This is a genomic window from Lyngbya sp. CCAP 1446/10 (assembly GCF_026130175.1).
Taxonomy (GTDB): Bacteria; Cyanobacteriota; Cyanobacteriia; order Cyanobacteriales; family Microcoleaceae; genus Microcoleus.
In genome coordinates, this window is the sequence record NZ_JAIGNI010000018.1 from 1 (window position 1) to 83,679 (window position 83,679).

General features: G+C 44.8%; 68 protein-coding genes, 1 tRNA gene and 3 pseudogenes. 26 read left to right on the forward strand and 46 right to left on the reverse strand.

Features of this window, described 5'->3' with window-relative positions:
• Window positions 1-122 precede the first annotated feature (122 nt).
• Window positions 123-665, reverse strand: a complete 543-nt coding sequence (locus K4039_RS10255; protein WP_265235076.1) for a calcium-binding protein — start codon at window positions 663-665, stop codon at window positions 123-125.
• A gap of 280 nt (window positions 666-945) precedes the next feature.
• Between K4039_RS10255 and K4039_RS10260 the strand changes: the two genes are divergently transcribed.
• Window positions 946-2,301: an AAA-like domain-containing protein gene (locus tag K4039_RS10260; RefSeq protein WP_265235078.1), complete on the forward strand. Its 1,356-nt coding sequence runs from the start codon at window positions 946-948 to the stop codon at window positions 2,299-2,301.
• A 50-nt stretch (window positions 2,302-2,351) separates the two neighbouring features.
• On the opposite strand, the gene K4039_RS10265 is transcribed toward K4039_RS10260, so the two are convergent.
• From K4039_RS10265 to K4039_RS10285, 5 genes are all read right to left on the reverse strand, one after another.
• On the reverse strand, window positions 2,352-2,852 hold the full coding sequence (locus K4039_RS10265) for a hypothetical protein (RefSeq protein WP_265235079.1): 501 nt from the start codon (window positions 2,850-2,852) through the stop codon (window positions 2,352-2,354).
• A 42-nt stretch (window positions 2,853-2,894) separates the two neighbouring features.
• Window positions 2,895-3,605 (reverse strand): calcium-binding protein, encoded by a 711-nt coding sequence (locus K4039_RS10270; RefSeq protein WP_265235080.1) that lies wholly within the window; start codon window positions 3,603-3,605, stop codon window positions 2,895-2,897.
• A gap of 167 nt (window positions 3,606-3,772) precedes the next feature.
• A complete protein-coding gene (locus K4039_RS10275) occupies window positions 3,773-4,537 on the reverse strand; it encodes a calcium-binding protein (protein ID WP_265235081.1) in 765 nt (254 codons plus the stop codon).
• A 510-nt stretch (window positions 4,538-5,047) separates the two neighbouring features.
• Window positions 5,048-6,094 (reverse strand): hypothetical protein, encoded by a 1,047-nt coding sequence (locus K4039_RS10280; protein WP_265235082.1) that lies wholly within the window; start codon window positions 6,092-6,094, stop codon window positions 5,048-5,050.
• Between the two features lie 131 nt (window positions 6,095-6,225).
• The gene (locus tag K4039_RS10285) at window positions 6,226-7,980 is read right to left on the reverse strand and encodes a hypothetical protein (protein ID WP_265235083.1); all 1,755 of its coding nucleotides are present in this window, start codon (window positions 7,978-7,980) and stop codon (window positions 6,226-6,228) included.
• A 404-nt stretch (window positions 7,981-8,384) separates the two neighbouring features.
• Between K4039_RS10285 and K4039_RS10290 the strand changes: the two genes are divergently transcribed.
• Window positions 8,385-9,632 carry an AAA-like domain-containing protein gene (locus K4039_RS10290; protein ID WP_265235084.1) on the forward strand — a complete coding sequence of 416 codons (1,248 nt, stop codon included), beginning with the start codon at window positions 8,385-8,387 and terminating at the stop codon, window positions 9,630-9,632.
• Window positions 9,590-12,136, forward strand: coding sequence for a WD40 repeat domain-containing protein (locus K4039_RS10295; RefSeq protein WP_265235085.1), 2,547 nt, complete (start codon window positions 9,590-9,592; stop codon window positions 12,134-12,136). Before K4039_RS10290 ends, K4039_RS10295 begins: the two co-directional genes overlap by 43 nt.
• A gap of 416 nt (window positions 12,137-12,552) precedes the next feature.
• Here the strand turns inward: K4039_RS10295 and K4039_RS10300 are convergent, their stop codons facing one another.
• Together K4039_RS10300 and K4039_RS10305 are read right to left on the reverse strand one after the other, a co-directional pair.
• Entirely contained in the window at window positions 12,553-13,185 is a 633-nt protein-coding gene (locus K4039_RS10300) for a 7-carboxy-7-deazaguanine synthase QueE (RefSeq protein ID WP_265235086.1), read from the reverse strand.
• A 318-nt stretch (window positions 13,186-13,503) separates the two neighbouring features.
• Window positions 13,504-14,202: a class I SAM-dependent methyltransferase gene (locus K4039_RS10305; protein WP_265235087.1), complete on the reverse strand. Its 699-nt coding sequence runs from the start codon at window positions 14,200-14,202 to the stop codon at window positions 13,504-13,506.
• A gap of 42 nt (window positions 14,203-14,244) precedes the next feature.
• Here K4039_RS10305 and K4039_RS10310 point away from each other — a divergent pair, with 42 nt between their 5' ends.
• The 3 genes from K4039_RS10310 (at window position 14,245) to K4039_RS10320 (ending at window position 16,735) form a co-directional block, all read left to right on the forward strand.
• Window positions 14,245-14,478, forward strand: coding sequence for a hypothetical protein (locus K4039_RS10310; RefSeq protein WP_265235088.1), 234 nt, complete (start codon window positions 14,245-14,247; stop codon window positions 14,476-14,478).
• 558 nt (window positions 14,479-15,036) lie between these two features.
• Entirely contained in the window at window positions 15,037-15,804 is a 768-nt protein-coding gene (locus K4039_RS10315; RefSeq protein WP_265235089.1) for a hypothetical protein, read from the forward strand.
• A 484-nt stretch (window positions 15,805-16,288) separates the two neighbouring features.
• Entirely contained in the window at window positions 16,289-16,735 is a 447-nt protein-coding gene (locus K4039_RS10320) for a hypothetical protein (RefSeq protein WP_265235090.1), read from the forward strand.
• Window positions 16,736-17,226: 491 nt separating this feature from the next.
• On the opposite strand, the gene K4039_RS10325 is transcribed toward K4039_RS10320, so the two are convergent.
• The 7 genes from K4039_RS10325 to K4039_RS10355 form a co-directional block, all read right to left on the reverse strand.
• Window positions 17,227-17,781 (reverse strand): cyclic nucleotide-binding domain-containing protein, encoded by a 555-nt coding sequence (locus tag K4039_RS10325; RefSeq protein WP_265235091.1) that lies wholly within the window; start codon window positions 17,779-17,781, stop codon window positions 17,227-17,229.
• 329 nt (window positions 17,782-18,110) lie between these two features.
• Window positions 18,111-19,100 carry a DUF1517 domain-containing protein gene (locus K4039_RS10330; RefSeq protein WP_265235092.1) on the reverse strand — a complete coding sequence of 330 codons (990 nt, stop codon included), beginning with the start codon at window positions 19,098-19,100 and terminating at the stop codon, window positions 18,111-18,113.
• 186 nt (window positions 19,101-19,286) lie between these two features.
• Window positions 19,287-20,528 carry an LPS export ABC transporter periplasmic protein LptC gene (gene lptC, locus K4039_RS10335; protein ID WP_265235093.1) on the reverse strand — a complete coding sequence of 414 codons (1,242 nt, stop codon included), beginning with the start codon at window positions 20,526-20,528 and terminating at the stop codon, window positions 19,287-19,289.
• Between the two features lie 154 nt (window positions 20,529-20,682).
• Window positions 20,683-21,288 carry an NYN domain-containing protein gene (locus tag K4039_RS10340; RefSeq protein WP_096831201.1) on the reverse strand — a complete coding sequence of 202 codons (606 nt, stop codon included), beginning with the start codon at window positions 21,286-21,288 and terminating at the stop codon, window positions 20,683-20,685.
• Window positions 21,289-21,378: 90 nt separating this feature from the next.
• The gene (gene metG / locus K4039_RS10345; RefSeq protein WP_265235094.1) at window positions 21,379-22,986 is read right to left on the reverse strand and encodes a methionine--tRNA ligase; all 1,608 of its coding nucleotides are present in this window, start codon (window positions 22,984-22,986) and stop codon (window positions 21,379-21,381) included.
• A gap of 993 nt (window positions 22,987-23,979) precedes the next feature.
• Window positions 23,980-25,077: a heat-inducible transcriptional repressor HrcA gene (gene hrcA / locus K4039_RS10350; protein WP_321161590.1), complete on the reverse strand. Its 1,098-nt coding sequence runs from the start codon at window positions 25,075-25,077 to the stop codon at window positions 23,980-23,982.
• Between the two features lie 300 nt (window positions 25,078-25,377).
• Window positions 25,378-26,244 carry an alpha/beta fold hydrolase gene (locus tag K4039_RS10355; RefSeq protein ID WP_265235095.1) on the reverse strand — a complete coding sequence of 289 codons (867 nt, stop codon included), beginning with the start codon at window positions 26,242-26,244 and terminating at the stop codon, window positions 25,378-25,380.
• Here K4039_RS10355 and K4039_RS10360 point away from each other — a divergent pair.
• A complete protein-coding gene (locus tag K4039_RS10360) occupies window positions 26,234-26,380 on the forward strand; it encodes a hypothetical protein (RefSeq protein ID WP_265235096.1) in 147 nt (48 codons plus the stop codon). The two genes, K4039_RS10355 and K4039_RS10360, sit on opposite strands and share 11 nt — an antisense overlap.
• Here K4039_RS10360 and K4039_RS10365 read toward each other — a convergent pair.
• Complete coding sequence (locus K4039_RS10365) at window positions 26,377-27,102, reverse strand: hypothetical protein (RefSeq protein WP_006631881.1); 726 nt, start codon at window positions 27,100-27,102, stop codon at window positions 26,377-26,379. The two genes, K4039_RS10360 and K4039_RS10365, sit on opposite strands and share 4 nt — an antisense overlap.
• 508 nt (window positions 27,103-27,610) lie before the next feature.
• On the opposite strand from K4039_RS10365, the gene K4039_RS10370 reads away from it, so the two are divergent.
• The 9 genes from K4039_RS10370 to K4039_RS10410 all read left to right on the forward strand — a co-directional run bounded on the left by K4039_RS10370 (window position 27,611) and on the right by K4039_RS10410 (window position 34,032).
• A complete protein-coding gene (locus tag K4039_RS10370) occupies window positions 27,611-28,162 on the forward strand; it encodes a GNAT family N-acetyltransferase (RefSeq protein WP_265235097.1) in 552 nt (183 codons plus the stop codon).
• A 271-nt stretch (window positions 28,163-28,433) separates the two neighbouring features.
• A tRNA-Pro gene (locus K4039_RS10375) sits at window positions 28,434-28,507 on the forward strand.
• A 152-nt stretch (window positions 28,508-28,659) separates the two neighbouring features.
• Complete coding sequence (locus tag K4039_RS10380; protein WP_265235098.1) at window positions 28,660-29,526, forward strand: Tic22 family protein; 867 nt, start codon at window positions 28,660-28,662, stop codon at window positions 29,524-29,526.
• A gap of 328 nt (window positions 29,527-29,854) precedes the next feature.
• Window positions 29,855-30,793, forward strand: coding sequence for a peptide chain release factor N(5)-glutamine methyltransferase (prmC, locus tag K4039_RS10385; protein WP_265235099.1), 939 nt, complete (start codon window positions 29,855-29,857; stop codon window positions 30,791-30,793).
• A gap of 337 nt (window positions 30,794-31,130) precedes the next feature.
• Window positions 31,131-31,556: a YcxB family protein gene (locus K4039_RS10390; protein ID WP_265235100.1), complete on the forward strand. Its 426-nt coding sequence runs from the start codon at window positions 31,131-31,133 to the stop codon at window positions 31,554-31,556.
• Window positions 31,557-32,114: a YcxB family protein gene (locus tag K4039_RS10395; protein WP_265235101.1), complete on the forward strand. Its 558-nt coding sequence runs from the start codon at window positions 31,557-31,559 to the stop codon at window positions 32,112-32,114.
• 148 nt (window positions 32,115-32,262) lie between these two features.
• Window positions 32,263-32,865: an L-threonylcarbamoyladenylate synthase gene (locus K4039_RS10400; RefSeq protein ID WP_265235102.1), complete on the forward strand. Its 603-nt coding sequence runs from the start codon at window positions 32,263-32,265 to the stop codon at window positions 32,863-32,865.
• Between the two features lie 25 nt (window positions 32,866-32,890).
• Window positions 32,891-33,826: a sensor histidine kinase KdpD gene (locus tag K4039_RS10405; RefSeq protein ID WP_265235103.1), complete on the forward strand. Its 936-nt coding sequence runs from the start codon at window positions 32,891-32,893 to the stop codon at window positions 33,824-33,826.
• Between the two features lie 80 nt (window positions 33,827-33,906).
• Window positions 33,907-34,032, forward strand: a complete 126-nt coding sequence (locus K4039_RS10410) for a hypothetical protein (RefSeq protein ID WP_265235104.1) — start codon at window positions 33,907-33,909, stop codon at window positions 34,030-34,032.
• 62 nt (window positions 34,033-34,094) lie between these two features.
• On the opposite strand, the gene K4039_RS10415 is transcribed toward K4039_RS10410, so the two are convergent.
• The 12 genes and pseudogenes from K4039_RS10415 to K4039_RS10470 all read right to left on the reverse strand — a co-directional run bounded on the left by K4039_RS10415 (window position 34,095) and on the right by K4039_RS10470 (window position 43,957).
• Entirely contained in the window at window positions 34,095-34,583 is a 489-nt protein-coding gene (locus K4039_RS10415) for a GNAT family N-acetyltransferase (protein ID WP_265235105.1), read from the reverse strand.
• A 324-nt stretch (window positions 34,584-34,907) separates the two neighbouring features.
• Complete coding sequence (gene hemB, locus K4039_RS10420; RefSeq protein WP_265235106.1) at window positions 34,908-35,891, reverse strand: porphobilinogen synthase; 984 nt, start codon at window positions 35,889-35,891, stop codon at window positions 34,908-34,910.
• A gap of 278 nt (window positions 35,892-36,169) precedes the next feature.
• Window positions 36,170-36,286, reverse strand: a pseudogene (locus K4039_RS10425) (Uma2 family endonuclease); the annotation flags it as partial.
• Window positions 36,287-36,512: 226 nt separating this feature from the next.
• Window positions 36,513-37,934 carry a signal recognition particle protein gene (gene ffh / locus K4039_RS10430; protein ID WP_265235107.1) on the reverse strand — a complete coding sequence of 474 codons (1,422 nt, stop codon included), beginning with the start codon at window positions 37,932-37,934 and terminating at the stop codon, window positions 36,513-36,515.
• Between the two features lie 171 nt (window positions 37,935-38,105).
• On the reverse strand, window positions 38,106-38,525 hold the full coding sequence (locus tag K4039_RS10435; RefSeq protein WP_265235108.1) for a type II toxin-antitoxin system HigA family antitoxin: 420 nt from the start codon (window positions 38,523-38,525) through the stop codon (window positions 38,106-38,108).
• Complete coding sequence (locus tag K4039_RS10440; RefSeq protein ID WP_265235109.1) at window positions 38,515-38,808, reverse strand: type II toxin-antitoxin system HigB family toxin; 294 nt, start codon at window positions 38,806-38,808, stop codon at window positions 38,515-38,517. The genes K4039_RS10435 and K4039_RS10440 overlap by 11 nt, the downstream gene beginning before the upstream one ends.
• Window positions 38,809-39,002: 194 nt before the next feature.
• A complete protein-coding gene (locus K4039_RS10445) occupies window positions 39,003-40,220 on the reverse strand; it encodes an NB-ARC domain-containing protein (RefSeq protein ID WP_265235110.1) in 1,218 nt (405 codons plus the stop codon).
• 22 nt (window positions 40,221-40,242) lie between these two features.
• Window positions 40,243-40,542, reverse strand: coding sequence for a DUF2283 domain-containing protein (locus tag K4039_RS10450; protein ID WP_265235111.1), 300 nt, complete (start codon window positions 40,540-40,542; stop codon window positions 40,243-40,245).
• A 169-nt stretch (window positions 40,543-40,711) separates the two neighbouring features.
• Entirely contained in the window at window positions 40,712-42,220 is a 1,509-nt protein-coding gene (locus K4039_RS10455; RefSeq protein WP_265235112.1) for a tetratricopeptide repeat-containing serine protease family protein, read from the reverse strand.
• Window positions 42,221-42,307: 87 nt separating this feature from the next.
• Window positions 42,308-42,430 carry a hypothetical protein gene (locus K4039_RS10460; RefSeq protein ID WP_265235113.1) on the reverse strand — a complete coding sequence of 41 codons (123 nt, stop codon included), beginning with the start codon at window positions 42,428-42,430 and terminating at the stop codon, window positions 42,308-42,310.
• The gene (locus K4039_RS10465; protein ID WP_265235114.1) at window positions 42,411-43,016 is read right to left on the reverse strand and encodes a Uma2 family endonuclease; all 606 of its coding nucleotides are present in this window, start codon (window positions 43,014-43,016) and stop codon (window positions 42,411-42,413) included. The genes K4039_RS10460 and K4039_RS10465 overlap by 20 nt, the downstream gene beginning before the upstream one ends.
• Window positions 43,017-43,177: 161 nt before the next feature.
• Window positions 43,178-43,957, reverse strand: a complete 780-nt coding sequence (locus K4039_RS10470) for a calcium-binding protein (RefSeq protein WP_265235115.1) — start codon at window positions 43,955-43,957, stop codon at window positions 43,178-43,180.
• Window positions 43,958-44,437: 480 nt separating this feature from the next.
• Between K4039_RS10470 and K4039_RS10475 the strand changes: the two genes are divergently transcribed.
• Window positions 44,438-46,825: a GAF domain-containing protein gene (locus K4039_RS10475; protein WP_265235116.1), complete on the forward strand. Its 2,388-nt coding sequence runs from the start codon at window positions 44,438-44,440 to the stop codon at window positions 46,823-46,825.
• Window positions 46,826-47,395: 570 nt separating this feature from the next.
• Here the strand turns inward: K4039_RS10475 and tnpA are convergent.
• Window positions 47,396-47,794 carry an IS200/IS605 family transposase gene (tnpA, locus tag K4039_RS10480; RefSeq protein ID WP_265235140.1) on the reverse strand — a complete coding sequence of 133 codons (399 nt, stop codon included), beginning with the start codon at window positions 47,792-47,794 and terminating at the stop codon, window positions 47,396-47,398.
• Between the two features lie 658 nt (window positions 47,795-48,452).
• On the opposite strand from tnpA, the gene K4039_RS10485 reads away from it, so the two are divergent.
• Window positions 48,453-50,216 carry a DMT family transporter gene (locus tag K4039_RS10485; RefSeq protein WP_265235117.1) on the forward strand — a complete coding sequence of 588 codons (1,764 nt, stop codon included), beginning with the start codon at window positions 48,453-48,455 and terminating at the stop codon, window positions 50,214-50,216.
• A 185-nt stretch (window positions 50,217-50,401) separates the two neighbouring features.
• Here K4039_RS10485 and K4039_RS10490 read toward each other — a convergent pair whose 3' ends face one another.
• The 10 genes from K4039_RS10490 to K4039_RS10535 all read right to left on the reverse strand — a co-directional run bounded on the left by K4039_RS10490 (window position 50,402) and on the right by K4039_RS10535 (window position 61,307).
• Window positions 50,402-52,432, reverse strand: coding sequence for a bifunctional serine/threonine-protein kinase/formylglycine-generating enzyme family protein (locus K4039_RS10490; protein ID WP_265235118.1), 2,031 nt, complete (start codon window positions 52,430-52,432; stop codon window positions 50,402-50,404).
• Window positions 52,433-52,851: 419 nt separating this feature from the next.
• Window positions 52,852-53,088, reverse strand: coding sequence for a type II toxin-antitoxin system Phd/YefM family antitoxin (locus tag K4039_RS10495; RefSeq protein ID WP_265235119.1), 237 nt, complete (start codon window positions 53,086-53,088; stop codon window positions 52,852-52,854).
• A gap of 639 nt (window positions 53,089-53,727) precedes the next feature.
• Window positions 53,728-53,934: a type II toxin-antitoxin system HicA family toxin gene (locus tag K4039_RS10500; RefSeq protein ID WP_265235120.1), complete on the reverse strand. Its 207-nt coding sequence runs from the start codon at window positions 53,932-53,934 to the stop codon at window positions 53,728-53,730.
• Between the two features lie 227 nt (window positions 53,935-54,161).
• Window positions 54,162-54,362, reverse strand: coding sequence for a type II toxin-antitoxin system HicB family antitoxin (locus K4039_RS10505; RefSeq protein ID WP_265235121.1), 201 nt, complete (start codon window positions 54,360-54,362; stop codon window positions 54,162-54,164).
• Window positions 54,363-54,498: 136 nt separating this feature from the next.
• Window positions 54,499-54,780 carry a hypothetical protein gene (locus tag K4039_RS10510; RefSeq protein ID WP_265235122.1) on the reverse strand — a complete coding sequence of 94 codons (282 nt, stop codon included), beginning with the start codon at window positions 54,778-54,780 and terminating at the stop codon, window positions 54,499-54,501.
• 85 nt (window positions 54,781-54,865) lie between these two features.
• The gene (locus K4039_RS10515; RefSeq protein WP_265235123.1) at window positions 54,866-55,453 is read right to left on the reverse strand and encodes a DUF6000 family protein; all 588 of its coding nucleotides are present in this window, start codon (window positions 55,451-55,453) and stop codon (window positions 54,866-54,868) included.
• A gap of 196 nt (window positions 55,454-55,649) precedes the next feature.
• Entirely contained in the window at window positions 55,650-57,233 is a 1,584-nt protein-coding gene (locus K4039_RS10520) for an NAD(P)H-quinone oxidoreductase subunit 4 (RefSeq protein ID WP_265235124.1), read from the reverse strand.
• 469 nt (window positions 57,234-57,702) lie between these two features.
• The gene (locus K4039_RS10525; protein ID WP_265235141.1) at window positions 57,703-59,748 is read right to left on the reverse strand and encodes an NAD(P)H-quinone oxidoreductase subunit 5; all 2,046 of its coding nucleotides are present in this window, start codon (window positions 59,746-59,748) and stop codon (window positions 57,703-57,705) included.
• Between the two features lie 423 nt (window positions 59,749-60,171).
• The gene (locus K4039_RS10530) at window positions 60,172-60,549 is read right to left on the reverse strand and encodes a co-chaperone YbbN (protein ID WP_265235125.1); all 378 of its coding nucleotides are present in this window, start codon (window positions 60,547-60,549) and stop codon (window positions 60,172-60,174) included.
• A gap of 44 nt (window positions 60,550-60,593) precedes the next feature.
• Window positions 60,594-61,307 carry an NnrU family protein gene (locus K4039_RS10535; RefSeq protein ID WP_265235126.1) on the reverse strand — a complete coding sequence of 238 codons (714 nt, stop codon included), beginning with the start codon at window positions 61,305-61,307 and terminating at the stop codon, window positions 60,594-60,596.
• 243 nt (window positions 61,308-61,550) lie between these two features.
• Between K4039_RS10535 and K4039_RS10540 the strand changes: the two genes are divergently transcribed.
• Window positions 61,551-62,555 (forward strand): LysR family transcriptional regulator, encoded by a 1,005-nt coding sequence (locus K4039_RS10540; RefSeq protein ID WP_265235127.1) that lies wholly within the window; start codon window positions 61,551-61,553, stop codon window positions 62,553-62,555.
• Window positions 62,556-62,687: 132 nt separating this feature from the next.
• Window positions 62,688-64,148, forward strand: coding sequence for a serine/threonine-protein kinase (locus K4039_RS10545; RefSeq protein ID WP_265235128.1), 1,461 nt, complete (start codon window positions 62,688-62,690; stop codon window positions 64,146-64,148).
• 112 nt (window positions 64,149-64,260) lie between these two features.
• Here K4039_RS10545 and K4039_RS10550 read toward each other — a convergent pair whose 3' ends face one another.
• The 4 genes from K4039_RS10550 to K4039_RS10565 all read right to left on the reverse strand — a co-directional run bounded on the left by K4039_RS10550 (window position 64,261) and on the right by K4039_RS10565 (window position 69,251).
• Window positions 64,261-65,037 carry an ABC transporter permease gene (locus K4039_RS10550; protein WP_265235129.1) on the reverse strand — a complete coding sequence of 259 codons (777 nt, stop codon included), beginning with the start codon at window positions 65,035-65,037 and terminating at the stop codon, window positions 64,261-64,263.
• A gap of 82 nt (window positions 65,038-65,119) precedes the next feature.
• Window positions 65,120-65,839: an HAD-IA family hydrolase gene (locus K4039_RS10555; protein WP_265235130.1), complete on the reverse strand. Its 720-nt coding sequence runs from the start codon at window positions 65,837-65,839 to the stop codon at window positions 65,120-65,122.
• A gap of 70 nt (window positions 65,840-65,909) precedes the next feature.
• Window positions 65,910-67,832 carry a S9 family peptidase gene (locus K4039_RS10560; protein WP_265235131.1) on the reverse strand — a complete coding sequence of 641 codons (1,923 nt, stop codon included), beginning with the start codon at window positions 67,830-67,832 and terminating at the stop codon, window positions 65,910-65,912.
• A gap of 225 nt (window positions 67,833-68,057) precedes the next feature.
• Window positions 68,058-69,251, reverse strand: coding sequence for an NAD(P)/FAD-dependent oxidoreductase (locus tag K4039_RS10565; RefSeq protein WP_265235132.1), 1,194 nt, complete (start codon window positions 69,249-69,251; stop codon window positions 68,058-68,060).
• A 404-nt stretch (window positions 69,252-69,655) separates the two neighbouring features.
• Here K4039_RS10565 and K4039_RS10570 point away from each other — a divergent pair, with 404 nt between their 5' ends.
• On the forward strand, window positions 69,656-72,727 hold the full coding sequence (locus K4039_RS10570) for a PAS domain S-box protein (RefSeq protein WP_265235133.1): 3,072 nt from the start codon (window positions 69,656-69,658) through the stop codon (window positions 72,725-72,727).
• A gap of 250 nt (window positions 72,728-72,977) precedes the next feature.
• Window positions 72,978-73,400: a thiol-disulfide oxidoreductase DCC family protein gene (locus K4039_RS10575; RefSeq protein WP_265235142.1), complete on the forward strand. Its 423-nt coding sequence runs from the start codon at window positions 72,978-72,980 to the stop codon at window positions 73,398-73,400.
• A 110-nt stretch (window positions 73,401-73,510) separates the two neighbouring features.
• Here the strand turns inward: K4039_RS10575 and K4039_RS10580 are convergent, their stop codons facing one another.
• Together K4039_RS10580 and K4039_RS10585 are read right to left on the reverse strand one after the other, a co-directional pair.
• On the reverse strand, window positions 73,511-73,930 hold the full coding sequence (locus K4039_RS10580) for a hypothetical protein (RefSeq protein ID WP_265235134.1): 420 nt from the start codon (window positions 73,928-73,930) through the stop codon (window positions 73,511-73,513).
• Between the two features lie 205 nt (window positions 73,931-74,135).
• Window positions 74,136-79,592: an ATP-binding sensor histidine kinase gene (locus K4039_RS10585; RefSeq protein ID WP_265235135.1), complete on the reverse strand. Its 5,457-nt coding sequence runs from the start codon at window positions 79,590-79,592 to the stop codon at window positions 74,136-74,138.
• Between the two features lie 1,129 nt (window positions 79,593-80,721).
• Between K4039_RS10585 and K4039_RS10590 the strand changes: the two genes are divergently transcribed.
• From K4039_RS10590 to K4039_RS10600, 3 genes are read left to right on the forward strand one after another with little or no spacing between them, the layout of a single operon-like run.
• Window positions 80,722-81,102 carry a DUF6444 domain-containing protein gene (locus tag K4039_RS10590; protein WP_265235136.1) on the forward strand — a complete coding sequence of 127 codons (381 nt, stop codon included), beginning with the start codon at window positions 80,722-80,724 and terminating at the stop codon, window positions 81,100-81,102.
• Between the two features lie 3 nt (window positions 81,103-81,105).
• The gene (locus K4039_RS10595) at window positions 81,106-81,471 is read left to right on the forward strand and encodes a hypothetical protein (protein WP_265235137.1); all 366 of its coding nucleotides are present in this window, start codon (window positions 81,106-81,108) and stop codon (window positions 81,469-81,471) included.
• Window positions 81,461-81,997 (forward strand): transposase, encoded by a 537-nt coding sequence (locus K4039_RS10600; RefSeq protein WP_265235138.1) that lies wholly within the window; start codon window positions 81,461-81,463, stop codon window positions 81,995-81,997. Before K4039_RS10595 ends, K4039_RS10600 begins: the two co-directional genes overlap by 11 nt.
• A gap of 7 nt (window positions 81,998-82,004) precedes the next feature.
• On the opposite strand, the pseudogene K4039_RS10605 reads toward K4039_RS10600, so the two are convergent.
• Window positions 82,005-83,271: pseudogene (locus K4039_RS10605) on the reverse strand (IS701 family transposase).
• Window positions 83,272-83,348: 77 nt separating this feature from the next.
• Between K4039_RS10605 and K4039_RS10610 the strand changes: the two are divergent.
• Window positions 83,349-83,549: pseudogene (locus K4039_RS10610) on the forward strand (acyl carrier protein); the annotation flags it as partial.
• Window positions 83,550-83,679 lie beyond the last annotated feature (130 nt).

The window sequence follows — 83,679 nt, forward strand, 5'->3', positions numbered from 1 at the left end:
ACGCCGCTCTTTCTTTTTCCATATCTTTCTGTGGCATTTGTAAGTTATTCATTTTTTTATTGTCACAATCAATTATTGCATATAATTATATCATAATAAGTGTAGATAATGATTTAGGATTGCTATACACTAAAATCGGTAATCGTAGCATAGCCGGTGCCAAGATAGTAAACATTGTTAACGTTGCCGAGTACAAATGTGTCCGCACCCGCGCCGCCTGCGAGAGAATCCGATTCACTTCCGCCGCCGATACCGTTACCAGCACCTGAAAAATTAGCACCGTCAAGGTAATCGTTACCGTCGCCACCAATCAGATAATCTTTGCCGCTTCCTCCGAATAAATGATCGTTGTGAAGTCCGCCGCTCAGATAATCTTTGCCAGCACCTCCATACAGCAAATCTTCGCCAGCTTCGCCGTATAATTTATCGTTACCCGCGCCGCCATCTAGCTTATCGCCACCGTAGCCACCGTAGAGGATGTCATCTCCGTCGAGACCTGACAAGATATCATCGCCTTTATTGCCGTAGATTGTATCATTGGAAAGCTGAATTTGACCTTGGTCGTTGATTGTCCAATTTTGTCCAACTAAGGATTTGTGGAGTTTACCGTCGCCGTTGACAGTGTTGTTGTCGTCGTAGTCTGTACCTTTGATAATTGATGACATTTTTGTGGCTCCTTGTTTTTGTCTAATTAGTGCAAGGGTGAGAAAGACTCAACTAACTTGCTTGATGTCTCTAGTTTCTCCTTTCGTCAAGCAAGCGACAATGGGAATAAAATCAGGTGTTTAAATAATTCAAAAATGGCTGGCAGCAATGATTTACAGTAAAAACTCAGCTTAAATCAGTTAAAATAGGGAAAAGTCAGGGTAATTTCCCGATGGAGGAACAACTCCTCTCTGGCAATAGTCTGCATACTTACGTATATACGTACTCACGGGCGATCCCATGAAATCAGAATTAGAATTCTCTTGGAGCAAAACCAAAGAATCAGCCGATCGCATTTTTGCTCAAAACACCGGCAAATATCTCAGCGACATCGAAATGAAAGTCCTTCAAGGTTCTTGGGAGGGCAAAAGTTACGATCAAATTGCCAAAACCTACGGCTACAGCGCTGAATACCTCAACAAAGATGTCGGCAACAAGTTGTGGCACAAGCTTTCAGAAGCTTTGGGAGAAAGAATTACCAAGAAAAATTTCAAAGAAGCGCTGAGGAGAGCTTATGAAGCAGAACCAAGTCAATCTCTGCACGCAAATCCGCCCTCGCCAACATTACCGACAGCCGCAAATTTGCAATTTCCCGAAGGTTCAGTAGCCTTAGATTCACCTTTTTATATAGAGCGTTCCAGCATCGACTCTCTCTGCGAGGAAACGGTTGTCAAACCCGGTTCTCTGATTCGGATTAAGGCCCCGGAGATGATGGGTAAAACTTCACTGATAAACCGAATTTTAGCTAGCGCTGTCCGGGAAAATTATCACGCAGTTTATTTAGATTTGAGCGCCGCCGACCGAGGGATTTTAACAAATCTTGATAAATTTCTGCGCTGGTTGTGCTTGATGGTAAGCCGGCAGTTAAAGTTAGAAAATAAGTTAAACGAGTATTGGGATACCGATATTTTAGGCAGCAACGATAACTGTACAGTATACTTTGAAGAGTATTTGCTGGCAGAAATAGCAACTCCTCTAGTGTTGGGATTGGATCAAGTCGATCGCATATTTCCCTACACAGAAGTAGTTGAAGATTTTCTGGGGATGCTGCGAAGCTGGCACGAAAAAGCCAAAATTTCTGATATCTGGAAAAATTTACGGTTGGTAATGGCCCATTCTACGGAGGTTTATATTCCTTTGGATATGAATCAATCTCCGTTTAATGCGGGAGTTCCCGTTGAGTTGCAGGAGTTTGAGAGCCAGCAAATTTATGATTTAGCTCGTTTGCACGGCTTGGATTGGCGTGATGGACAGTTGCAAGAGTTGATTTGTGCGATCGGCGGACATCCTTATTTAGTAAGATTGGCAATGTATGAGGTTAGTTGTGGGAAAATCTCATTAAATCAGCTATTAAAAAATGCTGCCTCAGAATCGGGAATCTACAGCAATCATTTGCGGAGGCATTTAGAAATTCTGCAACAAAATCCCGAATTAGCTTTAGCTTTGAAAAAAGTTGTAAATTCCCCGGAAGCAGTTGAATTGGATTCAATGCAAATTTATAAGTTGCACAGCATGGGAATTGTGGGGCGGCAAAACAATTATGTGATGCCGCGCTGCAATTTGTACCGCGAGTATTTCTGCCGTGTTTTAGGTTAAAGAAAACACGCTCACCTTCCGGTGAGACGTAGGGCTTCTCGCGAGTCAAGCTAATTTTTTTTCAAAGTGAGCTTCCAATTTGTATTGCCAACCTTTTCGCAAGAAAGCTGGGTATTGTTGGGAAGTTTGCATTTGAAAAACCAACTAGGTTTTTTGTCTTTTTGCTTGAATTCCAAAGTTGCACTATTAGCACCTACAGAGGCAACTACTGCACCACTTTCAAAAGGAGTATTATTTTCTCCTATAAATTTCCATGTTCCTTGCTGGTTTGCTCCCTGTTTGATAACCATTTCAACAGAGGTTAAGGCATCATCACCTCGATGAGAAAGATTCCCTTTCCAGTTGCCGACAATCGAAGATGGGGAAGTAATTACTTCATTAATTTGAAGGTGATTAACCTGTTGTGATTTTAAAGGGTTGGCAAAAACTTGAGAAGTGTTACCTAAAATTGCCATTGCAGAGGAAAAAGATACTGCCATCAAGGTGGCAAGGACGATAGATCTTACAGACCGTACAACTGAGATTTTTTGGTTTTGAATGTTGTTATTCATGATGATTCTCCAAGTAATGTTGTTGGGTAATAAAATCAGGTATTAGAGCGGACTAGATGCAGAAATAAACACCTGATTTGGGTTGAGATTAGTAATGTTTTGGTCTTGCACAACACCAATTAAATCACCCTTGTAGAAGATTCCCGTGTCTTGGGCATTGCTACCTTCCCAGTTGCCAAGCCCAAGCGAGTAACCGTCTTTGAGAAAGCCTTTGATTTGGATTTTATCGGTTTGAGCTAAACTAAAGTCCGTAATTGTGGCGTAGCCATTTGTGACGTGGTAAACACTATTTATGTCACCCAACACGAAGGTGTCCTTCCCAATGCCACCTGTGAGGAAGTCGAATTCATTTGGCCCAAAGCCGTAACCAGTAAGTTGATCGTTACCACTCCCGCCGAAGAGACTATCGCTGCCCGTACCACCAAGTAGAGCATCATCTAAATTGCCACCATCGAGAACGTCGTTGCCAAAGCCACCAACTAGATAGTCGTAGCCAGCGCCACCATATAAAGTGTCATTACCAGAGCCACCATCGAGAACGTCGTTGTCAAACCCACCATCTAAATAATCATTACCAGCGCCACCATACAGCTCATCGCTACCAGAAGCGCCGTACAGCTTGTCATCTCCACCAATACCCGACAATATGTCATTTCCTGTATAGCCAAAGATTGAATCATCTGCATTAGTTCCAATTAACTTGGGTTTATCGATACCGTTGTCGTTGAAGTTAGTGCCATTAATAATTGCCATTTCTGTTACTCATTGTTGTTCAAAATTAGGACGTAGAGATTGAGCAACCTGTACGATCGCTACTACATTGTTTTGAATCGTTAAAACTTGATTTATTCCCTCTGCCATAACTTTTGTAACGCCGTCAAATAATACGGCTAAGTTTAACCAGGCAGAGGGCGATCGGCTTAGCCAGGAAACGGATCGCCAAGGATGAAGTCCGTCGCTGTGACATTGGTGGTGTCTTGCAACACACCAATTACATCATTTCCGAACAATATCTTAGTATCTAGAGCAGCGTTGCCATACCCGAAGTCTCCAGACACCACAGTGTATTTATCTAGAGTCTCAAAGAGTGCGATTTTATCGCCTTCTAATGAGTTAAAGTCTGTAATTAGGCCGAAACCATCTCCGGTGTAGAAATTGTAGTAGGATTGCGCGCCCAGCACGAAAGTGTCCGCGTTAGCGCCGCCTGTGAGGGTGTCAAATTCGGTGCCGTTGCTGAAACCGTTAAGGTAATCATTGCCAGCACCGCCAGTAAGAATGTCATTGCCAGCCTCGCCCCACAGGTCGTCGTTGCCACTGCCGCCATCCAGATAGTCGTTGCCACTGCCGCCGTACAATTGGTCGCTGCCAGTCTCGCCGTACAGGTTGTCGTTGCCACTGCCGCCATCCAGATAGTCGCTGTTATTGAAGTTGTTGCCACTGTTGCTGCCATCACCGCCGTAAATGATATCATTACCGCTGTCGCCGTATAAGCGATCGCTCCCTCCACGACCGTAAATGATATCCTTGCCTTCCAGGCCGTGGATTACATCATTGCCAAGCGTTAATACTAGCCCGTTCGGACTTTGCTGCCATTCCGAATCGGTTCCCACTAATGATTTGTGCAACTTATTGTCCCCGTTGACAGTATTGTTGTCATTGAATTGAGTACCGTTGATATTTGCCATTTCAGTTGCTCCTTTGTATTTCAAACTAATTGGTTTATTTAGGAAGTAATGGTTGCTATTTATATTTTTTTGCTGCCCTTCTCGCTTCCTGTTATCAGTTTCTCGCTAAAACTCTTGAACGGCAATGGTGATAAAATCAGGTATTATAGGAACTGACAAATAACTTCAGGCTTTGAATTTATAGGAAAAAATCAGGTGCACCCTGACAAAGCATCATTAAAATCAGCAAAAGTCAGGTTTTTTGGTAAATCTCTACATCGTCAGGTTTGCGATCGTACAATCAAGTCTAGATTTGGGTGCTGGCGTCCGATGCGAGAGTATCCAACAGATAGCGTCAATAAAAGACAAAGGAATCGCCCTCAGTTTTTTGTCAACTGAAAAGGCGATCGCGCAAAGCTATAGTGATAGTGCTGGACACAAGCACGTAGCGCGCCGTAGGCATTCGCTCATGAGGAATGAAAGAATAATTCCTCTTGTTTTGACAGTCCAGAGCGATCGACACGCTGGCCATCACGCTGTTTCAATGTCTCCCCACCGCTGCGTTTCAGATTTTTTCGATGTGTCAAGCACCTGGTTGCCGCTAATAACGTTGGACACCATCCGAGTTCCTGTCGCCGATGGCTGAATCTTCACGCCGACACCGCCAACACCGCCGTTCTGCTCGAACCGATTGTTCATCAACATCGCCGCGTGCGACCCCAGCAAGGCACCACCAATTCCACTTCCCTCAAAGCGACAACCGGATATCAAATAATCGTTTCCCCATCCCATATTGTTCTCAGGTGGTGGTACAGGGTCGTTATCTTTGCCAAAGATCAGGAGACCCCAACACTTAGCCTGATTCAGGATGCAGTCGCGAATCCTCCAGTGGAAAGCGTTTCTGTGCATCACAATGTTGTAATCGTTTCCAAAGATGCTGCTACGGTCAACATATACCGATAAAGCCAACCAACCAGGACGACTGCCATAGATTCCTGCAAAGAAGCCTGTGACAATCACGTCCCGGATAAAGACTTTGTTGGCGCGCGAGACATCAATACCGATATTGACTCCACCACCGACACGCCCAATCGCCAGATCGCGGATAGTGATATTGGTAGCAGCTTTATCCAAGCAGATCGCAGAAACACCGTCAGGAAGATTATCGAATTCGAGTTTACCTTCTCCGTCGATGCCAACGCCTGCAAGAGTAAACCGAGAGGGAATTATCAGTGGTTCAGAGAGGTGGCAAACCTTATCGATAATTAGTGTCGCGTTGCTGTATTTGGTGTTTGCTATTGCTTTGAGGAAGCAAGGAAGATTTTGGCAGCCACCAATCAAATCTTCAATTTCACTGAGGAAGTAGAAGTGGGCGTTAAGGGGCTTCTTGCCCTCATCTTTGAGTTGCTGATTGTACTTTTCGAGCTTATCAATGGCTTCGGGACAACCTGGATCTGGCTTGTCCGTGATATCTGTAATGTCTGGTCCTTCAAAGAGCGCGAATTTGTTTAATTTACAGATTCCGCTATCTTTCGGTAAATCTTTAGAAGTGGGATTAAAAGGGGATAGTTTCGTCATCTGTTTCTAGCCTTCTTAGTTGACTGTAATTTATTTTGATTGCAAACGCATCTGTATATTTAGTAGCTATTGACCATTCTTGGCAAGGAGCAAATAAATTTAACTTGCTTGCTCCTTAAACTAATCAATAGCTATTGCCGAGAATTCTCCTGTTTAACTTCTGCAAATTTTTCAATCTGAGAACTGATGCTTTCTATTTGCCTGACTGAGATTCGTAATGTTTCTTGAGCAGCTTTAATTCCTAAATAAACTCCAGAATCTAAAACTCGGTTCAACTCTCTTTCAGCTCTCAGTTTATTTTCTTGACTGCGTTCTGGAAACTCTTTGGCAATTGATAAAATCATACCTCCAAGTACCGAGTTGACAATCACATCAAAAACTAAATCAGGAGCTGACTCTGAATTACCCCACCAAGGAGAGACGATATCCTCTATTTCAGTAAGGGAAGGAATTAGCCACTGAATTACTTGCTCTTCAGAAGAAATATTATTCAAGGAATATCGTGCTACACGACCCAGGTATAATATTCCCTCACGACTCAAGCCTTCTTGAACTGTTCTGGACGACAATTCCTCTACTAGCGGATAACTCCAACGTATTCCCCATAAGGCTGTTGCAAGTATTGATTTTTGGATTTTTTTAGGAGCCAGCCAAACACCAATATTTCGCCAGTAGGTTTTGATATCGTTGTAAACTTTTTTGCCTTTATCAGAAGCATTGAAGCCTTGATGCTTTATGTCATCTTGGTTATGAGGAGTCTCGCCGATGACATTGATGTTAATGAAGTGATGCCAAGTTGCATCCACCGCAACTCTTCCGACATTAACTTTATGTCCGTCATAAGCTCCTAAGACACCAAAAATTTTGGCTTTTGTTGGCAGACTGGAGTATTCATCCTTGTGACCTCCAATAACTATTGCTTCCGCAATCACTTCTGGTTTTAGGGGTTTACCAGTCTTTGGCAAAATAGGATACTCGGTTATGGTGTATCCATCAAAGGGAAAAGTTTTCGTTAAATCCTCATCAACATAGCATTCTCCCTCGTGCATATGATCCGGAAGAACGTTGATTACACCACGAGATTTGGAGAGCAAAGGATGAGGATAGCGTTTTTTGAAAATCCCCTCTTTAGTCCAAAATATAGTTGAGTACATTTTGGGAATAATTTGCTGGGGAATATCATCCGATTGGTCATCAAATTGATATCCGGAATCGTTTCCTTCCCTCAAGGTGTCATGTCTTTTAGACGAATCTTGACCTTGATCTTGATTTTCCTCCATTCCTGGAACTCCAACTGGTGGAGCTACAGGTTCTCCATATAGCCCCTCTTTGGGGAAATACCATTTACGCATACTTCTGACGCGAGGTATACGGGCGCATAGTCCATTTCCTATATCTTGGTGATCTCCTGTGGCAAAAACTCCTCCGCCATTATCCATAAACTGAGAAATAATTTTCAATTCGTCATCCTTCAAAGATAATGAATTTTCAAATTTTTTTGGCTCTTTTACGGGGTCTACAAATCGGGACATTCCAAAAAACCAGATTTCATCATAATCTTTGGGATTGAACATTTCTAGGCTATTGAACCGAAAATCCGTCTTATCATTATCAGTACCTGTAGCCCGATGAACTTTTGTTATCTTGAAATCCACATACAATCCGAGATTGACAGAATTAATTTCAAGAGCTTTAATTAATTCTGATAAACCAAAATCGCCATCGCCAAAATCGATTGTGGACTGTGCGTTTTTATCGCCAACGATTAAAACTCTAATAACTGTGGGCGGCAAACTAAAATCGTCAATCATGTAACTATCCTTGAGTGAATTAGTGGTGTCGAAACGAGAAATGTTTTGAAAGAGGCAGAAGGCAGAAGGTTTCATTCCTGCGAAAGCTAGACAGGGGAGAAAATGCTCTACAGCATTATATTGAGAATCAAGATCGACCTAGCGATTAGTTGATTTGGTCAACTCCGTACCTCCGTTGACCCGCGATTCATCCCACACTTCCCTTCGGGCAAGACGTGGGGCTTCTCGTGAATTTCGTGTTTTTAACTGCATCTTTCACTTCTTGTTATCAGTTTCTTGCTAAAACTCTTGAACGGCAATGGTGATAAAATCAGGTATTATAGGAACTGATAAATAGCTTTCGGCTCTGAATTTATAGGAAAAAATCAGGTGTAGCCCGATCGAGCATCAGCAAAATCAGCAAAAGTCAGGTTTTTTAATAAATCGCTACACAGTCAGGTAAGCGATCGTACAATCGAGTCTAGATTGAGGTGCAAGCAATGATTAAAGAATCTCCACTTGGTTATGAATATCAGATTGGCGGGAGTCTCCCAGCAGATGCGTCTAGTTACGTGACGCGGCAAGCAGACTTGGACTTTTATGAATGTTTGAAGGCTGGTGAGTTTTGTTACGTTTTGAATTCCCGGCAAATGGGTAAGTCTAGTTTGCGGGTGCGGGCTATGCAAAGATTGCAAGCTGAAGGTACTGTTTGCGCTTTTATCGATTTAACTGGGATTGGTAAGGAGGATGTAACTGCGGAAAAATGGTATGCTGGTATTGTTAATTCTTTAGTTAGTAGCTGTCAGCTAGGCAATAAAGTTAATTGGCGGAGTTGGTGGCGCGATCGCCGGGATTTGTTTTCGCCTCTCCAGCGGTTTAGTTTGTTTATTGAAGAAGTTGTTTTAGTTGAGATAGAATCAAATATTGTTATTTTTGTTGACGAGATCGATCGCGTTTTGAGCATGAATTTTTCTACGGATGAGTTTTTTGCTCTGATTCGCTGGTTTTACAATCAAAGAGTTGACAATTTTTTATACCGACGTTTGACTTTTGCGCTGTTGGGGGTGGCGACACCGGCGGATTTGATTGCTGATAAAACTCAAACTCCTTTTAATATTGGTAAGGCGATAAATTTAGGCGGTTTTACAATTAATGAAGTGCAGCCTTTGATTGATGGTTGGCAGGGGCTGGTTGATAATGCTGAAAGTGCGTTAGCGAAGCCCTCGCAGAGGATCGCCCAAATCCTAGATTGGACGGGGGGACAACCTTTTTTAACGCAAAAGCTATGCAAACTGATGCTTGAGGAATCTGCATTGGGAAATTTGCGATCGGTTGAAGAGGTGGTGCAGTTGCGGATTGTGGAGAATTGGGAGTCTCAGGATGAGCCTGAACATTTGAAAACTATTCGCGATCGCATTTTGAGAAATCAGCAAAAAGCAGGCCAGTTATTAGGGCTTTACCAGCAAATTTTGCAATCCGCAAACCCCCCCCAACCCCCCCTTGCTAAGGGGGGGCTAAATACTCAAGAATCCTCCCTTAGCCCTGAAAAAATAAGCGCAAACCCCCCCCAACTCCCCCTTGCTAAGGGGGGGCTAAATACTCAAGAATCCTCCCTTAGCCCTGAAAAAATAAGCACTCTTACTCCCCCCCTTAGCAAGGGGGGGCAGGGGGGGTTCTTGCCGATGGCAGTCACGAACAAACAGAATTGCGCCTCTCAGGTTTGGTGGTTTTGCATCAAGGCAAATTAAAAGTTTACAACCTAATTTATGCGGCAATATTCAATCTTGAATGGGTGGATAAACAGTTGGGAAAGCTTCGCCCCTATGCGGAAAATTTTAATGCTTGGAATGCTGCCAATTTTGAAGATAATTCGCGGCTGCTGCGGGGAAATGCCCTACAAGAAGCTTTAGATTGGGCAAAAAATCAAAGTTTAAGTCCTCTGGACTACCGCTTTTTAGCGGCGGCTCAAAATTGGGAAAAGCGAGAAGTTCAACAGGCTTTAGTCGTCAAAGAAGAAGAAGGTCAGATATTAGCAGATGCGAATGAAATTTTAGTTTTGGCTCAACAAAAAGCAAAACTAAAATTAACTCAAGCCCAGCGGAGGGCTACTCGGATTGTGGCTATCGGTTCTATAGTTTTGGCAATTTCTATCATCACAGCAATCTCAATCCAATTACAAGTAAAACAAGCCCAACAGCAACTAGCAGAACAACAAGTAATCTTGCAAACTTCATTCTCTAAAGCAGCTTTGGTTTCCGATTCTTTTGAGGCGCTGCTGAAAGCGTTACAAGCAGCACAACAGATCAAAGGATTAGAAAAATCAGCCAGCAATGAGACACAGATACAAGTAACCAGGGGGCTACAACAGGCAATTTATCATGTTAGAGAACGCGATCGCGCGATCGGTCATCGTGGCGCTATCAGAAGTGTAACTTTCAGTCCCGATGGCAAAATTTTTGCTTCTGCTAGCGAGGATCGTACAGTAAAATTATGGAATGCTAGACCAGCTACATTAATATCAACCCTGACAGGACATACTGGTAGAGTTACGAGTGTGAGTTTTCATCCTCAAGGCAAGATTTTGGCTTCTGGAAGTGAAGATGGTACTGTCAAATTGTGGGATGTAACGCGCAGCACTTTAATTAAAACTATTAAGGCTCATCATAGCTGGGTGAGAAGTGTCAGCTTTAGTCCTGACGGTCAAATTTTCGCTTCCTGTAGTTCCGCTGGTTTTATCAATTTGTGGAAAACAGCCGACGCTACATTATTAAAAACTCTGAAAGCACATACCCAGAGCGTTACCCATATTAGTTTTAGTCCCGATGGTAAAACTCTCGTTTTTGCAAGTTTTGATACAACCGTGAAGCTTTGGAATATTGGCGATGGAACTCTCATAAATACTCTGGAAGATCATAAAAGTAACACCAGAAGTGTCAGTTTCAGTCCCGATGGTAAAACCTTAGCTTCTACCGATCAAGACGGCATAGTGAAACTGTGGAATGTAGTAGATGGAACTTTACTGCAAAACCTTCCAACCCATCGCAGGGCTGTCTGGAGTGCAATTTTTAGTCCAGATGGCAATACTCTAGCCACTATCAGTTCCGATAGTACAGTCAAATTGTGGAATTTAGAGGATATAAACGACAATACAACTGAACCGCAACTTCTTAAAGGACATCGTGGCAGAATTTTGAGTATTGGTTTTAGTCCCGATGGCAAAACTCTGGTTTCTGGAAGTTTTGATAGTGCAATTAAGCTCTGGAATTTAGAGGTGAGGGAACCGCAAACCATTAAAGGAAATAGCACTAATGTTCGAGCTGTAAGTTTTAGTCCCGACGGTAAGATGTTAGCTTCCGGTAGCGACGACTTTAAAATAAAGTTATGGAATAAGAAAAATGGTACTTTACTCCAAACTCTCAGCGGTCATCAAGGTCTGGTGCTAAGTGTTAGTTTTAGTCCCGATGGTAATATATTAGCTTCCGGCAGTGTTGACAAAACAATTAAGTTGTGGAATGTGCAAGATGGTAGACTACTAAAAACTCTCAACGGTCATCGTGCTTGGGTGAGAAGCGTTCGCTTTAGTCCAGATGGAAAGACCTTGGTTTCTGGCAGTTCTGATAGTACGGTAAAACTTTGGAATGTAGCAGATATGAGGCTATTGCAAACCTTTAAAGAACCTCGCAGTATTGTTACCGATTTAAGTTTTAGTCCAGATGGAAAAGCTCTAGTTGTGGCTTGTTCTGACGGTGATATACAGCTATTAAATTTAAAAACAAGGAGTTTAAGCCAGAGTTTTCCCGCCCATAGCGGTTGGGTAGCTACCATTAGCTTTAGCCCAAATGGTAAAGTTTTTGCTTCTGGTGGTTCGGACAGTATAGTCAAACTATGGAATGCAGAAAATGGCCGATTATTGTTCACCCTAGAAGGACATTTATCTGATATAACCAATATCAGTTTTAGTCCAGATGGCAAGACTTTAGCTTCCTCTAGCGATGACGGTACAGTGAGGATATGGAATGTAGAAAATGGTCTGGAAATATCAACTTTAGAAGGACACCTTGGCAGCGTTACCAGCGTGATGTTTAGTCCAGATGGTAAAACACTGGCTTCTAGTGGGCTTGACAATACTATCAAGTTATGGAACTTAGAATTTGATTTAGATCATTTTATCAGACAAGGCTGCTTATGGTTGGAAGATTACTTTGCTTCTCATCCTGAAGAGGCGAGAAAATTTAGCAAAATATGTAAATAAATAATTTATGGCTGAGAAATTATATTGCTAACCATCCTGAATAAATGGCAATTGCCGATTTGTGCGATGTTCAAAACTGAAATAAATCATTCCAAAATTCATCGCTGGTAGGGGCGGGTTCACCAACCATTTATGATAAAAATGAATAATATTGTAAACCCGCCCCCACCCACAAACAATAAAAAAGTACCGTGAATTTATTGAATAATATCTAATCTTCGTTCGTAGTGCGGACTGAAGTCCGCATCCAAAGAGCGGACTGAAGTCCGCACTACGAACCATTTTTGTTGTGCTAATCTACCCGACACTATCTAAGACGTTGATGTGAATCATGGCGGAAATATGGCGAATTTATGAAATTATTTGTGGGTTTCATAGATGGTTAGCGAACTCGAACCTACAGGATTTTTGGATGTTTATTGGACACCAATAAACTTGTGAGTTTGCAAAGACAACCTGTAACTAGGATGCTGTTTTAGCAACTCCAAAATAATCGGAATCGCCCGATCGCGCTTCTCCCACTCCGGCTGCAAATATACAGGAATATTCAGATTATCAAGAAAATATTTTTTGTAAAAATCAACTTCTTCGCCAGTGCTAACCACCAATTTAATTTCATTGGCTTTCTTCCATAAATGCTCTTGTACCGGATATTTAGGATTGATGTGTTCTTTAGGAGAAAGAGTAATCCAAGCCAGCGGCGAAACATCTTGCCAATAAGCCCCAGAAGTTTCAATACTTACCTGTTTGTCAGCTTGTAACAATGCTGCAACTAACTCCGGCAAATTCGGTTGGATGAAAGGTTCGCCGCCAGTAATGACAACTCTCGGAGACTGCAATTCTGCCAATAGTTGAGAGATCGACTGTGGCACAGATGGCAAACTTTTGCCACCATTTCCATAGCCTGTATCGCACCACGGACAACCCACGGGACAACCGGCCAATCTAATAAAATCTACCAAGGTGCCAGTCCAATAACCTTCGCCTTGAACAGTGCACTGAAAAGTTTCGTGAATTGGTAATTTTATTTGTAAATTTGATGCCAGCATTTGTCACTTTAAATTAATAATATTTGTTGAGGATTTTGATTAATTGTAATTGATCGTCGGCAATTAATATAGTTCTAGATACACCGATAGGCAGAAACCGGGTTTTTGGAGCATCTGGTGTTTTGCAAAAAGCCTTTTTTATAGTGCGAGCGTCCCCGCTCGCGGATTATACAACTCGCGAGCGGGGACGCTCGCACTATAAATGGAAAACTCAGATTCTCCTTCTTGTTTTTCACGATAATACTGTATCGCAGCCTTCAATACAGATAAAAACCTGGTTTCTTTGGCCTTAATAAAATTCCCAGCAACTACAACTCTTTAATTGTGATGTTCGGGCTGCATCATAGTCGCCCAGCGGCGTTTCAGGGCTAAAGTCAGTCCGTCACCAATGGGGACAACACTGAGAGTAACTCTGGGATCGTTACGCAATTTGTCATTAAAAGCACGAATGGCGGTGGTACTTGTGTCTTGTACTTCAGGATCGGCAACTCGTCCCGACCACAGAACGTTATCAATTACTATTAAACCGCCATTGCGTACAAGTTGGAGCGATCGCTCAAAATAAGCCTCATAATTTTCTTTATCTGCGTCTATAAAAGCAAAATCAAAGGTTCCTATTTGTCCCTCGGCTATTAGTTTGTCGAGAGTATTTATTGCTGGGCCCAACTGCAAAGAAATTTTGTTTGCGACACCCGCAGCTTCCCAATAGCGTCGCGCGATCGAAGTATATTCCTCGCTGACATCGCAAGCAATAATTTTACCGTTAGAAGGCAGCGCTAAAGCTACACACAGCGAGCTATAACCAGTAAAAACGCCAATTTCTAAGGTTTTTGTTGCTCCCATAAGCTGCACTAGCATCTCCATAAACTGACCTTGTTCGGGAGCTATTTGCATCATACCCATAGGATGCTTAGCAGTTTCTTCCCGCAACGCAGCGAGAATATCTGGCTCCCGCAGGGAAATAGATAATAGATAATCGTAAAGTTTATTTTCCAGACCAATAGTTGAGTTCGTCATCGGTTTGTCCTTCCTGCTGACTTTTGATTTTACGTGGTAGACGTGCAGTTATTGAAAATCGGAGACGGTAGAGTTAATTTTAGCACCTATTTTGCTGTGGCCGATCGCAGGTTGCAGTATCACCGCCTTGGTAACAAGCTGGTAATTTGCTCAACGTGCGATCGACCTTTCAATCAGTTTATCTCAGCCGCAGGCGATCGAGCAGCTCTGCAAAAGAAAAGTGGAGAGAGGAGCGTTTTGACATTGCTGCGTTCTTCCCCAAGCGTAACCCTGTGAGTTATACCAGTTCAAAAAAGAATGCAACTTTAGACAAGGTGCAAACTCAAACACAATCAGTCATTACTAATCTCAAATCTTAAATCTCAAATGGTATCAGTTGGGGAGAATCTGACTTTATCCCGATCGCTAATAGCTAATAAGTAATTATTTAGAACTTACGCACTTTTCACAAACAAACCGTTTTATTTAACTATTATTGCTCGGTGAAATCCTGCGTATTTTTTTTTTAAACAAACCAGGCATCTGGAAACTATTGTGTCCTGGAATATTACTAATCACTAATAAACTGGGTTCAACAATAGGACGCTTTCTCAACTGTCACAGCTTATTCTTCCATACCTCAAAAACCTACCCACAATCAAAATAGCATTCCACGATTGAGATATAGCAAGTATTTCGCCGAAAAGCCAGGTTGGTTGCAACCCTTGCCTCGCACTGTTACTCATAACTAATCAACCGGGATTAATAGGACGATTACTTAACTGTCACAGTTTCGGACTCCAGACTAAAACAACCTACTCACAATCAAAATAACATTTCACAAAGGCTCTCGTTATGTACAGTTTTGCAGGTTTCGGTGCCGGTACTGGCCTATTTTTATTGTTAATTTTTGCTATTCTGCAATGGCTGCACGTCCCCGCAGGCAGTTTTATTGATTGGGTAATTGCCATTGCTATTTTTGAATGGCTGTTGCTGATAGTTACAGTTCCTTGGAATGTCCATTTTGAAGCTAAAGAAGTTTTATCGCAAGCTGCGGAATCTACCAAAAAAAATATTGCTGTCGATCAGGAACAACTCAAATACGTTAATGTATTAGTTAGCCGATCGCTCTTTGTGGCGATCGCCCTGCATCTGGTAAGCGCGATCGTGCTTTACACCTTAGCCGCCACTGGAATTAGTGCTGTGGGCTATCTCAGTTCCGGTGCTGCACTGCTGTTAACTGTAATGCGTCCAGCTATCCGAGGTTATCAGTATTTAGCCCAGCGGCTGACAAGTATCCGCAGCCAATTTTTGTACCCCCGCGAAGATATTGTCGAACTTCGCAGCCGCTTTGCAAACTTAGAATCTACAGTTAAAGATTTAGCCAATCAATTCAGTTCAGATAATCCGAATTCGTGGGTAGCTGTCCAAGAGCGGGAGCAACAGGCCACCACAATAGAATTAACTAATTTATCCGCATCTCTACAATCTTTGCGATCGAAAAATCAGGCAGAACACACTAAACTGGCAAGAGATGCAGAAAGTGCGATCGCCCAGCTTACCGACGACGGACAATTTCTCAACCACGTCCGCGAAATCATCCGCTTCTATAAAGAAGCATAAAAAAAGTCAGTAGTCAGTAGTCAGTAGTCAGTAGTCATTAGTCATTAGTCATTATTCATTTTAGCCTGAGCGAAGCCGAAGGCTAGTCATTGGTCATTTTAGCCTGAGCGAAGCCGAAGGCTAGTTATTAGTCATTGGTCATTAGTGCTTTCCCCTCCGAGCGAACGTCCAACGTCCGAACGTCCCCGATCGGGAACGTCATTAGTCATTAGTCATTTTCGCAATTTCCAATTACGAATTCCCGATTACCAATGACTAATGACTAATTCTCTATCTTTAGATAGATGCCATATACTCGCCCGGTGTAAATTTTTGAATAAAAACACAATTAAATCTGTCTTGAGGAAGACGGAATAAGTGTATTATAGATAACAGCAATTTTGAGGAAACTATAACCAAAGATAGTTTGTTAATGAGTTAGCTTAAGCTTAATATTAAAGTATAAGCGAAAGACCTTTTTGAAAAGATAACTCAGGAAAAAATCATGACTAATCGCCAACCAACACCGCCCGAGAGTGAAATTAGCAAATCAACACCAACCGACGAACAAATCGAAGCTAATATGGAAGCTCCCCACTACGACAGGGGCATTACTCCTGCTGAGACAGCAGCGCGACAAGAGCGCGAAGGCTCTAACTTCATGCACGCAACCACCGAAGCAAAGCAGAAAAGCGCCAAAACAGACGACCAAACCGATGACGAAAGCATTCACACTACAGATGGTTATACAGTAGACCAAGAAGGTCTTGTTAACAATTACGCGATCGAACCGGAAATGTACATCAACGAACCGGGCGATTTGAGAGCAAAAGATGAAGCCGAAGCCGCAGAACGCGCTCGCACTCTCGCAGAAATCAAAGATAAAAAAGGTGAGGAAGGAAAACTCACAGAAGAAGCAGACACCCGTCACAAAGGGCCGGGAATTATTTAGGTTGTCTGGTTTGTAGTAGCGCTTGGGCGCGTGAGGTTGCAACTGCAAAGGGACGGGTTTTTTTAGGGGAAAGGTCGATCGACCTTTCCGGTAAAACCCACCCTTATTTTGTTTTAGACTGATGTTTTGATAATATACCTCTTGGAAAAATACCTAGGATGGGCGAGACGCCCATCCTAGGTATTTTTTGATTGTGGGATGGGTGTCCCGCCCGTCCTAAAACTTAATTAAAAGGACTTTTGCTATTCAGGTCTAATTTAGGACTTAATATTATCCGCGGTCAATTACCTGCAATAAATAATAGTTCGCTCCTGAGCACTTCAGTCAAGCATCATGGATCAGGGCTGAAGCCCTCACTACAAACTAATATTGTCTTCGGAGATGATATTAGCACGGGTGGTTAAAAAAACCAGGTTGATTAAGTATAAAGTAGGAGTGCTTCAGTTTTGAGATTTTAAAGTTGACATCAATGCGAATTTAATTAAAATTAATCAAGCCTTAACATTTTCCCTCAGCCAATTAAACTTGGCCTGAGCTAGCGCCAAATTTTCCAAGACGTTCGGATTAATATCATCGCGTTCTAATTCTGGTTGATCCAATTCTATATTGCGACCGTATTCTATATGTCTGATCGTACCGCGCATCCTGTCTGCCAGACACAGAGAAATTCCGTAATAAAATCGGGAAGCAAAACCCATATCGTGTTGAAGCTTAATGATTAACAGCCGCCGGGGAATTGCCAGCAAGTGAGTTTCTTCGATCGCCTTCACCGTTGCCAAAGGAGGGCGAGCGTCAATGAAAGAAACTTCTCCCACAAGTTCTCCACTGCCTATTTTGGCGAGTTCTTTACTCTGCTCAGCTTCGATCCAAACGCTCATACTCCCCTTCAAAACAATGTAGAGCGCATCATGCTGTCTCCCTTCATGGATCAAAATCGCGCCCGGTTTGAGAATTTCTTTTTTGCCTTTTTGGACTATCCAGTCGATATCGTCATTATTTAACTGGCTCAAAATAAAAAGTGCTTTTTTTCTACTGCTGTCGGCCATAACTTTAGCTCCCGATCGCTTTTTATATTAAATTTAGAGGGCGCGCGGTCGCAACTTCTTCCGAAGCAGTCACTCCTCGCTGAACACAGTTTTTTTATCCTGCCTAACTTCTTCGCAAAACCCTTAGAGGGCAAGCCTTGCCAATAGCAGATCAATCAAGCTGAATATTAATCTCTCAATACTAGCATTTGTTGAACAATCTTTTGTAGCTCGATCGGCATTCCACAAAATCCTGCTTCAAGTCCGTATTCAAACCAATCGGGTTGGCCCGCACAGCTTTGCAGCCCGATGGGGCGCGGGAGACAATACTCCGCGCCCCATCTTGCTCGCTAAATCGATCGCAAATCAGGATAGCCAGCCAACATATCATCAGCAGTCAGAGTATCGCCGTTAGCTTGAGGAGTCCACAGCACCTCAACCGCCAGCAACTGCTCGCTCGATACTCCCCCAATCTGGCGCAAAGCTTGGCGCAAATCTTCAGAGTTTTTCACTACTGGCAATTGCAATTTGCCTTGAGTACCGACAATCACCGTCACCACAATAAACTCACCCGGTTCTGAATTCAAATCTGTACCAACTAGCGCGCCGTTTTCCTGCAAAACTGGCAGGTTATTGCTGCTCCCTGCTTGCCGGAGCTGGTTGTTATAATTCGAGAGCGTTTCTTCAGTAAACTTACTGCGTTCTGCCAAAGAAAACTGGTTAAATTTAGCTTCGGCTGCTTCCAAGCGAGTTTGCACAGAGTCAGCGCCCGCGTAAACCCAATATTCAGGATGTCGCAGCATCGCCAGAGTAGATTCTTGCAGCACTTGAGCGCGACCGGCCGCTGTATCCGTATTCACTTTGCGCGCTAGCGAGTCAAGTTCGGCCTGCAAACCGCGTGCCTCTGCTAGCAAACCAACTTGCAAGCGGGCCACAGATACTGTGGTAGTAGGGGCGCTGTTGCCGAGTTCGTCAGTTGAATTCCCGGCGCGACGGAAGCTTTGAACGAGGAAATTCGCGATCGAAATAAAGATCAAAATCGAGAACAGGCCACCAAACCCGCCGCCAAAACCGAAAAACGGCAGCAAGAAAGGGAATCCGAAACCGCCACCAAAACCGCCGCCATAGCCACCGGGGTAGTAACCCCCTCCAGACGGGGCGTTGCGAGTCGGAGACGAGTAACTGCGCGCCGGAGCTCTAAAAGATCCGCCACCCATCCGTCCTCCGCTGCGAGCAGCCAGAGCTCCGTCAGCGTTACCGAGGGCTAGCGTCAGTACCAGACCGATCGCAAATAGTGATTTCAAAAGCGGTTTGATCTTTGAAATTAGTTGCTTGTACATAAGACCGTTACTATTCGATACATTTATAATTTACAGTCTATTCTGGCTTATGGGCAGCCCGGTTCCAGGTATGCAGCGTGCGAGATATCCGTACCAACCCATCCCAGCACCCTGAGGGAACCAGAAAAACTAGAGTCCGAAGCCACTGTCTGCCATATCACTTGACACATAATTTTCGCAACAATCCTATTTACTGTCCAAAATTCCCTTATTCTCATCCGGGACAAATTCCGTAACAACTTGGCCACCACCACCGTCACCTTTGACAATCACAGTTTGATTTTTTAACTCTCCCGCCGCCCTCGGCCCAGTCAAATTAAACACCGGATTTAGTTGCTTGTACACCACATTTCCTTCTGCGTCAAAAGTTTGGTTAGTTAAATACCACGTTACGCGATCGGTATTTAATTGAGATTGACGTTTTTCCCCAATTCCTACCACATTTCCCGTCAAATAAAAAATCTTTTTCTCTAAATCTCCCCGCCCCGTATCCCCAGTCATCGTCACCTTTTCCACCCGGTGAAAAACCTTTACAGGCCCGGGCGATATCACAGATTGGGCCGGAAAATTCCAACTCATCAAACTGCTTTCTATTTGCAGCGGTGGGTCTGATGGCATTAATTGAGCGTTTTTCGTTAATGTCGCAATCTTGGTTTTTAAGTCTACATCTACCTGGTCAGCAAAACCGCTGTCTGTTACTTTTTGATCTTTATATCTGTCAATTTGAGTCGGTTGGTCGCTGTGTACCTTTTGTTGCTCCACAAACCATACTAAATGCTCGGTTCGCAATTGCAAAACCGGATCTTTAACATTCGCCACCACAGAGCCGAATAATTCCATCCTCTTAGCCCTACTGAAAACCCGCGCTTCCTTGGCTGAAGCAGTAACCTGTTTGTTCTGTCCAATCAAATTATTGCGGACAACTAAAACATCTTCCTTCGGCCGCCACTCCAACTCATTTCCCCGCAATACCACGCCATTTTTTAGGTCAGTAGCGACTATGTTACCTTTGAGAAAAACCTGATTTCCTTCCTGAAACACCTGCCCAGTGTCTCCCTGAATATCATAAATTTCTTTGCCGTCCTGAAACAATTTTCCGACTGGTTTCTGAACGTCAACTATCTTGTTGTCTTTGCTGTAAACGGCATTTTTCGAGTTTACTTTCCAGAACGTCTCGCCCTTTTCGTTTGCTTGTTCTAGGGTTACTTTGTTCAAAGTTAGAGTGCTGTTTGACTGCTGAGCAGTTTTGATATCCTCAGCTAATTTATTCTTTTGAGTCTCTTGCGGAGCCGCACAAGCACCAATCCCCAAAATCATTGCTGCCAAACATAGCTGCACCAATTTTGAGGATTTTAAATTAGGAATTTGTGATTTGAGATTAATCATTGCTAATTCATCATTGGGCATTGGGCATTGGGCATTGGGCATTGGTAATTGGCTAATTAAAAACACTAATCAAAAATCTGTCAGACTTGAGCTAAATTTTTAACTTCTAATTTTCAATTATTCAACCCATCAGCTATTACCCCTTAACTATTACCCATTCCCCATTCCCCATCCCCCATTCCCGATTCCCGATTCCCTATCTGTCGTCGTGTTCGTCCATCAAGCTCAAGCCCGACAATGGGCGGTAAGCATAGTTAGGGCGCGATGTTTTTTGGATGTCGTCCTTAATCATTTCCAAATCGATGTAGCGATCGGCTACATTAATCAAACTGTCACTTGTCATCGATCGCAAACTCACGACTTCCACCCGCACGCCGCGATAGCTCACAGCATCCACAGCATAAGCCAAATCGCCATCACCGCTGACCAAAACCGCCGTGTCGTAAGACCCGACTAAGGCCATCATGTCCACAGCAATTTCTACATCCAAGTTCGCCTTCTTAGAACCATCTGGTAACTGCACCAAATCCTTAGAAATCACTCGGTAGCCGTTGCGACGCATCCATAGCAAAAACCCCTGCTGTTTCTCGTTAGTGCGATCGACACCAGTGTAGAAAAAAGAGCGTAACAGCCGCGAACCCGCAGTTAAACGGCACAGCAGCTTAGTGTAATCAATCTCAATTCCCAACTGCAAAGCCGCGTAAAAAAGGTTAGAGCCGTCAATAAAAATTGCTACTCGACCGCGATTTTCCAGAACCTGTTCCGGCGTAAAAAGGTCGTTGCTTTCTATTCTATTCAACATCATTGTTATGCCTCAATTTTTATGAAAGATTGGTAAAGAAATAAGTGCTAATTCATAATCTGTCATAGCACCCCGATCGCTGGCTGCGAACTATGAAGGTAATGTTTCGAGCAGTTCTAGCCGCTTAAAAACAGGTTGTGGTTCCCCCAGAGTTTGGTTAGCCGGCAAAGCGCCCCAGGCAGCATGAACTGCAAAAGTCGCTGAACTGTTAACGGCAACCCGATCGTTAAAGTCAATTGAAAAACCTAGCTGCTGATAGATAGCGTTGCTGATATTAGGAATAATCGGCGATAAAAGGTAAGATGCCAGTCTAACAGATTCCAGAACAGAATATAGCACTTGTTGGACACTTTCGAGCTGTCCTTGCTTGTACAAACTCCAAGGTGCTTGTACGTCAATAAACTTGTTACCGGCTCTCACTAATGCAAGTACAGCTTCGCAAGCCTTGCTAAAAGCCAATTCTTCGTAAAAACCCGCGACTCGATCGCCCAAATCCCAGCCCATACTCTTGAGAAGGTTGTCGCCGGGAATGTCTTCCCCCGACACATTTGGCACTGAGCCTCCGCAATATTTGCGAGCCATGTTTAGGGTACGGTTAAGCAAATTTCCCAAATCATTTGCTAGCTCAGCATTCAATATATTGATAAACCGAGTTTCGTTAAAATCGCCGTCTTCTCCGAATTCAATTTCTTTGAGGAAATAGTAACGCACTGCATCAGCGCCGTATTTATTGACCAATTCGACTGGGTTTAAAGTATTACCCTCCGATTTCCCCATTTTTTTGCCGTCTTTGGTCAAAAAACCGTGAGCGAAGACACGGCCAGGCACCGACATACCCGCTGACATCAGCATTGCCGGCCAGTAAACTGCGTGAAACCGGAGAATATCTTTGCCGATCAAGTGCAGGTCAATCGGCCACCATTTAGATAAAGCATTCTCTAACATCGGATCGTTGTCCGGATCTAGCAAGGCTGTGACGTATGCCAGTAAAGCGTCAAACCAGACGTAAATGGTGTGACTGGAGTCAACCGGTATCGGCAGGCCCCATGCCAGATTCACTCTAGAAATCGAAAAGTCTTGCAGGCCGGAGTTGACGAAGCTGAGAACTTCGTTGCGCCGGCTTTCCGGGGCGATGAAGTCGGGACGTTCTGCGTACAAGGCGAGGAGTTGGTCTTGATATCGCGACAGGCGAAAAAAGTAGTTTTCTTCGTCGCGCCACTCAACTTCCTTGCTGGTGTGGACGGAACACCGATTTCCCGGTAACAAATCCCGTTCATCTTTAAATTCTTCGCAGGAGACGCAGTACCAGCCTTGTTGCTGGTTCAAGTAGATGTCGCCGGAGTTCCAGACGCGCTGGAAAAATTCTTTGACAATGTACTCGTGGCGGCGCGAGGTTGTGCGGATGAAGCGATCGTACTGGATGTCGAGTTGTTCCCACAGCGTTTCAAACGCCGGAACTACTAAGTCGCAGTGAGCTTGGGGCGATCGTCCCAAACTCTCGGCTGTGCGCTGAATTTTCTGCCCGTGTTCGTCAGTCCCGGTAATCATCAAGACAGATTTGCCCCGCAGCCGCTCAAATCGGGCTAGGGCATCTGCTGCCATAGTCGTGTAAGCGCTGCCAACGTGAGGTAAATCGTTTACATAGTACAGAGGCGTTGTGATTGCAAAGGTATTCTTAGTTTGATCGGTCGATTTCATTGAATCCTAAAAAAAATTCCCTAAATTGAGTTTCGATTTTAACTCAGCGTTTAAATCTTTGATGGAGCCGCAATCAAGCTAAATTTACTGCAAGTTATTTGCATTTGTCTAACCAGAGCTATTTCCAAAAGAAATATAGCTTTCATATCAACACTAATCTTTTTTAGTTCTTTTTGACGAACTCTCTAAAATGTCTTAATATTTTGACATTTTGCTGACTTGTGGCTCCCTAGGATTGTCTGTCCCGCATCCTTAATTTTTGGAGGGCCAAGGTGCGGCCCCACTTGCCATCTCGAAGCGAGAAACTAAGCTATGGAGCTCTTAATCGCCTGCAAATCCTCACTGTTTTCGATCGACCCAGGGACGCAGAAACCCAATTTTTTATAATAAAAATCTCTCGTGAAGCGCGAGTGCTTTAGTTTTTGGGCCCAGCCAGAGCCTGATAGCCGAGATTTTTTGTCAATCAACCCCGGTTTTTCGATGTTGCCAGCGCCTTCGGGGCACACACAAAAACCCAAACTACTTCAACTTCGGGCGATCAAATTAGCGTGCGTCTAACAATGTATTAACCCATATTTTTTACGATTGCCGTGCCACAGTACAATCACTGAGAACAATCGAGTTTTTCAGAGAGCGATCGGGCTTTTTCCCTGTATACCTACATAAATATAGGGACAAAAAGTATAATTTATTGCTTAATTGCTAGATCGAAAACCGTAAAAACCGAATGTAACAGTTGAGGGTGTCGAATGTGGGAGCTAACTCAATACGGTTCACTTAACATATTTATGCCCCGGAGATCCCCCTAAATCCCCCGAAAGCAAGGGGGACTTTGAGGGCATTCTTGTCCCCCCTTTTTAAGGGGTGTGCCAGGGAGATCTGTCTTAAGTGAACCGTATTCGGATCTAACTTTCAAAACCCTATTTCTTGAAACCATGAGTGGGGCGGACATTATTAGCCCGCCCAAAAATTAAATTTAAATGCCGATACAGCTTATCCTTCGGGAAAATTAACTCGATTTCCGCCCATAGCTTCCGACAAATAATCGGCCGCAGCTTCCACTACCGCGATCGCATTTTCGTAAACCATCCGCGTCGGCCCCAAAACCCCAACACTACCAACAGGCACCGATCCCCGGCGGTAAATCGAAGAAATTAGAGTACAGCCGCGAATTGGTTCTAAGGAATTTTCCGATCCAATACGCACAGTTACCCGCTTCCCTGGCGTGTCCAACTCAGGCGATTCAAAAATCAAAGGCCAAAGCAATTCCTGTTCTTGTTCGAGCAGTTGTACGAGGGTTTGAACTTGCTGCAACTGCGAAAAATCTGGTAAGCGCAGGGCTTCTGCCAAACCGCCGATCAGAATTCGCGTGTAGGTGGGATTGCTTTGGCGGCTGCTCAAAGCAGTCAGCATGGTTTCCATCCATTCTGCGTAGAGTTCAAAGTCTCGGTCTAACTCGCTCCAGTCTACAGTCGAGAGTTCCGAAAGCGATCGCCCCCGCAGCTTGCTATTCAAAAAATTCGACAAAATCTGCAATTCGCGATCGACAATTTCGTCATCTGGCCAGCTACCATCTGCGCCCTTCGGCAACTGCACCAACACCGAATGAGTTTCGTAGGCATCCGTCACCACAATCAGCATCACCTTTCCGGCCTCTAGCTGCACCAGTTGCAAGTGGCGCAAGCAAGCCGTATTGGTTTGCGGTATCGTGATCATGGCAATGTAACCGCTGATAGTTGCCAGGATTTGAGCCGCGCCGCGAAGTGCCGCATCCATGCGACCATCCGACCAGTTGAGCTGGTCTAGTACCTTTTCCACCTTACCGGCGAGGGTATCAGACGGCTGAATCAACTGATCTACATAAATTCTGTAGCCGGAGTCAGAGGGGACTCGTCCGGCCGAAGTGTGGGGCTGATAGAGCAGTCCAGCTTTTTCGAGAGTCCCCATCGCATTGCGAATTGTAGCTGGGCTGACGCTGAGGTTGAATTCGTCAGCCAAAGCTTTTGAGCCAACGGGTTCCGCTGTAGCTATGTAGTGGCGAACCGTTGCCCAAAGGATGTGTTGTTGCCGATCGGTGAGGTTAACGCGCACAGATATTTAAGTAGAATTAGTATTTAGAGTTGAAAGCCACTATTTAATCGAAACGTCTGTCCCAAGAGGGCGATCGGGCAGACTTACTTATTTAAACATAACAGATTTTAGGTTAAGGAAGAAGTCAGTTGTTACTGGTTATTGATTATCGGTGATTGGTGATTGGTGATTGGTGATTGGTTATTTGTAAGTTCTAATGCCCAATGCCCCATGCCCCATGACCTGTTTGGCCAATGCCCCATGCCCCATGACCTGTTTGGCCAATGCCCCATGCCCCATGACCTGTTTGGCCCATGCCCTCTAATTATGTTCTTTAAGAATATTTTGCAGGTAACTAGCCACTGCATCCGGCTGTTCCATCATTGCCAAATGGCCGCAATCAAGCTGAAGCACATTTTCGCCACAACCTTGGAACATCCAGTGAAAGCTAGCCAAATGCAGCACGTATTTGGGTTCCATAATTTTGTCTTTAGTGCCGGCAATAAAATACACGGGCTGCTTGAGTCGGGACACTATTTGTGGCAACAGGTGAATCTCGGCTTCTGTGGTGGATTCCAACAAAGCCCCCAAAGCTGCGTCTGGATGAGCTCCCACGAAATCTCTCAAACGCTGCCTTCCCCAGTCGCGCCCGATCGATCTTGCCACAGAATCCCGCGCAAACACGAAATCTACTAATGGCAAGTGAGGCAGCCAGCGGGGACGCATTTTGACTAGCTGTTTGCCGACGGAGCGAAACCGCTCGAATTCTTCCTTTAGATAGATGCCGCCGCCAGCATTGATGCAAACAACACCTTTAATACGATCAGAGAATTGGCTGGCTCCCCAAAGGGCGATCGTGCCGCCGAGAGAGTGCCCCACCAACCAAGCATTAGAAATATCGAGTTTTTCGAGTAAAATTTCCAAATCGCGAGCGTAAGCTGCGGGAGTGTAACAGGAATTAAGCGGTTCCCAATGCTCTGGATGGCCGTCGCCGTCCGGTTGAGAATCGCCAAACCCGCGCAAATCGTAGGTCAGGCACTGATAGTTTGGTGCCAAGCGATCGGTCAAAGGTTGCCAGTAGCGGCGGCTTAACAGCCAGCCGTGGACAAATACCAGAACCGGGGAAGTTGCAGTGGGAGCCGTCAAATCGCAAGCGTGCCGAACCCCTAGGATGTCTATGGTTGCCATAATTTTATCCTATCGCGAAATCAGCACAGAGGGATCGGCAGTTACAGGAGGGCGATCGACTCGGTTTCACTTTCTCAGGATTAAGGCCAAGCATCGAGCAAAAACCCAGTTTCGCCAGCATCAGCGCGATCGCTAAAACCGCTCGCCCAGCAATCTTTGTCGCACCCCCTCAGCGATTTTCTGCCCCAGATACTCAGGAATTAAACTTTCATTGGGCCCCAACAAGTAGAGAATCAGGCGAGTTCGCCCCCGCCAAACCAATAAATTTGCATTCACCACCAACAAATCCTCTTGCCAGATGGCATACATAACTTTGTAAAAAAGTCCAGGCTGATTATCAGCTTCTATCAGCAGAGCTGGCAAGTGGAAAACCGGATCGACGTAAAATTCAGTTGCCACATCCTCCAAACCCGCGTCTAAATTGAATTCCACAGCCAACATCTCTTCAACCTCAAAATGCCCCGCCAAGGCCTCTCGAACCGCCCTACAGACGTTTTCTGCTGTTTTATCTGCCAGTACCTTGCCACCGCGAGATACCACCAATTTGATAAATACCAGCATCGGCGGGTAAATTTGACCGTACAGACTCAGACTGTGAATGGTCAGCCCGTAGGCCGCCAATACTCCAAAAATGTCGCTCAGTAGAAAAGATTGGTTCCGGTAAGCAAAATGCAGGGCACTTTTATTACCTTCGGCTCTGATTTCGATGACTGCTTGCCGAGTTTTGTAAAGCTGATAAGCTAATTTGAGGTTTTGCAGTTGGATTTCGCTGCTGACAAATTGCTCGTAAAACTGTGGAAACGCTCGGTTAAAGCGCTTGAGAAGTTCTAGGGTAGATGGTTTTAAACCCGAAGCCATAATTGAGGGGAAGGTGCGGGAGATATACTAGGTATTGACTCTCCCATGCCTTATGGCAATGGGATTTTAGATTTGACGATTCGACTTAAATTGTTCCCGCTTTCTCATTAAAAGCAGAAGTCAAATTTGTCTGGGAACACATAACTAGAATGTCGCGGTTGCGCCATTCGATCTGTACTTCCCACCAAGTGTATGACTTCCGACGCGATCGGCGGTACTAAAAAGAAGCAATTCCTAAATGCCTCTGTCCTGGTTGGGCAACAAATTTTACCTTAACACCGGGTTGTCCCGGCACAGGCTAGCAGAACATTTCTACCAAACTTGACGAGAAGCAAAAAAGCGCAGAGTCAATGTTGGACGACAAATCCCTGTTTTCGGCGTAAGATGAGTGTACCGTAAACTGTTCCTCAAGAGGCTACCCGCAATTCATCCCACGCCGATCGGAGTGGGTTGATCTATTGGGTTCTCTTTCACATCGTCCAACTTCTACTACCTTAACCGCGCCTGCATGGGTTTTTGGAAAAACTTATTTAGTAGTTCTGAGTCTGCCTCTGTACCCCAAACAGCGGAATTTGAGGAAGATATAACTCTTGGGTTAGGCGATCCGCTTTCCCCAATGTTTCGCAAACCCGCCAGCGGCAACGCTCGCATCTTTTTTAGTTGCGATCGGGACATTGACCTCTACGAACTCGAAGAACTTTGTAATGCAGTGGGTTGGTCCCGCCGTCCCCTGCGTAAAGTCAAAAAAGCTATTCAGCACAGCTTCCTAGTCGTCTCTATGTGGGAGATACGGGGCAGCCAGCGACGGCTGGTCGGTTTCGCCAGAGCGACTTCAGACCATGCTTTTAATGCCACGCTTTGGGATGTGGTAGTTCATCCTGACTATCAGGGTAAAGGCATGGGTAAGGCGCTGATGAAATACATCATTAAAAAACTCCGCAGTGAAGATATCAGCAACATTACCTTATTTGCTGACCCTCAGGTGGTGGATTTTTACCGAAATTTGGGCTTTATGTCCGATCCGGAGGGGATTAAAGGTATGTTTTGGTATCCAGATTAGCTCGCCCGGTGCAGGTTAGCGTTGATTTGTTGAGTAAATGCAATATTCACGCTGCCACACACCTCAGAAGGCTGTGCGCTGCGGTCAGTTACGCTCTTGATTGTATCTCCGCAGCTTGGCAGTTATGAAGCCCAGAGCTTTGCAAGTATTGTCCAACCGCACAACAAAAAAGAAAACTTCAGCGTAGCTGCATCGAAAATTAAAATAAAAAAAAGCTTGACAAGCTGAGGGTTTTGTGACTTAATGGTTAACAGATAGGCAACTATCACAACGGGATGTAGCGCAGCTTGGTAGCGCGCCTGCTTTGGGAGCAGGATGTCGCAGGTTCAAATCCTGTCATCCCGATCGCACAATGTTAAATAATAGATTCAAGCAGAAACTGCCGCTGATGTTGACATTTGTTCAAAATGGAGACCCATTGAGGCAGTTTTTGTCGATCGTGTCAAGGGGCCAGTCTTTGCGTTAATGTGTTTCAGGATCGCCGATGGTGGAAAAACATGAAATCATTAGTTCGTTTAGGCGCAATATTGGGGATTGTGGGCTGCACTCTGCTCGGCCCCTTGCCCATTGCCAAGATGTCTGCACTGGCACTGCCAGTGCCACAAATTTTAGAAAAGTTACGCCCGGTGCCGGTATTTACGATTACAGACGGTCAGGGTGCGTTTTTCATCGCTTCTGTTCCCAAGCAAGGTCAGGGTCAAACTGGTAATGCTTCGGTAGCCAGAATTTTCATCAGCCAGAAAGATGCTCAAGCTTTTGTCGATCAACTGAAAACGGGAAATCCTCAGTTGGCTGCCTCCGCGCGCGTGACACCCGTGTCACTGGGGGAAATTTATCGGCTCGCTCAAGAAAATAAAGGCAAGCCGGATCAGGTGCTATTTGCTTTTATTCCGGCGGCGCAGCAGGTGCAGTCGGCTAAAACTGTACTTCAGCAGAGCGGGCAACAAGTTAACGAGTTAAACGGTGTACCTCTGTTTTTGGCGAGAGGTGGCCCGGAAAATGGTTATCTGACGATTCAGCGGGGCGATAAAGAGGAGCTTCCCCTGTTTTTTAACAAGGAGGACTTGCAGGAAATGGTCGATCGTTTTAAGCAGCAGCAGCCGAACGTGAATAGCACAATTAAAATTGAAGTAGTGAACTTGGAGAGGATTTTGGAAGCTTTGGGTACTGAAAATGACCCGTCTTTGAGCCAACTGATTTTGATGCCGTCGCGGGAGTCGCTGGAATATGTGCGATCGCGCCAACCGGCTGGTGCTGGCCAAAATCCACAGGTGGCTCCATCTCCAGCTCCAACTCGACCTGCTGCATCTCCAGCTCCAGCTCGACCAGCTCCAGCTCCAGCTCCAGCTCCACCTGCTCGCTAATAGTTAGTCAGTAGTCATTGGTCAGTAGTCATTGGTCAGTAGTCATTGGTCATTGGTCATTGGTCATTGGTCATTAGTTACAGACAGGATTTACCCAAAAATTGGTTTTATGCGTTACTTAAAGCGGTAAGGTTCGGTGTGGATGGAACCCTACATAATTAGGTTTTGGGTTCGGGACTGAGTTAGTAGGTTGGATTTTGGGATTTCTCGACTCAACCTACTATTTATCAATTCCCAATTCCCAATTCTCAATTACCAATTACGAAGGACTACTGACCAATGACCAAGGACTACTGACTAATGACTACTGACCAAGGACTACTGACTAATGACTACTGACCAAGGACTACTGACTAATGACCAATTCCCAAAAAGTCTTATGTTTGTTTCGGGTTTAGAGTTGTGGCAGTGGATGAATCAAGCTAAGGTAGATGCGATCGCCTCTGACATTCCCCAAGCAGAACTTGACTGGCTGCTGCAAGAGTTGGCAGGTTTGGATAAATTGGCTCTGCGTTTGGAGTCGTTTAAAGATTTGCCAAAAATTGAATTAAAGTTGTCTTTATCTGAACTCGATCAACTGTGGCAACGACGGTTGCAGGAACGGGTGCCTGTGCAGTATTTAACGGGAGTTGCACATTGGCGGAATTTTTCGCTCAAAGTAACGCCGGCGGTGCTAATTCCTCGTCCTGAAACGGAATTGCTGATCGATTTGGCTGTGGCTGCTGTTAAAAGCTATTCAGTTAATCGAAAATCGCATTGGGTGGATTTAGGAACGGGCAGCGGGGCGATCGCGATCGGCTTGGCTTCTGAGTTGACAAATGCTACAGTTTATGCAGTAGATTGCAGTTGGGAAGCTTTGGTAGTGGCTCGACAAAATGCTGAGAATTTGGGTTTTGGCTCGCGAGTTAATTTTTATCAAGGTTTGTGGTGGGAACCGCTAGAATTTCTCAAAGGTAAAGTTAGCGGCATGGTGTCTAACCCGCCTTACATTCCCAGCAGCACGGTGGTGACTCTGCAACCGGAAGTTTTGAAGCACGAACCTCACCTGGCCTTAGATGGCGGTTTTGATGGCTTAGATTGCATCCGGCATTTGGTAGAAACGGCTCCCGATTATTTAGAATCTGAGGGAGTTTTTTTGGTTGAGATGATGGCGGGACAAGCTGAGGCGGTAGCTGAGATGCTGGAAAGTCAGGGGAGTTACGCTGAAGTTCAGATATTTTCGGATTTAGCAGGAATCGATCGCTTTGCGTTAGCCTATCGTCTTTAGGGAACAAGCCCAGGAAAGATAGAATTTCTCGACTTTGTATGCTTGCTGGATTTTGAGATAGAGTTGGCGTAAAAACGGCGATCGCGCTCAGCATACAAGAGGTATCACCGTGAAGCTGGAATATCAGTTTACTTTCAAAGAATATTTAGAGGCTAGTAGAATTGCCACGAAAGTCGAGACTTTCTCGAAAGTCGAGTTGTGGACTAGGGCTGTATTTATTGTGGGGGGCGGAATTGCCTATCTTAACGCTGCCGCAAATCCCCTCTGGGGTTATTTCATAATCAGTTTTGGCATCTCCTACATCCCTATTGTGAAGTTCCTAGAGCGGCGAAAGATCATGTCGCGCGATCGAGGTTTCTTTTGGTCTATGCTTTTCGGGCAGATTAAATTTGGGATCAAATGGGGAATTTCAGAGCCGCCTTTTTTGTTAGGATGGATAATTGTACAACTTGTTTATTGGCTCTGTCAATTTTTTGAAGTCGTTGAACTCTTTATGTGGAGAGATATTACTAATGCTTGGCATAACTTTGTTATTTTAAAAGTGACTGAATCTGGAATGGAGTTGAAAACTGCAAAGGTTAGCCTCAAACTCAAGTGGCAATTTTACTCGCACTTCTTAGAGACAGAAAATTTGTTTGTTATCTATCCTTGTGAGTCTTCCAATATCCCCCATTTTTTTCCAAAACATACATTGAACCGAGAGCAGTGTCAAGCATTTAGAAAATTGCTATCCAGTAATATTTCGCCAGTTCCTCACGTTTAAATGAAAACAATGAACTTTGGGTTTCAACTGAATTCTAATGATTACAAAGAAGCTAATCAGGCGGTTCTAAACAGATCTTCAGAATCAGAAAAGCGAGTCTTGCGTAACTTGGCATTACTAATAGGATTTTTATTTCTTTATCTGGCAATAACATCGAAAGATACGAGCTTCTTAGTGGTGGGTGTTATTTTGGTGTCCCTTCCTGTTTTATGTAAAATTTTTGTGCTAATCGACGTAAATATAAAGATGCCAATTGTCGAGCCTACGAACTGCGGGGAACCTATCACAGTAGAAGTGATAGGAGAAGGGCTGATAGTTGATACTCCTAGTTGGCAAGGGACTTTTCAATGGGGGCATTTTGAATTATTTATTGAAACCAGAAAATTATTAGTAATTTATCCGGTGCCATCCCTCTATCCTGTGTCAGACTCGGATTTTATGATAGTTCCCAAGCGTGCATTCAGCGGTGAAGAGCAATTGTCGGATTTCCGAGAAGTGCTGCACAAGAATATCGGTAAGAGAGGTGACAATTCTTTAAAGAAAATGATGTATGATTAGAAGCGATAAATCTAAAATATACGGGACTTACGCACTCCCACCAAAGAAACCGGGTTTTTTACCGAATATTTGGACTGCAACAAGTATTCTCGCAAAAAAATCGGTTTCTGACCACCCTCGCGCAAGTCCTATTAAAATCTAAAATCGGATGACTCAAGTTTCGATCGCCTCCTTGATTCAAGGAGCAATTTCAGGAGATTATATTGTCAGCTTTCCTACAGATACTGTACCCGCTTTGGCTGCGCGGCCCGATCGCGCGGAGTTGATTTTTGTAGCTAAGCGCCGCCGTCAAGACAAGCCGCTGATTTTGATGGCAGCATCACCCCAAGCTTTATGGCCCTACGTGCAGGGGAGTCCGGCAGAATTAACATTGTGGCAGCAAGTGGCCGAATCCTATTGGCCAGGGGCGCTAACTTTGGTGTTGCCGGCTTCGCCACTGGTGCCACCCTCGATGAATGCGATCGATCGCACTACAATCGGAGTACGAGTCCCTAATTTTCCCCTTGCTCTCAAGATTTTAGAGCAGACAGGCCCTTTGGCTACTACCAGTGCTAATCTATCAGGCCAAGCGCCTCTGGAGTCGGTGGCAGAAATTGAGGCGCAGTTTCCCGAAGTCTTGACATTAGTTGCTGCTGAATTAGCAACCGCGCCAACAGCGCCAACAGCTTCGAGTTTGCCTTCGACTGTGGCTAAATGGACTGGCGGCGGTTGGGAAATATTGCGACAAGGCGCGATCGAGCTAAAATGCTAAAAGCTAAACTCCTAGGCAAAGCAATATGGCGCCGATCGGCTGGAGCGACTTGATATATTTAGGTATGGGATTAGGACTGGGTTGGGGAAGCAGTTTGATTTGGCGCGGGCGACAAAAAAGCTCGCAACAGCCAGAACCTTTGCCCCCTATGCCGCCAACTCCTCAAGAAATGAACTTAGAGAAGTTTGATGCCTTGGCTGAGCAACTGAAGCAAACTCAATTGGCTTATCAGATGGCATCGGAGATGAGTCTATTTAAGGGGGGCTTTTTGGCTCGAACTTCTCACGAGTTGCGATCGCCCCTGAGCACTATGATTGGTACGCTGCAATTAATTCTGTCGGATTTGTGCGACGATCCTGCAGAGGAACGAGAGTTTGTCGAACAAGCTCACGTTGCAGCACTCAAGCTGGTGAAATTGATAGATGAAATTATCTCTGTTGCTAAAACTGAACACGGCACTGACACGATGGATATTGAGCCGATTCAGTTAGCTAAGGTTTTTGATGAAGTTGATGATTTAACTTACTTGCAAGCTGCTAATCGCAGCATTCGTTTGGAGATATTGCCGCCCGATCCGGGGATTTATGTATTGGCAGATTTGCCGAGGTTTAGACAAGTTTTAGTCAATTTGGTAGATACTGCTGTGGCTCAGATGGAGGAGGGGAGTATTTCTGTTTCTGCCCATTCTTCACCGGAATCTGGATGCGTTCATATTTGGGTAGACGATCAGCGTTCGGTTAGTGCTTGGAGCGAATCTTGGGATTTGTTGAAGCACGATTTGGAGTCGGATGCTACTAAGATCAGCGATAATTCTCACGTCTCTTCTGGCATGAGGTTGTTGATGAATCAGACTCTTTTAAGTTTGATGAATGGAAAGTTGGAGGTTCTGGCTGTGCCTTCTGAGTCTGAAGAGTCCAATTTTAACCGCACTCAGTGTTCTATTCCTTTGGCAACTTTGTGATGAAGGAAGAAGTTGACAGTTGACAGTTGACAGTTGACAGTTGACAGCGACCTCTAACTGGAAGGAAGAGGATTGGAGTCATGAATCGTCTGCTTTTAATTTCTCCCCGCCCGATCGATCAGGGTTCCGGCTTTAAACCAATTCTTTCTGGTAACGGATTGTGTAATGGATTTAACGGAGGGAGGGAAGAGGTAAATTATTTGTAAATAGTATGGTGTGCATTGAACGCCATACTATTTAGAGATTTGGGTGCAGGTTTTGTGCTTCTTTAACAAATAGCAGTTAGCAATTCGCCATTGTTAATTTCTAATTCGAGATTCTCTTCTAAGAGTTGATTTTCAAGTACCATTGTGGTGCTGGCGTTGTGCTGAAAACCGATGCGCTCGTAGAAGCTTTGTTTGTAAGTTGTCATCAGGTAAACTCGCTCTACTCGGCACATTCGAGGGTGGCTCAAGACGGTTTGGACTAATTGGCGGCCGAGTCCTGCACCTTGATAATCTGGGTGAATGGCGACATCCCAGATGGTGGCTCGATAGATGCCGTCTGAGGTGGCTCTAGCAAAGCCGATCGCCCGTAAGCCATCCCAAACTGTCACAACTGGTTCGCTATTGGCGATCGCAATTTCCCAATCTTCTATTTTGCGCGCCCTCGCCCAAAAGGCGGCGGCTTTAAATAGTTCTTGGATTTGTGCGATGTCTGCGCGATCGCGCTCTATACAAAATTGAATGTGACTGGAATCCCTAGTCGTTGATGTCATGCTCAATCCGCCTTTAAGTTGTATCTAAACTGTGTTACTTTTACTGTCTTACAGGATTGAAAGTTGATTTTGCTTGGGAACGATCAATATTGAATTCCCGATTTACAAAACTATTTTTAGTTACACATATTTTGTAACTAATTTCGGTAATTATTAATACTTTTTTGTATAAAGTTGGTGAAAAAGTCTTTGACTCAAAATTCGCCAGATTAGACGGCGGTTGAAACCGCTTCTAGACCAGCGAAGTCCGCACTTCGCCAGATTAGACGCGGTTTCAACCGCCCGGTATTCCGATCCCAAACGTATGGCGGCATCACGAGTGAATCAGTTTTGCAGCCAGCGGGCCGCATCTTTGGCGTGATAAGTCAAAATCAAATCAGCACCAGCACGCTTGAATCCTGTCAAGGTTTCCATCACCACTCTTTCTTCATCAATCCAACCATTAAGAGCGGCGGCTTTCACCATCGCATATTCTCCAGAAACGTTGTAAGCCGCAACTGGTAAGTTAGTTGCTTCCTTAACGCGCCAGATGATATCCATGTATGCTAAAGCAGGTTTAACCATCAGCATATCTGCGCCTTCAGCAATGTCGAGAGCAATTTCTTTGAGAGCTTCGCGGCCGTTTCCAGGGTCCATTTGATAGGTGCGTCGATCGCCAAATTGGGGAGCAGAATCCGCCGCATCCCGGAACGGGCCATAATAAGCTGAGGCATATTTTGCCGCGTAAGACATGATGGGAATATCTTCAAATCCAGCCGAGTCCAATCCTTCGCGAATTGCTCCCACAAAACCGTCCATCATTCCCGAAGGTGCAATAATATCTGCACCAGCTCTAGCTTGAGCAACGGCAGTTTTCTTTAGCAATTCTAGTGTCGGATCGTTCAAAACGCGACCGCTTAAATCTCCGACTTCCAAATAGCCACAGTGACCGTGACTGGTATATTCGCACAGACAAGTATCAACCATGACAATTAAATCCGGTACGGCTGCTTTAACTGCTGCCGTCGCTTTTTGGACGATGCCGCAGTCGTGCCAAGCGCCTGTCGCGTCTGTATCTTTGTCTGCGGGAATGCCGAATAAAATAATCGCGGGAATGCCAAGATCGTATACTTCTTTGGCTTCTTCTACGATTTTGTCTACCGATAGCTGGTAAACTCCGGGCATTGATATAACTTCTTTGGCAAAAGCTTCCCCCGGTACGGCAAATAGGGGGTAAATTAAATCGCTGGTTGTCAAGATGTTTTCGCGTACCATCCGGCGGAGTTGGGGATGGTTGCGGAGGCGGCGGGGGCGGTGAGTTGGAAACATAATGTTTTTTTAGGGTAGATTAAAGTCCTGATTTCTGGGACTGGAGGTGTTTGTTTAAAAGTCTAAAGCTTATTGTTGGTCGATCGCCCTCAACCTACGTAAAGTTATGTAAAACCTGTGATGTCCATTGTTGGTAGTCATGACTTTAGTGCAATGGCACCGAAAAAGCATCGCACAAAAAACTATAAAGCAAGCCCTACATATATCGTGGCCTGACAAACCCAAATATCTCTCTGGGACGGAACTCGGCGCCGTCTTCTTGGAGACTGACAGGAAATTTAACGCCAAACTCGCCTTAAATTCAACACAAATCCCGGCAATACGCCTTCGCCGGACAACTAGGCTGGATTGATTAATATTTCTACTTCTGTTTGTTGTCTGTAAAATTCTACCCGAAGGGCGATCGAATTCGGCACTTCTAGAGATATAGTTTCTGGTTCAGTAAAGGTTTGTACCATATTCAATTCCACGCTTTTTGGGTCAAAATTGGTAACAAAAAAACTATTGTGTAGGGTGCATCGCTGTGAGATTTTCAAGCTGATGTGCAGATTATCAATAGCGACGAACCCTACGGTTTCTACTTCTTCCTTCTTCCTTCTTCCCTCTTCCTTCTTCCTTCGGTTACAACTGACCGAAACCTTTTTTAGGCTTGTTCTTTTTCTTTTTCTTCTGGCCGCCCATTCCCTGCATTCCCTGCATTCCTGGCATTCCTGGCATTCCGGGTAATCCTCCCATACCTGTAAAATTGCCTTGACTCATTTGCTGCATCATAGTACGCATTTTCTGGAAATCGCTGACGAGTTTTGTTACGTCGTTTTCTGCGTAGCCGGCGCCTTTGCCGATGCGACGGCGACGGGATGGAGAACTTGCTAAAAGTTCGGGATTGCGGCGTTCTTCAATTGTCATCGAATTAATCATGGCTTCGGTGCGTTTTAGCTGCACTTCTCCTTGCCGCATTTGTTCGTCTGAGAGTTTGTTCATCCCCGGAATCATTTTCATGATGCCGCCTAGGGAACCCATATTTTTTAACAGTCTGGTTTGCTTGAGAAAGTCGGTAAAGTCAAACTTTGCCGTGAGCATTTTCTCTTGCATTTTTTCGGCATCGGCGATGTCGAATTCTTCTTGGGCTCTTTCTACTAGCGTCAAGACATCGCCCATGCCGAGTATTCTCGATGCCATGCGATCGGGATAAAATGGTTGCAATGCTTCCACTTTTTCGCCTACGCCGACAAATTTAATCGGCGCGCCGGATATTTGGCGAACTGATAAGGCTGCACCGCCGCGGCTGTCGCCGTCTAATTTGGTGAGGATTGCACCGGTAATCCCGATTTGTTCGTGAAAGGTGCGGGTTAAATTTGCTGCTTCTTGGCCTGTCATGGCATCAACAACTAACAGCGTTTCGTGGGGTTGTACTGTTTGTTTGATGCGGGCCAATTCTGCCATCATTTCTTGGTCGATTTGCAGGCGGCCTGCTGTATCGACGATGATGGTATCTACGCCTAGTTGTTTGCCGTATTCGATGCCTTGGCGGGCAATTTCTACGGGGTCAGTATCAGTGCCTAATTCAAATACTGGTACGTCGATTTGTTTGCCGAGGGTGAGCAATTGGTCGATCGCCGCTGGTCGATAAATGTCAGTGGCGACTAGCAGTGCGGTAAGATTTTGCTTGCGGAGGTGCAGGGCTAGTTTGGCGGTGGCCGTGGTTTTTCCGGTTCCTTGCAAACCGGCCATCAGGATGACGGTGGGCCCGGATTCGGCGGTGGCGAGGGGTACGTTGGTTTCCCCCATGACGCGCACGAGTTCGTCGTGGACGATTTTGATGAATTGTTGGTCGGGACGGACGCCTGAAACGACCTCTGCCCCTTGTGCTTTGGCCGTTACCTCTCCGACGAAGTTTTTGACGACTTGGAGGTTGACATCGGCTTCCAGGAGGGCGCGGCGGACTTCTTTGATGGCGTCTTGGATGTTGGATTCGGAGATTTTATTCTGTCCGCGCAGTTTTTTCCAGGTGGATTCGAGTCGATCGGCAAGGGCTTCAAACATAGGGATTTGTTGGCTAGTCAGTCTTTTTTATTTTAGGGCTAAATGGGGGTTTTTGGCCCCAAGTTTGGGGAAAGTTGGATTTTTGGGGTTTGAACCGCACATTAACGCGGATTAACGCTGATTGGTTTGGATGTTTTGTTATCTTATTTAAACAGTCGATCGCTTTTGCCGTTAGACAGGCTGCGATCGCGCTTCGAGAAACAAGCTAATATCGACTCTGAAAAACTCGGCGAGTTTTCGGGCTTCATCTCTTTCGATAGCCCTTCGATCGAGCATAATTTCCTCAACCGCTTTTTCCGTTCCCAAAAGGGGAATTAAGTCAGATTTATCTAAATCTCTCGCATCCATTAAATGTTGCAACATTGAAGCTGAATCCCCTGCGGTAATCGGATAATTTTCCGATTCAAATTTTTCGATGAGTGTGATCAAAAGCTCCAGAAATAGCTCTTCCTCCAGCGATCGCCCGGGGCGGTGTTCCAGTTCGCTAGCGAGAGCGATCGCGGCCTCGTTTTCTGCTTCATTTGCGATCGGTTTTGGTTGATATTTAACCAGTAAATCTGTATAATATTTGACATCAAAACTACGGATCATTTTTCCACTCATCCTTATCATACTCAGCGTGAGTCAAAACATATTTGATGTAGGTTCTTTGAGAAGCGTAAACTAGATCGACTATCAAGCGATATCGATTTCCCTTAATATTAAATACAGTAAAATTTCCAACTGCCTCAGCTTTTGGATAAGTTTGCTGAACATCAATTAAGTTCTGCCATTGGGCTTTACTTGACACTCTATACCAGTCATAAAGTGCGTCGCAGGAATCCGCATGGCTTGCACAGAAATCTCGCAGAATTTTTCGGCTAATAACACGCATTTTACCCTTTTTTTTGAATCTACACCAGATTTTTACGCACCGATCGCATTATAAACCTTTTTTAAGTGCGATCGCAACATTGTTAGATAGTATTCCAGTTGATTGATATTTTTATTTTTAAACCGCTAATGTAGGCGCTTCGCCTTCCCGAATGGTACGCGGATTAACGCGCTTTGAGTTTGGATGTTTTGAAGTTATTTGATGTTAGTTTTTACATATTCTGCGATCGCCCGCTGAACACTAAACAACGTACAATCACCCTGTTGCACTTTGTCAATTAATAACCTCCGTCTCAAAGACTCCAAGGCTTTGAGGAATTCTGACGGCGATAATTCGAGATTCCTTGGCTTGTTTGAGATTTCCACTGTTGCGGTTTGATTTGCCAACCAGGACATCACCTGTGTTTCTGGTTCCGACAATCGTTTAAAATGTTGGTGCAATAAATATTCTAAATCTCCTAAAACTAGGCTATCATAGGATAAGAAAGCCGAAATATTGCCATCAAATAAATCTTGAATTATTGTCGCTACTATATTTAACCACAATGGATTGCCTCGGTAAAGCTCAGTCAATTCTGACCATTTTTCTGATTCAAGTAAACCTTTTTCTGTGAATATTTCTCGTGCTGATTCACCTAAACTATTTACTTGTAATGTTTGACAATTTTTCTCACAGCCTTCTAATGCTGCAATTTCTCTGGGTTTTTCCCAACTGAGCAAAATTAAGCAACTGTTGTGAGATGATTCTGCTATTTGTTTGAAGAAAGTGCCATAATTTTCATAGCTTGGTTTGTAGTTTCCGGCTAGTTGTTGGCTGCTGAAGATTGTTTGGACATCATCGAGTACGATCAGACAGCGGCGCGATCGCAAGTATTCGATAATTGATGGTAACTCGGTTTGTGACCCATCGCCCAAGAATTTGATTAAGTCGGTTTCCAGTGCACTCAGCGGTGGAGAGTTGCGGAGGCTGCGCCAGATGATGCAGTCGAATTGGTGTTGAATTTGTTGGATTAGTTGGAGGGCGATCGCACTTTTGCCACTTCCAGCTAATCCTAAGATGGTGATGAGACGGGTGCGATCGGCTAACACCCAGTTTTCGAGGGTGGTGAGTTGGGATGTGCGATCGTAAAACGTGAGGATTTCCGGTGCGTCGCCTAAGTCGATGCGGGGCTGTTTTGTTGTTGGTTGCGGGTTTGGGGGAGTTGCGGGCGATTCCCTAGATTCACGGGCTTTCTTAGAACAAATATTAAGGTTATTATTAACTGTTACATTCTCACCAAGTTTTATATTATCGCCAACTACAGCTAATTGATAGTTATAAAAATTTCCATTTTCTAATATTGGTTTCAAACTAGCTTTAGTAATCTTTTCTCCCAATCCTTCAGAAAGTATTTTCCAGAGTAAAGCTCTCAAAGTCCCCCTTGTTAAGGGGGCTTTAGGGGGATCTCCGGGGACTAAATAGTGTTAACAATCGCCTATTGCTTTCTAGTTCACACTTCATCAAAAGAGCCAGTTGATGAATGACACCAACCGAAGCATCTTCGACAATAATTTCTTTTAGTTGTTCCCCCAAAAGTAGCGAAGCATCAAGAATTTCTAGTCCAGCCAGTTGACCGTCAGGACTATAATCAGCAATAATGTCTTCACTCAATTCTCGATTTTCCGCTGTTCCAGGTGCTAATGGCAGTAACTTAATGTAGAGAGCATCTACTTCTCGATCGTATAGTATTCTCATGTTTTGAATCCTTTTAATTAGAGTAATAGACGTTGACTATTACTACTACAATTCTTTCCTGTGCTTCTGTGAAAATTGGCTTAACAGCTTTGTAAACGTAAAACTGTTGATTAACGGGAGATTGATTGTTAAAATCCAATTGAGCGCGGGCTGAAAACTTACCTTGAGTTTACGACTTTTGCAATTGACCAATCAAATCTAATGCTTTCTGAGCATCTGCGGCCATCCCTTGAGCGCGAAATAAACGGGCGGCTTGCTGCAAATCTGCGATCGCCCCTGGCCGATCTCCCATTCTCACCAACGTAATGCCTCGATTAGCATAAGCCTTAGCATAACTGGGATTGAGTTGAATTGCTTGGGTGTAATCAGCTAAGGCAGAGCGATCGTTATTGATGCGAAAAAGTGCTAATCCTCGGTTAAAATAAGTGTTAGCGCGACCGGGATTTATTTGCAGCGCTTGATTGAAATCGTCGATCGCCCCTTTTTGATCGCCCAAGTCAGAAAGCGCTACGCCTCGGTTGTTGTAAGCCGCCGCAAAGTTTCGATCCTGACGGATGACTTGAGTATAATCGGCGATCGCCCCCGGTTGATCGCCCATCGCCGACAAAACCAGTCCCCGATTGTAGTACGCATCGAGATAACTGCCATTTAGGGCGATCGCCTTGCTATAATCAGCGAGACTTTTGGGAATTTCTCTCAAGTCAAAATACGCCAGTCCCCGATAGAAATAAGCTTCTACATAATCCGATTGAGTTTGAATCGCTTTCGTAAAATCGGCCACAGCCCCCGGCGCATCTCCCTTATCAAACCGAGTTAAACCCCGAACATAATAAGTTTTAGCATCTTGGGGATTGTTCAGTTTCAGAGGTACATTAGCTGTGGGAGAGGTATTTATCAAAAGTGCCGATCGATTCAACCCAGCTTCCGATAATTTAGCGATAAAAGTGTTAATAGGAATCGCTGAATTAAATCCTGTTTTAGTAATTGCTTTATTACCTATGAGGAATTTTTTGTCCGTATCTGTGACATCATCTAAATCCTGATCGCCCTGTCCGTGAATCCCAACTACGCGCCCTTCTACATCAAATACCGGCCCCCCACTCATTCCCCCTTTGGTGACAGCGTTGTAGCGCAAAGTATAACCTTGTGGATGATTCGGGAGACGGCTGGTAACAAAGCCCGGTGAAAATTCAAAATTGCGATTGGTTCCGTACTTTTGTTCCAACATATTACCTGGATAGCCAAATACAAAAATTCCTGTACCAATTGCCGCTTGTTCGGAATCGCCTAAAGTTACAACAGGATAAGATTCTGCACTGTTAAATGTTACGACTGCTAAATCTGGAGCATTCTGGCCTTTCTGCAATAGTACACTTCTGGTTACTTGATAGTCTTTTCCAGCAGATGTGCGAATTGTATAAGTATCCTTAATATTAGCAACAACATGGTTAGATGTCAAAACTGTGTAAGTTGTGCCTTGTTTGGCAATAATAAATCCAGACCCGCCACCATGAAGTGTTGCATTAATTTGAACGGTGACAGATTCAGCTATTTTGGCAATTTCTGGCGAAGACATAGCGAAAATCGGTGCAGGCGCAAACATGACTATTCCTGCTACCGTTACTGTTCCTGCTAGGATGCTGGCGAGGGAATCAAACCGCGAATAACTCCTATTCATAGGTAATTGCTGAAGAGTGAGATTTTTTATACTGCCAATAGTATAGGGGAAAATGAAATGTCCGCAGGCTAGAAACGGTGGAGGTTTTTAGGTGATTTCGATTGTTATGACAATTCGTACAATTCGTACATTTTTGGCATTTCCGGCATTTCTGGCATAAGTGCGCCCTTCACTCACATCCTGCAAAATATTAGCAACCTCGAACAGCATTCCGAAACAGTTTCAAAGCTTCTTTTTCCTCCGACATTTGCAAACACTGACTCAGCAATTCTATATCTAAATCCGGCAACAACATACTCCGAGAAACTAACTCATAACCCTCCGATTTCAGTTGGTAAAGCGAAAATACTCCATTTTCCCAAAACCAAACTTCCGCAATGTTAAATCGCCGATAATATTCCAGCTTATTGATAGTTCCGCTGGTAAAAACAACTTCGATCGCCAAATCTGGCGTTTCCCGCTGCCGCCTATCTTCGCCAAAGTAATAAGATAAATCTGGTTCCTTACTGCTGCCTTTTGTTTCCCCTTGGAGTGTGGCGCTACCCGTCGGTCTAAAACTAATATCTCTTTCTAAAAAAAACTGACCTAGCAGTAATGCCAGCAGGCATTTAATGGTTTCATGAGCTGGCGAAAGTGTCATAATCTCTACATATCCGTCCAGGTAAGACAAGCGAACACTGCGAGTATACTCTAGCAAGGAATCTAGAGCTTTAAACTGCTCCCAAGTCATCGACAGTGGCAAAAATAACCGCTGTTCTGGGAGTGCAGTTAATGGAGGGTGAATTTTAGCGATCATTTATATTTCCCCCTAATTTTAGTTGCTACTTCTAGATTAGCATGAAAAACGGCTAAAGGAATATTTCAATACATTAGCTCATCCTCAATATCTATAGGGACACGGCACTGCCATGTCCCCTACGCGGAACTAGCCCGCCCATCAAATCCGCCTACAAAAAATTAAGCTAAAAACTGGAATTGAGTACCGTTAATTGCCAAAGCAAACGGACTTGCTTGCTCAAAGGAACCTAGAAGCTCAAAGTTATTCGTGTTTAAAACTATCCCCAAAATTTGTCCGTTTCTTCCGTTAAAAACTACCATGTCGTCGATAATTCCGTCGTTGTCGTAAGCGATCAGATTGTCGTCTGTGAAGAGGAGGTCTAATTCTGTTAAACCGTCTGTCAAACCGATACGATCGCCTTCGTCAAATTTAAAATCGGTAATGACATCGGCTCCATTGACTCCAAATTGTTCGTTGCTTCTAAGCACAAATATGTCAGCACCAGGGCCTCCCGTCAGCACGTCAATTCCCCGATCGCCCACCAAGAAATCGTTGCCGTCATTGCCGTCTAAATCGTCGTCTCCTTGCCCTCCCCGCAGGACATCGTTTCCAGACCCTCCAAACATAACGTCGTTTCCCGCGTCGCCCCTAACTAAATCGTTGCCATCATTTCCATCCAGGCGATCGTTCTCTTTGCCGCCGTAAATGATATCATTTCCCTCGCCACCACCAATAACATCATCCCCATTATTTCCTAACAGCCGTTCGTTAGAATCCGACGAACCTGCTATCGTATCGTTGCCGTCCAAACCCCAAACTCCCCAGGGAAAAGACGATAAATTTCCCTCTTCTACGTCAATCTCATCTGGTGTAGCGAATCCCAAAAAACGTGGGCCACCGCCAGCAAATACAGGAAATCCAGTCAAATCACCGATGAGATTGTTAATCGTCAAAGCCATAATTATGTCCTTGCAAAAATGGTAATATTTACATTATATATTTTAATTAAATCATTGACAAATAGCAAGGCTATTTTATTTTGCCTTCCTTCGTTCAGCTCAATAATTGATTGCAATTTGCCAATTATCAATTACTAATTACAATTTTAAATTGCCCAGGCTGTGCCTCGTTCAACCCAAAGCTGCTATTTTGCCGTGGAGTCAAATAGCATTAGTCGCTGACACTATCCGCTACGACTCACCGCCTATAATGGGTGTGACCCGTCATCTCGCAAACACGTTAATATCACCTATAACGTCGAGACTCAGAGGTTGTTTGTCAAGCAATGTAAAAGTTTAGGGAGCGATCGTCCGAGAATACGCCCAGTTTCCGAGACCCATACACAAACTTTACAAACAGGATCTGAGTTCTTTACATTCGCTCTAAATCGCCGTTCGCCCATTTTGTAACAAAATCCACTGCTTTCAGGTGTTTTGCTTATGTCTACTCCTAAATCGTCTTCCCATCAAAACAACACCAACTCCGTAAAATCACTGCCAACCGAAAGTATCATTGCAACAGAAGAAGAGAGTGACAATCTGCCAAGCGAACCAAGCGTCGATCAGCTATTGGAAGCTTTGACGGCTCAAGTACCCAGTCAATCTGCTGAAATTGAACGCTTGAAAACGTGGAAACAAGATTTAGAGCGACTGTTTCAATTTCTCGGCGATCGTCGCGTTTTAATCGCAGTCATGGAACCGGGAACTTTTGCCATGCGTTACGCTAACGCGGCATTTTGCCGCTTGGCCGGTTGGGAGGGAACCCCTTTGGTCACTCAATCTAATAACGGTTGGTTTACAGAAACTGGGCTCAGTCTGCTGGAATTGTTCGAGGATTGCGATGCCAAAATAGCAGAACAATTGTACCGCCGTCACCTTTTGTACTGGGTATTTAAGCGGTTTTATCAAATTGATCTCGACGGTTTGCGTGTACTAGATGAACCTGTTACGGCGAGTATGAAAAATACTCAACACCGCGAACGCAAATTTATTGAATTTTGGCTGGGTTCGGAACAGTTGAAAATTACTAGAATTGACTCAAAAATTGATGAATTTACGGATCTTCCCTTAAATTTAATGCCTGTGGCGGAACGGGAAGCTTGGCTGATGCAGCCGAATCAACTGGCAAATTTAGCCGATCGACTAAATTTGGATAATTACCGCGTCGAAGGTTTGCTGCTGCTAGAAGGTTTTGATGTCAGCGTACAGGAGCAAATTCGGCGGCTGACTCAGTTATTGATCGATTGCAATTCGATGCTGCGGCCAGATAAATTTGAGAGAATCGATCGCTGTTTGCGATCGCTCTTTAATGCTGACGGCACTTTGCTGCTGCGCCCCGACGGCGAACACGTACAGCTATTAGTTTCCAAAGACGGCCAACATTTGCAGCCGATTATTTATTCAATGGAATCCCTAGAAGCTTCTCACTTTTTTAAGGCTACCGCAGCCAATCAAGTTTGGAACGTCCCAGACTTGCGCCGGGAATGCCGCACCGAGTGCGATCGAACTTTGCGCAAAATGGGGACTCAATCGATGCTGTTAGTACCCCTTGTGGTCAAATCTGTCACTCGCGAGGGCTCCGGGCTGCGGATTTTGGGGGTAGTTGGGCTGTTGTGCGATCAGGCAAACCACTTCAACGGCATTGACGCTCAACACGCCCAAGAACTCATTCCCGCCTTCATTGCAGCACTGCGACAAGCAATTCAGCAGCGATTTACCCACATTCACAACATTCATCCCGCAGTCGAGTGGCGGTTCGCCCAAGAAGCAGAAAGGCGCAGTTGGGGACTGCCCCAAGAGACGATCGTATTTGCAGACGTTCATCCGTTGTACGGAATTTCCGACATTCGCGGTTCTAGCGACGAAAGAAACCGAGCCATTCAAACAGATTTGCTCGAACAATTCCGCTTAGGTTTAGCCATAGCCGATGCCGTTTGCCAAACACAAACTACCCATCTAGGCGAGCAACTACGGCTCGACTTGCTCGACTACATTGAGCATTTAAAAGAAAAAGTAACAGTCGATATGGAGGTGCGAGCAGCCGAATATTTAAACGAGCGTTTAGAAGTGTATTTTGACTATTTTGTGCAGTGCGGATCCACGGTTCAGGCAGCAGTTGAAGCTTACCAAGCCGCCTGCGAAAACGAACATAACTGCGTTTATGGCGATCGTACCCGCTACGATCAAATGCTGAACCTAATCAGCACCAAACTCCAAGAAACCTGGGCCCGCTGGCAAGAGCGAATGCAGCAAATTCTCCCCCATTACTGCGACATCGAATGCACCGACGGCATGGATCACATGATTTATGTCGGGAAATCTATTGACGGCAAATTCAGCCAATTTCACTTGCACAGTTTGCGGTACGAACAACTGCGAGCAATTTGCGACTGTGCCCGCACAGTGTTTCGCCTGCAAGCCGAGTCTCAAATCAACATGGAACTTGCACATTTAGTATTAGTGCAGAATACCACGATCGACATTTTTCACAACGAAAATACTGAAAAAATGTTCGATGTCAAAGGCACTCGCGATATTCGATATGAACTCGTCAAAAAGCGGATCGAAAAAGCCGTTGACAAAGATGCACAAGAGCGAATTACCCAATCAGGAATGCTAACTATAGTTTATTCAACCGAAGACGAATGGGAAGAGTATCAACAATACTTGCGCTACTTGTCTCGCGAAGGTTGGGTAGAAGCCAAAGTGCAAACTGGTATGGTAGAATCACTGCAAGGAGTTAGTGGTTTGAAATTCGCCCGCGTTGGTATTTTGCCCGACACAAAAGCTCTTGCGGAATATCGCGAAGTTACGGTTGTTACCGATTGATAATCCGTCGTAAATTCCCGTTAATTGTAGGGTGCGCAATGCGCACCTTGCCACTGACAATAACAAATAATACCCTGTTTTAATTTAGTATATCTGACCTGTGATTTTTGACTGCAAAATACAGGTTATCAATCACAAGACTCAAGATATAGCGGTTATCAAAAAAGTGAGGTATGCCCAATGCCCCATCCCTCCGCTTCGCTTCGCCCAATGCCCCATGCCCCATGCCGTTCGCGTACCTGCTCTTTCTGAGAAAGGCTATAAATCAGTGTTACTTTACTGAAAATTATATGCTCAATTTTTCCATAAAACTTATCTTAAGCTGATCGCAATACCAAAACGCTAGTTAAAGTTTGCTGTGCAACATGAGAGTAAAGTGCTTTAAAATGCAAATTTGATTTGAATATTTTGTGAAAGTCATATTTACCGCGAGTCTTCCCAGTCTTGAAATACAACTAACTACCATAGTACAGCGCACAATTAGCTAACTTATTTGACTCACCACATACAAATTCTCAAATCGCTTTCAGGCTAGAATCGGGACTAATTAAGTTTTGCTGAAATCCGTAATCAGACATTTTTTTGATTCTCGATATACTGGTTGACAACAGATAACGGCGCACCGCCGACGGTGGAAACAAAATAACTATTTGTCCAAAGAGTTGGTAGTCGGCTTTTCAACCAAGGAAATTCTTGTCTCAGTAGTCGAGATGAACGCCCTTTTAAATATCTAATCAATTTTGCGATTCCGAATTGCGGGTCTACTCCTACCAGCACATGGACGTGATCTGGCATGACTTCCGTTTCCTGTAACTCGGCATTAAATTCGGTGCAAACTTCTTGCAGTATGGCTTTTAGTCGAATGTCCACACCGTTAATCAATACTGGTCTGCGATACTTGGGACACCAGACAACATGGTAGTTACAAGAGTATGCTACATTAGGGTTTGATTTGAGTTTTGCTTTCATGTTTACAGTATACATAATCTGACCTGTATATTGTATCTTGATGTGCAAATAAATATTCAAGGCTGTTTCAACCGGTGCAGACTTTTCCCCGTGTCTGAAGCCAGGGGCCCGGCGGGATCGCTCTTCGGTCATAAATTTCGGAGGCTATACCTGTTGTCCTTGGGGAATTGGATGTGTTAGTTTTTTGATGGCGCAGGGTGGCTTTTTGAGGGTGCGATCGCCTATTAAAAATTTGGTAAGTAAAAGCTCGGAACTTTTAACATCATAAATCCGGGTGTCAGAGTGTCGGAGAGACTTGGGCCGAGAAACTGGGTTTCTGGCCGTTTAGGGCTTAAATTATGCGTTGAGGGGTGAGGAGTGTCGGCCCCAAAATCAAATTTAGTTGTCGGGGAAGGGGCTATTCGGCTGTTGATCCGGGTGAGTCAGATGCGGGAATTACTGGGAGCAATCGGTGCAGAGGTCAAGCTGTAGTATGATTTCTAATTGCACAAAGTGTTCTTGGGGCGATCGCAATTTTTTCACATTTCTAGCTTAGCGACTACTATAGATTCAACAGTGTCCGTAATCTTTGAGAGCAACTCACTAGAACTTGCGACCTGATGCAGCCAAAATACTTAAGAACACTGAACGTGCAGTTTAAATTAGAGGTTATAGACTAATGGCGCAGCGCAACGTATACTCGTCAAAAGACGACCCAGGGGATGCACAATCAGCGGAAGAAGTCCTACACTCAGTGATGCAGGAACTGGACGCTTTGCATGAAAATGTCAAAGGCCAGTTAAATCAGGACATTACTCGCCTGCAAAGTGAAAAAAATCACCTGATTGACGATATTGAAGGCCTCCGGGATCAATATCGCAAATTGCAGTCCCAGCAAATGGAATCTCTGTCTGGGCGATACATTCAGCAGCAGCAATTGTGGCTGAAGCAGTTGGCTCAAGTTTTGGCCCACAATTTGCAAGATTTGTTGGTGCAGCGGTTTAACGAACTCAGCGCTAACTCTGGCCATTCTCTCAGCAGCCCAATTCCCAGCGGAGAGTTCCCGATCCCGATGCCGCCGAGCAACTATGACGAACGGGCTTCGGAGTTATTGGCGGCGCTGGATGAGCGGATAGATCGCAGTTTCCAGATGCTGGAACAAGATTTGAGCAGCTATGAAAGCGAACTATCCATGCGGCTTAACAATATGAAAACCCTAGAAATGCAAGGGGAAGAGCTGTTACAAAATCTTGTCAACCGGATTAGGGAAGAACTCGAAGAAGAAGAATATCTTGAGAATCCTTTCGATGCTCAAGATTCCTATCCCGATCAATCAACTAATTCTATCCGCCCGCAAGTTCTGGAGCCAACACCTGCGGATGCGCCGCGGCAAGCCCTACCGCAGCCCTCAGCAATGCCGGCAGCACCCGCTCAAGCAATTCCTCAAGTGCAAGCAGGTTTGATGCTGGCTTTCTCTTCGGCGGTGATCTTGTCGCTGTTTAATGTTTGTTTGAGAATTTTGATTAAAAGCAGAAATCCTCGGATGATTTTTGGCTTGTTTGAACTTCCGGGGGTGGTAACTCCTGGTTTTGGCAATTCTTTGTTGATTTTGTTGATGCGGCTGATCGTGGTGATGGCTTTGATGCCCATATTGGCAACTTTTCTGTATCCGAATGTCTGGAAAGATATTAGGCGGTTGTTTCAGTCGGGCGATCGAGCTTTGTGGAGCAAGGTTTTAGGAAGCGCATTTTTTCTGTTTTTGTCTCAGGTTTTGATTTATTTGGCGATCGGCAATATTCCGGCGGGGATTGCGATTACGATTTTCTTTATTTACCCGATCGTCACCGTACTCGGTTCTTGGATCTTGTTTGGCGCTCGCCCCAGTACGATCGGCTTTTTGGCGATCGGCGGGATTACCCTAGGTCTGATTTTAGCCGGCTGGCCGAGTTTTGCAGCGCCACCTCCCGGCGGCGGCAATGTCGGGGTGGGAGTCGCAGCAGCACTGGCTTCTGGGATTACCTTTGCAGGTTACGTATTGCTGACGCAAATGGCCGCGGGCAAGCTGCACCCGATTCCTTTTAGTTTAGTTAATTTCGCCGCAATTTTTGTATTTTCCTCCCTGAGTTTGTGGGTGCCCCTGTCGGAAAATTTGGCTCCTCAAATCGACCAAAATGTTTGGCCTGGTTTGATTGCAGGAGGAGTTGTTTTAGGCGTGCTGACGCTGTTTAGCTATCTTTTGAACAATTTTGCCATCCGGTATGCCGGAGCAGCATTAGCGTCAGTAATTGGCACTTTGGGCCCGGCAATGACCGCACTCTTCGGGTTCCTAATTATCAATGAAAAGTTGCAGCCTGTGGCAATTCTTGGCATGGCTGTAGTGACATTGAGCGTGGCTGCTATGAGTGTAGAACGTATGGTGGCTCCTCAGAAGAAGGCTAGTTAACGGCTAAATGGGCGATGATCGACCATAGAGAAACCCGGTTACTTGATGAAGAAACCGGGTTTCTCTATGCGAACACAAGATCAATAGACTTATTGCATAAATCTTTAATTGATAGGGAAACCGCAGATAAACGTAGATAAACGCAGATAACTTCAAGATTGTTTGTCAATGAATGCAATTAAAGTCTAGACAAGCGAAACAACCACACGAAAACCCACAATACTAGCCTTACAATCCGGCTGATATCTGAGACGGCACGCGCTGCGGCAATTCGGAGGGCGATCGTTCCAAGACCCCCCCCGCAACAACCTCAGCGAATAGTCGCCACCAGACTCCCAAACGCTGCCATCAACAGGCGCACCGTTATAATTATTGTGCCAAGCATCCGCGCACCATTCCCACACATTGCCGTGCAAATCGTACAATCCGAAAGCATTCGGTTTAAAACTACCAACATCTGTCGTTTGAAAGCGATAAACTCCCTTCGGCGCATCAGCCTCATTAGCATTTCCGTTGTAATTTGCTAACTCGCTGGTAATCGTTTCTCCAAAGTGAAACGCCGTCATAGTTTGCCCCCGGCAAGCATATTCCCATTGCGCCTCGCTAGGCAAGCTATACTTCTTACCTGTTTGGCGAGAAAGTCTAGCGCAAAACTCCACCGCTTCGTACCAAGATACATTTTCAATCGGTCGATTGACACCTTTAAAACGGGAAGCATCAGGATTGAGAAACATTTTAATTTCCGGCAGCGCTGCAACTGCCGTCCATTGCGACTGAGTGACTGGAAATTTGCCAATATAGAAAGATGCTAAAGTTACTGGGTGCTCCGGTTTTTCGTCGCTGTCACCCCGATCTTTTGGGGAACCCATGAGGAAAGTACCGCCAGGAACAGATACCATTTCCATGACTGTACCGCGGCCGAGATGTTCTTCAAAAAAACGCGCTTTGCGGCTGTTATGATTAGTTTGCTGCCCGCGATTGTCTACTGTAACTACCTGAAATTCAAAAGTGCTTTTGACAGTATAAATACTTTGTGTTACCTTGTTTCGAGGCAGATTGGTGTGGGATTTTTCACTCGGATTAACAGAGATATTGCTGTTTATTTGTCGGCGTTGCTGGGTTTTACTATTGAGAGCAATTTGTTCAATTTCGGTCAAATAAGCATTGAGCGGAGGTAGGGCCACCTTGGGCTGAGCATAATTTAATGTAAGTTGTCCGCCATTACCACAATGAGGTGGTGGAGGTAGAGAATAGAGATTTAAAGCTTTGATTACTTCATCAGCCGATTGATATCTATTTTTGAGATAATCTTGAATTAATTTATCTAAAATTGTTGCTAATTCGCTGCTAATTTTCGTGCCCGCAGGTAAGCGTTCTCTCCAAATCCAGCCGCCGTTAATCGGGTCATAAAGCTCATCATAACCGTCAACTTGTGGCAAACATTTAGTTAGCAGTCTCAGACAAGTTATCCCCAAACTATACAAATCGCTTCCGGGGAAAACTTGACCCCGCATTTGTTCTATAGGCGAATATCCGGGTGTTCCTACGGTGGTACCGACTTTGCTCAGATGGGAACCTGTAACTTGTTTGGAAACGCCGAAATCAATCAAAACTAATTCTCCCCGCCCTCCTCTGCGGAAAGCCGAATTGCGAAAATTTCCAGGCTTGGGCGGGGATGAGCTAGCAGAGGTGCGGCGGCGGATGATATTCTCAAGTTTGATGTCTCGATGAATGACATGGCGATCGTGCACAAATTTCAGAATCGGTAAAATATCTGCCAGCAACTGCCAAATTTTTTCTTCGTTAAAAGCGCCCTGCTGAGTTAATTCAGCCAGTAAATTTTGCCCTTCAATCAATTCTTGTACTAAATAAAGCCGCTTGTCTTGTTCAAAATAAGCAATTAATCGAGGAATTTGGGGATGTTCGCCGAGTTCGTAAAGTCGTTTCGCTTCTTGCTTAAACAGTTCTGTAGCCTTTTGAAGTGCTGATGTTCCCTGAACTTGGGGGGAAAACTGCTTGATGACGCAGGAATCGTCCATGCGATCGATATCTACGGCTTCATAAGTTCTGCCAAATCCTCCTTCGCCCAACAGTCGTATCACGCGGTAGCGGTTTCTGAAGAGAGCTGTGAGGTCGGGTTCGCCGCAACTTTGACAAAATTTAGAGTTGTCGGGATTGAAAGGATTAGAGCACCTTGGATTCGAGCAGTAGAACATATCCTTGGGGAAGAAATGATCCGGTTAGAGTTATGATATATCTTTTCTGGCTCTTAGTGATTTTTTGACAGATTACATTATACTACAAATTGACGATCGCCCAACCAAGAAGCATCGCACCCTCTGTCCTCGCGGGCGATCGGGCTATAGACAAGAAGAGATCGTACTGAATTGAAGAGCGATCGAGCTAATGGTAATTTTGAACTATTGAGTTTTGCGATCGCGAATGGCGCCATGAAGTTGTGCGACGACAAATAACCGTAAACTGCTACATAACGCTGACCGAGTAGGCACGAATTGCCCCATCTACTGTCGCAATAGTCAGACCATTCTCTAAAGCTTGATAGATAAGCATTCTGTTAATAACTTGATGTCACCACTGATGAACCATAAAAAGATGTGCGTATCTAGCAGAATCTTCATTTACCTTCAAATGCACTGAGGATATCTTCCGGCAAAGGAGCATCGAAATCATCTGGAACGGTAAACTCGCCTGCACACAAACCAAATGGTCGTAATTGCTTGCTGTTAGAAATAGGTCTGAGTTCCGCGATCGGCTTATCTGCTTGCAGGATAACAAAAATTGCACCTGCTTCCACTTGACGCAGATACTTTGAAGGATCGCGCTGAATTTCATCAACTGTCACACTTAACATAAAAATGCCTCAGTATAAAGCTCAAAAGCAGTTTCATGGTCTTTCTCAACAACCGCAGTGAACGTTCTCATAAAGTTAAACTAAAGTAGATCAAATAACCATTATAACTGAGATAGCAACTTGTCGTACTCTGCGTGGGAACCAACCCAAAACCCGATCGCAAAAATCGGGATTTCGCTCCCGATACCAGCGGTAAGTTTGCTCAATCTCAGAAGATGCAATCGACGTAATTTCAACCTAAAATGTCATATTTCTGCTGCATCTCTAGGACAAAATTTTCGATGAATCGAGTCTGTCCTGCGTTGAGTTCATCGAAACCTTGCTGAATACCTGCAATTGTTTCCAATCGATCGATCAGTTGGCGCAGTTTAATTGGATCGATTTTACCCGGATCAAGAAAGGTGACAATAACTTGCGATTGCTCGCTAACATCTTGCGGTTGCGTGGCTAGCTGAATCTACCCATTCTGATAAATGCCTTCGATGGTTTTTAGCATGAGTTGCAGTCCGGTTTGTATTCGCTTCTATTCTAGCAAGTATATAAACAAAAAAATTAAGCTTAAAGACTCAAAGGGCGATCCTCTTCCTTGTAGCCCCCGTAGGACGGGCTTCGCTAACGCACGCTTATTGCAGGATACAGTTACAGATATTCCTCCGTAATCCCAGCATCCTTGAGAATACTTCTTAAGGTTCCAGTAGGTAAGTCTCTATTGCTATGCACAGGAATAGAGAGAATAACTGCAACATCCTCTTTTGCGTAGATATGATGGCTACCAGTGATTCTTTTTAGCTTCCAACCATATCGCTCAACGATTTTGCAGAGTGCTTTGCCAGAAACAGATTTCATAGAAAAATTGGGCGGAGCGTAGCGGAGGGTTGAAACCTCCCCCTTTTAGGGGGACTTTTAGTCTATAATTAAAAGTGTACCGCAGGACTTGCGGGAGGCAATAGCCAAAACCTGTGGAGCGAGCATAAGACCGGAAAACCCTACGAGTCGGTGGAGGCAGTTGCAATGAAACAGGAACCCAAATAGCGATGTTTGGGAATCGCCGCACTTTTAGGGCGGTGAGAATGTCAAAGAGATAACTCAATTAACTGTTTATCGGGCGCAAGCTCATTTTGTTGACTGGCGACTTCCAGCCAACCCTGAACAGCATCTTCCAGCATCTCTAACAACTGTTCATAACTCTCTGCCCATGTGTGACAACCTGGAAGTGCTGGAACCGAGCCGCACCATACACCATCTTCTTGCCAGATAATCGCCTTAATCTTCATGAGCAATCTCTAATAGCTATCTGAATAGGATTTTAGCGTATCGCTTTAAAACTTGCGAGGGCGCGATCGATATTATATTGAACTTGTTTTGGCAGTGCCGCAAAAGATTTACGGAATTCGGCTGTAGTACGGGACTTCACAATGTTTCTGGATCGAGTTCTTGGGTTTTACCTGCGCGATACTCAGCCATTGCAGTCGCTGCAAGTTTGGCAAGAGTATCGGGAGAACTAGCAAATGCTCGATCGCATATTAGATCGTCTTGAAGTTCTTCCAAAATCATTGAGGCGATCCTCTTCGTTGGCGTAGCCCCCGTAGGGGCGGGCTTCGCTAACGCATCTTGCTCACTTGCAGACAAGGTTTTCAACTTAGCGATCCTCTTCGAGGGCTTCGCTAACGCGCGATCGAGTAAATCAGTCATAGTTAGCACACTCTTACAATCAAAATGGCATCTTATCTATTATCGCTTCTTCCTGGCAAATCGATATCTTAGGAAGCAGAGCTATCTACGTCGCAAATTCTGGAAAATACTGATCTACAAAGTCCATAACCTTTTGAAAGTGGAGAATTCCTTCCTCTGGCCTTAGTACCCCATACTCTTCGCCTCGACGAGATCTAAGTTTCCAATTATCGGAGTTTTTTAGATAAACCTGTGCATAATCTGTTCCATGCCTGCGATCTAACCACCATAATGCTCCAATAGCCCATTCTTGGTCGTATTGTCGATCGCCCGCGGGTAAGTAGGTGTCGAGATAAGATCGCAAAACTCTTACCGATTCAGCACCGTCAAAACGAGCTAATGCAAAACAATGAAATTGTCCTGCATACCAAGTTTCACTTGGAATCAGTAAAGTTTCAATTTTATTGAGATGGTGGGAAAGCCGACCAATTCCACAAAGCCAACTTGCTGTAATTGTATACCTCCAATTACTGTTATACATCTGGATCGTTTCTTCCTCAGTTACTTCATATAAAGCAACTGTCGTCGAGTCCACAAAGGCATCTAAATCTTCTTTGCCAAGCCCTAAAAAGTTACCGTGTAAAACATTGAGATAAAGTGGCTTAACATAACGTTCTCGAATATAGTCAGTCATGCTGTATTGTTATTTTTTTTTTGAGTCGTGACAATATAGAAAATTTCATTTCCATCAGCGTTCATCTGTGTTTATCTGCTTAAATCTGCGGTTTAAAAATCCAAATCTAATCGATTTACTGCGATCCGGTATATAGAAAACCCCCAAACCATTTTTAAAATCAAGTTTGGGGTTTTCTTTCTAACTCTCGTTCAAATTACAACTTGCTAGGCTCGATCGCCGGAGCGCGCAGAGCCACTGTTTTATCAGCAGCTTTTGCCACCAGAGACGGTACAGAAGCCCGTAATCTTGCAGTCAACTGTGAAGTAGTCGCATCGTAAACCTGAGTCAGCATCTTCGGATACAAACCAATGCCAATAATCGGCACTAACAAAGCCGCAATAATAAACACTTCTCGCGGTTCCGCATCCACCAACTCTTCGTGTTCCACCAATTCCTTATTTTCTGGGCCGTAGAAGATTTCCCGCAGCATTGACAGCAGGTAAATCGGAGTCAAAATTACGCCGACAGCCGCCAGAAATATTACACAAACCTTAAACACCGGATTGTAAGCATCGCTGGTTGCAAAACCCACAAATATCATTAATTCTGCTACAAAACCGCTCATTCCCGGCAAAGCCAAAGAAGCCATCGAGCAAGCAGTCCACATGGCAAAAACTTTACGCATTTTCTTGCCGACACCGCCCATTTCGTCGAGCATGAGGGTGTGAGTGCGATCGTAAGTGCATCCTACCATGAAGAACAAACTCGCCCCGATTAAACCGTGGGAAATCATTTGCAGCATTGCGCCGCTAGTTCCCAAATCGGTAAACGAAGCTATCCCAATCAGCACAAATCCCATGTGGGAAATCGAAGAATAGGCAATTTTCCGCTTCAAGTTGCGCTGAGCAAAAGAAGTCAACGCGGCGTAAACAATGTTCACCACACCCAAAATTACTAACAGCGGTGCGAAAGTAGCGTGAGCATCGGGGAGCATTCCCGCATTCATCCGCAGCAAGGCGTAGCCGCCCATTTTTAGCAGAATTCCTGCTAGCAACATATGGGCTGGTGCGGTGGCTTCGCCGTGAGCGTCAGGGAGCCAAGTGTGGAGGGGAAAAATTGGCAGTTTGACGCCGTAGGCTATTAAGAAACCTGCGTACAAGAGCAATTCTATATTGGGGGCGAAGTCTTTAAGCGCGATCGCCCGCATATCGAAAGTCACCGTATCGCCATAAAACGCCATCGTCAGCGCGCCCAGCAAAATAAACAGCGAACCGCCTGCGGTGTACAGGATAAACTTGGTGGCTGCGTAGAGGCGCTTCTTGCCGCCCCAGATGGACAAAATTAGGTAAATCGGGACTAATTCCAGTTCCCAAACTAGGAAAAACAGCAACATATCCTGTACGGCAAAAACTGCGATTTGTCCGCCGTACATGATCAGCATCAAAAAGTAAAAAAGCTTCGGTTTAAATGTGACAGGCCAAGCTGCTAAAGTAGCCAGCGTAGTAATAAAACCAGTCAGCAAAATCAGCGGCATCGACAAACCGTCAGCACCCACCGACCAATTTAAATCGAGTTGCTGTACCCAAGTATAGCTTTCTACCAGTTGCAAATCTGGATTGCTGAAGTCGTAATGAGTGCAAAAAGCGTAAACAAGCAGAGCAAAATCGATCAAACCTACAATTAGTGCATACCAGCGCACCGTCTTGCCATCCTTGTCGGGAATCAAAGGAATCAGCAAGGACGCAGCAACGGGAAACAGAATTGCTGTTGTTAGCCAGGGAAAATTTGCTGTATCCATTGCGTTTTAAAATAAGCCGTCAGTTATTAGGTTTAAACACATTTTGACAGTTTTGGTGTAAATTTTATACTTTCTTTATACGAAACCTTTGTTTTTGCTATATTTGTGACAATTTGTACGATCGCACAAATTGAGTTTAATCAAAGATGTACATCTATTGGCTAATTGTCAATTGTGAGTTATTGAGCTAATAGCATTTCTTAAAATATCTCTTGGTGGGGATACGGCAATCCCTCCGCTTCGCTTCGCCCAAGGCGTCTCAACAATCGCCTGAAAACCTTTGTATCTCTCGTCGATCTCCGAGGCCAGATCCCCCCTAGCCCCCCTTAAAAAGGGGGGGACAAGAATCTGCTCAAAGTCCCCCTTCTTAAGGGGGATTTAGGGGGATCAGACCTCGGCAGTAAAGGAGAAAGACAAAAGGTTTCAGGCGATTGTTGAGACCAATAGGCATTGCCATTTCCCTACAGATTTAACTGACTCCAGAAACGATCGCAAAACCCAGAACTGCGACAAACACAATCAGGGCATAAAATTGAGCGCGACCGCTTTCAAAGTATTTCAAACCTTCGCCCGTAACCAGAGTCAAAAATCCTGTCAAATTGACGATACCATCGACAACTCGCAAATCCACTTCCATGACTTGCCGCGCTAAACGGCGGGTGCCTTTGACGAAGAGAACTTCGTTGATATCGTCGAGATACCACTTGTTGAGGGAGAACTCGTAGAGCGGTTTGATTTTTTGGGCGATCGCACTTGGGTCGATTTTCCGGCTCAAATACATCAGCGAAGCCAAAGTAATTCCCAGTAAAGCAATACCTACAGAACTTCCGCCCATGATGAGGAATTCCGTCAAATCAAACTCAGCGGCGTGTGCCAAAACTTCTTCCAAAGATTCCCCTGGCGCACGCACAAACTGCTCGAAATAATTAGCAAACGGCGTTCCGACAAAACCGATAAATACTGAAGGTACAGCCAACAACACTAACGGCAGAGCCATTGTCAGAGGAGATTCGTGAGGAAAATGGTCGTGTTCGTCGTGACTTTCGCCAGTGGGGGCCAATTCCTTAACATTCATCGCTCCGGGGCCGAAGACCAAACCTGGTTGCAGAAGTTGCTGTTTGATCGCGTTGTCATTGCCTCGGAATTCGCCCTCAAAGGTGCTGAAATACATCCGAAACATATAAAACGCGGTCATGCCCGCAGTCAGCCAACTCACCGCCCAGAGAGCGGGATTAGCGTGAAAAGCTTGGGCGAGGATTTCGTCTTTTGACCAGAAACCTGCAAAGGGTGGAATGCCACAGATTGCTAAATTGCCGATTAAAAAGCAAGAAGCGGTAATCGGCATATATTTACGCAAGCCGCCCATGACTCTCATGTCTTGAGCCACAGCCGGGTTATGGCCGACGACTGCTTCCATGCCGTGAATGACTGAACCTGAGCACAGGAACAGCATTGCTTTGAAGTAAGCGTGGGTCATTAAGTGGAAGAGTCCGGCACTGTATGCGCCGACGCCCATTGCCATTACCATGTAGCCCAATTGGGAGATGGTGGAGTAGGCGAGGCCTTTTTTGATGTCATTTTGCGTAATTGCGATCGAAGCACCCATGAATGCTGTAAAACAGCCGGTGCAGGCGATCAAATTCATGACTTCCGGCAGGCCTTCCAATACTGGATACATCCGAGCAATCAGGAAGACTCCGGCGGCTACCATCGTGGCCGCGTGAATCAAGGCTGAAATCGGTGTAGGGCCTTCCATTGCGTCTGGGAGCCAGACGTGGAGGGGGAATTGAGCTGATTTGGCGACTGGGCCCAAAAAGATCAAAACGCCGAAGATTGTCGCTAGAGTCGCCGAAAGGGCGCCGGATTCGACTAGGGAGTGCAGGCGATCGCCCATTACGTCAAATTCAAAGCTACCGGTTGCCCAGTAAATGCCGAGAATGCCCAACAGCAGGCCGAAGTCGCCGACGCGGTTGGTGACGAAGGCTTTTTGGCAGGCGTCTGCTGCGGGTTTGCGATCGTACCAAAATCCAACTAGCAGGTACGAACACATACCTACCAATTCCCAGAAAATATAAATCTGAATGATGTTCGGGCTGAGGACTAGACCTAACATTGAGGCGCTGAAGATGCTCAGGTAGGCGTAAAAGCGCACGTACCCGTCATCGTGTGCCATGTACCCGTCGGTGTAAATCATCACCAAAAAGGCGACCGTGGTGACGATCGCCAGCATTACCGACGTGAGGGGGTCGATGATATAGCCCATGTTCAGCGAGAAGTCGCCAGCAGAAGCCCACTCAATAGTGCGGGTGTAGGGTTCGTGGCCCTGTATTTGACTCCACAGCAGTGCGAAAGATAGTACCATTGACCCTCCGAGCGTGGAGACGATGAAGATCGCATTCGCTTGTCGGAGTTTGTTGGTGGCCTGGTTAAAGGTGATTAAGCCTAGACCTACTAGCATTGCGCCTGCCAGCGGCAGGACTGGAATCAGCCAAGCGTATTGATAAAGCAGTTCCATGACTGATAGGTAGTTTAAAGTTTCTACTAGATATTGCCAAAACTGTAAACAATTGTGACACACGCCTGCGCGACTGGGCAAAAATACTCGCTGCAATTCTTAAGATAAGACGGCGGTTGAAACGGCGTCTACAAAAACCAAGTCCGCCTCCGCGGACTGAATAAAATTACGTTTTACGTAATTTTCACCGTCAATTCTTCAACCCCTCTGAGCTCGGGTTTTGTTTGTATAGACGCGGTTTCAACCGCTCAGTCTTCTTTAAATCTACGTCAAAAGATAGATAGAAAAATATCGCAGTCCTGTGTATACAAGACTACGATATTTATTTTGGATCGGATGGTCGATCGACAAATGGAGAATTTCTAATGCTTTCTACGCAAGAGCCCAATGCTTTCTACGCAAGAGCCCAATGCTTTGGAAACGTTATCTGTTAAATGCTTCCTGCGGTTGCATTCGTTGAGATGGGGAAGAGCTTTGAGTGGCCAGCATCCAGGAATCCAGAGTGCGCCGCAGTTCCTCGCGTCCTTGATAATGTTCAAATCTAAATCGAGCTCGATCGCCCTCAAACAAAATCAGTGTCGGCAGACTTGTCAGCCGGTAAGTGTTGGCCAACTTGAAAGATTGATCGGCATTCACCCCTAGGATCTTAACTTTTCCTGCCCAATCTGCCTCAAATGTCGTAACCGTAGGGTCGATCGCGCGGCACAAACCGCACCAAGGTGCCCAAAAGTGAACTAAAACGGGGGTAGAGGCTTGAAATACCTCTTGTGCAAAAGTGCGTTCGCTAACCGACAACACCATGATCCCTCAAAATTTAATAATTTTTTTCTATCCTAGGGATCATGCTACCAGTATATGTTCCCCGTGACACGCATCAAAAAAGGATGAATTTTCCACAACAGGCCCGTAAAAATAACTACACCTACGTAGGAAGGACGCATAAACTCAAGCAAATCAAGGGTTTGACGCTTTTGCAGGATTGCCAAAAATGGAATAATTGAGGTGCGAGATTTGATGGTTTCAAAGGATTCGCCAAAACGAGCTCGCAGCCGACTGTCGCCGTGCCACACTCCGAACAGGTGGTGAAGTATCAAACCGATGGAAGTGACGAGGGTAAAGCTAGTGCCAATCCACAGGGTGTGGGCCACACACCAAATCACCTGTCCCACCATTTGCGGGTGACGGGTGATGCGAATGATGCCGGCTTCGTAGAGGTGAACTTCCGGCTTTTGGATGGCGGCAATTTCTAGAAGGTTGAAAGTTGCTGGGTACAGAAACAGAAAGGAAATTGCCGAAAGTATCCAAACTATGGGTTTAACTGCCGGCACGCCCTGTACTTGCCAAAGCTGCACGCCGTCGTAGCGGTGGTTGAAAAAGTAGACAACCAAAATCACCGCCAGCGGCAAACTGACAAGGGCAAACAAAACGCGGTAAAGTCTCGGCCCGATTAGCTTTTCACCTTTCGGGCGGAGGGCTGCTAAACCGCTGTGGGCGATCGCAAACATCAGTAAAAGTCCGAGAATAACTAAGTGGGAGTCGAGTGGCCAGTCGATCGTCATTGCAAATATTAAGAAAAGTTATTGATTCTCTGCCAATTTGTGTCACAAAGTATCTATGGGAGCATTCAGCGGTTATCAGTCAGTTAACTGTTCACTGTTCGCTGTTGACTGTTGACTGTTCGCTGTTCGCTGTTCGCTGTTGACTGTTCGCTGTTGACTGTTCGCTGTTTGCTGTTCGCTGCCTACAGTCAACCGTCAACCGTCAACTGACAACTGACAACTGACAACTGACAATTTAGATATATGTCTGACCTTCCTTTCACTTTAGACCAGTTACGCATTCTCAAGGCGATCGCCTCTGAAGGAAGCTTCAAACGCGCCGCCGACAGCCTCTACGTATCCCAGCCAGCAGTTAGCTTGCAGGTACAAAACTTAGAGAGACAATTGAACGTACCGCTGTTTGACCGGGGGGGGCGCAGGGCGCAACTGACCGAAGCTGGACACCTGCTGCTGAGTTACGGCGAGAAAATTTTATCGCTTTGTCAAGAAACTTGTCGAGCTCTGGAAGACTTGCAAAATCTCCAAGGCGGTACTTTGATTGTCGGCGCATCTCAAACAACGGGGACGTATTTGCTACCCCGGATGATTGGGATGTTTCGGCAAAAGTACCCGGATGTAGCGGTACAACTTCACGTACACTCGACCCGCCGCACGGCGTGGAGTGTGGCCAATGGGCAAATCGATTTGGCAATTGTTGGCGGAGAAATCCCTACCGAACTTGTAGAAGCTTTAGAAATTGTTCCTTATGCTGAGGACGAATTGGCTCTGATTCTCCCGCCATCTCACCCGATGGTACAACAAGAAAGTATCCAAAAAGAAGACCTTTATAAATTGCAGTTTATTTGCCTGGATTCGCAGTCTACTATCCGCAAAGTCATCGATCAGGTGTTGACTCGCTGTGGCATTGACACGCGCCGCCTGAAAATTGAGATGGAACTAAATTCGATCGAAGCAATTAAAAATGCTGTTCAGTCGGGGCTGGGTGCTGCTTTTGTGTCGGTTTCGGCGATCGAAAAAGAGTTGATGATGGGCGTTTTACACAAATCTAAAATGGATGAAGTTTTGGTAACTCGGATTTTGTCGCTGATTTACAACCCCAACCGTTACCGTTCTAAAGCTGCTGAGGCTTTCAGCAATGAAATTCTGCCCCAGTTTGCTACTTATTCGACTACCCAGGAGAAGAAAGAAGCCCAGGCGATCGATTTGGGTCTCATAGAAATAGCAACTCCCAACTCAGGGGGAAGTTAATTTGTTAAGTCGCCGGCAGTTAGGAGTTAGCGGTTAGTTGAGAGATCAAAATCTGGTTGGACAACCCCTGATAAAATTGGCTTTTTTCCCAATTACAATTACCAATTCCCAATTACCAATTAGCAAACCAAAATGGAAGTTTACTGCACCCGTCCGGGCTGCCCGCGCCCTCAAAACTATTTTTCCGATCTCGATGACAGTTCGATGCTGAAAACGGTGCAGCAAAAGTTTTGCACGACTTGCGGGATGCCCATGATTTTGAGCGGCCGCTATTTGCCCGTGAGGTTGTTAGGTCAAGGCGGTTTTGGAGCGGCGTTTTTGGCCAGAGACCGCTATACTCCGGGGATGCGGCAGTGCGTTGCTAAACTTTTGCAGCCGTCGATAAGTCTGACTCCGGCACAGCTAAAAATTGCTCAAACTTTGTTTGAACGGGAAGCGGCCGTGCTAGAAGAACTGGGAAATGAACATTCGCAAATTCCGGGTTTGCTGGCGTTTTTCGAGCTGACTGTTACGAGTTTGCAAGGGGGGAAAAACGATCAGTTTTTCTATCTGGTTCAAGAATTTATTGATGGTGAAAATTTGGAGGAAGAACTTGCTGTTAAAGGTAAGTTTTCTGAGGATGAAACGATGGAGGTGCTGCGGGAAATTTTGAAGGTTCTTGATTTTGTGCACTCTCGCGGTTCGATTCACCGGGATATTAAACCTGCTAATATTATGCGGGCTAAAAATGGTCGGCTTTATTTATTAGATTTTGGGGCTGTCAAACAGGTGACGCAAACTGCGGGCACTTCTAAGGCTTCGACTGGTATTTATTCTTTGGGTTATGCTCCGCCAGAACAGATGAGCGGACAAGAAGTTTATCCAGCAACGGATTTTTATGCTTTGGCTGTGACTTGCATTAGTTTGCTGAGTGGTTTGCAGCCGACGGAGTTGTTTGATAGTTATCAAAATGAGTGGAATTGGCATTCTCGCGTGCAGGTAAGTTCGCGTTTGGCTGAAGTTCTCGATCGAATGTTATTGCCGGCTCCCAGCCAGCGCTATCAATCGGCTGCGGAGGTGGAAGCGGCTCTGAAATACAATTCTCAACAGCCTACGATGGTCGTACAGCCGCCTGTAGTACCGACTCCGCCTCCCCTACCTCCTGTGCAGCTACCACCTCCTCTGCCGCCTCCCGTGCCTGTTCCTGTGACTCCTCCGGGAAATCTGCAACCTCCGCCGAGAGGGGCTTTTTCGATTTTGGATGTTTTGGGAGGGGCTGCGTTTACGGGTTTTGAGGGGGGGTTGCTGGCGATCGCCCTGACGAGTTTGCTGCCGAATCCAGGCGTGAGCATCGGATTGTTGGGGATGATTGTGGGGGGTCTGATTTTTGGCCAGTACCGCAGGGCGATCGAGCAAACTGAGATGCTGATTATTAGCGCAGGTACTCTGGCTGTGCTGTGGTTTTTCCCAGCTTTGTGCGCGAAGGCACTTCCACTTTATCCGGGTTCTCCTATAACTAGCGTGTTGTTTGTGGGATGGTTGGCGGCGTTGGGGGCGATCGCAGCAACAGCTATTTTTCGCTTGATTTATAAGTTACTTTCTAATATTTTTTAAGCCATTTCTGAGTTTCTAGAGGCCGAGCTTCTGGGTATTTATTCCCAGGCTCAGCCTGGGAACGAGAGTTAATGACAAATGACTGATGACAAATGACTAATGACTTCTTTATTCAGTCTTGCTGAGTAGAAAACTGGCGGGCACCGATCGCAGAAAAGGCGATCGCAGCCGCCAACAAAACAGGTATGCTATACCAAGGAAACTTTGCCATATCATAAGCAGCCGCTCTCAATCCAATACTGGCATAAGTCAGTGGTAACAGATAAACTATGCCTTTCATGGCTACAGGTAGAGATGCGGGGTCAAAAAAAGTCGCTCCCAAAAATGACATCGGAGTTATCAGAAAATTGTTGTACAATCCGACAGATTCGAGAGATTTTACGTTTAAACCCACTATCACTCCCATGCCCGCAAATACAGCGGAATTTAGAATAATCACTAACAAAAATAGCGGATGCAGAAATACCAGCTTTTGAGTAAACAAAACTGCTACTAAAATCACCGAAACCGAGGTTAGCAATCCCCGCAGTATTCCGGCTAGCATTTTGCCTGCGTGCAAAGCTAAAGGGTGTACCGGCAGCAATAGCAATTCCTCAAATGTTTTACTAAAAAGGCGTTCACCACAAATAGAAAATACTGCGCCTGTAAAACTTACTGTCATCGATGAAAGTGCCACCATTCCCGGCAGCATGAATTCTAGATAATTGCCACCAATTGCAGGTTTAGGCATGGAACTACCCAAGCCGAAACCAAAAGCTAGAATGTAAATTAATGGAGAGGTTAAACCAGCGGCGGCAATTGGCAGGATTCGGACTCGCAAATCTAGCCATTCTCCCCAAAACACGGTCATTGTGTCTGTTAGTATAGTTTGGATTGAGTTTTTTTTCATGGTTGGGCGAGGTGATTTACATAATTGATATCAAGTCCTGTTAATTAACGGGACTAAATATTATATCTAGATAATTATCAAGTTAAATTGCCAAATAATCAAGACTGCTGCACTGTTCTAATTTGGTTTCAGTTAAAGGCAATTTGCTTTCTGCAACTTTTTCCTGTTGTCGGTTCAACCAAATTGCTTGTAAGCCTGCGGCTTTTGCACCGCAATAATCTGCTTTGAAACTGTCGCCGATATGCCAGACATTTTCGGCTGTGCAGTTGTGCTTTTGCAACGCTGCTGTAAAAATTTCCGGCTGGGGTTTTGCTGCGCCAACTTCGGTGGAAATTGTGACTGATGTGAAATATTTGGCTAAGTCGAGGGCTTTCAATACTGGATAGAGTCGCGAATCGAAATTCGAGACTACTGCTAATTCGATTCCCTGTTGTTGCCATTTATCTAATGCTGGTAATACGTCTGGATAGACGAACCAAGGTTCGGCGGTGGCAAAATGAGCGTAGAGTTCGGCAAAGAATTTTGGATAGTCTGAAAATTGGTGGAAAACGCCTGCTATTTGGAATGCTTTAGCGGAAACTGCTAGCCACCAATCAAATTCTAGTTGGGGAATTTTTGCTGCTTCTATTCCTGGAAATGTCATCGGACTTGCTGAGACGAAGCTTTGGTAAAATGCTGCATTTAAGTCTTCGCTTTTAACTGTTACTCCGATTTTTTTGGCTAGTTGTGCGTAGACTTCGCCGACGCTGCCGCGAACGTCAAATAAGGTGCCGGCGGCATCTAAAAAGATAAGTTTTGTCATTAGTCAGTTGGGAGTTGGCAGTTGGCAGTTGGCAGTTGGCATTAGTCATTAGTCATTAGTTAGTTGGTTGTCAGTTGTTAGTGGTTGGGGGATTTAACACACCGGAATGATTGGCAATATTATCGGCTGGTTCAAATCGACCGCCTAAATATTTGGCGAGGAATTCTTCGGCGATCGCATAAAAGTGCAGGCGATTTTCTGGGCGCGCAAATCCGTGTCCTTCGTCTGTATAAAGCACGTATTCTACAGGTTTGCCGGCTTGCTTCATGGCATTGACAATTTGCTCACTTTCTGCTACTTTCACTCGCGGGTCGTTAGCGCCTTGGCCGATTAGTAAAGGTTTCTGGATGCGATCGACAAAAAATAAAGGCGATCGCAATTTCAAAAACTCTGGTTCTATTTCCAAATTGCCGACGCGGTGATACAGACTTGCTTTTCTCGGTTCCCAGTAAGGGGGAATAGTTTGCAGCAGCGTAATCAAATTGCTTGGCCCGACAATATCGACGGCGCAAGCAAAAACATCGGGACTAAAAGTCAATCCCACTAAGGCAGCATAACCGCCGTATGAACCGCCCATAATCGCAATTTTATCCTGTTGGGCAATTCCTGTTTCTACCAGCCAATTTACGCCATCTAGCAAGTCGTCGTGCATTTTAGCTGCCCATTCGCGATTGCCGGCATTGAGAAAGGCTTTGCCGTAGCCGGCGGAACCGCGAAAATTGATTTGCAGGACGGCGTAACCTCTGTTTGCCAGCCATTGGGCTTCTCGATCGTAACCCCAGGTATCGCGTCCCCAGGGGCCGCCATGTACTAGCAAAACTGTTGGTACGGGTGTTGAGACGCCGACAGGTTTTGTCAGGTAGCCGTGAATGGTTAAACCATCTCTTGCTGTGTAAGCTATCGGTTCCATTGACGACAGCGGCAGGTTTTCGAGTTTTGGTTGGTTGCTGAACAAGAAGGTGAAAGTTTTGGAAGTGCGATCGAACACATAGTAGTAATATGGGCCGTCGTCTGTGATGTAAGCGACTAGCCAAGTAGTGTCGGCGAGGTTGCGGCTGGTGAGGTCGAATTCGCCGGGACGGAATTTGCCGATCGCCTCAAAATCCTCTGCTATACTTTGGTCTAAAATCTGCCACTCTTGCTTGTCCTTGTAGAAGGAAACCGCCTGAATCTCTCGCTTGGTGGGGTGTACGACAATACCGCCAAGATCGTATTCTGGGTCAGAGATAATCTCCGTTTCTTGTTTGGTTTCCAAGTCGAATGCGATCAAACGTTCGGCGTTAGCATCGTGATTGCCAATGATGTAAAGAATTTTGCCGTTTTCGGAGAACATGAAGGCACCGCCTTCGTCGTCGGCGCCCCAGCTTCGCAGGCTTTCCCAAGACTTGTCCGCAGTTTCCCTCCATAACAATTCTGAGCCGCCATCGGGAGTTGTAGCTGTGGCCGCCCGCACTTGAAATTGGGCGTCAGCAGTCCAAGTCCGACTGAGGATGTTACCTGGGTTTTTGGTGTCGAGTTCAACGGCGCCATTTTTCAGGTTGATGCGGTAAACATCGTGTTTGCGCCGATCGCGGATGTTCATTCCCACTAAGATTTCATTGGGGAAGTTGCGGTCAAGGGCGATCGGCTGAGCTTGAATGCCTTGAAATGGTGTCAAGTCGCGAACGAGATTTGACTGGATATTGACTGAGAAGAAATGCCAGCTTTCATCACCATCAATATCTTGCTGATAAATGAGATCTTCGCCGCTGTAAGTCCAGAAAAAGATGCGGATGCCGCGTTTTTTCTCGGCTGTTAGTTGGCGGTCATCTACTTGACCTACGGTACGGAGTCGCACTTGCAAGACGTTGTTTTCGTCGGGTGCAATGTAGGCGAGATACTTGCCATCTGGTGAAAGGCTGGGGCGAGTTTTTTCGGGGTTGCCGAAAAGAATTTCCCGCTCGATTAGGACTGGAAGTTCGGTTTTTGGATCTTGAACTGTTATATTTTGCATTTTTTATTGTGATTAAGATTCTCTATTGGAATGGGCATCTTGCCCATTCCACAAGAAAACTAAATCTTTGTGGAACAGGCATCTTGCCTGTTGTCACCCATCCCACAAGAAAACTAAATCTTTGTGGAACAGGCATCTTGCCTGTTGTTACCCATCCCACAAGAAAACTAAATCTTTGTGGAACAGGCATCTTGCCTGTTACCGATCTATTTAAAGAAGCATTGATTACTTTTTAAGCAACTCCTGAATTGGTTTGCTAATCCAGTTGAAACCAACTTTTAATTGATGATCAAATGTTGGCATCCGATAGAGATAGGCTAGGCGGCGAGCAATGTGTCCTAGTTGTCCATCGAGTTGAATTCCTAAACCTGTGAGGGTGGCTTCGTCTATTCCTAATGTGATCATTTCTCCTAGCGACTGGTACCGGAAAGGTAGTAATGGGCGGCCTGTGAGTGATGCCCAAATGTTCCAGGCGGTGTAGTCGGCTTGCTGGATGGCTGTTTGCGCTGTTCCGGGGACTTGTTGACCTGTTGCGTCGTGACATTCGGCTAAGTCTCCCAAGGCAAATATGTCTGGATGGTCGATAATTTGCATCTGGGAGTTAACTATTAGTTGACCGCGGTGGTTTTGTTTGAGGGGGAGCGATCGCACTGGTTGACTAACTTGGGTTCCTACTGTCCACAATACTATGTCTACGGGGAGAACATCTAGTTGTCCTTTGTAGAGTAGGGATATGGTGTCGGATTCGATCGCCTCTACTGTGGTTTCTAAGTCGATCCAGACTTTGCGTTTTTCTAATGCTTTGTTGGCGGCTTCGCGGTTAAACTCCGGCGATGTCCGCAAAATCGTGTCGCCTTGCTCTACTAACCGCACGCGACCTTTGTCTCCGAGTCGATCGGCTAATTTACAAGCTAATTCTACTCCCGAATAACCTGCACCGACGATCGCCACCCGAATTTTATCGGTGTCACTAGCTTCTAAAAATCGCAGTCTTTCTTCCAAGCGGTAGGCGTCATCGAGGCTGCGGAAGGAATAAGCGTATTCAACGGCTCCTTTGACCATATCTAGGGGAGTTTCGCCGCCTAAAGCTAAAACGAGGCGATCGCACGGAATTTCTGGCCCGTCGTGTAGCTGCACTCGCTTGGACTCCAAGTCGATGCCGGAAACAGTACCTTGACAAAAGCGCACACCTGTGTTTTGCAAAAGTTCGGCAAAGGGCGGGGCGATTTCCCAGGTTTGGAGCTCGCCAGTCAGGAGCTCGTACAGCAGGGGAACGAACAGGAAGCGATCGCGACGGTCAACTAGGACAATTTCAGGTTTTTCGGTTTTGGAGAAGGGTAACTGACTCAAGCGCAGGGCTGTGTGGAGTCCGCCGAAGCCTCCGCCGAGAATGCAAATCCGGGGTTGTTGTTGAGTCATGGTGTTTTGTTTGAGGGCGATCGATAGCCAGGCAACTTATCTTATTGTAACGAGAGTGGGAGAGTGCGAGAGTGCGAGAGTGAGAAATGGGGAGACAGGGAGATGGGGAGATGGGGAGATGGGGAGATGGGGAGATGGGGATAATCGCAAAAATCTTTCCTGAACATCCATCCGTTTGCATCCGTTATAAAATCCGTTATAAAATCCGTTGCCGAACTGCCTTCTGGCTTCTACATAATATCCTTGATTAGCTCTGCTTATTAGCCACAATAAAATTTTATGAATGTTCGCAGAAGTAATTTTGTACTATATTAGTTGATAACGAATAATTACGCAAATTAAATTCAATTTTTATACGGTCATCTACTCCAACACTTGCCCCTGCACTCACAAGTGACAAAATCATGCAAATTTCCTCTAATTCTTCAAAAAAATTTAAAAACGGCGATCGCCCTAACGAAGACAGCTCATCTTTGTTAAGCAGCGAAGAACGATATAAAAATTTAGTAGCTAATATTCCCGGTGCTGTCTACCGCTGTACCTGCGACTGTAGGGGCGACGCCGGATCGATGCGGACTATGGTGTTTTTGAGCGAGGCTATTCAAGAAATATCTGGCTATCCCTCCTCGGATTTTATCAACGATCGCGTGCGTTCTTTTGCCAGCATTATCCATCCTCAAGACCGCAAAAATGTGGATGATGCCGTCCAAACAAGTGTGACAACCAGAACTCCGTACATCCTTGAATACCGGATTGTCAGGGCTGACGGCAAAATTAGCTGGGTTTACGAAAAAGGCCAAGCTGTCTGCTGCGAAACAGACGAGGCTAGAGGAAAACAAGAGGGACAAGGAGAAATTGAGGAATTATTGTCTGCTGTGGTTTCGCCGATTTCGCCGATCGCAAATTCTCTGTCTCCCATTGTCTATCTCGACGGAGTAATTTTGGATATTACTGAGCGGAAGCGAGTTGAAGAAAACCTGCGAAACACTCAAGATTTTCTGAATGCGGTATTGCAAAATCTGCCGGTTAGCGTCTTTATTAAAGATGCCGTGGAACAAAGATTTATTTATTGGAATGCTGCTAGCGAAGAATTGTTTGGCTATACGAGCGAGGAAGTGCTGGGAAATAATGCTGCTGACTTGTTGCAAGCAGATCAGGCGAATTACTTGCAAGCACAAGATTTAGAAGTATTTACCACGGGTAAAGAGGTTGATTTGCCAGAAGAAATCATCGAACTTCCGCACCGGGGAAAGCGGATTTTGCACACTAAAAAAGTTCCTTTGTTTGACGCTTCTGGCGCGCCTAAATACATTCTGGCTATTGCTCAAGATATTACCGAAAGCAAAAAAGCTGAAACAGAATTGTCGCGCCTAGCCATCGTGGCTCAAAAAACGCAAAATGGTGTGATTATTACTGATGCTCAAGGCTGCATTGAATGGGTGAATGAAGCATTTACTCGAATTAGCGGTTACGTGCTGGCCGAAATGCAGGGGAAAAAACCGGGTGATGTGCTGCAAGGCCCTCAAACAGACCCGCTAACTATTGCCCAATTGCGATCGGCTTTGGATGCCGGCGAGCCGTTTAATCAGGAAATTTACAATTACAGGAAGGATGGAAAGGGTTATTGGGTGGCGCTTTCGATCGCCCCAATTTATCGAGAGACTGGGGAACTCGAAGGTTTTATTGCGGTAGAAACTGATATTACCGATCGCAAACAAGCTACTGAATCTGTCAGGGAAAGCGAGAGTTATTACCGCTGCATTGTCGAAACTGCTTCGGAGGGCGTTTGGATGTTTGACGCCGACAGCAACACGACTTTTGCTAACTCTCGGATGGCCGAAATGCTGGGGTATACTGTGGAGGAAATGCAGGGGCGATCGCTATTTGAGTTTATCGGCGACGAGGATCGGGAAATAGCTGAAAGCTATGTGCAGCGGAGGCGACAAGGCATCCGCGAACGCCATGATTTTCAGTTTACTCGCTCTGATGGCTCTCACTTGTGGGCGATCGTCTCAGCGACACCCATGTTCGACGCTGAGGGCGAATTTTCGGGGGTTTTGCGGATGATTACCGATATTAGCGATCGCAAACAAGCCGAAGCAGAATTGCGCGAAACCCTCCAAGAATTAGAATTTGAAAAATTTGCCTTAGATCAATCGGCAATTGTCTCAAATACCGACGAATTCGGCGTTATTACCTATGTCAACGACCAATTTTCTGAACTCTTTAAATATTCGCGGGAGGAATTGATCGGTAAAACCCACAAACTTGTCAATTCCGGCTATCACCCAGCCAATTTTTTCAAGCAACTTTGGTCAACCATCCGCCAGGGAAATGTTTGGCGGGGAGAAATGAAAAATCAAGCTAAAGACGGCACATTATTCTGGTTGGATACTACGATTGTACCTTTCTTAAATAGCAGTGGAGAACCCCATCAATATGTAGCAATTCGCAAAGATATTACCGATCGCAAACAAGCAGAAGAAGCGGTGCGGCTTTCCGAAAGTCAATTGAGAACTAAAAATCAAGAATTGGCGAAAGCCCTGCGGGACGTGCATAAAACTCAAAGCATGATGGTCCAAAATGAAAAAATGGTAAGTTTGGGGCAGTTAGTAGCTGGCGTAGCTCACGAAATAAACAACCCAGTTAGCTTTATTTACGGCAACGTCATGCACGCGGACGATTACTTTCAAGACTTGCTAAGAATGCTGCAACTTTATCAGCAGGAATATCCAGAACCAACACAGGCAATTCGAGAAGAAATAGATGAAATAGATTTAAATTTCATGCTCAAAGATTTGCCTAACTTGTTAAAATCGATGAAAATGGGAGCAGAAAGAATTCGCCAGATTGTGCTGTCGCTGAAGAATTTCTCGCGCTTGGACGAAGCTGAACAAAAACAGGTGGATATTCACGAAGGGATTGACAGCACTTTGTTGATTTTGCAGCACAGGCTGAAAGAAACGGCAGGACATCCGAAAATTACGCTGCTCAAAGAGTTCGGCAATTTACCGCGCCTACAGTGTTATGCAGGACAGTTGAATCAGGTATTTATGAATATTATTGGCAATGCAATTGATGCTTTGGAAGAGGCAATGGAAACCGGACAGTGGGGCGACGGGGAACTGGCGCCTATTCCTTCTTGTCCTTCGGCGACGCTGCGGATTTGTACTGAGGTAAAATATGAACAGGATGTTTTGATGCAGGCAGATTCTGCTGTTTCTGATGATTCTATTCGCCGTCCTTCTCATATTGTGATTCGGATTGCTGACAACGGCCCTGGAATTCCTGTAGATGTTCACCAACGGCTATTCGATCCGTTTTTTACTACGAAAGAACCGGGGAAAGGTACTGGTTTGGGGCTATCGATTAGCTATCAAATTGTGGTGGAAAAGCACGGCGGGCGGCTGAAGTGCAATTCCGCACCGGGTCAAGGTACGGAATTTGCGATCGAGATTCCTGTAGTCAGTAGTTAGTAGTCAGTAGTCAGTAGTCAGTAGTTAGTAGTTAGTAGTTAGTAGTTAGTAGTCAGTAGTTAGTAGTCAGTAGTCAGTAGTTAAGCTGTTAGTCATTTAAATTTCTTGCCTGAACCCCTTACAGCATGGGGTATAGACCACAAATAATGCAGTTTAAATGTGGAACAGCTTATTTACTACCAATTACCCATTCCCCATTCCCAATGCCCAATGCCCAATGCCCCATGCCCCATTCATTCTTCCCACAACCATGAATTACAACGTAATTTACGACGGCAATTGCAATCTCTGCGTCACCTTGGTGCAGTTACTAGAAAACTTAGACCAAGGCAAGAATTTTGAGTATATTTCCATGCAAGATTTAGAGCAATTAAAGCGCTTTGGGATAACTTCTGACGACTGCGAAATGGGGATAATTTTGATAGATGCGGACAATCCAGAAAAACGCTGGCAAGGTAGCGATGCCGCCGAAGAAATCGGGCGGATATTGCCTGCTGGCGAGGTGTTTGTGGCTGCTTACCGCGCGATGCCGGGGATGAAGTGGATGGGCGATCGCGTGTACGAACAAGTCCGCGACAACCGCTATACTTTGTTTGGTAAGCGATCGACAACTTACCAATCGGTTTATGCAGTGGGCTGTAGGTCGATCGACAATTGCGACAATCAAGACTAAAATCAAATCCGGCCTAAATATCCCCTTTATTTCTTCGTCCGCGGAGGCGGACATCGTTTGTGTAGAGGCGGTTTCAACCGCCGACTTATTTACCGACACCGTAATTAATATCAGCCATTAAACAAACCAAATATCTCGCGGCAAAAGTGTTTGAGCTTTTCTGCCGACTCCGCAGCGGGCTCAGTTTCACCCACAAAACCCCAATTTTCCACCGTAGAAAAGCGCCACTGCTGACCAGTATGATCGTAACCAGCGGCCTCAACCCCGATCGCCCGCCGAGATCCTTCGACCGGATCTTGGTAAAATCGGATTTGGATCAAGATGCTGCGGCTTTGTAACAAGCGACTTCTACCGGGAAAATGGAAGCCAATGTCGATCGAATCTGGATCAACAAGTTCCCTAGTATCCTGATCATTCATCCAAGGTTTCAAATCAACTTTCGCATCCGGGAATTGGGATTTGAATAAATTAACAACCGCAGCAATTTTGCTAGCAACTTCTATATTTCTGGCTTGTTCGGCAGCGTTCACTCGAAATACTCCTATCAAATACATTTATTACATTTAGCTAATAATGTAACTGTATATTGCCGAATATAAACTGTGAACAGCGGACTTTTTAAGAGATAATTAGACATTGACAAATTTTAAAATATGTGTTAATCACTCTTAGTCTGCGGAGGCAGACTTCGTTCGTGTAGACGCGGTTTCAACCGCCGAGTCCGTGTTTGATTGCTTAATTCAAAGGAAGTGCGATCGCAAATGCCGCACCTGCACCCAACACAGACTCGCAACTCAGCTTACCGCCGTGAGTTTCCTCCACAATTTGCCGACTGATAGAAAGCCCCAAACCCGTACCCTTTCCGACTCCCTTCGTCGTAAACAAATGGTCAAATATTTTCGCCTGCACCTGGGGCGACATCCCTGCGCCGTTATCTTTGATGGTAATCACCACGCTGTTGTTATCCTGCGAGACATGGGTGATAATGGCGATCGTATTCGGTAAAGCTTGAATTTCAGCGTAAGTGCGGCCCTGATTGGATTCGTCAAAACAGTCGATCGCATTGCTGAGCAAATTCATAAACACCTGATTCAGTTGCCCAAAATAACACTTAACAGGCGGAATATTTCCGTATTCTTTGATAATTTTAATCGCGGGGCGAGTATCCTTAGCCTTCAGGCGATACTGCAAAATCAGCAAAGTGCTGTCGATACCCTCATGAATATTTGCTGACACCTTATTCGCAGTATCAGAACGGGAAAAAGTACGGAGAGACGTGCTAATATTGCGAATACGCTCAGTCCCAGACTTCATCGACAACAGCATTTTCGGCAAATCTTCCATCAAATATTCTAAATCAATCTCCGATGCTTTATCCTCCAACTCATCACCCGGATTAGGAAACTTTTCTTGATAAAGATGCAAATAATCAATCAAATCTAAGCTAGCCTCAGCCGCAGCATCAATATTCCCCGCAATAAAACCCAGCGGATTGTTAATTTCGTGAGCCACCCCTGCAATCAAGTTACCCAAAGCCGACATTTTTTCGCTTTGAATCAGTTGCAGTTGCGCCTGTTGCAATTCATGGAAAGATTTTTCTAACTGTTGAGATTTTTCTTGCTCCCGCGCATATAAACCAGCATTTTCTACGGCAATAGCAACTTGAGAAATTAACACTTTGAATACTTCTACTCTCTCTGCTGTAAAAGCTCCTACCGTCAAAGCATTTTCTAGATAAATAATGCCGCGTCGCTGAGATTGATAAATAATCGGCAAACAGAGAATTGATTTGGGTTGATATTTCTGAATGTAGGTATCTACCTTAAAAGGTTCGGCGACAGTCGCATTGTCTAAAACCAGATGCTTTTGACTGCGGTGTACGTAATTAATCACAGACACGGGAACATCTTGACGATTTTCTACGGGAATAGACGGTAAAAGTGTCACTTGATCCTCCGCAAAATTGCCAGTAGCTTCTATGCAGAGGATATCGTTTTTCAGCAGGAGCGGCACTACTTTTTGAGCCGCCGCATTTTCTAAAATAATTTTGATTAATTTGGTCAACAATTTTTCGAGAACAATTTCACCGTTAATGGCTTGCGCCGACTTAATAAAAGTAGCTAAGTCTAATAAATCGCCTAAACTACTACTGGTAGTATTTCCCGTGGCAGTGCGCGTGACATTGAAAGTTGGGGTTTGAATTGTGCGCGTCTGTGCTGCTAAGAAAAGATGTGTTGATTCTAAATGTTTAACTTTAGCTATGGCTCCCCAATGGATATATCCATAATAGGCTTTAGTCAGATATGCTTGAGAAACTATCTCTTTACCCAAAGTTTGATAAAATTCTCCGGCTAATTCATAGGCTAATGCTTCCTCTTGAATGTAACCGTTTTTGGCTGCTCCATCAATTGCGCGATCGTACAATCCCATTGCTTCGGTATTTTTCCCCAACACTCGCGCTGTTTCCGCTGCTACCAAGTCGTATTTGTGTTGATAATTCATCGAAGCATCAACTGCCCATTTTTTCATTTGCTTTTGGTTTCGCAGCACTTTTTTCAGATATTGCTTTTGCTCCCCTTTCTCTGCTTGGGGATACAAAGCGAGAAGACTTATAGAAGAGTAAAAATTATTCAGGGAAACTACATAAAATCCGGCTACAGCTTCTTCATATTTCTCAAACAACCTTGAATTTTCTAAGGATTCCGCGTAGTTTCTGAAGATAAAATTAAGCTGAGTTTTGGCATGATAAACCAAACTCACTAAAAAAAAGTTTTTAGATTCTATTAAAACGGGGAGCGTTTTAACTTCATTAAATTTATCACCGACTAAATGGCAGGGTTCGACAGCTTGACCGAGCAAATTGAGGGTTGTCTGCCTGCCTATACTTAGATACTGTACAGCCATTTCTAGTTGAGATTGCTGCATTAGTTTCATATATTTACCAGTCTCCTGATCCACCAAATCTAGAGGCTCTCCTATCGACATTTTTTTGAAGCAATATTGACCTATACAATAACTCGCATATTCCAATTCTCCAGTTTCCATCCCAGTTTGAAAACCTTCCTTGAGAACGCTTAATCCTGAGTAAAGCTCGGTTTTCCAGTGTAGAATAAAACAACCCAAGAGTGTATAAACTCTACTTTTCATTGAACGGGATGGAGATTTGTCTAACATCCTAATGGCCAGTTGACCGCATTGGTATGCCAAACTAATGTCCCCTAGCCGGCACATAACTACGCCATAATAAAGGTAGGCAATACTTGCATAAGGCGAATTGCCATATTTAATGCACAGCTTGACCATCCTAAATGCCAGCAGTGGTACCAGGCGGGGTTTTCCCTGAACAGCAGTGCTGATAATCCCTGATAAAATCCGCATGGCTGCTTGTTGATTGGGATCTGTCATTTCTGGCAAGTTAGCTAAATCCTCAATTCGTTTCAATCCCAAGCTCAGTTTTGTCTGTACCAGTCCCGCCACAATATTTAGCGCGGTGGGGTTTTGAGGAAAAGAAATGCCTAACAGTTCCAGCACTTCCAGTCCTGTATTTAGTGCTTCTACAAGTCTAATTTGAGCATTGTAAGACTGGATTTGAAGTTCATAAACATTCATTTTTTCCAGTAAATTGTTAGCTTTTTGCAGTACGATATCGACCAGTTCTTTTGAATCTTCATAGTTGATGTTTAAGTATTCAGCTTCTGCTGTTGACTCGTAAATTGCTAATGTTAAGTCATACTGACTTTGCCAACAATCCGCTGGCAATAATTCCATAGCCACCCGCAAATACCTAACAGCAGATTCATAAGCAGCAGCAGCTTTTGCCTTGCGTCCAGCCGTTAAATTTAATCTGGCTAAATCATTTTTTTCGACTGGCTGACTAATCGTGTCAATTCCGACATTCAATTGATTGACGATATCAAAGATGTTTTCTTCTAGCTGTTCATCTGGAGTGTTCTGTAACAGTAGTTGACCGATTTTTAAATGAGTGGATTGCTTCTGAGCTTCGGGAATTAGCGAATAGGCGGCTTGCTGAACGCGATCGTGCAAAAATCGAAATCCCACCCGCGACGTGTCAAAACTCAGATTAACCGCCTCTCCTGGCGTAAATAACAAAGGAATGCGATAAGCATCGCTCAAGGGCAAAATTAACCCGGATTGCAAAGCTGAATAAAGTTCGGTAGCTGTAACACTCGCCGACTGTTCGCTGACAATTGACAGCACATCGAGAGCAAATTTATCACCCACGCAAGCTGCTAATTTTAATATTTCTTGCGTCGATTCTGGCAATTTTTCAATCCGAGAAGCTACGAGTTCTACTACACTTTTATCGGTAATGCCAATCGCTTGAATTTCATCAATACTCCAATCCCACGCGCCTTTACTTCCATCAGTAGTAATGGCAGCAAAGTCAAATTTTAAAAGATTGTCTTGATAAAGTGCTTGGAGTAATTGCGTCAAGAAAAAAGGATTACCGCCCGTTTTATTCCAGATTAACTCCGCTAGATTCGTGACTTTTTCTGTGCAATCATTAAGTGTATCAGCGACTAACTCAGTCACATCTGCTAAATCCAGCGGTTGCAATACAATATTTTTGACAATTGTACCAGTTTTTTCAATGTCTTCTACAGTCTGAATTAATGGGTGAGTCGGACTAACTTCATTATCTCGATAAGCACCAATTACCAAGAGATACTGCTGTTCTGGGTCAGTAATCAGCAGTTGCATTAATTTCAAAGTTGCTGAATCAGCCCACTGCAAATCGTCTAAAAATATAACTAACGGGTGTTCTTTTTGCGCAAAAATCCGCAGAAATTCTTTGAACAGCCGATTGAAGCGATTTTGTGCTTCTGTCGGGCCGACTTCCGGCACTTCTGGCTGTTTGCCAATAATTAATTCAACTTCAGGAATTACGTCGGCAATTACTTGCCCATCTCTTCCCAATGCTGTTAATATTTTCGTGCGCCATGTTTCTAAAGAAGCTGCGCCTTCTGTTAGCAACTGGCGCAGCAGCGAGTTAAATGCTTGGATTAATGAGGCATAGGGAATGTTACGTTTGAATTGGTCGAATTTGCCGCTGATGAAGTAACCTTTTGACCTGGTAATGGGTTTGCTAACTTCGTTGACTACGGCTGATTTGCCGATGCCTGAGTAACCAGAAACTAGCATTAGTTCGCTAGTTCCTGATAAGGGCGGGTTTTGTTCTGAAGTTGTTAGTTTTTCTAACAAATTGTTGGTCAAACCCGCCCCAACACGTTCAAATGCTGCTAATAGTTCGTTGACTGGTTGTTCTCTACCGTACAATTTTTGGGGAATTAACAGTTGGCTGAGAATGTCTAAGCGGCCCGGAAAGAAGTCTGCTATTTTGCCTGTGCTTTCTAGCTGATGCAAAGAAGTTTCTAAGTCGGCTAATAATCCGGCCGCACTTTGATATCTGTCTTCGGCATTTTTTGCCATCAATTTCATCACAATCTCTGAGATGGCTACGGGAATTTTTGAATTGATTTGATGCGGCAAAATTGCTTGAATTGCGATGTGGCTGTAAACTATTTCTAAGGGGTCGTTGCTGGGGAAAGGCAATTTTCCGGTCAGCATTTCATACAAGGTGATGCCGAGGGAATAAAAGTCGGTGCGGTAGTCGAGGGTGCGGTTCATTCTCCCGGTTTGTTCGGGTGACATATAGGCTAATGTGCCTTCGACTGAGTTGGGATTGTTGAATTGCGGGTTTTCTTTGTTGAGTTTTGTGGCAATGCCGAAGTCGGTGAGTTTTACTTCTTTTGTTTGGGAATTAATTATGATGTTGCTGGGCTTGATGTCTTTGTGGATGATGTGCTGAAAATGCAGGTATTGTAATGCTTTGACTATTGAGATGGCGATGTTTAAATTTGCTTGCAGACTCAATGTCTGTCTTTCCAGCAGTTTGGCGAGGGATTCGCCGCCAAAGTCTTCTAAAACCATTCCTAATCGGTGGTCAAAGGTTTCGAGGCTGAGGGCTTTGACGATTTGTTGGCTGTCTAAATTTTGGCGGATTTGATATTCGTGCTTGAGCCTGGTAATAGCTTCGAGTGTGGGATATTCTGCTTTGAGGACTTTGAGGATTGTTGGGTGTCCGTCTGTCGGTGTTTGTGCGCGATAGATGATTGTTTCGACGCCTTCGTGCAGAGTAAAATTGACTTGATATTGTGGTAAGGTTAACATAATTTAACTCAACTTGATTTTACTTAAAAATTAAAGCATCTAATTCTCATTAAACTAATACTACCTTATTTTGAGTTGTGCGATCGCCATAGTGTATTTTGCGGTCACAAATCACAGGATACATACACTAAGTGAAAACACGGTGTTGGTTATTGTCAACAAACATTCGATATGTCCGTTGAATTGCTGGTTATAAAATTTTGTCGCCTGGTGGGGCGGGTTGATAGATATTGTGGATATGAAGTACAGATTGTTAGCGAAACCCGCCTCTGGTATTTTGAAAAAGACAAGATATCAAGCCCCAAACCGCAGACAGGGTTGTAATTGAATTGTCACGCGAGTAAAAATAAAGAAACTATTAAAGTTTTCCCCTTAAGGTACAGGTGACAGTACAAAGTGTTGCTATCGGACATCAGAAATTGGTGCAGTTAGCCCACCCATTAGACGCTTGACCTGTTGTGTAGATCGGCTCCCATTACTGATCACAGGCGCACATAAAAAAACACAGGCAGTATCTTAGGCGCTCGTTTAGAGAGTTCGCACTATAAAAGCAAAACTGGGATGCTCTCGGTTGCCTCTGCGTTCTTGGAATTGATTGATCAGGCATTTCGACAACATCGAAAATGGCGTGAACAGGCTGAAGAATTCGATTATCATAGTTGGGTGAGGAACTTTAAAGTCAGACTGGCAGAATTGTTAAATACTTGGCTGAGCTATGTTGGTTATGCTGCGGGACTTTTATTGCGGTCGTTGCGTGAGACAGGATATCAATGGTAGTAATTTTGTGACATGAAGATTCCCCCCGATCGCAATTTAGCGCAATGTTCACGGAGATAACGCCGTGAGGAAACATCAGGTATCTAGTGGTTCCCGGTTAATGTCTCGGTTTAAACAAACTGCTGAGAAGCTATCTATCTATGATTCAGACTTGTAGCTTTCAAGGTATTTGTGTATTTCTGATTTATTTACGCTGAACATTTCTCTGCATAGCTGTGCAATGCTGGAGATGTAACGATAGCAATCCCGTCATTAGTGACAGAACAAGTCCAATCCGACAAAGCACGTAACAATATATGTAAGGATTCAGGTCAAAAAAAACTTAAGTGGCAAAAGCTGGTAAAATAAACGAATGAAAAAGCCCGCAGCCACCAAAGAGCAGAAAAAAACCTTCATCGAGCAGTTGAGCCAAGCTGAACTGGTGGAAATGGTACTGGGGCTGCAAAAAATTTTTGAAGAATTGCAAGAAAAACTAGCCATTGCTACGGGCAAAAGTCGAACCACCAGTCAGACTTCATCAAAGCCCCCATCAACGGATCTGATCGGGAAATCAGAGAAACCAACAGTCAAACCAGAAGCAGACAAAAAAAAGAAACCAGGTGGACAACCAGGTGATCAGGGAAAAACTCGCAAAGGGTTTGGACGAGTAGACAGAACAGAGATTAGCTCACCCGACATCTGTCTCAATTGTGGTAGTAAAGAATTAGGTGGAGTAATTAACATCCACAGATAGCAAGTGGCAAGTCTAGTAGCGAAACCAATTGAAGTCGTTGAATATCAGACGCAATCGTGTAAATGCCTCGAATGTGGTGCAGTAATTCGAGGAGAACCACCCTTGGGAATAGTTCCAGGGCAAGACTTGAGCGTTAATCTCCAAGCACCCGGCGTCTGGTTAGGGAATTATGGACATCTTTCCTACGCCAAGCTGACTGAATTGTTGTGGGAACTCGGCACAATAGAAGTGGGAGTGGGAACACTCCAAAAAACCAATCAACGAGTAGCAGCAGCAGTAGAGCCAGCTATCAATGCACTGTGGAAATGGGCACCTCTTCAATCAAATGTTCATGTAGATGAAACCCTAAGAGTGTGTAATGGGAGTTAAAGAATGGCTATGGACAGCTAGTGGAGAGGGATTCTGTTTATTCCATGCCGCAGATACCAGGGGGCGTGTAGAACTAGAAACCATGCTGGATACAGAATTTGCTGGAGTCTTAAGCTCAGACGATTTCAGTGTCTATAATGGTTACCAAACCACAGCCCAACAGAAGTGTCTGGCTCATTTACGACGGCATTTCAAGAAAGTGCTGGAACTTCCTGGGAACAATAATAATGCAGCAGTCGCCCAAGTATTTTTTTCATTAATAGATGAAGCTTTTAAGGCCCATGAGTCCTGGCGAAAGACGAAAGATCAACTCACCTACGACTCCTGGACAAATGATTTCAAAATACGATTGAATCTTGCTTTGGCGACTTGGTTGAACCAAGTTGGTCATGCCGCAGGTTTGTTACTCAAATCCTTACGGGATAAGGCAGAACAATGGTGGTATTTTCTGAATGACCCCTCGGTTCCTCCAGATAATAATTTAGCAGAACGTTCCCTACGGCTAGCTGTAACTAACGGGACTTAAACAAATTTTAAGCCCAAACAAAGCCTAAACTGGCTTTATAAGCGGAGAATACGTCCCAATTTTGGTTCAACCATTTCACAAACCTAAAAGATATGGCTGTCCGAAATGCTTCGAGTGCATCATTAAAAGTGTTTAAAGATTTGTTTGCCCATCTACGCCTTAATCCTCCTGTTAAGGTATGCCAGAGAATGAAAGTGTAGGCACAAAACACCATAATAAAATGTCTTTTAAGGCTAGTTTCATCTCTGATTTGATATTCATTTAACCCCAACCAGCCCTTGGCTTCCCGATAGAAAACTTCAACCCAATTTCTTTGTGAATAAGTTTTTACTATCCACTCCTCTGTCGCTGTTGATAAGTCAACATTACTCATCAAATAATCTATTTCAGTGGCGGTATCGAAAGTATCTGCATTCATGACGATGGCTATTACTTTCTTACCCGTGCATTTTGATAATTCGACTTCTTTAATTGCTACCCATACTGTTCTCGGTCGTTCGAGATTGAGTTGAATTTTTGTGAAAGCCTCTACAGGTAAGGCTTTTGTTAAGTTATCTGCTCGAATTTCCTCTGTTTCATTTTCGGTTTTTTGAATTATTACTTTGCGATTTTTGGCGATTCCTCCGATGTATTTTAATTTTCGGTTTTCTAATTCTTGTAAAAAACTGGTGTTATTACCATACCCTGCATCCATCAAGACTATTCCTGGTTTATAGCCTCTCGCTAAGGTTTTGTCGATTAAATTTATGGCTATTTCTGGCTTTTTTTTGAATTCTGGGTCATCTTTTCCTTCTGGTAATGAGTCGGCTTTTTTATATAATTCAATATCTAATGGCAGGCTCTTCTTACCATCATATAGATGACTTGTAACTACTACTACCCCATTATCAGTTTTTCCGATTTGTCCGATGTATTGTCTTCCTACACATAGAGGTAAAGTTACCACTTTTTCGGTGACCTGAATCATCTATTATCAGGCTAAATCCTCGACTAATCTTGGTTTGGTTACACTGATTCATTACGTCTAGGCGACGTTGATTGACCTCATTGAATGACCAAGGCGCTGCTGTTAAAAAATGATGTAATTTGTGGTAAGTTACTCCGACGGCGTTTGCTGCCATCTGCGACAAGTTTTTTCGCTCACTTTCTCCCAATAATCCCCCTAAATAGTTCCTAAACTCTCGTTTTTGGGCAAGATGACCAAAAATATCGTCAAATCTTTGACACCATCTATCGAAGCAGGGGGGCATCGCGGCTGGGGTTGTCTCTTTCATTGGTCATTTTTTAACGTTATATGCTTGCTATGCAAGCATTATAACGTATTTTCGCCGTATTTTTTGTTTAAGTCCCGCTAGGCGGGCATTCCCTGCTAGCAACTCAGTTAATTTCTCGCATCCGAGACGCTTTGCAAGTCGAGTTACCTGTCAGCAATTTGTTTGAGGCTCCGACTGTGGCGAGTCTAGCAAAATACATTGAAACAGTGCGCTGGGCTGCGAAAGGTTTGGATACTCCCAGAACCGACGAAAATGAGCGAGAAGATGTGGAATTTTAAGGCCTTAGGAATGAAAATTTAATAACCTCAGCGATGTATAATAAATAAATGAGTGAATATGAATAGGTTCATGTTTCGGTATGGATGTCAAATATTATACCTACTTGGTTCTTCTTATGTCGCCCATGAT

Bases quoted from the DNA above. Each gene is read 5' to 3' on its own strand.
- K4039_RS10255 (WP_265235076.1), bottom strand. From the start codon at position 665: ATGTCATCAATTATCAAAGGTACAGACTACGACGACAACAACACTGTC.
- K4039_RS10260 (WP_265235078.1), top strand. From the start codon at position 946: ATGAAATCAGAATTAGAATTCTCTTGGAGCAAAACCAAAGAATCAGCC.
- K4039_RS10265 (WP_265235079.1), bottom strand. From the start codon at position 2,852: ATGAATAACAACATTCAAAACCAAAAAATCTCAGTTGTACGGTCTGTA.
- K4039_RS10270 (WP_265235080.1), bottom strand. From the start codon at position 3,605: ATGGCAATTATTAATGGCACTAACTTCAACGACAACGGTATCGATAAA.
- K4039_RS10275 (WP_265235081.1), bottom strand. From the start codon at position 4,537: ATGGCAAATATCAACGGTACTCAATTCAATGACAACAATACTGTCAAC.
- K4039_RS10280 (WP_265235082.1), bottom strand. From the start codon at position 6,094: ATGACGAAACTATCCCCTTTTAATCCCACTTCTAAAGATTTACCGAAA.
- K4039_RS10285 (WP_265235083.1), bottom strand. From the start codon at position 7,980: ATGAAACCTTCTGCCTTCTGCCTCTTTCAAAACATTTCTCGTTTCGAC.
- K4039_RS10290 (WP_265235084.1), top strand. From the start codon at position 8,385: ATGATTAAAGAATCTCCACTTGGTTATGAATATCAGATTGGCGGGAGT.
- K4039_RS10300 (WP_265235086.1), bottom strand. From the start codon at position 13,185: ATGCTGGCATCAAATTTACAAATAAAATTACCAATTCACGAAACTTTT.
- K4039_RS10305 (WP_265235087.1), bottom strand. From the start codon at position 14,202: ATGACGAACTCAACTATTGGTCTGGAAAATAAACTTTACGATTATCTA.
- K4039_RS10315 (WP_265235089.1), top strand. From the start codon at position 15,037: ATGTACAGTTTTGCAGGTTTCGGTGCCGGTACTGGCCTATTTTTATTG.
- K4039_RS10320 (WP_265235090.1), top strand. From the start codon at position 16,289: ATGACTAATCGCCAACCAACACCGCCCGAGAGTGAAATTAGCAAATCA.
- K4039_RS10325 (WP_265235091.1), bottom strand. From the start codon at position 17,781: ATGGCCGACAGCAGTAGAAAAAAAGCACTTTTTATTTTGAGCCAGTTA.
- K4039_RS10330 (WP_265235092.1), bottom strand. From the start codon at position 19,100: ATGTACAAGCAACTAATTTCAAAGATCAAACCGCTTTTGAAATCACTA.
- lptC (WP_265235093.1), bottom strand. From the start codon at position 20,528: ATGCCCAATGCCCAATGCCCAATGCCCAATGATGAATTAGCAATGATT.
- K4039_RS10340 (WP_096831201.1), bottom strand. From the start codon at position 21,288: ATGTTGAATAGAATAGAAAGCAACGACCTTTTTACGCCGGAACAGGTT.
- metG (WP_265235094.1), bottom strand. From the start codon at position 22,986: ATGAAATCGACCGATCAAACTAAGAATACCTTTGCAATCACAACGCCT.
- K4039_RS10360 (WP_265235096.1), top strand. From the start codon at position 26,234: ATGGTTGCCATAATTTTATCCTATCGCGAAATCAGCACAGAGGGATCG.
- K4039_RS10355 (WP_265235095.1), bottom strand. From the start codon at position 26,244: ATGGCAACCATAGACATCCTAGGGGTTCGGCACGCTTGCGATTTGACG.
- K4039_RS10365 (WP_006631881.1), bottom strand. From the start codon at position 27,102: ATGGCTTCGGGTTTAAAACCATCTACCCTAGAACTTCTCAAGCGCTTT.
- K4039_RS10370 (WP_265235097.1), top strand. From the start codon at position 27,611: ATGGGTTTTTGGAAAAACTTATTTAGTAGTTCTGAGTCTGCCTCTGTA.
- K4039_RS10380 (WP_265235098.1), top strand. From the start codon at position 28,660: ATGAAATCATTAGTTCGTTTAGGCGCAATATTGGGGATTGTGGGCTGC.
- prmC (WP_265235099.1), top strand. From the start codon at position 29,855: ATGACTACTGACCAAGGACTACTGACTAATGACCAATTCCCAAAAAGT.
- K4039_RS10390 (WP_265235100.1), top strand. From the start codon at position 31,131: ATGTCGCGCGATCGAGGTTTCTTTTGGTCTATGCTTTTCGGGCAGATT.
- K4039_RS10395 (WP_265235101.1), top strand. From the start codon at position 31,557: ATGAAAACAATGAACTTTGGGTTTCAACTGAATTCTAATGATTACAAA.
- K4039_RS10400 (WP_265235102.1), top strand. From the start codon at position 32,263: ATGACTCAAGTTTCGATCGCCTCCTTGATTCAAGGAGCAATTTCAGGA.
- K4039_RS10405 (WP_265235103.1), top strand. From the start codon at position 32,891: ATGGCGCCGATCGGCTGGAGCGACTTGATATATTTAGGTATGGGATTA.
- K4039_RS10410 (WP_265235104.1), top strand. From the start codon at position 33,907: ATGAATCGTCTGCTTTTAATTTCTCCCCGCCCGATCGATCAGGGTTCC.
- K4039_RS10415 (WP_265235105.1), bottom strand. From the start codon at position 34,583: ATGACATCAACGACTAGGGATTCCAGTCACATTCAATTTTGTATAGAG.
- hemB (WP_265235106.1), bottom strand. From the start codon at position 35,891: ATGTTTCCAACTCACCGCCCCCGCCGCCTCCGCAACCATCCCCAACTC.
- ffh (WP_265235107.1), bottom strand. From the start codon at position 37,934: ATGTTTGAAGCCCTTGCCGATCGACTCGAATCCACCTGGAAAAAACTG.
- K4039_RS10435 (WP_265235108.1), bottom strand. From the start codon at position 38,525: ATGATCCGTAGTTTTGATGTCAAATATTATACAGATTTACTGGTTAAA.
- K4039_RS10440 (WP_265235109.1), bottom strand. From the start codon at position 38,808: ATGCGTGTTATTAGCCGAAAAATTCTGCGAGATTTCTGTGCAAGCCAT.
- K4039_RS10450 (WP_265235111.1), bottom strand. From the start codon at position 40,542: ATGAGAATACTATACGATCGAGAAGTAGATGCTCTCTACATTAAGTTA.
- K4039_RS10455 (WP_265235112.1), bottom strand. From the start codon at position 42,220: ATGAATAGGAGTTATTCGCGGTTTGATTCCCTCGCCAGCATCCTAGCA.
- K4039_RS10460 (WP_265235113.1), bottom strand. From the start codon at position 42,430: ATGCTGTTCGAGGTTGCTAATATTTTGCAGGATGTGAGTGAAGGGCGC.
- K4039_RS10465 (WP_265235114.1), bottom strand. From the start codon at position 43,016: ATGATCGCTAAAATTCACCCTCCATTAACTGCACTCCCAGAACAGCGG.
- K4039_RS10470 (WP_265235115.1), bottom strand. From the start codon at position 43,957: ATGGCTTTGACGATTAACAATCTCATCGGTGATTTGACTGGATTTCCT.
- K4039_RS10475 (WP_265235116.1), top strand. From the start codon at position 44,438: ATGTCTACTCCTAAATCGTCTTCCCATCAAAACAACACCAACTCCGTA.
- tnpA (WP_265235140.1), bottom strand. From the start codon at position 47,794: ATGAAAGCAAAACTCAAATCAAACCCTAATGTAGCATACTCTTGTAAC.
- K4039_RS10485 (WP_265235117.1), top strand. From the start codon at position 48,453: ATGGCGCAGCGCAACGTATACTCGTCAAAAGACGACCCAGGGGATGCA.
- K4039_RS10490 (WP_265235118.1), bottom strand. From the start codon at position 52,432: ATGTTCTACTGCTCGAATCCAAGGTGCTCTAATCCTTTCAATCCCGAC.
- K4039_RS10495 (WP_265235119.1), bottom strand. From the start codon at position 53,088: ATGTTAAGTGTGACAGTTGATGAAATTCAGCGCGATCCTTCAAAGTAT.
- K4039_RS10500 (WP_265235120.1), bottom strand. From the start codon at position 53,934: ATGAAATCTGTTTCTGGCAAAGCACTCTGCAAAATCGTTGAGCGATAT.
- K4039_RS10505 (WP_265235121.1), bottom strand. From the start codon at position 54,362: ATGAAGATTAAGGCGATTATCTGGCAAGAAGATGGTGTATGGTGCGGC.
- K4039_RS10510 (WP_265235122.1), bottom strand. From the start codon at position 54,780: ATGACTGATTTACTCGATCGCGCGTTAGCGAAGCCCTCGAAGAGGATC.
- K4039_RS10515 (WP_265235123.1), bottom strand. From the start codon at position 55,453: ATGACTGACTATATTCGAGAACGTTATGTTAAGCCACTTTATCTCAAT.
- K4039_RS10520 (WP_265235124.1), bottom strand. From the start codon at position 57,233: ATGGATACAGCAAATTTTCCCTGGCTAACAACAGCAATTCTGTTTCCC.
- K4039_RS10525 (WP_265235141.1), bottom strand. From the start codon at position 59,748: ATGGAACTGCTTTATCAATACGCTTGGCTGATTCCAGTCCTGCCGCTG.
- K4039_RS10530 (WP_265235125.1), bottom strand. From the start codon at position 60,549: ATGGTGTTGTCGGTTAGCGAACGCACTTTTGCACAAGAGGTATTTCAA.
- K4039_RS10535 (WP_265235126.1), bottom strand. From the start codon at position 61,307: ATGACGATCGACTGGCCACTCGACTCCCACTTAGTTATTCTCGGACTT.
- K4039_RS10540 (WP_265235127.1), top strand. From the start codon at position 61,551: ATGTCTGACCTTCCTTTCACTTTAGACCAGTTACGCATTCTCAAGGCG.
- K4039_RS10545 (WP_265235128.1), top strand. From the start codon at position 62,688: ATGGAAGTTTACTGCACCCGTCCGGGCTGCCCGCGCCCTCAAAACTAT.
- K4039_RS10550 (WP_265235129.1), bottom strand. From the start codon at position 65,037: ATGAAAAAAAACTCAATCCAAACTATACTAACAGACACAATGACCGTG.
- K4039_RS10555 (WP_265235130.1), bottom strand. From the start codon at position 65,839: ATGACAAAACTTATCTTTTTAGATGCCGCCGGCACCTTATTTGACGTT.
- K4039_RS10560 (WP_265235131.1), bottom strand. From the start codon at position 67,832: ATGCAAAATATAACAGTTCAAGATCCAAAAACCGAACTTCCAGTCCTA.
- K4039_RS10565 (WP_265235132.1), bottom strand. From the start codon at position 69,251: ATGACTCAACAACAACCCCGGATTTGCATTCTCGGCGGAGGCTTCGGC.
- K4039_RS10570 (WP_265235133.1), top strand. From the start codon at position 69,656: ATGCAAATTTCCTCTAATTCTTCAAAAAAATTTAAAAACGGCGATCGC.
- K4039_RS10575 (WP_265235142.1), top strand. From the start codon at position 72,978: ATGAATTACAACGTAATTTACGACGGCAATTGCAATCTCTGCGTCACC.
- K4039_RS10585 (WP_265235135.1), bottom strand. From the start codon at position 79,592: ATGTTAACCTTACCACAATATCAAGTCAATTTTACTCTGCACGAAGGC.
- K4039_RS10590 (WP_265235136.1), top strand. From the start codon at position 80,722: ATGAAAAAGCCCGCAGCCACCAAAGAGCAGAAAAAAACCTTCATCGAG.
- K4039_RS10600 (WP_265235138.1), top strand. From the start codon at position 81,461: ATGGGAGTTAAAGAATGGCTATGGACAGCTAGTGGAGAGGGATTCTGT.